Below are 112,224 nucleotides of genomic sequence, written 5' to 3'. Positions count from 1 at the left end.
ATCGAGACGGTGTGTGAGAACCTCGGACTCCGCAACGTGGAGGTGATGACCGAGGACGACGCCGACGTCGACGAGTACACCCACGACACCGACGTCAGCTGGGAGCGGGTCACGCTCCCCGACGAGGTGCTCTCGATCCGCGACGCTCTCAACGAGGTGATCACGGACCGGCTGGAGAAACTCAAGCGGTTGGGAGTGACGAACACGACGAATCCCGACCTCTCCCAGCGCGACCTCAACGAGATGCGCGGGAAGCTCAAGCAGATGATGGACAACGACCAGTCGGACGGCTACAAGGGAATGAGCACCCACGCAGAGGTGATGAAGCTCCGACGAGCCGTCGAACTCGTCGAGACGCAGTCGGTGGAGTCCGTCCGGCGCTACTTCGAGCGTCAGCGCGAGGCGGCCCGCTCGTCGGGCGCGTCGAAGGCGAGTCAGCGGATGGTCGCGGACCCCAAAGTGCGCGAGGCGATGCGGAAGGCGGAGTCGTTCGACGGACTCCATCCGAAGTTCTCGAAGGCCCGCATCCTGCTCGCGGAGACGCTCGGCATCAACGAGGGCGAGCGCGCGATATTGTTCACCGAGTCCAGAGACACCGCCGAGGCGCTCGTCGAGTTCCTCTCCGCCAGCTTCGACGTCCGGAAGTTCGTCGGCCAGGGAGACAAGGAGGGCTCCGACGGGATGAGCCAGAAACAGCAGCAGGAGACGCTCGACGCGTTCAAGGACGGCGCATTCGAGGTGCTCGTCTCCACGAGCGTCGCAGAGGAGGGGCTCGACGTCCCCGAGGTCGACCTCGTGTGCTTTTACGAGCCGGTCCCCACGGCCATCCGATCGATCCAGCGAAAGGGACGGACCGGCCGACAGGCGGAGGGGAAAGTCGTCGTCCTGATGGCCGATGATACCCGCGACGAGGCGTTCTTCTGGATCTCTCGACGGCGCGAGAAGAAGATGGCCAGTCAGCTTTCCGACCTGAAAGAGGCCACCGACGACATCGAGGAGTCCGTCGGCGACGACGGGCAGGCCGGGCTCGACGCGTTCGCCGGGGGGTCCGGGACCGAGAGCGACGGCTCGGACGCCGAAGTCGGCGACGGCTCGGGCGGAGGCGACGAGACGGCCGACGCGGACGGCGGAGACGGTGAGGACGCCGATGCCGGACTCACCGACTTCGCCGAGGAGGCCCGAGCCGGCGGAGACGAGACGGACGATGAGGGGACCGAGGGCGAAGCGAGTGACGGCGACCTCGTCGACGACGGCGTCGTCGCCACCGCGGGCGTCGACGAGGGCGTCGAGGTCGTCGTCGACCAGCGCGAGCTCGACTCCTCGATCGCGAAGGATCTCTCGACGCGCGACGGGCTCGTCACCCGGCTGGAGACGCTCGCGGTCGGCGACTACGTGCTCTCCGACCGCGTCGCGGTCGAGCGCAAGTCGGCGGCCGACTTCGTCGACTCGATGCTCGACTCCGACCGGTCGATGTTCGAGCAGGTCGGCGAACTCTCCCGAGCGTACGCCCGCCCCGTGATGGTCGTCGAAGGGACGAACCTCTACGGCCAACGCGACATCGACCCGAACGCGATTCGCGGCGCGCTCGCGTCGCTCGCGGTCGACTTCGACGTGAGCGTCCTCCGCACCGAGGGCGAGGAGGACACCACCGAGCTGCTCGCGACGATCGCCAAGCGGGAGCAGGAGACGCGCGACCGCGAGGTGAGCGTCCACGGCGAGAAGACGACGAAGACCCGCGCGGAACAGCAGGAGTACGTCGTCTCCTCGATCGCCGACATCGGGCCGGTCACGGCGCGCACCCTCCTCGAACACTTCGGCACCGTTGAGGCCGTGATGACCGCGCCCGAAGACGACCTGCTGGAGGTCGACGGCGTCGGCCCGGTGACCGCGGAGCGCATCCGCGAGGTTGTCGGGAGCGAGTACGAGTGAACCCGATCGGCGAAACGATTTCGTAATACAGGGGTAACGGGTTCACATGGCGAAGCGTATCCGTGTCGACGAGGACACGCACGCCGCGCTCGCGTCGCTGAAGGGCGACGACGAGACCTTCGACGACCTGCTGACGCGGTTGCTCCGGGAACGTCGGGAGAATATCGGGTCCGGGGCTAGCCTCTGGGCTGAAAGCGATGCGCCCGAGTGCGCACGGGAGACACGTCAGGAACTGAAATCCGGAATCGACACGTAGGGAGCGGAGTCCTAACTCCGGGTTCAATCGAATCCGCTCACCAGCGTCACGGCCCACTGCCCGAGGTCGTACTCCGACCGGACCTCCACCCGCGTCACCCACTTCACCCACTGGAACCCCCGCCTCTCGGGCGCGACCAGCCGCGCGGGCGCGCCGTGCCCGTGGCTCAGTCGCTCGCCGCCGACGTGCGTCGCGAGCAGGGCGTCTCGGGCCTCGTCGATCCGGAGGCTCCAGCGGTAGCCGGTGACGGAAGTGAACCGGATGTAGGCCGCGTTGTCACCGAGATTTCCGGCCGCGTCCAGCAGGTCGCCGACGCGGATCCCGCTCCACCCCTGTATCGTGTACCACCCGCTGGTGCAGTCGAGCAGCGCCTCAGTCTCGTGGCCGGCGGCGAGGTCGTCGACGGCGAGGTCGACGGGGTCGCTCACGAGCCCGTCCACCCGCAACCGGTAGTCGTCCCGGTCGATCGGGTCGGGGTCGTCGGCGACCCACGAGGTGATCGGGAAGGCCGCGTTGCCGTCGCCCTCTCGCGGCTGTGACCCGGTGAACCGCCGATCGGAGCCGGCGGTGTCGAGCGCGTCGTTGACGCCCTGCTGGAGCCGGTACGTCGCGGCCCCCGCGGCCAGCAGGACGGTGTACCGCACGGCGGTCCGCCGACGTTCGAAGTCGACGCGGCGGGGGAGCCGGAATCGGGTGGCGGCGTGCGCGGCCACGAGCGGGACCAAGGCGAGTCCGAAGCCGACATGGACGGAGAGGAGGGTCCAGTGGGAGAGCCGCACGTCGAGCCCGAACACCCACGCGACTCCGGTCGCGAGCGCGCCGAGAGCGGCGACGAGTGTCATGACCGACAGCGCGGTCGACCGCTGCCACAGCCCGGGATCCGTGAGCCGGCGGTGGACACGCGCGAGCTTCCACGCGAGCAGCGCGACGATCGCGACGCCGAGCGCACGGTGGAGCCAGAACAGCGGCCACCCCTCGGGGACGCCCACGGTGAACGAGACGAGCCCGGTCGTCGCCTCGGCGACGACGAACGCGAGCAGTGACCAGTCGACCGCGCGCGGCGGCGGCTCCAGCCGGTCGAGCGTCTCGCCGATCCGGGATCGCGTGCCCATCGTAACCGCGATACGTGCTACCGAGACAAAAGACCACAGTTCGGTCGACTCGGGCTACAGATCGTACACTTCCCCGTCGACCGCGAGCGGCTCCTCGAACGCCTCCTCTGGCGGGTAGTAGTGTGCGAGGTGGACGAGGCGGGTGCGGTCGGCGTCCAGTTCGTCGGCGAGCGCGAGCGCGCCCTCGCGAGTCATGTGCTTCGTGCCGAACGTGCGCGGAACGCCGTCCGGCCCCTCGTGGCGGCCGCCGATCGGATGGTGATGACAGAGCGACGCGGGGACGATCGCGTCGGCCAAGAGGAGGTCAGCTCCGGCGAGCGCCTCCCGCGAGCGCTCGGGGATGTCGTAGCTCGTGTCGCCCGTCAGCGAGAGCTTCGCCCCCGTCTCCGGATCCTCGATGACGGCGCCGAAACACAGAAGCGGCGGATGATCGACGGGGACGAGTCGGACCTCGAAGCCGCACGTCTCGAAGGGGTCGAACGGATCGCGAGCGTGGACGCCGATCCGATCTTCGAGATAGTCGTACTTGCGACGGATCGTCTCCGCGACGCTCTCGTCCGTCGCCGGATCGGTCTCCGCGGGCGCGTGGACCGGGAGCCCGTCGACGAGCCGATAGACGTTGCCGAGCCCGTCGAGATGGTCGAAGTGGATGTGCGTCACGAGCCCGGCGTCGGGGAGCGGAATGTCGCGTTCGAGAAACTGGCTTCGGAAGTCGGGGCTGAAATCGACGAGCAGGGCCTCGCCGGTGCGCTCGTTTTCGACGTGCACGGAGAACCGCGAGCGCGACACTCCCCGTTCGCGCGCCGCCTCGCAGGTGCCGCAGTCGCAACCGACCGTCGGTGTCCCGGTCGTGTCACCGGTGCCGAGGAGCGTGACGCGCATGGGCCACGGTCCTCGGGCCACGGACTTAGCGTCCGCGGTCGGGAGCGATCCGCGGTGGCCATCGGCTCGCCCGGACGACGGTGTCGGCGGCGTCGCTTCGTTGTCGTTTTCGAACTCGTCACGTCTGCGGCTCCGCCCCGCAGAGACCGCCCCCGCCTACGGCCGTCGAACGCGGATCTGACCGTCTGCGTCGACGGTAACGAAGAGACGGGAACGGACCTCGCGGCCGCGGACCGCGTCGCCGGCGCGGTCGCCGATCGATTTCATCAGCTCCGGCGCGGTCTGGTTGACCTTCACACCGGCCTCGTCACAAGCGTCGTACACCCGCTTCGGGGCGTCGTAGAGGTCCGTCCCCTCGTCGATCTCGACCCTGACCGGCGCGGAGAGCGCCTCGGCGAATGCGACCGTCTCGCGGGCTCGGTCCACGTTGTCACGGGCGCTGGCCTCGACGCTGGAGACGTTCGCGCGCGACGTGCCGAGCCGGTCCGCGATGTCCGATTGCCTGAGCCCGCGTTCCCGCAGCGCGAGTACCTCGGCCTGTCGGTCCGTGAGGACGCTCTCGTCGGCGTCGAACCCGGCCCGTTCGAGCAGGTCCGCGGCGTCGACGTCGTGAGGGTCGGGGGCCGGATCGGAACCCGCCGAGCCGTCGTCTGCGACCATATCCGTCCGGACGGGACCCGCGTTCAAAAAACGGCGGTTTCACGAGAGGACGACCCAGCGGTACACGGATCGGTCCGTCACGCAGAGCGTTCCGAGCGTCTCCGAACGGCCAGCAGGTCGCGGCGCTGGCCGTCTCTACTCCGTCTGCGAGTGTTCTTGACATCCACCCCGAGTTGAAGCGCGGGGCCTTCTCCTTGACTCTCTGTAAGCGACGGAAAAAAACGGATTCGCTATCGGCGGCGTCCGGACTGTCCGTGGGGTGGGACCACCCCGAGAGCCGATCACTTGCCCCAGAAGTTCTCGCGGCTACCGAGCCGTTCGCGGTCCGGGCGATCTCGGCGGCGGTCACCCTCGTCGTCGGCGTCCGCGTCCGCCTCCGGCGCGTCCGCCCCGTCCTCCTCTTCGTCGGGATCGTCGGGGAGGCGCTCGACGACCTCCTTTGCGGTCGCGTGGCTCGATTTTACGCGGTGGATCCGCACCTCAGCGCGTGCGGGTGGGAGGAGCCCGTCGACGAGCACGATGAAGCCGTCGTCGGTGCGGCCGACGCCCGACCCGCTCTCGTGGATGTCGTCGACCTCGACGACGACTTCTTCGCCGGGCTGGACCGGCTGCTGTTTCAGCTCGTATATCGGCATGTCGTAGTGGCTACACCACTCCGCGCCGCCTTTGTTGCCGTAGTGTTGACACCCCATTCCTTGGATCTGTTCGTCGAATCTGGGGCAGTCGTCGGCGAGTGGACAGTCCGCCATACCGTACAGGAGTTCGGCCGCCGTTGTAAACGTTTTCGACTCTCAGGTCGTAATCCGACGGAATCCCCCGAATTATCCGGTCGAGCGGCCGCTGATCAGGAGGATCGGTGTTGGTGACTCGCGGCGGTCACAGGAACTCGCGGACCTCCGAGTACCACATGTCGTGGTGGTCGACGGCGTCGATCGCGTCGGCCACGTCAACCGCGATCGCGTGCCAACACCGCTCGTCGGGGTCAGCCGGATCGAGGTTGTACGTCGCGTCCGCACAGGTGCACTCGCCGTCTTCGATCACGTACTCGTCCTCGTGGCCGACGACGACGGTGAAGTCTCGGTAGCGTTTCACCCGCCCCTCGCCGACCGCTTCGATAGCGCGCTTGCCGCGGTCGCCGTGGTCGTCGACGATCGCGGCGGCGATCGGGCCGGTCAGCTCGCCGGCCTCCGCGATCGCCGCACGCCAGTCGTCGACCGGCTCCATGCCGCCCCGTTCTCGCGCGGTCCGTTAAACACCGTCGGTCACGCGAACGCCGCCGACCGAAAGCGATTCGTCGCCGACGCTCGAAGCGCCGCCGATGAGCGAGACGGACGCGTCGGGGTCGGTCCCCGTCACGGTGTACACCCGCGAGGACTGTTCGCTCTGTGTGACCGCCCGCGAAACGATCGAGGACGTGACCGCCGACCTCGACGTGACGGTCGATCTGGAGACGGTCGACGTCGACGAGGATCCCGAACTGGCGGCCGAGTACGGCGAACGCGTCCCGTACGTGTTCGTCGACGGCCATCCGGCGTTCAAATACGAGATCGACGAGCGAGAACTGCGGTTAAAGCTGTTGGCGGCGTCCTAGGCGGACGCTATTCGACCGTCTCCGCGTCTGCACCCGGTGCGTTCTCTTTCACGCTCGTGACGCCGCCCACCGCGTTCGAGCGCGAGGCGTATCCCTCGCCGGAGTCCGCCACGATGTTGCCGTTGCGGTGGCGGAGCCGCCACCGCCACTCGCCGCCCGCGTCGTCGTAGATCTCGAAGGCGGCGTTTCCGACTTCGAGCACGTCGGCGTCGGGAGCGTGGTCTCGAATGCGCTCGATCGCGTCCTCCGTGCCCGCCTTCGAGGTGTAGCCCTCACCGGAGTCCGCGACAACGTTCCCGTTGCGGTGACGGAGCCGCCAGCGGTACTCGTCGCCCGCGTCCGCGTACAGCTCGAACGTCGCGCTCGCGCCGCCGCGACTGTCGTCGCCGTCTCCGTCGCCCGCCGCGTCGAGGTCCGCCACGCCGGCCCCCGCAGCGTTCGATCGCACGCTTTCGAGCCCCTGCCGGGCTTTCGACCGCGAGGAGTACCCCTCGCCGGAGTCGGCGAGAACGTTCCCGTTCTCGTGGATGAGCCGCCACCGCCACTCGCCCGCGGCGTCCGTGAACACCTCGAAGGCGGCGGGGTCGATCCGGAGGTAGTCCGCGGCGGCGACGTGCTCGCGGATCCGACCGAGCGCCCGCTTCGCGTTGGACTTCGAGGCGTACCCCTCACCGGAGTCCGCGATGATGTTTCCGTTGTCGTGACGGAGCCGCCAGCGCCACTCGTCGCCCGCATCCGCGTACAGCTCGAACGCGGCCGCGCTCGCGATCTCCTCGTCCTCGCTCGGCACGGCGACATCCGGCTCGGCGGCGTCGTCCGGCTCCGGCCCGTCGTCCGCGGCGACGGCCTCGGCCTCCGCGACGGTCGTCTGGATCTGCAGCACACCGGCACCGAGCGCGTTCCGCCTGACGCTGTGCAGCCCCTTCTGGGCCTTCCCGCGGCTGCTGTATCCCTGTCCGGACGTGGCGATGACGTTCCCGTTGCGGTGGCGGAGCCGCCAGCGCGGCCTGCCGCTCGCGTCCTCGAACAGCTCGAACCGAGCCTTGCTCTCGCGCAGCGCCGCCGTCTCGGCCCGCGCCGACTCGGCTTCCGCGTCGAGGTTCGCGGCCTGCCCCTCGGCGTCGGAAAGCTCGTCTCGGGTCGCGTCCAGTTCGGTCCGCGCCGCTTCGAGCTCCTCGCGAGTCGCCTCCAGCTCCGCGACCGTCTCGTCGCGCTCGGCCGCCGTGGCGGTCGTTTCGGTCTGCATACGCTCGTAGTCCTCGTACACCGGGTCGGAAAGCAGCGGCACGACCGTCCCGGCGAGCCCGATGAGGAGCAATCCGATCCCGTACAGAGCGATCACCGTCGGGTCGCCGGAAGCGGTGAACCAGCCGTCCGGGAAGATGTTCACGAACCACACGACGCCGGCGACGCTCACGGCCGTTCCGAGGTACCCGAGAGACGTCCCGACCCGTCGGAGCGGGAAGCGGATCACGGCCCCGAGCATGATGAACGGCGGTGCCAGCGCCGCGAGCGCGTATCCGATACCCCGCGTCGTCGTCTCCGAGTCGGTGAACAGGAAGACCACGACGCCGGCGAGTCCGAGCAACACGCCGAACCCGAACAGCCAGTAGCCGTTCACCTCGTCGGTGGTCCGCGGCGTTCCGATGCGTCGCTCGTACAATCCACCACCGGATTCCGCCTGACTGTCGTCTGCCATGGCAGAGAATCGACGGCCACCGGGTTATATGTATGGGTGCGTGACAGGTAACTTCGCCTACGAGATTTTCTGGCCGCGATCCGGATGATTACTCGCTAAACGGCCTCGTATTGGAAATTAATGTGACCCGAGAAGAATGGGTCACGCGGCCGGATCCGATCCGGGTCTGCCGGATCCGCGTCACGTCGCTTCCGGCCGTGCGGCCACCGCGTGAGCTTCGGCGCAAACGGTCGTTTTTAACCCGAGCCGCCCAAGAGTCGCTCGATGACGAACGCGCAATCCGGGTCGCCGACCCGGTACGCGGACCCCGAAGAGAATCCCTACGTCGAAGCGCCGCCGACCGACTTCGACCCGGTCGAGTCGCTCTCGGCGGACGCGGCAGCCGAGCAGGCGGCGCTGCTCCGGTCGGCGATCCGCGAGCACGACCACCGGTACTACGTCGAGGCCGACCCGCTCGTTTCCGACGAGACGTACGACCAGTTGTTCGCGCGGCTCCAGACGCTGGAAGAGGCGTTCGACCTCCCGACGGACCACTCCCCGACACGGCGGGTCGGCGGCGAGCCGCTCGACGAGCTGGACACAGTCGAGCACCTCGCGCCGATGCGGTCCATCGACAACGCGACCGAAGCCGACGCGGTCCGAGAGTTCGACGAGCGCGTTCGGCGCGGCGTCGCAGACGAGGGGCTCGACCCGGACGCGATCGAGTATGTCTGCGAGCCGAAGTTCGACGGGCTCTCCGTCGAGGTCGTCTACGAGGACGGCGCGTACGTCCGTGCTGCGACCCGCGGGGACGGGATCGAGGGTGACGACGTGACCGAACAGGTGCGGACGATCCGCTCGGTCCCCGAACGGCTGCGGGGGGACCCGCCGGCTCGGCTCGCGGTCCGTGGCGAGGTGTACATGCCCCGTGACGCGTTCGAGGCGTACAACGAGGATCTGATGGAGCGCGGCGACGAACCGTTCGCGAACCCCCGCAACGCAGCCGCCGGGACTCTCAGACAGCTCGACCCCGCAGTGGTCTCCGAGCGTCCCCTCGACGTCTTCTTCTTCGACGTGTTAGCGTGGGAGACGGCCGAGGAGGACGGATCGGGTGCCGATGGCGGGGAACGAGACCGCCCCGACGCCCACTGGGAGGAGTTCGACGCGTTCGACGCGTTCGGACTCCGCCGCACCGAACGGATCGAGCGGGTCGGAGACATCGAAGCGGCGCTCGACTACCGGGACCGCCTCATGGCGGACCGCGACGGACTGAACTACGAGGTCGACGGCGTCGTGATATCGGTGGACGATCGCGCCGCCCGCGACGCGCTCGGGTCGACCTCACGGGCACCTCGGTGGGCGTTCGCGTACAAGTTCCCGCCCCGGACCGCGACGACGACGGTGGAAGCCGTCACCGTGCAAGTCGGTCGCACGGGTCGTCTCACCCCCGTCGCGGAGCTGGATCCCGTCGACGTCGGCGGGGTCACGGTCTCCCGGGCGACGCTGCACAACCCCGCCGAGATCGAGGCGCTCGGCGTGAACGTCGGCGACCGCGTGCGAATCTACCGCGCCGGCGACGTGATCCCTTACGTCCCCGAGGTGGTCGAAAAGCGGTCCGAGGGGACGTACGCGTTCCCCGAGACGTGCCCAGTCTGTGACGCGCCAATCGAGCGCGACGGCCCGCTCGCGTTCTGTACCGGAGGGCTCGGCTGTCCCGCCCAGTTGGAGCGGGCGATCGAACACTGGGCCCGGCGCGACGCGCTCGACATCGAAGGGTTGGGCCCCGAACGCGTCGAACAGCTCCGCGAGGCGGATCTGGTCGAGTCGCTTCCGGACCTGTACGACCTGACCGCCGACGACCTCGCCGACCTGGAGGGGTGGGGCGAGACGAGCGCCGAGAACCTGATCGCGGAGCTGGACGAGACGCGGAACCCGCCGCTCGACGATTTTCTCGCCGGGCTCGGGATCCCCGACGTGGGCGCGACGACCGCCGGCGCGCTGGCGTCGCACTTCGGCGATCTCGACGCGCTGCTCGCCGCCGACGAGGATTCCCTCCGCGACGTCGACGACGTGGGACCCGAGGTGGCCGAGTCGATCCGGTCTTTCTTCGACACCGACGAGAACCGGGCGGCGATCGAGGGGCTCCGCGAGCGCGGGGTCGACCCCGAGCCGGTCGAGGTCGAGACGGGCGACGCGCTCGACGGGCTGACGTTCGTGTTCACGGGCTCGCTGTCGACGCCGCGGAGCGAGGCGCAGGCGCACGTCGAGGCGCACGGCGCGTCGGCGACCTCGTCGGTCTCGGGGAACACCGACTACCTCGTCGCCGGCGAGAGTCCGGGGCGGTCGAAGCGCGACGACGCGGACGACGAGGACGTCCCCGTGCTCGACGAGGACGCGTTCGCCGACCTGCTTGCCGAACGCGGCGTCGCGTGGCCGCCGGAGACGTAGCGAACCCACAACCCTTTATCCGGAGACGCGGGAACGAGAGTGTATATGACCGCGATCGAACTGCGGGGCGTGACCAAGGAGTTCGCCGACGTCACGGCCGTTCGGAACCTCGATCTGACCGTCGAGGAGGGGGAGGTGTACGGTTTCCTCGGACCGAACGGGGCCGGCAAGTCGACGACCATCGACATGGTGCTCGACCTGGTCCGGCCGACGGAGGGGACGGTGGCCGTGCTCGGACGCGACGCCACCGACGACGGGGTCGCGATCCGACGACGGACCGGCGTCCTCCCCGACGGATTCGCCGTGTACGATCGGCTCACGGGGCGGAGACACGTCGAGTTCGCGATTCGGTCGAAGGAGGTCGACGACGATCCGGACGCGCTCTTGGAGCGGGTCGGGCTCCTCGACGACGCCGGCCGCAAGGCCGGCGGCTACTCCAAGGGGATGCGCCAGCGGCTCGCCCTGGCGATGGCGCTCGTCGGCGACCCCGACCTGCTCATCCTCGACGAGCCCTCGTCGGGACTGGACCCGGCGGGGGCAAAGGAGATGCGCGAGATCGTCCGGACGGAGTCGGAGCGGGGCGCGACCGTCTTCTTCTCGTCGCACGTGCTCGAACAGGTCGACGCGGTCTGCGACCGAGTCGGTATCCTCCGAGACGGCGAACTCGTCGCCGAGGACTCCGTCGAAGGGCTCCGCGACGCCGTCGGAAGCGAGGAGACGCTTGAGATCGCCGTCGACGGGGACGAAACGAGCGACGCGCTCGCCGCCGCCGTCGAGGCGGTGTCGGCTCTCGACGGCGTCAGCCGCGTCGACCGCGCCGGCGACACCCTCGTGGTGGACTGCGACGACGGAGCGAAGACGCGGGTCATCGCGGCGGTCGAGGAGGCCGGCGTCGCGGTCAGCGACTTCCACACCCGAGAGGCGTCGCTCGAAGACCTCTTCTTAGCGTACACCGAGGGAGACGCGCCGACGACGTCGGCCGGTTCCGGGGCGGGCGGTGCGGTACACGGCGCGTCGGACGACACGTCCGCGAACGCGACGACAGACGACGCGGCCGACGCCGACGGGGTGGACGGATGAGCCTCGTCGCCGTCGCGGAGAAGGACTTCCACGACGCGGTCCGCTCACGGGGGATGGCGGTCCTCGTGGCGCTGTTCTCGCTGCTCGTCGCGGTGTTCGCGTTCGTGATCCGACCGACCGGGCAAAGCGAGCAGTTCGCGACCGAGCTTCTCTTACGCTTCTTCGTCGGTCCCTTCCTGGTGACGACGCTCGTCCCGCTCGTCGGCGTCGTGGTGGGGTACAACGCGGTCAGCGGCGAGCGCGAGTCCGGCTCGTTGAAGCTGCTCCTGTCGCTGCCGCACTCGCGGGCCGACGTGGTCTTCGGGAAGGTGGCCGGCCGCGGCGCGGCGCTGTCGCTCGCGGTGGGTGCCGGGTTCCTGCTCCCCGCGGTCGTCTTGGCGGGCCTCTCGTGGACCGGACAGATAGCGGCGTTCAACGCCGGCTCGTACCTCGGGTACACGGTGTTCGCCGCCGTCCTCGGCGTCGTCTTCGTCGCCATCGCGGTCGGCTGTTCGGCCGCCGCGTCGACGCAGCGTCGAGCGCTGATCGGCGGCGTGTCGATCTACGTCCTCTTCGTGCTGCTTTGGGGCGCGATCACCGGGCAAGTGCTCGGTGCCGCGAGCCCGCTCGTCGACCCGCTCCCGGTGTCGACGGAGCAGATCCGAACGTTCCTCCAGGTCGCGAACCCCACGGCGGGCGTCGAAGTCCTGACGAACGCGTTCCTCGGCGGACAGCTGTTCACCGGTGAGTCGGTCAACCAACAGATCTCCGCGGCGTCGATGCTCGTGTTCTGGACGCTCGCGCCGCCGCTCGTCGGTCTCTGGAAGTTCGACGCCGACGATCTCTAGAAATTCGACACCGACCTCTAGACCGCGCCGCCGGGGGCGGTCCTACTCCAGCACGACTAACACGTCGCCCATGTCGACGCTGTCGCCCTCGGCGACGTGCACGCTCGCGACGGTGCCGCCACGCTCGGCGACCACGTCGTTTTCCATCTTCATCGCCTCCAGCACGCAGACCACGTCGCCGGCGGCGACCTCGTCGCCCTCGGCCACGTCGACAGAGAGGATGGTCCCCTGCATCTCCGCTTCGATCGCCTCCCCGCCCTCGGCCACGTCGACGCCGCCGTCGCCGTCGTCGGTATCGGTCGCCTGCGGCGGTCGCTGTCGGGTCCCACTCGCCCCGCTACCACCACCCTCCGGCGTCGGAATCGGTGGCGCTCCGCGCTCTTCTAACTCCACCTCGAATCGCTTCCCGTTCACCTCGACGGTGAACTCGCGTTCGGTCACCTCCTCGTCCTCGTCGGCGGAAACGGCGGCCTCGGACCCCCACCGCCGTTGGGCGTCGGCGACCAGCTCCCGATCGAGCTCCTCGTCGAGGTACTTCGTGGTATGGGTGCCGTCAACGAACCGCTCGTCGTCGAGCATGAGTCGGTGGAACGGGACGATGGTGACCACGCCGTCGACGTCGTACTCCGCGAGCGCGCGTTTCGAGCGGGCGAGACACTCCTCGCGGTCGCCGCCCCACACGATCAGCTTCGCGATCATCGAGTCGTAGTCGGTGACTAACTCGTCGCCCTGTCTGAGCGCGTCGTCGACGCGGACGCCGATACCGCCCGGCGGATCGTACGTCTCCAGTGACCCCTCGTTCGCGGGCTGGAACTCCTCGGCGGCGTTCTCGGCGTTGATCCGAAACTCGATGGCGTGGCCGTCTAGCTCGACGTCCGCCTGCGAGACGGACAGACCCTCGCCGCTCGCGACGCGGAGTTGCTCTTTGACGATGTCGACGCCGGTCAGCTCCTCGGTGACGGTGTGTTCGACCTGGATCCGAGTGTTGACTTCGAGGAAGTAGAAGGGCGTGTCCGGTCCGAGCGGTTCGTCCGGGTCACGGTCCGGGTCCTCTTCGACGAGGAACTCGACCGTTCCGGCGTTGGTGTAGTCGGCGGCGGCGACGCCGCGACGGGCGGCCTCGCCGATCTGCTCGCGCAGGTCGTCAGAGAGCGCGGGTGAGGGTCCCTCCTCGATCACCTTCTGGTGGCGGCGCTGGAGCGAGCAGTCGCGCTCGCCGAGGTGGACCACGTCGGTCTCGTCGAGTGAGTCGTCTCCGCCGCCGCTCGCCGCCGGACCGTCCGCGACGATCTGGACTTCGACGTGCCGCGGCGTCTGGAGGTACCGTTCGAGGTACACCGAGTCGTTCGAGAAGTACGCCTCGCCCTCGCGTTTCGCCGATTCGAGCGCGTCGGCCGCCTCGTCGGCGCTCTCGACGACCTTCATCCCGCGTCCGCCACCGCCTCCCTCGGCTTTGATAGCGACCGGGTAGCCGTGCTCGTCGCCGAACTCGCGGACCGCCTCGGGGTCGGTGACGGGCTCCGTCGTCCCGGGGACGATGGGCACGTCGGCGTCGGCCATCACCCGGCGAGCGTGGGTCTTCTCTCCGAGCCGCTCCATCGCATCGCTCGACGGGCCGACCCACGTGATCCCGTCTGCGGCCTCGACCCGCGCCGCGAAGTCGGCGTTCTCCGCGAGGAAGCCGTAGCCGGGGTGGATCGCGTCGGCGTCGGCCGCGCGCGCGGCCTCGACGACCGCCTCGCCGTCGAGATACGAGTCGGCCGCGCGGGCCGGACCGACGTTGTACGCCTCGTCCGCGTACCGGACGTGGCCGCCGTGTTTGTCGGCGTCGCTGTACACGGCGACGGTGTCGACACCAAGCTCCGCACAGGCGCGCATCACCCGAACCGCGATCTCTCCGCGGTTCGCGACGAGAACCTTGTCGAACATTCCTGCAGGAGTCTTCCACGATAACCCACCTCATTCTATCGGTCCGTGACGACGCTCGGGGCGGCCGTGTGACGGCGGTCGCCCGGTTTCGACCGCCTCCTCGACGCGAAACGGGTGGGCCGGTTCGCTCCAGTTCACTCAGTCCGAACCGGACGACGGATATCAGAATCTGTCGGAGCGCCCGGCGGCGGTCCAAGGGTCCGTCGGCGCGCCGTCCGAGACGCGGACCCGCCGGCGCTGTAACCGATCGATTCGACCGACGAACGACCACCGGTCGCCCTCCCAGTCGTCCGCGTCGTCGCGCTCGGCGGCCGCGACCGCGGCGGCCGCTTCGCCGTCTCGGACGTGAGCGGCGACGGCCGCCGCGATCGCGGCTGCCTCCGCGTCGTCCGCGTCGTCGGGGATCGTCAGCCCGGCGAGGACGTCGCGAGGCGTCTGCGCCGTTCGGTCCGTCTCGGTGTCGTCCGCGGACTCCGGTGCGTCCGTCGCCATCAGATCGGGATGTTGCCGTGTTTCTTGTCGGGCGACTCCGATCGCTTCCCCTTCAGCATCTTGAGGTCGGAGATCAGACGAGCGCGGGTCTCGGTGGGCTCGATCACGTCGTCGATGAAGCCGCGGTCGGCGGCGGTGTAGGGGTTTGCGAACTCCTCGCGGTACTCGTCGATCAGTTCCTGTCGGCGCGCGTCCGGGTCGTCGGCCGCGGCCAGTTCCTCGCGGTAGAGGACGTTGACCGCGCCCTTCGGCCCCATCACCGCGATCTCCGCAGTCGGCCACGCGTAGTTGACGTCGCCGCCGATGTGCTTCGACGACATCACGCAGTAGGCGCCGCCGTACGCCTTTCGGGTGATCACCGTCAGCAGGGGGACGGTCGCCTCCGAGAAGGCGTACAGCAGCTTCGCGCCGTGACGGATGATCCCGTTGTGTTCCTGGTCGGTACCGGGCATGAACCCGGGCACGTCCTCGAAGGTGACGATGGGGATGTTAAAGGCGTCACAGAAGCGGACGAACCGCGCGCCCTTCTGGCTCGACTCGATGTCGAGCGTGCCGGCGTTCACGCGGGGGTTGTTGGCGACGACGCCGACCGAGTGCCCGTCGAGCCGGCCGAAGCCGACGACGATGTTCTTCGCGAAGTTCTCCTGGACCTCGAAGAAGGACCCCTCGTCGACGACGCTGGCGATCACCTCCTTCATGTCGTACGGCTTGCGCGGCGCGTCGGGGACGATCTCGGTCAATTCGTCGTCCGCGCGCTCGGGGTCGTCCCACGGCTCGACGCGGGGCGGGTCCTCGACGTTGTTCGCGGGGAGATACGAGAGTAGCCGCGCGATGTTGTCGAGCGCGTCCTCCTCGCTCTCCTCGGCGAAGTGCGCGACACCGGAGGTCGAAGAGTGCGTGACCGCGCCGCCGAGTTCCTCGAAGCTCACCTCCTCGCCGGTCACCGTCTCGATGACGTCTGGACCGGTGATGAACATGTGCGAGGTGTCCTTGACCATGAAGGTGAAGTCGGTGATCGCGGGGGAGTACACCGCGCCGCCGGCACAGGGCCCCATGATCGCCGAGATCTGTGGGATCACGCCCGAGGCCTCGGTGTTGCGTCGGAAGATCTCGGCGAAGCCGCCGAGCGAGGCGACGCCCTCCTGAATGCGAGCGCCAGCGGAGTCGTTGAGCCCGACGACGGGAGCGCCGACGTCCATCGCCTTGTCCATCACCTTGCACACCTTCTCGGCGAACACCTCGCCGAGCGAGCCGCCGAAGACGGTGAAATCGTGTGCGAAGACGAACGTCTTTCGACCGTTCACCTCGCCGTATCCCGTCACGACGCCGTCGCCCGGGATCTGCTGTTCTTCCATCCCGAACGTGTGGTTTCGGTGGGTGCGGAAGCGGTCGAACTCGTGGAACGTCCCGTCGTCGAGGAAGTAGTCGATCCGCTCGCGCGCGGTCATCTTACCCTTCTCGTGTTGGGACTCGATCCGGTCTTCGCCGCCGCCTTTCGCCGCCGCCTCGCGTCGCTCGCGGAGATCGTCGATGCGGTCGTCCATCGTCACGCCGGACCACCCTGAGTCATTACGTCGAGGGTCACGAAGCGGCGTCAAAAGGGTTCCCCTATCCGACGTTTTCGAGATCGACGATCGTCGAGCGTTTCCGACGACGGTCACCTGTGCCGATGCGGCTGAACATCCCTCGCGGCGCGCGTGCGGTCGAACCGTCCTCAAGTGGTCGTCACAGCCCCTGTCTGCGGTTCACACGCGGACGGGCGGTTCGACGCTTTTAAACCTCCGATGGACCACTTTCCGCTGAGACAGGCTTCGCCTGTTTCACTGACCCGTAGGAGCGACCTGCGTACTACGGAGGTGAAAATGGCAGACACAATACAAGAGGCCGTGACCCTCGCACTCGACGATGCCCCCGAGCGGAACTTCCGCGAGACGGTGGACATCGCCATCAACCTGCGAGACCTCGACCTCAACGATCCGTCGAACCGCATCGACGAGTCCGTCGTGCTGCCGGCTGGAACGGGGCAGGAGACACAGATCGTCGTCTTCGCGGAGGGCGAAACCGCCGTCCGCGCAGAGGAGGTCGCTGACGAAGTACTCGACAGCGACGACCTCGAAGAGTTAGGAGACGACGACGACCGCGCTAAGGATCTGGCCGACGAGACCGACTTCTTCGTCGCCGAAGCCAGCCTGATGCAGGACATCGGTCGGTACCTCGGTACCGTCCTCGGTCCGCGCGGGAAGATGCCTACCCCACTGCAGCCGGACGACGACATCGTCGACACCGTCAACCGGATGAAAAACACCGTGCAGCTCCGGTCCCGCGACCGGCGCACGTTCCACACCCGCGTCGGTGCCGAAGACATGGGTGCCGAGGCGATCTCGGACAACATCGACGTCATCGTCCGGCGACTCGAAGCGAACCTCGAGAAGGGGCCGCTCAACATCGACGGGATCTTCGTGAAGACCACGATGGGTCCCGCCAAGGAGGTGCCCGTATGAGTTCGGTCCGCAAGACCGAGACGATCCCGCAGTGGAAACGCGAGGAGGTCGACGAACTCGTCGAGTTCATCGACTCGTTCAACTCCGTCGGGATCGTCGGCGTCGCCGGCATTCCGAGCCGCCAGCTTCAGGCCATGCGCCGAGAGCTTCACGGCTCCGCGGACGTCCGGATGAGCCGCAACACGCTCACCGTCCGCGCGCTGGAGGAAGTCGACGCGGGCGTCGAGGACTTGACTCAGTACGTCTCGGGTCAGGTGGCGCTCATCGGGACGAACGACAACCCGTTCGGCCTCTTCAAGCAGCTGGAAGCGTCGAAGACCCCCGCCCCCATCAGCGCGGGCGAGGTCGCCCCCAACGACGTCGTCATCCCCGAGGGTGACACCGGCGTCGACCCGGGACCGTTCGTCGGCGAACTCCAGACCGTCGGCGCGGCCGCCCGAATCCAGGACGGCTCGATCATGGTCACCGAGGACTCGAAGGTTCTCGAAGAGGGCGAGGTCGTCGACGACGACCTCGCGAACGTCCTCACCGAACTCGGCATCGAGCCGAAGGAAGTCGGACTCGACCTGAAGGGCGTCTACTCCGAGGGCGTCCTGTTCGAGCCGGACGAGCTCGAAATCGACGTCGACGAGTACGAGGCGGACATCCGCTCGGCGGCCGCCGCCGCGCGCAACCTCTCGGTCAACGCTGCGTACCCGACGGCCGCCACCGCCGGCACCCTTCTCGCGAAGGCGTCCGGTCAGGCGAAGTCCGTCGGGCTGTTCGCGGAGATCGAGAGCCCGGACGTCGTGCCCGACCTCATCGGGAAGGCCGACGCCCAACTCCGCGCGCTCGCCGCCCAGATCGACGACGAGGAGGCGCTCCCCGAGGAGCTGCAGGGTGTCGACGCCGCCCCGGCCCCGGAGACGGAAGACGCCGACGAGGAGGAACAGGCGGAGGAAGAAGACGACACGGACGACGCTGAGGCAACCGACGACGACGCCGACGATGACGACGGCGACGACGGCGGCGAGGGTCTCGGCGCGATGTTCGGATAACACTACGAGGATACACCAATGGAATACGTTTACGCTGCGCTCATCCTGAACGAGACCGGCGAAGAGATCAACGAAGACAACATCACCGGCGTGCTGGAAGCCGCCGGCGTCGACGTCGAGGAGTCCCGCGTCAAGGCGCTCGTCGCCGCGCTGGAAGACGTCGACATCGAGGAGGCCATCGAGACGGCCGCCGCGGCCCCCGCCGCTGGCGCGGCCGCCGGCGGCTCCGCGGACGACGGCGGCTCCGCGGACGACGACGACAACGAGGAAGCCGACGAGGCCGACGCGGCCGACGAAGCGGACGAGGACGACGACGAAGAAGACGGCGACGGCGGCGAGGGTCTCGGCGAGCTGTTCGGCTGAGCCCGGACCGACCCACCGTCATCTCGGCGTCTGTAGAGATGCGTCCGGAATTTTCCACACTTTTTCGTTCGCTAGTGACGACGCCGTCACGGAGGCGAGCAGGCGGGTCGGCGCCGAGACCGGTCAGTCGTCGGCCGGATCGTAGTTCTCCCCGGGTGAGCGGTGGTACCGTTCGGCGGGTGACCGGGCTCTCGCGCGACGAGAGAGCGGCCGTGACGAACTCCGACTGTCGGATGACAGTATCCGGCGTGATAACGCCGCCCGGGGGTTTTTAATCTACTCCGGAAAACCGAGGGTGATGAACATCGTCGACGGCGACAAGGTCGAGTGCGATCGGTGCGAGTCGGTGTTCCCGATCGAGGACGTCTCGCTGCTCGAAAAAGAGACGAATCGCGACTATGAGCGTGTGCTCTGTGCTGACTGTCTCGGGGTCGTCGGCGTGCCCAAGGGGTACACGCTCCGCCGCGACATCAGTCACCTCGCGGGATGAACGTCCCGCTCGTCGCTGCCTGCCCATCGAAGTGCTTTTTTAGCGGCGAGGGAAACTCGCGGGCATGGAAATCGACGCGGAACTCCGTCGGCAGATCACCGTCTCGCTGCTGGCGGCCGCGGCATTCATTCTCGGGCTGATCGGCATCGGCGTCACATTCGGCGACTCAGCCGCGCTTCCCGAGACCGGCGCGATCGCCCTCGTCGCACTGCTGGCCGGATTTGTCCTATTGATGGCGCTCGTCGGCGCGTACCTCATCCGTGCGAAGGACGACGACGCCTGATCGAGGCGCTACGCGCTCGCGGCGTGTGACGGACTCACCTCTTTTTCCTGCCACCCGTCGTCGACTCTCACTCTCGCCGCGGCTCTCACTCTCGTCGCGGCCCTCACTCTCGTCGCCTGCACACTCGATCTCACCGATCTCGTTCGCCTACCGATCTCGTTTGCCTACCGATCTCGTTCGTTCGCCTCGGTATCGGCGCTGCCGTCGTCGGGGTCGGACTCGTCTTCACCAGTCGTCTCGCGTCGCTCGCGCCAGTCGGTGACGTCGTCGGTCGCCGCCACCTGCGCTTCGTAGTACGCGAGCGGGTCCACAGCAACCTGCATGTGGTCGTCTTCGTTGTGACAGATCCCGTAGTTGGCGAGGGTCTCGCAGGTCGGCGGCGGGTACTGCGTCCCGCGATCGTCTCGAAGGTACTCGGTCTGATATCGGATCCCCTCCGCATCGAGGCTCGTGTCGGCACAGAACGCGACGATCTCGTCGGGCGTCATTCCGATCCCGACGAGAAACGCCATCAGCGCGAACGACTCCGGCGGGGACAACTCCGCGTCCCGCTCCGCCTTCTCGATCAGGTTCGTCATGCACGGGGGAAACAGATCGGGCGCGACGACGTCGATCGGTCCGGTGTAGCTCCGCTCGGAGAGCAGACGCTTGAGGTCGGCGACCCCCGACTCCAGCTCCGCCGCGATATCGCTGCCGTCGGTCAGTTCGAAGGGAAGTCCGTCGCGGACCCGCTCCTCGACCGCGGATTCGAGCGCGCGAAGGAGGTCACTGCGCGAGAGGTGGACCGCGCCGTCGGCGAGCGCTCGGTTGACGAGCCGCCACGACTCCCCCCACGACGGCGACGTGAGGTCTAGGTACGACCCCACGGCCATCCGGTAGTGCTCGGCCGTGCGGTTCGCGCGGCCGGCACGGTTGCTGCCGACCGCGATGGCCGGCTCCGCCTGCACCGCGTCGGCGAGGTCGAACTCGGCGAGCACGCCGTCGAGCGTGACGGTCGGCGTCGACACCGACCGCAACGCGTCGTCGGTCTCCAGATCCTCGCGAATCCGGTCCATGGCGGTCGCCGCCTCCGCCGCGGCGTACTTCTCGATCGCGGGCTCCGAGTCGAGAAGCGACACGAGGATCCGCGCGATCGGGTACGAGAGCAGTTCCGCCTGCGTGTCGTAGTCCGACTCGTCGGGGAACCGCCCGCTCTCCGATTCGACCGTGCCGTCGAGCAGCGCGCGCTCGACGCGTTCGCGGCCGCGCTCGACCGCCGGCGCGTCCGCCGCGACGAGTTCCGGCAGCGACACCGTCGCATCGGCGACGGCGTCGCGGGCGCTCTCGAAGAACGGGTACTTGGCGTCGAGCACGTCCATGTCCGCTCCGAGGTAGCGACGGCCGGCGAATAAGCGGTGCGGTCCGTGGCGGGAGCGGAGAAGGTGTTACTCGGTGTCGCCGTCGCCCGGTCCTTCCACCGGTGCACCGGGCGCGTTCGATTTCACGCTGCGGAGCCCCTGTTTCGCCTTCTGTTTCGAGGCGTACCCCTGGCCGCCGTCGGCGACGATGTTGCCGTTGTCGTGGCGGAGCCGCCAGCGCCACTCGTCTCCGCTGTCCCTGAACAGCTCGAAGACCGCGTCGCTGCCGCCGTCGGCGGGCGGCTCCTCGTCGCGGTCGACGTCGACCACGTGAGCTCCGGGCGCGTTGCGCCGGACGCTCTCGATTCCCGATCGCGCGTCGCGTTTGTCGCTGTACCCCTCCCCGCCGTCGGCGATGATGTTGCCGTTGTCGTGGCGGAGCCGCCAGCGCCACTCGTCCGCACTGTCGGCGTACAGCTCGAACGTCGCCTTGCTGGCGACCGCGTCGTCGTCGATCTCGCCGTCGGCCTCGGGCCACTCCATTTCGACCTCGAAGTGGACCGTCTCGCCGTCGCGTTCGAGTTCGACCTCGACGTCCGGCTCCGCGGCCGGATCGACCGTCACCGTGCCCGCCTCGTCGACGGGGACGGGCTCGCCGCGGCGGAGCGCGCGAGCGATTCGTCGGAAGTACGTCGCCATCGCCTGTCGGCTCCGCGACCGTCGAGACTCGTGGACCGTTTCGTCTGTCATGTGTGTTCACGTCACACTCGGCACACAAAACGCTATGGCCCGCGCTGCGTCCGAACGTGTACGGACAAGAGCTAAGTGGCGTTCTCTCGGCTGTCGACGTATGGGTGAGGAGCCGAAGGGTGTGGAGGAATCGAAGGGCGTCGAGGAGTCGAAGAGCGTCGAGGAGTCGGAGGGCGTCGAGGAGTCGGAAAGCGTCGAGGAGTCGAAGGGGATCCGCGAGGGCGTCGAGGAATCGACGGGCGATCCGCGACTCATCGTGCTTTTGAACGCCGTGTTGTCGACGTGGCTCGCGTGGACCGCCGTGTGGGGGCTCGACCTGCTGGGCGTCGTCGAATACGGTCTCACCAACGTCGCAACCCTCGCGATTGTGATATTCGCCCTGACGTACGTCGTCGTGTTGCGGTGACCGGCGGCGGAGACGACCGGCACTGTCGTCGACGCGGTCGGTCGCGGTTCGCCATATTTTAAGCGAACGCGACCGGAGGTCCGGCGATGACCATCGAAGACCGCGACAACGCGTATCTCATCACGCACGCGCTGGCGACGGACACCCTCTCGCGGCTCCGCGACGTCGAGACCGAGCAGGTCGCGTTCCGCAAGGGGCTGGTGAAACTCGGTCGCATCTGCGGGTACGAGATCATCGACGGCGCGATGGAGACCGAGTACGTCCCCGTGCAGACGCCGCTCGAAGAGACGACCGGGGAGCGCGTGAAGGGGCTCGACGACGTGGTGATCATCAACGTCCTCCGGGCCGCGACGCCGTTCGTCGAGGGGCTGCTCAAGGCGTTCCCGCGCGCGAAACAGGGCGTCATCTCCGCCGGCCGCGACGAGGAAGCGGGTATGACCGCCGACGGCGAGTTCCCGATCACCATCGACTACGTGAAGCTGCCGGAGATCAGCCCCGACGACACCGTGATCGTCGCCGATCCGATGCTCGCGACCGGTTCCACGATGGTCGCCGTCCTCGACCACGTCCTCGCGGAGGCCGACGACTTCGAGGACCTGTTCGTCCTCTCCGCGGTCTCCGCGCCCGACGGTCTCGTCCGCGTGAGCGAAGCAGTCCCCGAGGCCGACCTGTTGACGGTAGCCATCGACGACCGGCTCGACGACGAGGGGTTCATCGTCCCCGGCCTCGGCGACGCCGGCGACCGCGCGTTCCGCACGGTCTGAGGCTCCCACTACCGCGGTCAGACGCTCCGACGTACTTTTAAGAGCCATCCCTACGACCGATTCGTATGAGCGACGCGCCGACGACCGAGCCCTGTGACGGCTGTGGCGATCCCACGACGGACGCGCTCGCGCGGACCCTCCGGCTGAGCGTCGACCGCGCGAACATCGACACCCAGCGGCTCTGTCCCGACTGCTTCGCCGACTGGATCCGGCGATATCAAGACCGGATGGCCGACCGCGACGGCGACGGGGGCGACTCGGAGATCATCATCGATTGAGCCGCCGGCGACGCGACCTCACTCACCCGGCAACGTCCGACCGGACCGCCCGTCTTAAGCCCCACGGGCACGGACGCCGAAGCAAATGGATCTCGCCATCGACGCCCCGGCCCCGTCGGCACCCGACTGCGCCGTCGGCGGCACGTGGCTCGCCTGCATCGAGTGCGACGAGACGTTCGCGCCCTTCGCGGACGTGCGGTACACCTGCGACGAGTGCGACGGCCTGCTGGAAGTCCGCTACGACGACCCACCGACGTTCGACGACTTCGGTGCGGGCGCGTCCACCGAAGGTCCCGACCGTGGCGTGTGGCGCTACCGCGAGGGGCTCCCCTTCGACCTCGGCGTGACGCTGCCGGAGGGCGACACGCCGCTGCACCGCGTTCCCCGCATCGAGGAGTCGGTCGGCGTCGACGCACTCCGGATCAAACACGAGGGGATGAACCCCACCGGCTCGTTCAAGGACCGCGGGATGACGGTCGGCGTCCGTGTCGCCAAAGAACTCGGCGTCGGCGCGCTCGCCTGCGCGTCCACCGGGAACACCTCCGCGGCGCTCGCGGCCTACGGCGGCCGCGGGGACATGGAGACGCTCGTGTTACTCCCGCAGGGGAAAGTCGCCGCGGGGAAGGTCGCGCAGGCTAGCCTCCACGGCGCGCGCATCCTCGAAGTCGACGGTAACTTCGACGCCTGCCTCGACATCGTCCAGGAACTCGCCGCCCGCGGAGAGGCGTACCTGCTCAACTCGCTGAACCCGTTCCGCCTAGAAGGCCAGAAGACGATCGGCTTCGAGATCTTAGAGGCGTTCCGCGAGGACTACGGCACGGTTCCGGACCGGATCGTCCTCCCCGTCGGCAACGCCGGGAACACCGCGGCCCTGTACAAGGGGTTCCGCGAACTCGTCCAGTCTGGCGCGCTCGACGTCGAGGACGTTCCCAAGCTCACCGGCGTGCAGGCGGCTGGCGCTGCGCCGATGGTCGAGGCGATCGAGGAGGGCAACGACGAGATCCGCCGCTGGGAGGAGGTCGAGACCCGCGCGACGGCGATCCGGATCGGCAACCCCGTCAACGCGCCGAAGGCGATCCCCGGGATCAAGAACACCGGCGGTACCGCCGTCTCCGTCGAGGATGACGAGATCACCGACGCCCAGCGTCAGCTCGCCGAGGAGGGCGTCGGCGTCGAGCCCGCCTCCGCTGCGAGCCTCGCCGGTCTGAAGAAGCTCCGCCGCGAGGGCGTCGTCGACGACGACGAGCAGGTCGTCTGTCTAACGACCGGCCACCTGCTGAAAGACCCCGACGCCGCCTACGAGGCGGGTGGCGACCCCGAGCCCGTCCCGAACGACGTGGACGCCGTGGTCGAACACCTGCACGAGTGACGGAAGGGTCGGCGACACCGTGAGAAACACCGATTCCGATTCCCGTTTTGCGCGACGCGAACGATGACGTCTTTTCTCTCGTGAGCCCCGGGGTGGTTCGCGTGGGGGGCCGATCGTCCGGAAGAACGGCGATCCGACGCCTACTCTGCCGTCCGTCCGTCCGCGCCGTCGAGGGTGATCTCCGTGACCTCGACGATCCGGTCGTCACCGAGGAGTTCCTCGAGCGCGACGTCCGGCACGTCCTGGTCGAGGTTGTAGACGGTGAGCGCCTCGCCGCCCTGCGTCTCGCGGGCGTTGAACATCCCGGCGATGTTGACGTCGTGGTCGCCGAGGACGGTGCCGATGAGGCCGATGACGCCGGGCTCGTCGGTGTTGCGCGCGACGAGCATGTGTCCGTACGGGACTGCGTCGACGCGGAAGCCGTCGATGCGGACGATCCGCGCGTCCTCGCCGGCGAACAGGGTCCCCTCGACGGCGATGGAGTCGTCGCCGTTGTGGACGGTGACGCGGATCAGACTCTGGAAGTCCTCCGTCTGGCGGGTCTTCGACTCGGTCACCTCGATGCCGCGCTCCTCGGCGAGCCGCGGCGCGTTGACGGCGTTGACCTGCCACTCCAGCGGCTCGAACACGCCCTTGAGCGCCGACGCCGTGACGAGTTCGACGTCCTCGGCGGCGATGTCGCCCTCGTAGGTCGCTTCGACCTCGGTGATGCGTCCGTCGAGCAGTTGCGCGGCGACCTTGCCCGCGGTCTCCGCCACGTCGATGTACGGCTCGATCCGCGGGAAGGCGGTCTCGTCGACGGAGGGTGCGTTGAGCGCGGTCAAGACAGGCTCGTCGTTGAACGCCGAGAGGACGGCCTCGGCGGTGTCGACGGCGACGTTCTCCTGGGCGGCCTCAGTGGAGGCCCCGAGGTGCGGCGTGACGACGACCTTCTCAACGTCGAGCAGCGGCGAGTCAGCCGGGAGCGGCTCTTCGGCGAAAGAGTCGAGCGCCGCGCCCGCGAGCACGCCGTCGTCGACCGCCTCCGCGAGCGCGGGCTCGTCGACGATGCCGCCGCGCGCGCAGTTGATCAGGTAGCCGCCCTCCAGCTGGGCCAGTTCGTCCTCGCTGATCATTCCCTCGGTCTCGGGCAGCAGGGGCGTGTGGATCGTCGCGAAGTCGCCGGCCGCGAGCGCGTCGTGGAGGTCGTCGATCAGTTCCGCCCCGAGGCGATCCGCGCGTTCCTCAGAGATGTACGGGTCGTAGACGACCAGGTCCATGCCGAGCGAGTCGAGCCGCTTCGCGACCTCCTGACCGACGCGGCCGAGTCCGACGATGGTGAGCGTCTTGTTGTTCACTTCCGTGCCGAGGAACTCGCCTTTGGCCCACTCGCCGTCGACGAGGCGACCGTGCGCCTGCGGGATGGAGCGCGCGACGGCGAACGTCATCGCGACGGTGTGTTCGGCGGCGGCCCGGACGTTCCCGTCGGGCGCGTTGGCGACGATGACGCCGTGGTCGGTCGCCGCCTCGATGTCGATGTTGTCGACGCCGATCCCCGCGCGGCCGACGATGACGAGATCGTCCGCGGCCTCGAAGACGGCCTCGTTCACGTCGGTGCCGGAGCGTACGATGAGGGCGTTGGCGTCGCTGACGGCCGCCAAGAGCGCGTCGCCCTCGGCTTCGTAGTCCGTTTCGACCTCGTGGCCGGCGTCTCGGAGTCGGTCCAACCCCGCGTCTGCGATGGGGTCGGTCACGAGTACCTTCATACGCGTGTCCACCGGCGGGGCGAGGTTAACCCTTTCCGAATCGCGCCGTTTTGCCGCCCGTATCGATCCGCTATCGTGCATATCGATCCCCCTAATTTCCGGTGGAAACTGGTCGTTCGTGCGTATGCGGTGTGGCGGTCGGTGATGCGCGAGGCGTCGCCGGCGGAGTTGTGTCTCGCGGAGCTTTAGATCGAGTTCGACACAATCCGTCTTCGGCGCGGCGGCGGTACTGCCTTTTATATTCGCCCGCATGGTGCGGTATGGACCTCACTGTCGCCTTCGCAGGCGTCGCCGCCATCGTCGTGTTGACGGCCATCAGCGCCTTCTTCTCCAGTTCGGAACTCGCCGTCTTCTCCGTGGCGACCCACCGCGTCGACTCGCTCGTCGCCGCGGACGTGCCCGGATCGCGGGCGCTCGCCGCGCTGCGCGAGGACTCTCACCGCTTCCTCGTCACCGCCCTCGTGAGCAACAACGTCGCCAACATCGCGGCCGCGTCCGTCGCGACCGCGGTGTTCGTCCGGTTCGGGTTCTCGGCGGGCACCGCGGCGACCGGGTCGACCGCGATCACCTCGGTGTTCATCATCGTGTTCGGCGAGATCGCACCGAAGTCGTACGCGGTCGCGCACGCGGAGCGACACGCCCTGCGCGTCTCGCGGCCCGTTCTCGCGATCCAGCGCGTCCTCCGCCCGATCCTCTACCTATTCGAGGCGCTCTCCGGAGTCGTCAACCGGTTCACGGGCGGGGAGTCGTCGATCGAGTCGTATCTCACCCGCGAGGAGATCGAGACGCTTGTGCTCTCCGGGGAGGCGGCGGGCGCGCTCGACGCCGACGAGAGCGCGATGATCCGCGGCGTCCTCGACTTGGAGTCGACGCGCGTGGCGTCGGTGATGGTCCCGCGCACGGACATGGTGTCGCTCCCCGCCACGTCGAGTCCGGCGGACGTGCTCTCGGCGGCCGCGACCGAGGGCGTCACCCGCCTCCCCGTCTACGGGAAGAACCGCGACGACGTGGTCGGCGTCGTCGACGTGCGCGACGCCATCCGCGCCACCGAGACGGGCGACGACCTAGCGAGTGCGCTGCGGGAGCCGACGTTCGTTCCGGAGACCCAGTCGATCGACGAGCTGTTCGAGCGAATGCGCACCGATGGATTCCGGCTCGCGGTCGTCGTCGACGAGTTCGGCGCGGTCGTCGGGCTCGTCACGCTCGAAGACGTGATCGAGGAGGTCGTCGGCGAACTCGTGGGGCGGTGGGAACACGACCACGTCGATGTCGTCGCCCCGGACGCGGCAGTCGTCCGGGGCTGGACCACCGTTGGGCACCTCAACGAGGCGCTCGGCCTCTCACTGCCGAGCGACGGGGTCGAGACGGTCGCCGGATTGATCACCCAACGGCTCGGCCGGCTTCCGGAGGAGGGAGACCGCGTCGCGGTCGACGACGTCACGCTCACCGTCACGGGCGCGACTGCGACGCGAGTCACCCGGGTCCGGGTCGAACATTCGGGCGGCCTCGAATCGGACGAGAGCGGCGAAGACGAACGCGGCACGAACGGACACGGCGGCGATGACGACCAGTTCGATGACGAGTAGCGCGCCCGCGAGCCGCGGATTTCTCGTAACACAACATACATATCCGTCGCTCCGGTCCTCACCGTATACGCGCTCTCACATGATGGCTCGATTGGTCGGTGGTCGCCGATGATGGCTCGCTGGGCGTGCGGTCACTGCGGGTTCATCGCATGGGCCGACGACCGGGAGGCGATGCGCGAGGTCACCGGCTCGCATCTGCTCGCGCACACGCCCGAGGCGGTCACGCAATCTGATTTCCGAACGAACTGGGACTGTCCGTACTGTGCCACGGCGAAGACGGCCTACGACGTCGACGGTGCGGTCGAGGAGTTCAAGGCGCACCTCCACGAGCACGTCGCCGATCGGATCGTCGCCGACGCGCACGTGGCCGACCGCTTCGATTGGGACGGAACGGTCCGGATCGACGCGCCCGTCGACAGCGACGACGCCGACGCGCTCCGCACGCACTTCCACGGCCACGCCGAGTTGGTTATCGCGGTCACCCCCGACCCCGAGCGATTCGTCCGACTGCTCGACGATCGACTCGACGCGTGGCCACGTCGAACGGTCGTCGTCAGCACCGAGGCGTACCGCTTCGACGAGGAGGCAGCGGTCGATGTCGAAGACGGATCGATAGAGGTGGTCGAACTGGATCCCCGGCTCGGCCCCGACGAACTCGGCGAGACCGTCTCGCGAATCATCGACGCGAACCACGATGCGGGCGACGTGCTCTCACTCGAAGTGAGCGTGTTTCACGAGATCGTATCCGCCTTCGACGTCCGGACGGCCTGTGGATTCGTCCAGATGCTCTCGGCGCGGCTCGACGACTCCGGCGGTTCCCTCCAGATCTACGCCGACGGCGACGCCGATCCGAACGTGTCGACCGCGATGAACTTCCTCGACGGCGAGATCGATTTGACGCTCACCCCCGAGGACGGCCGATTCATTCGTCGCGCGTGAGGCCGGTGGCGTCGCGCCCGCCGGACGCTTCTTCGCCAGTCGTCCGAGTGTCGGATTCAGTCGTCCGAGCCTCGTGCCGATCGGTGTAGTCCGCAGGCCACCGTACGTAGACGTACTCGATCGCACGATCGACCGCGGACGCGGCCGTCTGCCGCTTGATCCGACGCACCACCCGACGGGCCCGACGTTTCGTCTCCGGGCGCGTCGCTGGATCGTCCGCCAGTTCCCGAAGCGCGCGCTCGACGTTCGGCGTCGCGGCCGACGGCAGGTACGCGGCCGCGATGTCGGCAGTCTGGCCGTCGGCGTGGTCGAGCGCGTCGAGGAGCCACGAGACCGCGACCCCTCGCTCGGAACGGGATTCGGCTTCGATCTTCCCCGTGGCTCCCCGGTCGGCGTCGTCGGCCCCAGTCTCGCACGGGTCGGATCCCGCGGCCACCGCGAGTTCGCCGAGGAGCCACGCGGCGCACCGCTCCGTCGCTGCGGTGGCGCGGTCAGACCGATCGCCCGTCACGACCTCCGCGAGGAGCCGCCCCACATCCGGGTGTCGGTCGTCGGACGCCGTTCCGGGCGCGCCGTCCGTTTCAGCACGGTCGGCCGCCGTGGAAACGAGTCGCTCGCGAAGCTCTCGCCCGCGAACCGCCTCCCCCTCGGCGACGAGCCGGACGAGAGACACCGTCGCGGCGTATCGCACCGCGGGCGAGGGATCGCCGAGCGAGTCACACAGCGTCTCCGCCGCGTCGCGCCGGTCGATGCCGTGCAGCCGCTCGACTGTCAGACGCCGCAGGCCCTCGTCGCCGACGTCGACGGCCGTCGAGAGGAGATCCACGGCGTCGGCCGTCCCGATCGCGACCAGCGCGTCGACCGCTGCGCGCCGAACGAGGGCGTTCGTCGTCCCCAACAGTCCCCTGATCGGCTCGACGGCCTCGCCGCCGAGTTCCGCGTAGGCCCGCACCGACCGAGCCTGTACCCGAGGGTCGCCGTCGTCGAAGGCGTCGCGGACGACCGCGATCGACCGTTCGGTGCCGACCGACGCGAGGCCGGTGGCACCGACCATTCGATACTCCCCGAACTCGCTCGTGAGCCATCGTGCGAACAGTTCCTCGGGATCGCGCCCAGTTCCGGACTCTCGTTGGTGAAGCCTCGCGGCGACCTGCTGTACCAGTTCGTCGAGGTAGCGATCGCCGTGGAAGTACAGCGAGTCGATGGCCTCCGCGCGCACCCCGGCGTCGTCGTCGGTGAGAGCCACGCGAAGCAGTCGATCCGCGATTTCCCGTTCGCTCGTCGCCATCGAACTCGACGGGTTGCCGAGCGCTTCGACGGCCTCTTTCCGAGTCGCCGGGTCGGTGCGCTCGTCGAGTAGCGCGAACGCCTCCGGCCGCGTGTTCTCACTCCTCTCACCGCTCTGAGTGTCGCGGCCGCCGCTGTCGCGTTCAGCATCTCCCGAGTCCGAGCCGGCCATTTCACCCCTCTCGCGGTTCGACGGCGGTTCGATTCGCCGTTGGTTCGTCGTTCATCTGTCACGACTTCTTCTAGCACCGCGATTAAACGTACCCCTGAGAGTATCAGCGATGAGAACCGTGGTCGCCGATCAGCAGTTTCGCGGTGGGGTCTCCGGCCTCGAGGAGCGAACGAGGTGAGCGTGTCGGCCGGAGGGGAAAATTGGGGATGCGAGCGGAAGAACTCGTCAGTCGCGTCGGCACGGTCGAGATCGCTACTACCGGTCTTGTGGACTGTCAGCGGTCGTCGGGTGGATGCACGAAGAGCCCGTCCGCGATCGGGAGGCTCGCGGCGAGGGATCCGCCGGCGACCGAAACGACCCACGCGTCGAACAGCAGCGCGGCCGGAGCGTACACGCCGGCGAAGAGGAGAGGAACGAGCGCGAGCTGTAGGTCCGCGCGCTCGGGAGCGTTCGGCGCGCCGATGACGGTCGAGCCACTCATCAGTCCATGTACCCCAAATCGCGTAGTTTCCGTGCGATCTGACTGGCTTCCGTCTCCGAGATTGCGTCGTCCGCCTCCATCTCGCGGACGACCACGTGTTTCACGAACTCCTTGACGGAGCCGAACGGTTCGTCTTCGATGTACTCCTCCACGTCTGCGACGAACTCCTTGCGCAGCGAAATCGTTGTGTAGTCGCTCATTGCCGAGGCGGTGGCGCGCCGCCGTGAAAAGTTTAATTACATCTAATTACAGCTTCGTCCGGAGCGTCTCCGCGGTCGCGTCGCCGACGCCGTCGACGTCGGTGAGGTCCTCCCGGGAGGCCTCGCGGATGCTCTCGACCGATCCGAACCGTCGGAGCAGGCGGCGGCGGGTCTGCGGGCCGACGCCGGGTACGTCGTCGAGCACCGTCTTCACCTCGTCGCGGACGGTCTGGTGGTACTGGACCGCGAAGCGGTGCGCCTCGTCGCGCACCCGCTGGAGGAGGTGGAGTTCGGGCGCGTCGTCGGGCCACCGCTCGGTGCCCGTCGGCGTCACGACCAGCTCCTCGGACTTCGCGAGCGCGACGACCGGCACGCCCCAGCCCGTCTCCGCGAGGGCGTCGCGCGCGGCCCCGAGCTGTCCCTCGCCGCCGTCGACGAGAAGCAGGTCCGGGTCGGGGCGGTCGTCTGCGTCGTCGATCGCGCGCTCGGCGCGCCAGCGGACCAGCTCGCGCATGTTGGCGTAGTCGTCGTTGCGCTCGGTGAGCTTCTTGCGCCGGTAGTCGGCCGTCTCGGCGCTCCCGTCGACGAAGCAGACGTCGGAGCCGACCACGGCGGTCCCCCGCGCGTGGCTCACGTCGAACCCCTCGATCCGGACCGGGCGGTCGACCCCGAGCCGGTCGCCCAGCGCGCCCACGGGATCGTCGCGACCGCCGCGCCTGCGAGCGTTCTTGAGCGCGAGTTCGACGAGTTTCGCCTCTCGCCCCGCCCCCGGCACCCGCACCGAGACGCCCTCCGCCTCCAGCCAGTCGACCACGTCGGAGTCCGACGGGCGCTCGGCCAAGAGGACGGCGTCCGGGAACTCGCGCTCGGCGTAGTACTGCGTCAGAAACGCGGACAACACCGCTGCGGGGGTGGTCGCGGCTGGTTCGGTGGGGTCGTCAGAATTCGTCTCGTCGGCCCCGTCCCCCTCGACCGCCGCGTCGAGCCGGTGCTGGCTCCGGTCGACGAGCTGTCCGCGCTCGCTGTGGAGCCGGGCCACGCGGGCGGTGTCTCCCTCCACGGCGGCCGCGAGCACGTCGACGGCCCGGTCGTCCCCGGGGTCGCTCACGGCCTCGCCGCCCGCACCGTGGAACGCCTCGACGGCCTCCAGCCGGTCGCGGAGGTTGGCCGCGCGCTCGAACTCGGCGTTCTCTGCGGCGGCCTCCATCCGCCGCCGGAGGGGATCGGCGAGCGCACCCGTCTCGCCCTCGAAGAACCGCCGGGCCGCGGCGACGTCCTCGGCGTAGCTCTCGGGGTCGATCTCGCCGGTACAGGGGGCCGAGCAGATCCCCATCTCGTAGTCGAGACAGGGACGGTCGCGGTTCGCGTACTTGTGGTCCGAACAGCCGCGGAGGCCGTACACGTCTCGCACCGCCTTCAGGACCGTCTCGACTCGCCCCTTGTCGGTGAACGGTCCGTACGCGACCGCGCCAGCTTCCGGATCTCGTGTCACCTCGACCCGCGGGACGGAGTGATCGGAGAAGGAAACGAGCGGATACGACTTGTCGTCTTTCAGGCGGACGTTGTACCGCGGGCGGAGCCGCTTGACGAGGTTCGCCTCCAAGAGGAGCGCCTGCGTCTCCGTGTCGGTGACGGCGAACTCGATCCGGTCGGCGCGCTCGACCATCCCGCGGATGCGCTCCGAGCGCGGGTCCGCGTACGACCGGACCCGGTCGCGGAGGTCGACCGCCTTGCCGACGTACAGGGTCGCGTCGCCGCGGCGAAACTGATACACCCCGGGCTCGGTCGGGAGCGTTCCGGCCCGGTCACGGACTGCGTCGGCGTCCATCTCTCGAGAGGAGATAGCTGTCGAGCGGGTTTGAACGCTACGGGCGTGGAACGGGGGCCCGGGGCGGAACGGCGCGTGAACGCGCTCGCCGCCGTCTTCCAGTGCGATTATCAGAATAGAATATTTGACGCGGCCGTTTATATAGGTAGTCTGGTGAATCCCACATAGATATGACGGGACTTCGAGGGCTGCTCCGGCGGGCACTCGGACGAGGGCGGGACTCGCGGTCGGTCCCGGACGGCGGTATCGTCGTCGACGACGCCGAGCGACCGAACCCCGACATCGGCGACGGTGATATCGGCTCCCGCGCGGTACGCGACGAGGATGGCGTCAACCGCGCCGGAACGCTTGCTGGTGCCGGTTTCGAGCAGGTGTTCAACGCGACGAGTGTTCCGATGTTCATCCTCGACCGTCAGGGAAACGTCGCCGAGTGGAACGAGTCGATCGCCGCGCTCACCGAAACCGAGCGCGAGGACGCGATCGGACACAGTCACGTCTCGGAGCTGTTTTACCCCGACGGTCGCCGCGCCGACACGCTCGCCGACAAGGTGCTCGACGCCCCGGAGGACGCCGAGGAAGTGTACGACGTGGAGGCCTGTGACTCCGCCCGCAACCGCTACCGCGACACCAGCACGATGGTCGACCGCCACGGCGACGAAAAGCACATCGAGTTCACGGCCACCGTGCTCTACGACGACGACGAGGTCGTCGGCGTGACGGAGGTCGTCGTCGACCGGACCGACGACGTGGAAGACCGCGAGGCGACGAGCCAGTTGGTCACCGAGATCCGCGAGACTGCGGAGGCGATCGGCGACGGTAACCTCGACGCCCGCGCGGAGCGAAAAGACGAGTTCGACCGACTCAGCGACGACCTGCTCCGCGTCGTCGACGTCGTCAACGGAATGGCGACGAACCTCGAAGACCTCTCGAACGGCGTCCACGAGCAGGCTCGCGAGATAGACGCGACCGTCGAAGAGGCCAGCGCGGCGGCCGACGAGATCGCGGAGAACGTCGACGAGCAGAACGAGCTGCTAGAGGAGAGCGTCTCGGAGATGCAGTCCTTCTCGGCGGGGATGGAAGAGGTCGCCGCCACCGCGGATCAGGTCGACTCCGCGGCGGTCGCCGCCAGCGAGGCGGCCGACCAGGGGCTCGACGCCAGCGAGGACGCCCGCGCGGCAACCGAAGACGTCGTCGAGATCGGTGACGAACTCGTCGAGAGCGTCGGCGCGCTCTCGGAGCGAATGGACGACATCGAGGAGGTGATCGAGGTGATCTCGGACGTGGCCGAGCAGACGAACCTGCTCGCGTTGAACGCCAACATCGAGGCCGCCCGCGCCGGGGAGGACGGCAACGGCTTCGCAGTCGTCGCCGAGGAGGTGAAGAAGCTCGCCGACGAGACCCGAGGCTACACAGAGGACATCACGGAGAGCCTCGACCAGCTACAGGCGCAGTCAGAAGAGACCAGCACCGCGGTCGAGCGCTCCCACGAGCGGATCGACGACGCCGGCGCTGAGATCGAGACGGTCCTCGACGCGCTCGAAGAGATCGCCGACGCGGTCGACGAGGCGGCCGCTGGCGTCGCCGAGGTCGCCCGCACCACGGACGATCAGGCCGCCACCGTCGAGGAACTCACCTCGTCGATGGAGGCGGTCCGCGAGCGCTCCGACCGCACCGAGGAGGCGACCGATCGCATCGTGACCGCGACCGACGAACAGGAGGCCGCCGTCGACGAACTCATCACGCGGGTCGAACGGCTCGACGCGAACTGACCGGTCCCGCCGCGCGGTTGCGTCCCGACATCGTCCGATCTGGTTCGTTCACGTCATACGGAACGAATCGAGCACGTCCGGATCTATCTCGACGCCGATTCCCGGTGAATCCGGTATCGGAACCGAGTTCCCGTCGTTCGTTATCGGGTCGACCGCGAGATCTTCTCGAATCGGGTTCGGCGTGCGGTCGAACTCGAGCATCGGGTCTCCGGGGATCGTCGCGAGCACTTGCAGACTCGCGCCGAGCGCGATGGCGCTCCCGAAGACGTGCGGAACGCACTGAACGTTGTACGCGTCGGAAAGCGTGGCGACCCGACGGGTCGAGGTCAGTCCGCCCGCGCTCGTCACGTCCGGTTGGGTTATCCCGACAGCCGCGGCGTCTAACACGCGGGCGAATTCGTGTTCGAACGCCCAGCACTCGCCGCCCGCCAGCGGAGTGTCGAGTTCGCTGTTGAGAGACTCGTAGTTGTCGATCGCGTGGGGACGAACGGGCTCTTCGAACCAGTAGACGCCGAGGTCCTCCAGCCGTTTGCCAACTCGACGGGCCGTGGCGGAGTCGTACGCGTGGTTCGCATCGGTCATCAGGCGGATGTCGTCACCGACGGCCTCCCGGATGGCGCGGACGAGTTCGACGTCCTCCTTCCATCCCCACGGGAAGTCGGGGTGGCGCTGGAATCCGATCTTGTTCTTGAGTGCGTCGAACCCCGCGTCGACGTGTCCCTTCGCCTCGTCGACGATGCGGCCTTTCAACATCTCGAAGTCGTCGGCGTCGGTCCAGAAGTGTCCCGTCGCGTACGCGCGGACGCGGTCACGGCGTCGCCCGCCGAGCAGTTCGGAAACGGGAGCTCCCAGCGACTTCCCGTACGCGTCCCAGAGCGCGATGTCTACCCCGCTCACGACGCTCGCCGGAGTGTAGGAGTGATACGACCCGGTCAGTTTGAACACGAGGTCGTCGTGGATCTGCTCTATGTTTCGAACGTCTTTGCCCTCGATCCACGGGGTGACGTACTCCTCGATAATCTCGCGGTTGCCGGCGACCGGCCCCCAACACTCTCCCCAGCCGGTGATCCCCTCCACGGTTTCGACTTTGATGAGGCAGTACTGACGGCTGGAGATCCACTTCTGTGCGATCGCGATGCGTTCGTCCAGTTCGCGGCGAAGCGGGATCGCTTCGATGCTCTCGATTCGCATGACACGCATGTGCAAACACCGCCTATTTAAAAGACTCTATCGCGTCCGCCGCCGGTGAATCGCCATCACCGCACGGCGTCGGTCGCCCCGCGGATCAGCACGGAGATCTCACCCCGTCTGAGAGGCAAGGCGTTTCGACTCGGGGTTCCGTTATTTCGCCGCCGCCGAACGTTTAACCCCGGCGAGCCCCCAGAACTCGCATGTCCGCTACGCCGCCCGGGCCCATCGGCGATCCCCTCTTCGGCAACGGCCGGCAGTACGCCGACGACCCCTTCGAATTCATGCGCGCCTGCGCCGACAGCTACGGCGACGTGATACGGTTCGACCTCGGCCCCCGCGAGACGTACCTGCTCGCGAACCCCGCCGATATCGAGCGCGTCCTCGTCGCCGACGCGGAGCGGTACCGCAAGCCGAAATTCGGCGACGACGCGATGAACCGGCTGCTGGGGCAGGGGCTACTCATGAGCGAGGGCGACACATGGCGTCGACAGCGCGACCTCGCGAATCCCGCGTTCCACAACCGCCGGATCGCCGCGCTGTCGGAGACGATGGTCGAGCACACGCGGGATCACCTCGCCGACTGGACCCCCGGAGAGACCGTCGACGTACAACTGGAACTGGCTCGGCTCACGGTGCGGATCATCGTCTCGGCGATGTTCGGGGCCGACGTCACCGACGAGGAGGTGCGGACGGTCCAAGCGAAGTTGGAGCCGCTCGGTGCCCGCTTCGAGCCCGACCCGCGTCGCTTCCTCGTTCCGAGCTGGGTGCCGACCCGCGAGAACCGCGCGTTCGACGCCGCCGTCGACACGCTCGAATCGGTGATCGACGGCATCGTCGAGCGCCGCCTCGGGACCGAGCGCGATCCCGCCGCCGACCCCGCCGGTCCCGAGGGCGTCGCGGTCAGGGGCCCGGACGGCGACGCCGCCGACGACCTTCCGATGGACCTCCTCTCGGTCCTGCTCCGCGCCCGCGACCGCGGCGAGCAGACCGACGAGAACCTCCGCGACGAACTGGTCACGATGCTGCTCGCCGGCCACGACACGACCGCGCTCGCGCTGACCTACGCGTTCTACCTCCTGTCGAACCACCCCGCGGCCCGCGAGCGGGTCGAAAGAGAGGCGGAAATCGCGACTGATGGCGATCGCACAGCGGACGACGCGACCGCCACCGACGGCCCGCCGACCGCCGCCGACGCCCGTGCGATGACGTACACGGATCGCGTGCTCACCGAGTCGATGCGGCTGTATCCGCCCGTATACACCCTGTTCCGCGAGCCGAAGCTCGACGTGAAACTGGGAGGGTACCGGATCCCGGAGGGGGCCACGCTCATGCTCCCGCAGTGGGTGATCCACCGGTCGCCGCGGTGGTACGACGACCCCGAGACGTTCGATCCCGGGCGGTGGGATCCCGAGCGTCGGAGCCGGCGTCCGCGGTTCGCGTACTTCCCGTTCGGCGGCGGACCGCGCCACTGCATCGGCAAGGCGTTCTCGCTTCTGGAGGCCAAGCTGATCCTCGCCGAGGTCTGTTCCGCGTACGAACTCGACTACGAGGGGCCCGACCTCTCCGTGCGCGGGTCGCTGACGATGCACCCGGACCACCCCGTTCCGATGCGAGTCCGCGAGCGGTGAGCGGGATGGCGGGCGAACCTGACGGACGCGGCGAGGCCGACAGTGCGGATGCGGGCGGAATCGGTCTCTTCTGCCGACGCTGCGGCGAGTCGCTAGTTCGAGGCGCGATCGCCGCCGAGCAGCGCGCCTGCTGTCTCAACGCGACGCCGATCGCCGGCGTCTGTCCGACGCACGGACCGGTCGGTCCCCACCACGCCGTCGACGATCCCGGCGGCACCGACACAGAGTAGCCGCAGTCCGGCGTCTATCTCGTGGTCGATCCGCTCGGTCCGACCGCAACGCCGAAGACCGTCGCCGACGATTCCTCGTGTGTGACCACCGGAGCCATCGTCGCGGGCGGGCGCTCGACCCGCTTCGGCGACGCCGACAAGGCTGTCGCCGAACTCGCTGGCGTCCCGCTGATCCGTCGCGTGGCGGACCGGCTCGCCGGCGCGGGCGACCCGATTCCGCCGGGGGCGACTCGCGCCTCGGGCGGCGACCCCGTCGTCGACGACCTCGTCGTCAACTGTCGGGGCGACCAGCGGGAGGCGATCGAGACCGCGCTGGACGGGGTCCCGCTCCCCCTCCGCTGGGCGATAGACGAGGACCCCGGGCTCGGGCCGACCGCGGGGATCCGGAACGCCTGTCGGGCGGCCCCGGGAACCTACGCCGTCGTCGTCGCCTGCGACATGCCGTTCGTCGATCCCGCGTTCGCGGCGACGCTCATCGAGGACGCCGCGGGTCGCGACGCCGCGGTGCCGCGGCTCGACGACCGGTGGCTCCAGACCACGCAGGCGGTCTACCGGACGGCGGAGACGGCGGCCGCCTGCGACCGCGCGCTCGCTGGCGGCGACCGGAAGGTGCTGGCGGTGATCGACGAGCTGGATCGGGTGATCGTCGACGACGCGACGATCCGCGCGCGGACGACGCCGCGAACGTTCACCAACGTCAACACTCGCGAGGAGTTCACCGACGCCGCGGCGGTCGTCGAACGTGCGCTCGACGACTGCTAACGAACGGACGCGGCCAGACGCCGCGGCGTCGTCGCCTGCCGACTTGATCAGTCGTCCGCGGCCGCGGCGTCGTCGCCTGCCGACTCGATGGATACCTCTATCTCCGCGGCGGCGGCCTTGTACTCGGGTATCTTCGCGCGCTCGTCGAGCACGTCGTTGGTGAGACGGTTCGCGGAGGCGGCCGCGAAGTGCGGCGTCGTCCAGACGACCCCCTCTTTTATGTCCTCGGTGACGTCTGCCCGGACGCTGATCTCGCCGCGGCGCGATTCGAGCGTCACGTAGTCGCCGTCTTCGATCCCGTACCGCTCGGCGTCGTTCGGGTGGACGTCGACGAAGTTCTCCGGATGTTGCTTCGAGAGCGTCGGAGAGCGCCGGCTCATCGTCCCCGTGTTGTAGTGCTCTTCGAGCCGCGCGGTGGTCAACACGAGCGGGTACTCCTCGTCCGGCGTCTCCTTCGGCTCCTGATGGACGACGCCCTCGATGTGGCCGAGGCCGTCGTCCGTCTCGAAGGAGTCCTCGTAGAGGTACGAGTCGCCCTCGTCGCCCTCCTCGTAGCAGGGCCAGTGGAGTCCCGTCTCGCCGAGCGCGTCGTAGGTCATCCCGTGCATGATCGGACATACCTCTCGGAGTTCCTCGAATACCTCCTCGGGGCCGTTGAAGTCGAACCCCTCGCCAAACAGCCGCGTCCCGACCTCACAGAGGATGTCGAGGTCGTGTCGAGTGTTCTCGTGGACCTTGTGAACGCCGCGCATCCGCTGGACTCGGCGGTCGGTGTTAGTGACGGTCCCGTCGCGCTCGGCCCACGTCGTCGCCGGCAGGACGACGTCCGCGAGTTCGGCGGTCTCGGTCATGAAGATGTCTTGGACCACCATGAAGCCGAGTTCCTCGCTGAACCGACGCTCCGTCTCGTTGCCGTCGGGCTCGCTCATGATCGGGTTCTCGCCCATGACGTAGAGACCGTGGACGGTGTCGCCGATCGCGTGAGAGATCTCGACGTTCGTCAGCCCGGGCTCGTCGGGGACCTCGAAGCCCCACACCTCCTCGACGCTCTCTCTCGCGGCGTCGTCGTCCACGAGCTGATATCCCGGGAGGACGTTCGGCATCGCGCCCACGTCACAGGTCCCCTGCACGTTGTTCTGTCCGCGAAGCGGGTTGACGCCGGTGCCGGGGCGACCGAGGTTCCCCGTGATCAGCGCGAGGTTGATCTCGTTTTGGACGTTGTCGACGCCGCAGGTGTGCTGGCTCATCCCCATGCCGGTGAAGACGGCGGCGTTGTTGGCCATCGCGTACTTCTCGGCGGCGAGTTCGATGTCCTCGAGCGGGACGCCGGCCTCCTCGGCGGCCGCCGCCTTGTCGAAGTCCGCGAGCGTCTCCCTCAGGTGCTCGAACCCCTCGGTGCGCTCCTCGACGAACTCCTCGTCGATCCAGCCCGCGTCCGGCTCCGCCTCGTGACGCTCGAGGATCGTCTTGAGGACGACGTTCAAAAGCGGGATGTCGGTGCCGGGATTCAACTGGAGGTGCATGTGCCGGTCGGTCTCGTCGATCTCGAACGACCGGGTGGTCTTGTTCGCGTGCGGGTCGACCTGGATGACGGTTGCGCCCTCCAAGACGGCCTGCCGGAAGTACTGGCTGTTGGCGATCGGGTGCTGCTCGCCGGGGTTCGCGCCCTGTATCCAGAGCACGTCCGCCTCCTCCTCCAAGTCGGCCATGCTGTTCGTCATCGCGCCCATCCCGAGGCTGGTCCGCAGCGCCCAGACGGTCGAGGCGTGACACATCCGCGTGCAGTTGTCGACCTGGTTGGTGCCGTATCGCCGCGCCAACTTCTGAATGAGGTAGTTCTCCTCGTTGAACGTCTTCGAAGAACCGAAAAAGCCCATCCCGTCGGGACCGTGCTCCTCGCGGATCCGCTCCATCTCGTCGACGACCCGACCGAGCGCCTCGTCCCACGTCGCCTCTCGGAACTCGCCGTCTTCCTTGATCAACGGCTCCGTGAGGCGGTCCTCGTGATCGACGACCTGCGTCGCCGCGCCCCCTTTGATGCAGACGCTTCCCTCGTTCACCGGGGCGTCACCCCACGGCATGAACCGCATCTCGCCCGGTTCGTCGCCGTCGAGCACCTGAATCCCGCAGCCGACGCCGCAGTACGGACAGATCGTTTTCACCCCGTCGTCCGGCCCGCTAGCCATCTTCCTCACCGCCCCTGTGTGCGTTCATGTAACACGATCTATCGTCCGAATCAATGAGTGTGTCGATGGTACGCACGAGCGGGGTAGGTGGCGGTCCCGCGTCTCCCCGCGTCGACGTCGCGGCCGACACATGGACGTGCGGCACGCGAAACGCGGACTGTATTGTTATTACACCCTATTATTTTATCAAGCATATATGTAATGGAAAAACATTTACTACAATTTGATAACATTGTACATACGGAACCAGAATGAAAGCAGTAGTGTATCAGGGTCCGTACGACGTGGACGTAGAAGAGGTAGACGAACCGGAGATCGAACATCCGAACGACGTGGTCGTCGACATTACCACCTCCTGTATCTGTGGCTCCGACCTCCACATGTACGAGGGGCGAACCGCGGCCGAGGAGGGGATCGTCTTCGGTCACGAGAACATGGGGATCGTGAGTGAGGTCGGCGAGGCGGTCTCGACGCTGGAGGAGGGCGACCGCGTCGTGATGCCGTTTAACGTCTCGTGCGGGTTCTGTCAGAACTGTGAGGAGGGATACACCGGCTTCTGTACCAACGTCAATCCCGGCTTCGCCGGCGGCGCGTACGGCTACGTCGCCATGGGGCCGTATCCGGGCGGACAGGCCGAGAGACTTCGCGTTCCGTACGCCGATCACAACGCGCTGAAACTGCCGGAGGGGCGCGAACACGAGGACGCGTTCTCGCTGCTCGCCGATATCTTCCCGACGGGCTGGCACGGCACCGAGCTGGCGAACCTCGAATCCGGCGAGTCGGTCGCCATCTTCGGCGCCGGCCCCGTCGGCCTGATGGCCGCCTACAGCGCGAAGATCAAGGGCGCGGCCGAGATCTACGTGGTAGACCAAGTGCCGAGCCGGCTCGAACTGGCCGAGGAGCACTGCGACGCCCACCCGATCGACTTCTCGGAGGGCGACCCGGTCGACCAGATCATCGAGGAGCACGGCGGGATGGTCGACAAGGGCGTCGACGCGGTCGGCTACCAAGCGACCGACCCCGACGACGTCGACACCGAGACCGAGGACTACTCCTACCAGCCGGCCAAGGAGAACCCGGCGGTCGTGATCAACAACCTCATTCGGGTCGTCCGACCGACCGGCGAACTCGGCATCCCCGGGCTGTACGTCCCCGAAGACCCGGGTGCGCCCGACGACATGGCCGCGCAGGGACGTCTCGGCATCGACTTCGGGAAGTTCTTCGAGAAGGGACTCAAGTGCGGCACCGGCCAGTGTAACGTGAAAGCGTACAACCGGTACCTGCGAGACATGATCATCGAGGGACGCGCGGACCCGTCCTGGGTCGTCTCTCACCGGGTCGACTTAGAAGAGGCACCCGAGATGTACGAGGCGTTCGACGCCCGCGAGGAGGGCGTCACAAAGGTCCTGTTAGAGCCCTGATCGCCGGCCTGCGCCGCTTCGTTATCATCCGATTTTTTCGCCGATCGCTCACGCCCGGAGCCACGCCTTCGGATGTTCCGCGCGGAGGTGCGACTGGTACCGCGACACCAGTTCCGGATACCCGTCGGCGACACAGTGCCACTCGCAGAGGTCGCAGGTGCGCTCGACCGCTTCGTCGCCGCCGTGTACGTGTCCGCCGCGTCTGTATGTGACCATGGATTCCCGCCGCGGTCGACCCGCGTCGATAGCTATCGTACGACACGAGCGGGGTTCACTCTGTCGGCGGCCCCGAGACGCGCGCTGGCGGCTCCGAGCCGACCGCTCGCCCATCCCCCGCGCCGAAACCGGTATGTCGATCCCTCTCGTGGTGGCTCGTATGTGTAAGTACTGTAACTGGGCGTTCCACGACGAGTGGGGCCAGCTGCTGAAGTACGACGAGGTCTACCAGTCGGCGGTCGGCACCGAGACCGAGTCCACCCACGGCTTCCACGACGAGTGGGACGACCTACAGGCCGAACTCGGGATCTGACTCGCCGGCCTCACAGCGGGAACGCCTCGGCCGCCGTCTCCTCGACGGTCGCCGTCTCCCCGTTGCCCCTCGTCTCCTCGTTGACCCTCGTCTCCCCGTCTGCGTCGGCCGCCGCCAAGTCGTCGAGCTCGCCGCGAATCCGCACCTCGTCCATCTCGCTGCCGATGAACACGAGCCGCGTCCGGCGGTCGTCGTCCGGGCTCCACTCCCCGATGGGCCCCGCCTGTACCGAGGGACCGGCCTGACTCACGCCGATGACCTCGTCGGTGCCGGCGACGTTCGCGACGCCCTTCGCGCGCACGACCGAGCCGTCCCAGTCGTCGAGCCAATCAGCGAACGGTGCCGGATCGAGCGCGTCGGCCGAGCGGTAGACGAACGAGTCGACCCCGTGAGCCGCGGCGGCCCCCTCGGCGTGGTCGTGGTCGTGCGCGTGGTCCCCTGCTCCCTCCGCACCCTCGTCTCCCTCCTCGTCCTCGCTCTCGGCTATCGCCCGCTTCCAGCCGGGAGATCGCTTCGCCGTTTCGAAGTCGAACCGTCCGGTGTCGAGCACCTCGTCGGGGTCGACCGCGGAGTAACTCGTCCGGACCCGCTTCGCGCGCGGACCGAGCCGCTCTGCGACCGATTCGATCTCGTCGAGCACGTCGTCGGGCACCATGTCCGTCTTGTTCACGAGGAGGACGTCGCAGAACTCGATCCCCTCGACGAGCACGTCGGCGAGCGGGCGGTCCGTCTCCGGCTGCGCGCCGCCCGGCAGGGTCTCGCCGGCGTCGAACTCCTTCCAGAACCCGTAGGCGTCGAGGACGGTCACCATCGTGTCCAGCCGGAAGCGCTCGGTCGGGTCGACCTCCGAGTCCTCGGTCCCCTCGGTGAACGCCCGCGCGATGGGGATCGGCTCCGAGATGCCCGACGACTCCACGAGGAGGTAGTCGAACTCCCGGGAATCTGCGAGCGCCGCGGCCTCCGAGAGGAGATCGTCCTGCAGCCGACAGCAGATACAGCCGTTCGAGAGGTCGACGACCCCCTCCTCGTCGTTCTCGCGAGCGATCAGGTCGGCGTCGACGTTCACCTCGCCCATGTCGTTCAGGATGACGGCGATCCTCCGGTCGCCGGGATTCGAGAGAAGGTGGTTCACGAGCGTCGTCTTGCCCGCGCCGAGGTAGCCGCTGAGGACGGTGACCGGGATCCGGTCGTCAGTCATGTGTGTTAGCAGTGACCACATCGATATCAAACGATCGATCACGACGGTCGGGTCGAGGAGAGTCGAGACGAACGTTCATACGCGAAACCGCCGTACAGGCTGTCGATGGAGCTGAGCGAATCCGCCGTTCGCGACCGTGCCCGGGAGTACGCGGCGTCAGAGCCGCTGTACGACGTGGAGCGCCAGCACGTCGAGACGGTGGCGAAGACGTTCGCGGGCGACGAGTACGGTCGACGCGACGCGCAGTGGATCGTCCGGTGGTACTTCCGACGGTACCTCGGCGCGTACCCGGACGGAGCGCGGCGGGAGCGGGAGGAGGCGTTCCGCGACACCGACTTCGGCGACGTGGCCGACGCGCTCGACGTCGCGGTCGAGGCGGTGGGCGCGGCCGACGACGCTACGGGCGAGCGCGCGGAGACCGACGATCGCGATATCGACTCCGCCCTCGCGGCGCTCACCGAACTCGGTGGGGTCGACGTCGCGGTCGCGTCCGCGTTCCTCCAATTCCTCGCGCCCGAGCGCTTCGTCGCGGTCGACCCGCGAACGTGGCGGGTGCTGGTCGCGGCCGGCGATCTCGACGGCGACTATCCGGACCCGCCGTCGGTCGCGGACTACCGCCGGTTCGACGCCGCCTGCCGCGCCGTGATGGCCCGAACCGGCGCAGAAGCGTGGACGCTGTACCGGGCGCTCTGGCGGTCGTTCGCGAAGTCGGCCGACGACCGGGAGGTCCCGGACGGCAAGTGAGACGGACCGCCTCGGAGCGTCCTATTCGACGACCTCGACGACCGGGTCGTCCGCGGCGACGCCTCCCTCGACGAGTCGAGTGAGGAGGACCCGAGACACGTCGGATCGGGTGAGGACGCCCTCGGCGACCTCCCGGGCCGCGACCGCGTCCGCCTCGTCGTCGACCTTGTTCACCACCGGGACTGCGGCTGCGCCGTCGGGGACGCCGTTCAGCCCGCCCTCCGGACTCGCGAGCACGGCCGCGACGTCCGCGGGACGGAGCGGCTCGCCGAGCGCCCGACCGGTGATGTCGGCGACGCGCTCCGGACGGTGGACGAGTTCGTCGGAGAGCCGCTCTCCCACGACGTGCGCGCTCGCGATCGGAACGACCACGTCGGCGGTCGCCGGGATCTGCGGCTCTCCGTCGCCGGGCGCCTTGAACTCGCGGAGGCGCGCGCCGTCGGCCTTGACGAGGGTCGCGCCCGGCGCGGCGTCCGAGATTTCGGCGACGGTCTCCGCGTCGTACCCCAGATAGCGGTCCGCGCGGTCGCGTTCGGGCACCAGTCCGAGCGGCCAGCCGTCCGGCTCCGCCTCGTCGAGCGCGGCGAGCGGGTCGTCCGTCACCCGCACCGTCGCGACCCGGTCGTCGAAGATCGGGATGCGGACGCTCGCGGTCACCACCGGGCGGTCCAGTCGGTCGGCGAGCGCGAACAGCGTCGACTTCTTGCCGCCCGCGCCGACGACGCAGACGGTGGCGTCGCGGGCGTCGAGCGCGGTCGTCAACTCCATGCCGTCGGCTTCGGCGTCCGGCCGCCTCACTCTGACGGTCGGATCGCGTCGGGCTCCAGACGACCGCGTCGACGGCGAACAGATTGATACGTCTCCGCCGCACAGACCGCTTGGATGAGTCGCAGTCGCACGCACGTCCTCCGGGTCGACCTCTCGGCCGGCGAGACCGTCCGCGAGCGTGTCCAGCGAGAGTGGCGGCGCGACTACGTGGGCGGGAAGGGACTCGGCGCGCGGTACCTCTACGAGGAGCTGTCGCCCGGGACCGACCCGACCGGACCGGAGAACCTGCTCGCGTTCCTCGTGGGGCCGCTCTCCGGGTACCTGCCGGGCGAGACGCGATACGCCGCGGTGACGAAATCCCCGCTCACCGGCGGCTTCCTCGACTCGTACGGGGGCGGCGCGTTCGCCGCCCGACTCGCGGGCTCGCTCGGCGACTGCCTCGGCCTCCTCGTGACCGGCGCGGCCGACCGCCCGGTCCGGATCGAACTCGAGGGGGGCCGCGCCCGGATCGCGGACGCCAACGCGTGGGGCGCTGACACCGCGGAGACGGCGGCCGCCTTCCCGGACGCAGCCGTCGCCTGCGTGGGTCCGGCGGGCGAGCACGAGGCGGCGTACGCGACGATCGCCAGCGACGGCGGGGACCACCACGCCGGCCGCGGCGGCGCGGGTGCCGTGATGGGATCGAAGCGGCTGAAGGCGGTCGTCGCCCGCGACTCGGCTCCCGCCGTCCCGGACGACCTCGCCGCGCTCCGCGACCGAGACGCCGCGGCCTACGCCCGGGACGGGACCGGCGAGTGGCAGGCCGCCGGCGAGACGATAGAAACGGTCGACTACGCGAACGAGGTCGGCCTCCTCGCGGCGGAGGGGTGGACGGCGACCGGGTTCGCGGGCACCGACGACATCGGCGTGGAGGCGGCGACCGCGCGCGCGACGGGGCGAGAGCGAGAGAGAGACCGCGTACCCGGCGGCTTCCGGATCGACACGCCGGACGGCGAGGTCGTCCCCCGCGGCGCGGCACCGATCTCACTCGGTGCCGGCCTCGGCATCGACGACTTCGATCGGGTCGCCGAGCTCTGCGGAGTCTGTGACCGGCTCGGCCTCGACGTGATCGACGCGGGCAACGCGGCCGCGTGGACGATCCGAGCCGACGAGGCCGACGTCGTCGACTGTTCGGTCGAGTTCGGCGACGCGGCGGGCGTTCGGCAGCTGCTGGAGGCGGTCGCCGCCCGCACGGATCCCGCCGGCCTCGACGCGACGCCGGGACTCGCGGACGCGCTTGCCGACGGGGTGGACGCCGCGGCGGCGCGGTTCGGCGGCGAGGCGCTCGCGCCGACGGTAAAATCGATGGCGCTGCCCGGGTTCGACCCGCGCGCCGCGGTCGGCATCGCGCTCGCGTACGCGACGAGCGACCGCGGCGCGTGCCACCGGCGCTCGCGGCCCCAAGACCGCGAGCCGTTCGCCGGTGACGGACGCGAGTCGACCGACCGGGTCCGGACCGTGATCGGCGAGCAGAACGCCCGGTCGGTGCTGTGGAGTCTCGTCGTCGACGACTTCGTCGGCGAGGCCGTTGGGACGGACCTCGGCGCGGAGTGGCTCGCCGCGATCGACCACCCGGCGGTCACCGCCGCGGCGGGCAGCGATGCGGAAGACGGCGATCCCGCTCGGGTCGACGCCCTCGCGACGACGGGCGAGCGGATCTGGACGCTGACGCGACTGTTCAACGCTCGGGAGGGGTTCGACCGCACGGACGACGCGCTCCCCGCCCCGCTCCGGACGGGCGCGGAAGACGGTCCCTCCGGGATCGATCCCGAGGCGTTCGATCGGCTGCTCGACCGGTACTACGCCGCCCGCGGATGGGGGCCGAACGGCCGTCCGACCGCGGCGAGCGTCGAGCGACTGGGGCTCGCCGGCGTCGTCGACGACGCGACGCCGCTTTCCGACCGGCCGATCGATCTCCACTCACGGAACGGATGACGGCGAGGCGGGGGTCACAGATCCACGGTCGCGGCGACCTCGCGGGCCGCGGGGTCCCACACGTCGAGCGCGTGGACCCGCCACCGGATCGGGTTGAACTCGCGGGCGACGAGATCGGCGACGACGCCCGGCTCGGGGTCGCCGCCCCGAGCCAGCGTCACGTGCGGGACGTAGTCGTCGGCTTCGAGTCCGTCGATCGGGTCGAAACGGGCACACAGACGCCGGTGCAGTCGGACGAGTCCGTCGCTGTCGAGAGCGAGGTAGACCACCGGCCGCGACCCGGACGCGGGCGCGTCGAACACGTCCACGCCGGTCACCGCGATCTCGAACGGCGAGGTTCGGGCGAGCGGCCGACGCAGGCGATCGCGGAGCCGCCGGAGGGCGACCGGTCGCGACGGGGGATCGGCGTGCGGGTCCGCGTCGGTGTCCGCTCTCACGTCGTCGACGCCGAACCGCTTGCAGACGAGCGTGTGGCGGTCGCGGACGCGATCGAACCCCGAGAATTTCGGGTGGAGATCGCGTGCGATCCGTGATACTGCGGGCGGGAGCGGGACGTTGAGGCTGAACACTCCTCAGATCCGATCGGCGAGCCGTAACGCGATCAGGACGACGATCGCGACGGCGACGAGCATCGGCAGGGCGTCCAACAGCGCGAACGTCAGGTCAAGCACGGTGCCGAGGATCTCCACGAGAAGCCACACGATCACGAGCCCCAAGATCACCTTCAGGAGATCGTCGACGTCGATGTTTGCGCGGTCCATGTGGAACGGGGACGCGTCCGCCGCGGAAAATCCCATCGGCGCGTCGCGGATCACGCGGTTACAAAACCCTTCCGCGCTGACGGTCGACCATGAGTCTCATCGCGTTCGATTTCGACGGCACGCTCTCGGACTCGGAGATGACGGTCCTGCTCGCCGAGCGCGCGGGCGTCGCCGACGAGGTCGCAGAGATCACGGAGCGGGCGATGAACGACGAACTGAGCTACGCCGAGAGCCTCTACCAGCGCGCGGAGCTGCTCGGGGGCCTCGACGCCGAGGAGGTCGAGGCCGCCTTCGGCGACGTGACCCTCCGGCCCGGCGCGGGCGAACTGATCGAGCGGCTGCAGGCCGACGGTCACCACGTCGCGGTGCTCACGGGCGGGTTCGAGCGCGGCGTCGAGCGCGCGCTGGCGAAGGCGGGCGTAGAGGCCGACACGATCGTAGCGAACCGGCTGCCGATGTCGGGCGGGACGCTCACCGGCGACGCCGAGGGACCGCTGATCGAGGGAACGAAAGACGACGCGCTGGCAGCGCTCGCGGACGACCTCGGCTACCCAATGGACGCGACCGTCGCGGTCGGCGACGGTGCCAACGACCTCCCGATGCTGGAGGTCGCGGGGCTCGCCGTCGGCTTCGTCCCCAAGGAGGCGGTCCGCCCCGCGTGCGACACCGTCGTCGAGTCGATGGCCGGGCTCGGGACCGTGCTGGAAGAGCGCGGCGTGTTGACCGCGTCGGCCTGAGACGCCAGATCCGCCGGAGATAATTTGGACGGGGGGCTTAACCGCGTCCCGTCCGATTCTTCGCGCATGGTCGGTTCGAGCGAGGTGGTGCGGTGACCCCGACGCTGACGTACCTCCAGTTCCACCTCCTCTTCAACCTCCCGCTGCTCGCGGTGCTGTGGCGCGTCGCGCCCCGGTACACCGGCGTTCGTCGTCGCCGCGCGGCCGCCGGGATCGCGGTGCTCGTCGCCATCGCGTACGCGTACACGACGCCGTGGATACACCACATGATCGGTCGCGGTGCGTGGTCGTACGCCGACGGTGCAGTGCTCGTCCGGGCGCTGTCGATCCCGCTCGGCGAGTACCTCTTTTTCGCGATCCAGACGGTCGCCGTCGCCCTCGCGTGTCACCGACTCGGCTTCGATCCGGCGTTCCGCGCGGGCGACTTCGATCGGGTCCCCCGCGCCGTCGGCGTCGGAGCGGGACTCATGCTGGTCCCGATCGGGCTGTGGCTCGTCGCGAGCGGCGAGCGGTTCCTCTACCTCGGCGGCCTGCTCGCGTGGGTCGGACCGGTGTTCGCGCTCCAGTGGGGCGTCGGCGGCGGGTATCTCGCCCGCACGGCGCGCGTCTGGCTCCCGGCGACGCTGCTGCCCGCCGCGTACTTCTGGATCGCCGACCGGATCGCGATCGGCGTGGGAACGTGGCGGATCTCGTCGGAGTTCACGACCGGCGTCGCCGTCCTCGGGCTCCCGATCGAAGAGATGGCGTTCTTCGTCGCCGCGGGCCTGATGACGGTCAACGGGATCGTGTTGTTCGAGTGGGCGCTCGACTGGCGTGACCGCGGGACCGCCGTCGACGGGTCGTCCCCGATCGATCCGGCGGACCCGACGCCCGGTCCCGTCCCCGACCCGCTCGACGACGGATGACGGCTCGCGTCCGCGCCCGAGTCGACCGGTGGTTCGCCCGGACTCCGGCGATCGCACTCGCGGTACTGTTGCCGGTCGGGGCGGTGACCCCGCTGTTTCCGGTCGAACTCGGCGTCGCCGTGTTCGCGCTCGCCACGCTCGCGGTCGGGATGGCACACGGCGCGGTCGACCACCTCGTTCCGCTGCGCGCCGCCGGCGTCTCGGCCCGTCGGTCGTTCGCGGCCGTCGGCGGCGTCTACGCGGTCCTCGGCGGCGCGGTCGTCGTCGGGTTCGCGCTCGCGCCCGCGGTCGCGTTCGTCGGGTTCGTCGCGCTCACGTGGGTCCACTGGGGACAGGGCGACGTCGCGGCGCTCGCGATCGCCGGCGTCGATCACCTCCCCACGACGGCCGAGCGGGGCCTCGCCGCGGTGGTCCGCGGCGGGCTGCCGATGGCCGTCCCCCTGCTCGCGCACCCGGGCGAGTACCGGCTGGTCGCCGAGTGGACCGTCGGGCTGTTCCTCCCGGACGCGGCCACGTCGGCGGCTGTCGACCCGCTTTTCGCCCTCGCTGTGCGAGTCGCCGTCGCGGGAATCATGGTCGGGGCCACGCTCGCGTCGGTCGGGGCGGGGTACCTCCGGGTGCGCGGCGGGGCCAGCCGCCGCGGGTGGCTCCGCGACGCGGGGGAGGTCACCGTGTTGTGGGCGTGGTTCCTGCTCGCCGCGCCGGTGGTCGCGATCGGCGTGTACTTCGCGCTGTGGCACTCGCTCCGGCACGTCGGTCGCCTCGTGCTGTTGGACCCGGCGGCCGAACGCGCGATCGAGATCGGCAACCTGCGCGGCGCGCTCGCCCGGTTCGCGCGCGACGCCGCGCCGCTCACGCTCGGCGGATTCCTCGTGGTGGCCGCCGTCGGGCTGGCAGTCCCCCGCGGCCCGGCGGCCGGCGGCGTGATCGCTGCCGGCGACGCGCTCGCGGTGTCGCTCGTCGCCGTCGCGGCGCTGACGCTCCCGCACGTCGCGGTCGTCGCGTGGCTCGATCGGCGACAGGGCGTGTGGCGCTCGGGGGCGTTCGGGTGAGCCACGAGCGGCGCGCTCACTCCCACCCCGTCGTCTCCGGTGCCCCGGCGTCGTCTTCCAGTTCGCGGACCAACCGGTCGCGGTCTCGGACCGGGATCGTCACCGGTGCGCCCCGCTCTCCCGCGCGGGCGCGCCACTCGCGGACCGCTCGGCCGACCCACGAGTCCGCCTCGCGGACGCGCGCCGCTGCCGCCGCCGCGCGATCGCGGTCCGCCGACAGCGAGGCCGGTCGCGAGCCGACGGCGACGCCGACGAAGCGGGCGCGGTCGTCGGCGGTCGCTTCGCCAGCGCGGAGGCGGGCGACGACGCCGTCGAGTTCGTCGGGAGCGGGGTGAGCGAACACCGTCGTACCGAGCGCCTGCGGTCCGAACGGGGGGGGGCGGCGCGTCATCGGGAGGCGTGTCGTCGAGCAGGCGGTCGCCGCCCCCGGCGGCCTCGACGCGCTCGCACTCCGTCTCGGCGTCGAGTGCGAGGTTGTGCGCGGGATAGCTCGCACAGGTCCGCGGATACCGATCCGTCTCGTGGATCCGACACTGGAGCGTCGTCGGATCGAGGAACACGCAGGCGTCGAGCCAGCGCGGGTCGTCGGTGCCTATCGGCGCGACGGGCTTCGGCGGCTTGCAGAGCCCGACGACGAAGACGGGTCGGCCGTCGACGGCCGCGAGGTCGGTCCCATCGACGGCGACGCGCTCGTCGCGCTCTGCGGGCTCGAACAGCCGCGGTACGAGCGCGTCACCGAGGCCGTCGTCGACGAAGCGGGCGACCTCGTCGCGAGTGAGCGGCACCAGGTCGTACGTGTCGTCGAGCGGGTCGCGCGAGCCGGTGTGATCGGAGCCGGCGGCCGCGGGGTCGAGCGGTCGCCAGTCGACACAGCAGCCGGCACACCCCTCACAGCGGAGGTCCATGAACAGCTATGCGAACAGCTCGCACGGACATAAGCGCTCGGCGCTCGCGTCGCTCTCGGCCGGGTCGCCGTCTCACTCCGACTCGATGTCGATCACGTGTGCGTCCGCTGGGTCGAAACCGACGGCGACCGCGCCCGAGAGCGGATCGCGAGCGCGAACCACGAGGTCGCGTCCGTTCCAGTCGAGCGTCATCCGCGTCGTCTCGCCGAGGAACTCGGCGCTCTCGACGGTCGTCGTCATCCGATTCCGGTCGCCGCCGATCCGGAGGTGTTCGGGGCGGATGCAGACGGTGAGCCGGTCACCGGAGGTGAGCCGCAGTCCCTCGTCTCGGTCGCCGAGTCCGATCCGGAACGGCTCGCCGTCGACGTCGACCGTGACGATATCGCCGCCGTCGACCGTGACGGCATCGTCAGTGTCGCTCGCACTGGCGTGACCATCAACGACCGCGCTGGCGTCGGCACGGGTGCTCGCGCTGCCGTCGGCAGACTCGGCGGCCGGCGCGTCGACGACTCGGCCCGTGAACACGTTGTTGTCGCCGACGAACTCGGCAACGAACCGTGTGGCGGGCTCGCGGTACACCGTTCGCGGCGGCGCGACCTGCTCGGGGGTTCCGGCGTTCATCACGGCGACGCGGTCCGAGATCGCCAGCGCCTCCTCCTGATCGTGGGTGACGTAGACGGTGGTGATCCCCAGTTCCGACTGAATCGTCCGGACCTGCACGCGGAGCCGCTCGCGGAGCCGCGCGTCGAGCGCGCTCATCGGCTCGTCGAGAAGCAGCACGTCGGGGCCCGGCGCGAGCGCCCGCGCCATCGCCACTCGCTGTTTCTGGCCGCCAGAGAGGCTCTCGGGGTCGCGGTCGGCGGTATCCGGAAGGTCGACCAACGCGAGTAGTTCCGCGACGCGCTCCTCGCGGGTGACGTCGCCGGGCGGGTCGGCGAAGTTGAGCCCGTACGCGACGTTCTCGCCGACGGTCATGTGCGGGAACAGCGCGTAGTTCTGGAAGACGACGCCCACGTCGCGGTCCTCGGGGGGGACGCCGGCGACCGATTCGCCGCCGAACCGGACCGTTCCCTCGGTGGGATCCTCGAACCCCGCGATCAGCCGGAGCGTCGTCGTCTTCCCGCAGCCGGAAGGGCCGACCAGGGTGAAGAATTCCCCCTCGCGCACGCGGAGGCTCACGTCGTCGACTGCGGCCGTCTCGCCGTAGCGTTTGGTGACGGCGTCGAGCGCGACCGCGACGGGAGCGTGTGGCTCTTCAGAGACCACGGCTCTCACCTCCGAGCCGCTCGATGACGACGAAGCTGCAGCCGGTGACGACGAGCAGGACGACGCCCATTGCGGTCGCCGGTCCGAGCCGCCGACCGATGAAGCGTTCGATGGCGATCGGCATCGTGTACGCGTCGGCCCCCGTCGCGAGTACGACCGTGGCGGTGAACTCGCCGATCGAGATGGCGAACGCGAACGCCGCGCCGGCGACGACGCCCGGCCACACGAGCGGCAGCTCCACGTCGCGAAGCGCCCGCACGCGGGACGCTCCGAGGGCGCGGGCCGACTCGACGAGCGACCGGTCGAGCCCCTCAAGTCCGGGCGCGACCGTCCGGACGACGAACGGGTAGCCCGCCACCGCGTGCGCGACGACGATGGCGACCGCGCCGCTCGCGGCGATCCGCCACCCCGCGAACTCCACGCCGAAGACGAGCCCGCGGAGCAGGCCGAGCCCGACGACGATGCCGGAGACGGCGAGCGGGGCCATCGCCGCCGCGTCGACGAGCTTCCGGCCGCGGTATCGCCGGGTCGTCAACACGGCGACGACGACGCCCATCGGCAGCGCGATGAGCGTCGACGCGATCGCGAATCCGAGCGAGTTGCGGATCGCGGGCCACGGCCGCACCTGAAACGCCGCGGCGGTCCGCTGACGCGCGGCCAGAAAGCGGTAGTGTTCCAGGGTGAGCGCGCCGTCGCCGCCCGTCACGCTCGCGAGGATCATCGACCCGATCGGCGCGAGGAATATCAGGGCGGCGACCGCGGCGTAGGCAGCGAGCCCGACCCGCGGGAGGAGTTCGCGGACCGACGCGGTGGCGGGACGGAGCGACCGCCGCGGGAGGGGTTCGACACCCCGCGACTGGACCGCGGTGTCGGCCTCGTACCGCAGGTACGCTAACAGCACGGCGAGCGAGATGCCGAGTTCGAGGATCGCCAGCGCGGCGGCCTCGGCGTACTGGAGGTCGCGGGCGAGCCGGTAGACGAACACCTCGACCGTCGCGAGTTCGAACCCGCCGAGCGCGAGCACGATCGGGAAGGTCCCGAACGTGAACACGAACGTGAGCGCCGCGCCCGTCAACACGGCGGGGTACACCTGCGGCGCGACCACGTCGTAGAACGCGCGTACCGGCCCCGCACCGAGGCTTCGAGCGGTCTCGACCGCGCGGGCGTCGACGGACTCCCACGCCGCGGTCGTCACCCGAGCGACGAGCGGCGCGTTGTAGAAGGCGTGCGCGATCACGACCGCCTCCAGCGAGAACATGAGATCGATCGCCGGGAGGCCGACCGCGCGGAGCGCCGCGTTCAGCGTCCCGCGCTGTCCGAAGGTGGCGACGAAGCCGACCGCGACCATGATCGACGGCAGCACGAACGGGACGATAGTCAGCGAGCGCACGGTTCGCCGCCCGGGGAACTCGAAGCGCGCGAGCAGGTACGCCGCCGGGAGCCCCAACGCGACGCTCGCGATCGTCGACAGGGCGGCCTGGTAGGCGGTGAACCCGACGATGCCGATCCGGCGGTCCGGCGACAGCAGCGCGCGGGCGACCGCCGCGGGCGACTCGCCGGCGAACAGCCGCGCGATCTCGCCGAAGTAGAAGGGGTCGCGGAGGACCGCGGCGAACACGGAGCCGGTGACCGCGCCGTCGACGACGACGGCCTCGATCAGGACGGTGCCGACCGGGTAGTAGAACGTCGTGACGAGCACGGCGCTCGTCGCGAGTGCGAGCGCGGTCAGGAGGTGGCCGTCGACTCGGTCGGCGGCGGAGCGAAGCGCGCGCACCGCCGTCAGTTCCCGGCGAACTGGCGTTCCCACGCCTCGATCCACTCGCCGACCGAGCCCTGCAGCTCGTCGTACGAGAACGTCACCGGATCGGCGGGCTCCTGTGCCAGTTCGGCGTAATCCTCCGGGAGCGCCGCGGTGTCTGTCGCCGGGAAAGCGACGTTCCGCTGTGCGATCTCGCCTTGGACCTCGGGGTCGAGCACGAACGACATGAACTCGCGGGCCAGTTCGGGCTCGTCGGCGTCGGCGAAGACGGCCATCCCCTCGGGGGTGGCGTACGCCTGATCGTTCAGGAATCGGACCTGGTGTTCCTGCAGGTCTTCTCCCTCCATGTCTGCGAACACCTGATCCGTCGAGTACGAGACGACCATCGGGGCCTCGCCCTCGCTCCAGGCAGCGTACGCGTCCTCCCAGTTACCGAGCACGCGAACGTCGTTGGCCTGCAGGTCGGCCCAGTAGTCGAGGTAGTCGTAGTCGGGGTCGCCGTCGCCCCCCTCGACCGTCTCCGATCCGTCGCCCCCGTCCGCTCCCGCGACGCCGCCGTCGCCGAACCGGTGGACCGTGTGCAACAGGAACGAGCGTCCCGTCGACGACCCGCCGGGGTTCTGCGCGATGAGCGCGCCCGCGTACTGGTCGTCGAGAAGCCCCTCGAACGTTTCCGGGGCGGTCATCGTCGTCCCGTCGTACACGAGACTCACGTAGCCCGTGTCGAAGGGTACGGCGCGCTCGAACGGATCGAACCGAAGGCCGTCGCGAACGTCCGCCGCGCCCGGGATCTCGCCCGCCTCGGCGAACAGGTCGTCGTCGAGTCGGTCATCGACGCGGACCAGGTCCTCCGTGGTGAGCCCCACGTAGAGGTCGGCGTCGATCTCGACGCCCGAGGCGGCCCGCTCGACGTAGTAGTTCACCTCGTTGTCGGGAGTCGCCCACTCCAGCGTGGCGTCAATTCGGCTCTCGAACTCCGATTTGAGCCACTCGCCCGGACTCACCGACGGCGCGTCGATGAAGCTGGTGTACGTCGCGACGGTGAGCGTCGGCGACTCGTCGCCGTCGTCGCCGTCGGTTCCGTCGCTCTCGTCGCCCCCGTCGGATTCGCCGTCGTCGACGGGCGTCCGCTCGGCGCTACATCCCGCGAGCGCGACGGTACCCGCCGCCCCGCCGAGCGCGAGGACGCGTCGCCGGGTGTGCCGCCGGTCGGCGTCACGGCTCTCGGAATCGCAGATCTCGTCGGTCATTACCGAGTGATTGCACCGAGTAGTTATAAAAGCGGTTCGTGTCGTCGCGGTCCCGGCTCGGATCGCGTCGCGATCAGAAGAACCCCTTGGCGGCGTTTATCACGCCCCACGTCACTCGCTTCACGATCTTTCCGTCCTCACCGGTGATGACGATCCCCTCGACCGTGCCGTCGGTTCGCTCGCCGTTCCGGACGTTCTGCACGAATCCCGGCACGGGGTTCTCGCTGTCCGCGAGCGACTGCGCCGTCTCGCGAGTCATGAGCATCTTGAGGTCCGCGTCGTCGTTTCTCGACTGTTCGAGTTCGGTGATGGTCCCGCCGTCGGTCATCCGGAAGGAGAACACCGCGTCCGTCTCGACGATGTAGACGTTGATCGTGTTTCCCGTGATCCGGTTGTACACCTGCCGCTCGGCGGTGCTCATCTCGGCGTCGCCGATGAAACTGTTGTACTGCGACTGCATACTCTCCATGTCACTGAAGAGGTCGTCGGCCCACGCCGGCTGGTCGGTCGACTGACCGCTCGACTGCGCGGCGACGGACGCCGCGCCGCCGACGAGCGCGAACGCGACGAGGAGCGCGACGGTGACCCGAACGATAATGGATGCCATACCGTCCTATCGCGGCCGAAGTATTTGGAGATTTGGGTACGGCGTGGACGTGTGACGCGAACGGCGTGTGTCGTGGCGGTTTCGCGTCCGCACTCAGTGAGACCGTTTCTTAAAAATCCGAACCGCAGTCCGTCGTCGCGACTGCAGTATGCGTCGGCTACCCACCGCGACAGACAGCTATTTGCACCCCGGCGGCCTTCCGCCGGCATGGACGAGACGACGGTGAGATTCCTCGGCACCGGCGATCCGCTCGGCACCGGCGGGCGGCTCCAGACCAGCATCCACGTCGACACCGGCTCGACGCGCCTACTCGTCGACTGCGGGGCATCGGCGCTCTCCGAGATGAACCGGTACGGACTGGACCGCAACGAGATAGAGGCGATCCTCCTCACGCACCTCCACGGCGACCACTTCGCCGGCATCCCCTTCTTCGTCCTCGACGCCCAGTTCGCTTCCGAGCGGACCGAGCCGCTCACGATCGTCGGCCCGCCCGGAACCGAGTCGCGCGTCACGGACGCGATGGAGGTGATGTTCCCCGGGCTCTCGGAGGTCGATCAGGCCTTCGACGTCGAGTTCGTCGAGATCGAACCCGGCGAGTCGACGGGCGTCGGAGCGATCGACGTGCGGCCGTATCCGGCTGATCACCCGAGCGGCGATCCCTCCTACGCGCTCCGCGTCGAGGTCGACGGCGCGACGGTCACCTACTCCGGCGACACGGCGTGGGTCGACGACCTCGTTGACGCCACGGCGGGCGCGGACCTCTTCGTCTGCGAGGCGTACGCCTTCGACGACGACATCCCGTACCACATGACGTACACGACGTTGCGCGAACACGAGTCCGAGATCGACGCCGACCGAACCATCTTGACACACATGAGCACGACGATGTTCGACCGCCTCGACGAGGTCGACCACGAGTGCGCGACCGACGGGATGACCGTCGAGATCTGATCGGGACGAACCGCGGAACCGACCGGTTTAATCGCCGTCCCCCACTCTGCCCCCGTATGAGCCACTTCCCCGAGTTCGAGGTGATTCCAGCGGTCGACGTGCAGGACGGCGAGGTCGTCCAGTTGGTCGGCGGCGAGCGCGGCACGGGCACGTGCTACGGCGACCCAGTCGAGGCCGCCGAACGCTGGATCGGCGAGGGGGCCGAGACGCTCCACCTCGTCGACCTCGACGGCGCGTTCGAGGGCGACCGCGTCAACGCGGCGGCGATCGAGTCGGTCGTCGAGAGCGTCCCCGAAGAGGTCGGCCTCCAGCTCGGCGGCGGCATCCGCACCGCCGCCGACGCCCGCGACCTCCTCGATCTCGGGCTCGACCGCGTAATCCTCGGCACCGCGGCGGTCGAGTCGCCCGAGATCGTCGCCGCGATCGACGAGACGCATCCCGGCAGCGTCGTCGTCAGTCTCGACGCGAAGGGCGGCGAGGTCGTCGTCTCGGGGTGGACCCAGGGGACCGGCCTCGATCCGGCCGAGGCCGCGAGCCGATACGAGGACCTCGGCGCGGGCGCGATTTTGTTCACGAACGTCGACGTGGAGGGACGACTGGCGGGGATCGACCGCAGTGCGGTCGAGAGCGTCGTCGAGGCGGTCGACGTCCCCGTCGTCGCCTCTGGCGGTGTGGCGGAGATCGACGACGTGATCGCCCTGAGGGAGGCCGGCGCGGCCGCGGTCGTCGTCGGCACCGCGCTTTACGAGGGAGCGTTCACGTTGCGGGAGGCACAGGCGGCCGCGGACGGCGCCTGAATTTCGGCCGGTTCGCGCTTGCTCCTCGCGGAGCGCCCGCGTTGTGCGACGAGACCGGGACGAGGAACCGCCGTGCGCCTCGGCCCGATTTGCGACAGCGTCGACCGGTCGACTCCGGTCGGAGCACCGCGATCGATACTGTTCCACCCGCAATCCCCTTAAGAGCGCCCGCCGACGGTCGGGTATGAGCGACCACGACCGCGTCGCGGCGATCTCCCGCGAGACGGCCGAGACGACGATCGACCTCACCCTCGCGATCGACGGAGACGGCGACAGCGAGATCGACACCGGGATCGGCTTTTACGACCACATGCTCGAATCGTTCGCGAAGCACGGACTGTTCGACCTGACCGTCGACTGCGACGGGGACTTGGGGATCGACGACCACCACACCGTCGAGGACGTGGCGATCTGTCTGGGGGAGGCGTTCGACGAAGCGCTCGGCGACAAGCGCGGCATTCGGCGGTACGCCGACCGGCGGGTCCCGCTCGACGAGGCGGTCGCGAGCGTCGTCGTCGACGTGGCCGGGCGGCCGTACTACGAGTTTGCGGGCGAGTTCTCACAGGAACGGATCGGCGAGTTCACGAGCGTCATGGCCGACCACGTCGCGCTGTCTCTGGCGCACAACGCCGGCCTCACGCTCCACGCCGAGATCGAGCGCGGCGACAACGCCCACCACGAGGTCGAGGCGCTGTTCAAGGCGCTAGCGCGCGCGCTCGACGACGCCACCCGGATCGACGAGCGGCGGAGCGACACGCCGAGCACGAAGGGAGAGCTGTAGCCGACGCGACCGACGCCCCCGCTCAGCCCCAGTGCCAGAAGGCGTTCCCGTCCTCCTCGACGGGGTCGGTCCGATCGCGGAGGTCGCTCACGTCCTCGGCGGTCGGCTCGCGGTCCTCCGGCAACCGCTCCATGCAGTCGAAACAGAGGAAGAACTCGGAGCCGTCCGTGAGTTCCAGGGTGAGCCCCTGCGTCGATTCGAACGCGAAGTTCCACAGGTCGCCGATACCGCCGGCGATCCTGACGGACCGCTCGCAGACGTCACAGGACTCCGAGGCCATGCCCCGGCTAGCGGCTCCGGGCGGTAATGGGTATCGCTGCGGGTCGCACCCGTGACGCCGGAAACGAGGGGGCAGGTCGCGGTGATCGGGACTTGGCGGCCTCGTCGGCACCGGCGGCGTAGTTCACTACTAGACTACAGGAGCGGATCTTGACCGCCGCCGTTTCCGGGCTTGGCTGTATGTGCCACTAGAGGGCTCAGAAGTGAAGTTTTGCGAGGGAAGAGCGCTCCGAGAGCGTCTTCCGCATCACGGGGTGTGGACCCCGACGATGCGAGGGGAGGGATTTGAACCACGGTCGCGCCGGAGGCGCTCCCTGATTCAAACCCTCCTGCACTCGCGCGCTGTGGCGCGCTCATGCGAGGGGAGGGATTTGAACCCACGGACCTCTACAGGAGCGGATCTTGAGTCCGCCGCCGTTTCCGGGCTTGGCTACCCTCGCACGCGGCCGGTTCTACTTCTGCGGTGCCCTTTATCCCGTCGGTTCGACACCGACGAGCGTCGTCCGGAAGCCACCCGACTCCGACTCGCCGATGTCCAATTCCCAGCCGTGCGCGGCCGCGACGCACTCGACGATCGCCAGCCCGATGCCGGTGCCCCCGTGGTTCGAGACGCCGAACTCGGTCAGTTCCTCTACGCTGTCATCGACGGCGAGCCCCGGTCCGTCGTCGGCGACGTATATCCCGCGGTCGTCGACGCCGACGCGGACCGTCAGCGCGTCGCCGGCGTGGTCGAGCGCGTTCCCGATCAGGTTCCCTATCGCCCGCCTGAGCAGGTCTGCGTCGGCCCGGACCGGTCCGGCGTCCTCGACGACCAACTCGACGGCCTCTGGCGGCTCACCGAAGTCGCCGGACTCCCAGCAACCGACCGCGATGTCACCGATGTCGACCGACTCGGCGTCGATGCCGATCGCCTCCGGGTCGCGGGCCATCACGAGCGCGTCGTCGATCAGCGACTCGATCCGGTCGAGCGCCTCGTCTGCCGGATCGAGCCGGTCGAGATCGCCCGTCTCCCGCGCCAGTTCGAGGTAGCCCTGTGCGATTCCGAGCGGGTTCCGGAGGTCGTGTGAGAGGAACCCCGCGAGCCGTTCGAGACGGTCGTTGAGCCGTTCGAGTTCGCGCTCGCGCTCGACCCGATCGGTGATGTCACGGATCACACCCACGACGCCAACGACCGACCCGTCGCGTTCGATCGGGGTGAGCCGCGTCTCCGTCGTCACGGTCGACCCGCCGGCGAGCGTCGTCGTGAGCTGGACGCGCTCGTCGGTCGCGTCGCCGGCGAGCACGCGCTCGACCGCGGCCCGGTAGCGCTCGCCCGTCTCCGGGTCCCAGTACCCCTCGTCGACGACCCGTTCCGGGTGGGGCCCGTGGAGGACCGCTTCGGAGAACTCCGTCACCTCGCGGAGCCGGTCGTTGACGAACACGCGGTTTCGGTCCGCATCGAGCACGTACGCGCCGTCGCCGAGCGCGTGGACGATCGACTCGGCGGCATCGATAGAGTCGGCGTCTCCAATCGACTGCGGCTCGTCTACGGATTCCATGCTTCGGGTGTACGGCCCACATGGTAAAGTGTCCCGCGGATATCGGCAGGGAGTCGCCACACCGCGAGCCCGACTCCAGCGCGGTCGACGGATCAGGAGGCGGAGTCGGGAGGCGGGCCGAGGGACGGCCGCGAAACGATTAGGTCGCTGCGCGCGAGAGGTGGCCCATGGACGATCACACCCGCGATCCCGGCGTCGCGCCGCCGCTCGGGAACCCGACCGGGTGGCACGCGCCGGAGCGGGACGCGCTCCCGCCGGCCGACGCGGACCGCGACGGCGACGACGACGCGCGGGTCGCGAGCGGCTACTGGGAACACGCCACGCTCCGGCGGGCGACGGAACACGGCGTCCGGCTGTTCAACGCCGGCGAGTTCCACGAGGCGCACGACTGCTTCGAAGACGAGTGGTACAACTACGGGAGCGGCACCGCGGAGTCCGCCTTCCTCCACGGAATGGTCCAAGTCGCCGCGGGCGCGTACAAGCGCACCGACTTCGAGAACGACGCGGGCATGCGGTCGCTGTTCGAGACCGCGCTGCAGTATCTCGGCGGGCTTCCGAGCGACTTCTACGGCGTCGACGTGGACGAGGTTCGCGCGACGCTGCGTGCCGCGCTCGACGACCCCGACGCGATAGACGGGTGGCAGATCCCGCTCGACGGTGCCCGACCGGAGGCGTATCCGGCCGACTACGAGTACGCCGACCGGATCGACGAGACCCGCTGACTTCGCCCGAAGCAGCGATCGGATCCGGTCGCGATCCGAACGCCACTTACCCGCGGGCGACGTGTGTCGCCCATGGACGTCTACGAACTGGGCGAGGGCGAGCCGGAGGTCGCGGTCGTCGGCGCGATCCACGGCGACGAGCCCTGCGGTGTCCGCGCGATCCGACGACTCCTCGACGCCGACCCCGACGTCGAGCGGCCGGTGCGGCTGATCGTCGCCAACGAGCCGGCGCTCGACGCCGGCGTCCGCTACCGCGACGCCGACCTCAACCGGGTGTTCCCGGGGAACCCGGACGCCGAGGCCTACGAAGTGCGGCTCGCGGCCGAGTTGCTCGACGCGGTCGAGGGGTGTACCACGCTCGCGATCCACTCGACGCAGTCGTACCCCGAGCCGTTCGCCGTGATCGACTCGATGGACGAGGTCGCTCGGGCGACCGCGCCCCACCTCCCTGTCGACGCGGTCGTCCAGACCGACGCGTTCACCGAGGGACGACTCATCGAGCACCCGCACACGATCGAAGTCGAGGCCGGGCTCCAGGGCACGGAGAACGCCGCCGACAACGCCTACTGGCTGACGCGGGCGTTTCTCGCCGCGGCCGGCGCTCTCCCCGCGCCGGGGGCCGAAGACGTGGTCGACGCCGGCGGGCGCGAGGACGTGGCGGTGTTCCGCCTGCGCGACCGCATCCCGAAGCCCGCCGCGGAGGAGTACGAGGTGTTCGCGCGCAACTTCGAACGCGTCGCGGCCGGCGATCGGTTCGCGGCCGCCGACGGCGAGCCGCTCCGCGCCAAAGAGTCCTTCTACCCGGTGCTTCTGTCGCCGTACGGCTACCGCGACCAGTTCGGCTACGTCGCCGACCGGGTCGGGACGCTGGAGTAGTCACCCGACCAGTTCGATCGCGTCGTCGCCGTTCGGGACGACGCAGATGAACGCCCCGGGCTCGTCGCTCTCATTGCGGTACCAGTGTTCGACGCCGGCCGGGATGAGCAGGGCGTCGCCGGGACCCACCGCGTGCTCTCGGTCGCCGATTCCGACGACGTACTCGCCCGCGAGCACGTACTGCTCGTGTTCGAGCTCGTTCGTGTGTCGCGGGACCGCCGCGCCGGCCGCCAGCTCGAATCGCCGCATGGCGAAGTTGGGCGCGCCGTCGGACTCGTCGAGGAGGACGCGCTTCGTGAGCCCCTCCGCGGCGTCGACCGTCTCGGCGTCGACCGCGTCCGTGCGCTTCAGCACCGCTCCGTCGACTCCCGGCGTGTCGGGCTCGCTCATACCGTGTTCTCGGCGGCGCGACCGTATAAATCGTGTCGGGCAGGACGCTGCCGGAGGAGACACATCTCGAAGCGCCGCGTCCGGAGCGCCACGCCCGGGTATTTAAGCGCCCACCGACCCAATCCGAGGATATGCGCGGAATCAAGGTCGGGACGGTTCTCGGGATCCCGGTCAGGCTCAACTGGACGTTTCTCATCGTGCTGCCGCTTTTCGCCTACCTCATCGGCTCGCAGGTGGGGACGATAGCCGGCGTGATGAACGAGGCGCTCGGGGCGGGCATCGCGCCGGCAGCGATCGAGGGAGGGATAACGCCGTGGGCGCTCGGGCTCGCTGCCGCGCTCGGGCTGTTCGGCGGCGTCCTCCTCCACGAGTTCGGGCACTCCATCGTCGCGATGCGGTACGGCTACGAGATTGAGTCGATCACGCTGTGGCTGCTCGGCGGGCTCGCCAACTTCGCGGAGTTCCCCGAAGACTGGAAACACGAGTTCTGGATCGCGGTCGCCGGCCCTGTAGTGAGCGTCGCGGTCGGCGTCGCCTGTTACGGCGTCTTCGTGCTCGCGCCGGCCGGCGCGAACGCCGTCCTCTTCGTGTTCGGCTACCTCGCGCTGTTGAACGTCGTCCTCGCGGCGTTCAACATGCTCCCGGCGTTCCCGATGGACGGCGGACGGGTGCTCCGGGCGCTTCTCGCGCGGACCCAGCCGCACGCGCAGGCGACCCAGCGGGCGGCCGCGATCGGTAAGATGTTCGCCTTCTTCATGGGCCTCATCGGTCTGTTCACGTTCCAGTTGCTGCTCATCGTGTTGGCCTTCTTCGTCTACATGGCCGCCTCGGGCGAGGCCCAGCAGACGACGCTGAAGGCCGCCTTCGAGGACGTCACCGTCGCCGACGTGATGACCCGCCGCGATGACCTCCACACGGTGACGCCGGACGCCTCCGTCGCCGACCTGATGAGTCGGATGTTCGAGGAGCGTCACACCGGCTACCCCGTCCTCAGCGGCGACGACCTCGTCGGGATGGTGACGCTCGAAGACGCGCGATCGGTCCGCGAGGTCGAGCGCGACGCCTACCGCGTCGACGACGTGATGGCGACGGACGTGGTCGCGGTCGGCCCGGGAGCCGACGCGGTGACCGCACTTCAGACGATGCAGCAACACAACGTCGGTCGGCTGCCCGTGATCGACACGCAGGGCCAGCTCGTCGGGATCATCTCCCGGTCCGACCTGATGACCGCGTTCAACATCATCCAGACGGGCGGCACGCCGAGCGTCATCAGCGGGCGGCGGCGGCTCAGAGACGAGGGCGGCCCGGGCGTGTTCTGAGGTCGACTCGGTCGCTCGCTCCGCCGTGAGAGCGACGCTCACCGGTCGGTGACGCAACCCTTACGCGTCGTGACCGCCAAACACGGGTATATGACCGACGAACGCGACGACGGCCGCCACGAGTTCTCCGCCGGGCAGGGCGTCGACGCCGACTACGAGGAGTTCACCCTCGACCCCGAGGAGTTGGACGCCGATCCCACCACGGTCGACCCCGTGGACTCACGGGTCCTCACGGACATCCTCGACCGACGGAACGTCGGGAGCGACGAAGTCGACGTCGAACAGCTCGTCGACGTCGGGCTCTCGTACATGAGCATCAACCGCTTCGAGGAGGCGACGGAGACGTTCGAGCGCGCCGCGCAGTTCGCCGAGGAAGACTCGCTCGAAGCCCAAGAGGCGTGGGTGAACAAGGGCGCGGCACACGCCGAGTTGGAGGAGTTCGACCAGGCGGTCGGCGCGTACAAGGAGGCGTTACGGATCGACGACGGCTCCGAGCACGCCGCGACGGCCGAGACCAACCTCGCGTACGCGCTCTGGGAGTCCGGTCGCGGCGAGCAGGCCCTCGAACACGCCGAGCGCGCGGTCGAGACCGACCCGCGCTTCGCGGAAGCGTGGTACAATCGGGGGTTCCTCCTCGTCGAACGGGGGCTCGCGGAGGACGCCGTCAGCTGCTTCGACAACGCGATCCGGCTCGGCTACCGCAACGCCGACGTGTTAGAGGAGAAAGCCCGCGCGCTGGAGGAGGCCGGCGACTACGAGCAGGCGGAGGAGGTCGCGGACCGCGCCGACGAACTGCGTCAGGAGACCGAAGAGCAACTGATCGACGAACAGACCGGACAGGCACCCGGGCCGGGCGGACAGGGCGGTCGCGGTGGTCGAGGTCGAGAGTCCGGAGGTCGCGGCGACGAGCGGTCGGGGCGCGAGCTGCGGGGCGAGGGACCAGAGGGGTTCTGAATGCTCCTCCGCGAGCGCGAGACCCCGAAGGGGACGCTCGTCTCCGTCTGTGACCCAGACTGCCTCGGGGAGACGTACGAGGACGGACCGGTGACGCTTACCGTGAGCGAGGAGTTCTACGGGGGCGACGGCGCCGTCGAGGCTGACGCGGAGGCGGTCGTGGCCGGGCTCCACCGCGCGGAGGTCGCGAACATCGTCGGCAGCGAGGCCGTCGCCGTCGCGATCGAGGCCGGACTCGTCGACGAGGAGGCGGTGTTGGAGTTCGAAGAGACCCGACACGCCCAACTACTCTGGCTGTGAGGATCGGCGTATGCAACGACTCACGCGGTCCGAGCTCGCGTCGCGGCTGCGGCCGTTCGCCCCCGGTGACGCCTTCTGGGCGCGGGCGATGACGGTCGGCGAGGCCGCCATCGGCGTCGGACCAGAAGCGCTCGCTGACTGGGCGAACGACGACCACGGAGATACCGGAGCGGACGCCGACGAGGACGGGAACAGCCCCGAGGAAAACGGACCCGACGACGACGCGTTCTCCCGGTCTCGCGGGCGGTCGCACGCGACCATCGAGCGCGTGGAGGGGCGCGGGACCGTCGCCGTGCCCGGACCGCTCGATACCGGCGACATGATCGACGTGGGAGAACGGTCGTTCGTCGTCGTCGCGGTCGATCGGACCGCTGCGGGCGGCGTGACCTACCGGATCGACTTGGTCCCCGAACGCGACGCGGCGTAGTCATGCATCCGCGGTCCCGAAGGTCGCACGAATCCGCGAAGGCGTTCCGTCGCGAGCGGCGCAGTCGTTACTTCCCGTACGCGAATCGTCGGCCGAGCGCGTCGATACGGTCTTTGAGGTCGCTCAGGAGCCCCGCGGGCGACACCCGGCGGACGGCCGACTCGTCGACTTCGATTCGATCGCCACCGAACGGGTCGCGCTCCGCGCGCTCCTCGTCGCTCTGGTCGCCGCTCACCGCGCCGACGACCGTCGACATCGAACACCGACCGCAGGCCTCGGTCCGTATCTCTTGGTCGGACATGCGTGTCTCTACCGTACCGACGCGTTCTACGCTGTTAAAACCCGCCGTCGCCGGCGTTTTCTCGTCTCCGAGTCGGTTTTAAGTATCGCCGCGTCCGGGACGAGAGGGAGGTCGAAGCGACCCCGACGGGCTTTTCACGTGCTCCGTGGAACGGATTCCCATGGGATATCGCGTCGTCGACGCGGACGCAGTCGATCCGGAGGCCGACCGACCCTGCGAGTGCCGGAAGCTCTCGGAGCCGGGTGGCCTCGAACACACGGCGATCAATCGCTTCCGCGCTGAACCCGGCGAACAGCTGCCCCTCGCGTACCACTACCACGAGACCCAACAGGAGGCGTTCTACGTGTTGTCGGGAACGCTCGCCGTCGAAACGCCGAGGGAGACGTACGAGGTCGGGGCGGATGACCTGTTCGTTGTCGACCCAGAGAGCCCGCAGCGGGCGCACAACCCCGACGACGCCGACGGCCCCGTGACGGTACTCGCGATCGGCGCGCCGCCGGCCGCGGACGACGCGGTCGCGTACGACGCGGATGAGTGAGCACGCCGCCGACGGGGACGCCGCCGACGGGGACGACGCCGACCGCCGCGGTCCGGAACAGTCCGATGCCGACCAGCCCGGCCCCGAGGCGCTGCCGGCGGAGATCCGCGAGCGCGTCCCCGACTACGACGACGAGTACCTCGACCGGGTCTCCGACCGGCTCATGTACAGCTACGACTTGGAGGCCGACGTCGTCGAGCGCGGGGAGCGCTTCGACCTGTACGCGAAGATGCGGCTGCGCAATCAAAAGCAGTTCCTCCACCCCGCGTTGAGCTACGCGGACCACGACATGATGGAGCACGTGTTCGCGCGCCGGGTCGCTACGCCCACGGTCGGGGAGGTCGAACGGCTCGTCGAGTTCGCACACGGAGTCGCAGACGACCGCGTCGAGGGCGACGAGCAGCACTACGGCACCGACATCACCGTCGTGCTCGTCGCGGATCGGATCCCCGAGGCGGTCGCGGACTACGTCGAGGGATTCCGCGACCGGACGCTCCTCAAGCTCGGCTACTACGGTCACTACGAGGTGAACCTCGTCGTCGTCGCGCCTACCGAAGAACGGCTCGTCGCCAGCGAGGTCGCCGACATCGCCGGCGCGTTCCGGCTGTGGGAGCCGATCGAGGAGCCCGAAGAGGGGTTCTTCTCGCGGTTCGCAAAGCGGTTCTGGCGATAGCGATCGTGCGCTCGACGCGGCGCTGCTCCGGGACGGAGCCGCGTGGAGGTACGAAATGCAGGGGACCAGATCGGTCCGAACCGCGACCGAGTCAGTCGTCGCTCGGTTCGGCTGCCGGCGCGTCGCCGCCGCGGACCGACCGAATGTTACCGAGACCGATCGTCACGAGCGATAGCGCGAGCCCGATCAGCACGAGCGCGAGGACCATCTGCGTCGCAGATGATATCTGCGCGCCGAGCGTCTCCGCGCCGCCGCCGATCAGGTTCGTGTACAGGTTCTGGTACAGCGCCAGCCACGTGAGCCCGAGCACGGTGATGGTGACCATCACCGCCATCGGGACACCCGTGGATATCAGCTGCTTGGACTCGTCCCAGTTGGCGAGCCAGACCGTGGCGGTCAACAGCGCGAGCGCCGCGAGCAGCTGGTTGGCGCCACCGAACAGCGCCCACAGGGTCGCCCACTCGCCGGAGATAACGAGCAGGTAACCGATACCGATCTGGAAGAGCGGATTGGTGTACCGACCCCGGGCGATCGAGCCGAGGTTCGGCGAGAACCCGCTGACGGTCATGCCGTCGTCCATGCCGACGATCTCCTCCATCATGTACCGACCCAGCCGGACCGCGGTGTCGGTCGAGGTGAGCAGGAAGCTCACCAGGACGAGCGCCATGAACACGGCTCCGATCGTCTCCGGAATACCGAGGCTCGTGAGGATGATTCCGCCGCCGCTCGCGAAGTTCGGAAGCGCGCCGCCGATCCCGCCGCCGGCGGCGTCACCGGCGAAGCCGGCGACCGCGAGCGTCGAGAGCGCGAGCGCCGCGAGCAGCCCCTCACCGAGCATGCCGCCGTAGCCGATGAGTCGGGCGTCGCTCTCCTTGTTCAGCTGTTTCGAGGTCGTCCCCGAGGAGACGAGCGAGTGGAACCCGCTTATCGTCCCGCAGGCGATGGTGATGAAGAGCAGCGGGAACAGCGGATACAGGCCCGCCGCCTCGACGCCCCAGAACCCCTCGAACATGCCGATCGACGAGTCGACGACGAGCGGCTGCCCAGAGGTCCCGAGGATCGTTCCGACGATGATCGCGATGATTCCGCCGCCGACGCCCGCGTACAGCAGGAACGACGAGAGGTAGTCGCGCGGTTGTAACAGCACCCACACCGGGAGCGCGCTCGCGATCCCGCCGTATACCATGATCACTGGGATCCACGCCGCGCTGTTGCCGTTGAGCGCAGCTGTGTTCGCACCAGGAATCCAACTTCCGGTCCCGCTGAACAGCACGAAGGTGCCCGCCGGATGGCTGGCGTCACCGGCCAGTTCGAACAGCGCGACCGGGTACTGGATGCCGAGCCAGACGCCGGCGAACACGCCGGCGACGAAGAGGATCGTCCCCGGGATGAACGGGCCGTTGAGCTGGTAGAGGTACACCCCGAAGGCCAGTGCCAGGAGGATGTACACGAAGCTCGCGGTCGTCACCTGCGGGTACGCGTTGAACACGATCCCGACCACGAGCGCGAACACCGCCACCACGAGGATGATCGTGAGGAACGCGAACCACAGCAGCAGGTCCTTGCCGCGTTCGCCGACGTACTGGCCGACGATGTAGCCGATCGACCGCCCCTCGTGTCGGATCGAACTCGACAGCGAGATGAAGTCGTGGACCGCCCCCATCAGCGGATTTCCGATCGCGACCCACAACAGCGCGGGGACCCATCCCCAGATGGCCCCCGCAGTGATCGGACCGACGATCGGCGCGCCGCCCGCGATGCTCGAAAAGTGATGCCCCAGTAGCACCGGCTTTTTCGCCGGTACGTACTCCTGTCCGTCTTCGTACTTGTGTGCCGGCGTCTCTCGGCTGTCGTCGAGATCGACGAACCGCGAGAGGTACCGCGAGTACCCCATATACCCGACGGTGAACGTGCCGAGCACGGCAGCTACGATCCAGATTACACTTGTCATGGTTCCCTGCCTCGTGGTAATGGTTCACGATCGAATACTTAAGTATTGTCTTCACTCGTGATGATAGGCCGAAAAACGGCCGCCCTGACGGAGATCGGCTCCCGGAAAACACCTTGTTACTTACTCGCACAGTGAAATAAACTGCGCGCTCGCCCGTGCCAATCGTTCGCGCGGACTGATCGTGGCCCCGTCGGATTCGGCGGCGACGTCTCGACGTCGAGTTCGGCGGCGACACCCTAGGCCGGATTCGATGGCGACGTCTCGACGTCGAGTTCGGCGGCGACGTCCGAGAGCAGGTCGCCGCGCACCTCGCGGGTGCGCGACTCGATCTCGGCGACCAACGGCGGCGCGAACTCCTCGCGGACCTGTCCGAGTCGGTCGCGTTCGGTCTCGACCTTCTCGCGGAGGTAGCGAGCCCCGCGGCCGTTCTCGTCGTCGTCGGGTGCCGGCGTGAGCTTGTTCGCGACGAGCCCGCGGACGCGCAGGTCCCGCTCGGTGAATCCCTCGATCGCCCGCTCCGTCTCGTTGACGGAGAGCTGATCGGGATTCAACACGAGGAAGAATGCGGCGTCGTTTCGCATCGCGTCGCCGGCGTACTCGAAGAACTCCTTTCGCCGCTGGAGTCGCTCTAAGACGGGGTCGCCATCCATCAGTCGTCGAGGCTCCATGTCGCCGATCGCCGCCTTCTCGAAGAGGTCGATCGACTGTTTACGCTTGTACAGCAGCCGGTCGATCCAGTCGCCGAGGAACTCCGGGAGCCCGAGCAGCCGCAACGTCGACCCCGTCGGCGCGGTGTCGAAGACCACTCGGTCGTACGGGTCGCTCTCCTCGCGCATCACGGTCACGAACGCGTCGAAGAGGGCCGCCTCGTACGCGCCCGGCGTCCCGTGGGACATCTCCAGTTGCCGGTTGATCTCCGATACCATGGCCGCCGACACCTGTTCGGAGAGCCCCTCGCGGATCTCTTGGAGGTGCCGTTGCATCTCGTCTTCGGGATCGATCTCCATCGCGTCCAGGCCGTCGACGCCGGCGACGGGCTCCGGATCGTCGCCGAACCGCTGGTCGAACACGTCCGACACCGAGTGTGCCGGGTCCGTCGAGACGACGAGCGTGCGGACGTCGGCGTTCGCACAGCGAGTGGCGTACGCACACGAGACGGTCGTCTTGCCGACCCCGCCTTTTCCGCCGAAGAAGACGAACCGCTCCATCACCGCCCCTCCGTGACCGTGGCGTCCATCAGAAGTGGTACTGCTGTCCCTTTCGCTCGATGAGGCTCTCACGGTCCCACAGCCGGCGCTCCCACGCCTCGAACTCGTCTTCGAGGTACGGGAGCAGCTCGGCGGTGTAGTACGACACCGGCGACGGGATACCGAAGGCGTCGGGGAAACACGCGAGCATGAACTCGTCTTCGGCGTCTTCGGCCTCCTTCTCTATCTTCTCGTAGGCCGGATGCGTGATCATCCCGTGGTAGAGTCCGCGGAGCCACTCTTCGAGCTCCGCGCGAAAGGCGGCTATTCGGTCTTCGATAGTCATGATGCACCGTGACGCCCGCCTCGGTTAAAAGCTATCGCGGGTTCCCTTGTGAGCCGCAAAAACGGACGCGGGCGATTCCCGATCGGCGGTCGTCGCCGTTACGCCGAGTTCCCGTCGGCGGTCAGTTCGCCCTTTGCGTCTCCCGACTCCTCTCCCTCGTCGAGTTCTAGCCGGTCCGAATCGTCCGGTGTCGGGCTGTGGACGTCGTTTCCCATCGCACCCCAGACGAGGTACAGCATGGCCGCGACCATCAGGAGCGTCGCGACGACCGCAGCGACACCCACCACGGAGAGGTACTGGATCATGGTGCGCGGTCGGCGGGCCGGACGTATCAACGTATCGGCTTTGGGCGACTGTGAACCGTTTCGGGGTCGCCGGCACGTCGGTCGTGCGATATCGCGCTCGGGCGGCCGTGGCGTCTGCCGGCGCGGAGTTGAAGGGGGTGGCCGCCCGAATCGACGGCATGACTGACCGGATCCCGGTGACCGTGCTCTCGGGGAGCCTCGGGGCGGGCAAGACGACGCTTTTGAACCACCTCCTCTCTACCGCCGGCGACCGCGACATCGCAGTGCTGGTCAACGACATGGGCGACGTGAACGTCGACGCCGACCTGATCGCCGAGGCGTCGGAGGTCGACGTCGAGGGCGTCACAGAACTGTCGAACGGCTGTATCTGCTGTGAGCTGCAGGACGACCTAGAGACCGCGGTCGTGCGGCTCGCGAACGAGCGCTCCTTCGACGCCCTAGTCGTCGAGTCCTCGGGCATCTCCGAGCCCGCACCGGTCGCCCGGCTGTTCACCACGGAGTCGCGCGCGGCCGCCCGCTACCGCGTCGACGCGCTCGTCACCGTGATCGACACGCGACAGTTCGTCGACGCGTTCGCCGGCGACGGGACCCCGACGCGTCGCGTGAATCCCGCCTCGAGGGGAGACGATGCCGACGCTGTGGGCGACGGCGATACGGCCGATATCGACGCGGACCGCCCGCTCTCAGACCTCCTCGTCGAGCAGATCGAGGTGTCGAACGTGGTCGTGTGTAACAAAGCCGACCTCTGTACAGACGCGGAGATCGAGGAGGCGCTCGAACTGGTCGGCGCGCTCCAACCCAACGCCGAGACGGTCGTGACCGAGTTCTCCGCGGTCGATCCCGATCGGATCCTCGACGTCGGTATCTTCGACGAAGGCGAGGTCGGCGACCTTCCGGGGTGGAAGCGCGCGCTCGAAGAGGCGCGCGCTGACGAGGACGGCCACGCGAGCGAGACCCGCGACGACACACGCGACGGCCACGCCCACCGCCATCCGGACGAGGTGTACGGCGTCACCTCCGTTACGTACCGCCGCCGCCGACCGTTCCATCCCGGCCGGATCGCCGCGCTGCTCCGCGACCTCCCGGACGACGTTGTCCGCTCGAAGGGGACGCTCTGGGTCGCAGGCACGGACCAGCGACAGCAGGTCGGGCAGGCCGGACGATCGGTCCGCGTCGAGGCGCTCGGACCGTGGATCGCGAGCCTCCCGGAAGTCGAGCGGGACATGCTGCGCTCGAACCGCCCGGGGCTCGACTGGGACGACGACCACGGCGATCGGCTGACGGAGTACGTCGTCATCGGGACGGGGATCGACGAGGACGCGATCGTCGACCGCCTCGACGACGCGCTCGTCACCGACGAGGAGTGGGACGAGTGCAGAGGCGGCGGCGGGGTCGGGGGGGACGGCGAGTTACTTTTCCCGACCGAACAGGGCGACGAGGCCGCGCTCAGAGAGCCCTGAACGCAACGCCGCCGCTCAGTACCCGTCGTCGGGTCAGTACCCGTCGTCGGGATCGACTGCGTCCCACGCCGGCGTCTCCGCGAGTACCCGTAGTGCCGGCTCCGCCTCCGCGGCGATCGCCCCGTAGAACCGGGTTCGGCCCACTGGGGTGTGCACCCGGAGAACGACGGTGTTGTGGGTGACGTCGAAGGCGGAAAGCGCCCAGTTCTTGTCCGCGGCTCGCCACCGACCGACGCACGTTGCGTCACGGCCGCTGACCGTGCGTGAGCCGAGTTCCCAACTCAGCCGGGTGAGGTGATCGAGGTCGAACGGAATCGCCCCGGGAAGCGTCACCGTCCGTTCGCTTCCACCGTGGCTGTCACAAGCTGCCATACCAGACGTACCGGTATCGGTCACCAAAAACCGATCTGTTTCGTGCGAGGCTCGCAGTGGCACGCGTGTGGATTGCCGAGCCATGCCGTCGCGTACAACAGCCATCTCCGAGGGGTGGCTTCCGGTCGCTACGTGTCACGTGCCGGCAGAGAAAAGAGCGGTCGTCGCGACAGACGGAGTCGCCGTCGGAAAGCGAAGAGTGTGCCTCGCAGGCTTTAACGACCCAGCGCCGCTACTGTGAGTGAGCCGAATGGACGTAGACAACTCCCCCGTCACCACAGACGACTTCTATCAGACGCTCGTTGAAAACGCCGCCGAGGGGATGTTGACGATCGACGAAAACAGCGACATTGTGTACGCCAATCCGGCGATCGAAGACATCCTCGGATACACGCCGGAGGAACTGATCGGGAGTTCGAAGATGGATATCATCCCCGAGCGGTTAGAACCCGTACACACCGCGGCGCTCAAGTCGTACGTCGAGACGGGAGAACGGAACATCGACTGGAACGGGATCGAGCTCCCGGCCCTCCACAAGGACGGTCACGAGGTGCCGACGCTCATCAGTCTACGCGAACACGAACACGACGGCGATCAGTACTTCACGGGAGTCATTCGAGACATCTCCGAGCGCCGGCAGCGGGAGAACCAACTGCAGGATCAAAAAGAGCGGCTGGACGAGTTCGCAGACATCCTGACACACGACATTCGGAACCCGCTCTCCGTCGCCGAAGGCTACACCAAAATCGCCAGAGAGCAGCGCGACAGCCCGGAGTTAGAGAAAATCTCGGACGCGCTCACTCGTATCGATACCCTCGTCGACGACGTCCTCGAACTCTCGAAGGAGGGCCGATCGATCGGTGAGACCGACGTGATAGACGTCGGAGAGAGCGTTCGCGAGGCGTGGGAGAGCGTCGAAACCCGCCAAGCCACGATGCTCGTCGACGACGACCTCGGGGCCATAGAGGCCGACGAGAGTCGGTTCCAAGAGCTATTGGAGAACCTGTTCCGCAACGCGATCGATCACGCCGGGAGCGACGCGACCGTTCGTGTCGGTTTGCTTTCCGACGAACTCGGACTGTACGTCGAAGACGACGGATCTGGGATCCCGGCGACCATTCGATCGGACGTGTTCGGGCACGGGTACTCGACGCATCGAGACGGAACCGGCTACGGCCTCTCGATCGTCTCGCAGATCGTAGACGGACACGGGTGGGACATCTCGGTGACCGAGGGCACAGAGGGCGGCGCGCGCTTCGAGATCACGTGGTAGCGCCCGCCGACGATCGTCCGTCGAAGACCGCCCGCCGAAGGGGGTTCGGCGTCGTCTGGTTACTCCGTCTCGTCGCCGTCGGGCGTCGACGGTTCGGTCGTGACGCCCGTGTCGGCGGGTGTTTCGGATTCCTCGATTAGGTCGCCAGACCGCGCGCCTCGACCGAACAGCCGTCCGAGTACGCCGCGGTCGCTGCGCTTCTCGGCGAGCAGCACGGAACACTCCACGTCGTCGAGCACCTGTAAGACGAGCGAGCCGCGGACCAGCCGAGAGAGTAACCCCTCCTCAGTCGCGCCGACGATGAGCATCGTGGCGTCGCGAGCGGCCCGCTCGATGCTCGCCTCCACGTCGCCCGACTCGATCCGCAGCGTCGCGTCCGCGAGGTCGTGCTCTGTGGCCCACCGCGAGAGGAACCGCCGCCCCGCCGCCTCGTCGTCGGCGACGTGCAACAGAGTGACCTCGCCGTCGAACTCCACCTGGAGCATCCGGGCGACGGCCGCGGACAGGTCCGAAGCCGGACCGCCCGCGGTCGGCACGAGGATCCGCGAGGGGTCGAACCCGCGGTCGCGGAACACGAGGAAGTCGGAGGGGAGCGCGTACGCCAGTTCGTCGACGGCAGACTCGGCGCGGCCGGGCGCGCCGTGGGAGTCCTCGCCCCAGCCCATCACGGTGAGGTCGGCCCCGTAGGTGCGGGCGGCGTCGAACACCTCCTCGAACACGCGGTGAGAGAGGATGACGTGCGTCTCGACGTCGACGCCGAACGTCTCGGCGTCCTCCTTCGCGCGGTCGAGCAGGTCGTGCGCCGAGTCGTGTGCGCCGCGGTCGCGGGCGGCTTCGAGCGAGGTCTGGTCGGGGACGTTCGCGATGTTGACCGCGACGACGGTCCCGTCGCGCTGTTTAGCGATGGCCGACGCCAGCGTGATCAGGTGTTCCTCGGTCGCGGGATTCGCGAGCGGCACCATCACGCGGTAGTCGCCGCCGCTCGGCTGGACGGACGTGGCCGCGGAGACGGCCTGCTCCGGCAGGTCGTCGGAGCGGTCGAGGATCCACGTCCCCAGCACGCCGCGCGCCTCCACCTTCTCGCGGGCGTACACGAGATACCAGAGGACGGCGAAGACGACGAGCGCGAACGACAGGAGGATGATCGTCGGGTCGATGTACACGATGAGCGCGAACGACGACACCGCGCCGATTATCGGAACGGCCGGGTAGAAGGGGACCTCGAAGTCGGGGTCGTACCCCTCGACGTCCGACTCTCGCATCACGATGAGCGCGAGGTTGAGCAGGCCGTAGACGATGAGGTGTAGCACCGAACCCATCGTCGAGAGCGATTCGACGCCGCCGGCGACGAGGAAGAGGAGGATGAGCGCGCCGGTGAGCGCGATCGATTTATACGGAGTGCCGAACCGATCGTGGATCTCGTTGAGCTTCGGGGTGACGATCTTCTCGCGCCCCATCGCGAAGTTGATCCGCGACGACGAGAGGATCGAGGCGTTCGCCGAGGAGGCGGTCGCGAGCAGTCCGCCGATCAGAAGCATTCCGGCTCCGACGGCTCCGAGCGAGTACCCGAACACCTCGTAGTTGCCGAACAACAGGCGAGCGGCGTCGACGACGGCAGTCTCGTTGTTCGCGACCAGCTCGTTCGGGACCGCCGCGAGGAGAACGACGAGGAACAGCGCGTACACGACGGTGACGATCACGACCGATCCGAGCACCGCGAGCGGGAGGTTGCGACCGGGGTTCTTGATCTCCTCTGCGACCGAGGTGATCTGGACGAATCCCAGATACGACACGAAGATGATCCCCGTTACGGGCAGCACCTCTCCAGTCGTTCCCGGCGGCGCGATCGGTCGCAGCGACTCCATGTCGGCGTTCAGCAGGCCGACGACCGTGAAGACCGCGAGGATGCCGAGAAGCGACATGACGATGACGATCTGGAGTCCGCCGGTCTCTTTCGCGCCGAAGTAGTTGACCGCGATGAACAACAGCGCGCCGGCGAGACCGATCACCTGTGCGGCCTCGAGCGTCAGCGGTCCGAGTCCGACCGGTCCGAGACCGACGAGCGCGTTGACGTACTCGCCGAAGCCGTACATGTAGAACGCGGAGGCGAAGGCGAGTCCGAGCCAGTTGGCCCAGCCGGCGACGGATCCGAACATCGGTCCGAGCGCGCGGTTAACGTAGAAGTACGCACCGCCCGACTTGGGCATCGCCGTGCCGAGTTCGGACGCGGAGAGCGCGGTGAAAAGCGCAATAACCCCGCCGAGGACGAACGTGAGCGCCGCGAGCGGGCCGGCGCGAGCGACGGCGGTGCCGGGAAGCACGAAGATCCCCGCGCCGATCATCGTCCCGATCCCGATCGTGAGCGCCGCGAGCGGACCGAGGTCCTTCGCGAGTTCCTCGTCGCCGCTCACGGCGGACCACCCCGGTCGACAGCGGCTCCCCCTCGGGCGGTTGTGACTCTTCGTGCGTGTATCATACCCTGTTTCTCTCCTCTGTTCGTATAAACCCGGCTACTCCGGGCAACACCGCCGTTAGGTCGCGAGCGTCGGGCGGACCCGCCGGCGCACCGAACCGCTCGACGCGCGATCGTTCGGGAATATCATAAGGAACATACCCACACGCGTCCCCGTACCGATCATCAGGTGGATCCCGTGAGCAAGAAACGCGAATACCGCGACGACTACGACGACAAGACGCTTTTCATCCCCGGACCGACCGAGGTCCGCGAGGACGTGATCGAGGCGATGGCACAGCCGATGTTCGGCCACCGGATGGATCGGATGACCGATCTCTACACCACCATCGTCGAGGACACGAAGGAGTTCCTCGACACCGACCACGAGGTCGTGATACTCACCGCCTCCGGCACCGAGTTCTGGGAGGCGTCGACGCTCAACCTCGTCGACGAGAACATCCTCGTGCCGACCTGCGGGAGCTTCAGCGAGCGCCACGCAAACGTCGCCGAGCGGCTCGGCAAGGACGTCGACCGACTGGAGTACGAGTGGGGCGAGGCGGTCAAGCCCGAGGACATCCGCGAGACGCTCGAATCCTCGGAGAAGCACTACGACGTGGTCGCGACCGTGATGAACGAGTCCTCGACGGGGGTCCGTAACCCGATCGAGGAGATCGGCGACGTGGTCGCGGAGTACCCGGACACGTACTTCGTCGTCGACGCGGTCTCCGCGCTCGGCGGCGACTACGTCGACATCGACGAACACGACATCGACGTGATATTCGCGTCGACCCAGAAGGCGTTCGCGATGCCGCCGGGGCTCGCGGTCTGCGTCGTCAGCGACGACGCCTACGACCGCGAGGTCGAGAAGGACACCTCCTCGTGGTACGGCGGGTTCCGTCGCACTATCGACTACTACGACCGCAAGGGACAGACGCACTCGACGCCCGCGATCCCGGTCATGTTAGCGTACCGCAAGCAGATGAAACACATGCTGGATGAAGGCCACGCCGCCCGCGACGAGCGTCACCGCGACATGATGGCGTACGTCCACGAGTGGGCCGACGAGCACTTCGCGATGTTCCCCGAGGAGGGCTACGAGTCGCAGACGGTCGCCTGCATCGAGAACACGCGGGGGATCGACGTCGCCGCGACGATCGAAGAGGTGAGCGAGGAGTACGACATGGCCTTCTCGAACGGGTACGGCTCACAGCTCGGCGAGGAGACGTTCCGGATCGGCCACATGGGCGAACACACCGTCGAGAGCGTCGAGGAGCTGACCGACGCGATCGAAGACGTGGCCGGACTCTAGCGGAGACGCACGGAGACGGGGCGCGTCACTCCGCTCCGAGCAGCTCGACGAGAAGCGCGTTCTGCGCGTGCATCCGGTTTTCGGCCTGATCCCACACCAGCGCGCGGTCGGATTCGAGCACGTCGTCCGTGATCTCCTCGCCGCGGTGAGCTGGCAGACAGTGCATCACCTTCGCGTCGGTGCCCGCGAGCAGGTCGGCGTTCACCTGAAAGCCGTCGAACGCCGCCAGCTTCTGGTCGCGCTCGTCTTCTTGTCCCATCGAGATCCACACGTCGGTGTAGACGACGTCCGCGCCGTCGATCGCCGTCTCTGGGTCGGTCGTCCGCTCGACGTCCGCGCCGAACGCGGCCGCCCGATCGAAGACGGCGGGGTCCATGCCGTAGTCGGCGGGGGTCGCGACCGCGACGTCGATCCCGGCCATCGCCGCGCCGACGACGAACGACTGGCCGACGTTGTTGCCGTCGCCGACCCACGCGACCGTGGCGTCTGATCCGACGGTCTCGCGGATCGTCAGGAGGTCGGCGAGCGTCTGACAGGGATGCGCCTCGTCGGTGAGCCCGTTGATCACGGGGCAGTCCGCGTACTCCGCGAGCACCTCGACGTCTTCGTGGTCGAACAGCCGCGCCATCACGCCGTCCACGTAGCGACCCAGCACGCGGGCGGTGTCGCGAAGCGGCTCGCCGTGGCCGAGCTGGATGTCGTCCGGTCCGAGGAACATCGCGTGACCGCCCAGTCTGGTCATCCCCGTCTCGAAGGAGACGCGGGTCCGAGTCGAGGGCTTCTCGAAGATCATTCCGAGCGTCGCGTCCGTCAGTCGGGGGTCGGTCTCGCCCGCCTTCATCGCGGCGGCGCGGTCCAGCAGGGCGTCCAGTTCGGTTGGCGTCACGTCGTCGATATCGAGGAAGTCGTCGGTAGCGAGTGGCATCGTGTCGGTGGTGTGTTGGTGGAGTCGTTCGGACGGTGGTGCCGTTCGAGAGCGGGTGTCGTTGCAGTGTGGGCAGCGAGACGTTACAGTCGCTTGCGACAGACGTCCGTGAGGACGGTCACGGCGCGGTCCAACTCGGGGAGCGGGAGCCGCTCGTCCGGGGCATGGTCCAGATCGGAGTTCCCGGGCCCGTAGGTGACCATCGGGCAGTCCCACGCGGCCGCAAAGAGGTTCATGTCGCTCGTGCCGGTCTTCCGCAGCAGGCGGACGTCGCCGTCGGCCGACCGGATCGCGACGCGGAACGCCCGCGCCAGATCCGTCCGGGGGCTCTCCATGACGGGCGGCATCGGCTCGCCCCAGTGGACCGACCCGGTCGAAAGCTCCGCCTCCGAGAGTTCGTGGATCTCGTCGACCGGGCGAGAGGGCGGGATCCGGAGTTGCACCTCCATCGTCGTCTCCACGGCGAGCCCGTCGTCGCTCAGTCCGCCGTCGATCGAGATGGGTTTGGTCGTCACCTGATCGAAGACGGCGGTCTCCGGGTCGTCGGGGGTGAACGTCTCCTCGACGCCGTGCCACCAGTCGATCGCGTGCTGGATCGCGTTCGGTTCCGGCCGCGAGGAGTGGCCCGACTCGCTGGTGTTCACGTAGGTCCCCTCCAGTAGCCCGCGATATCCGAGGGTGATCCCCTGCCAGCCCGACGGCTCGCCGTTGACAACCGCTTCCGGCGCGTCGCGGTCGTCGATGAGGTGCCGCGCGCCGGCGGAGTCGACCTCCTCGCGGACGACGCCCACGAACGAGACGCCCGTCTTCACCGCGGCGACCGCCATCGTGACCAGCGGTCCCGTCGCGTCGACCGCCCCGCGTCCCCATAACACGGGGTCACCGGGCTCGCCGACGCGAACGTCGGACGGCTCCGGCAGCTCGCCCTCCGGGGGAGCCGGCCGGACCTCGACGGGGATGTCGCCCGGCACGGTGTCGATGTGAGAGGTGAGGAGCATGGCGTCGTTCGCCGGCGCGCGGACGTTGCCCGCGTCGTCGATCCACGCCTCCCGCCCGTTGGCCTCAAAGAAGTCGACGAGCCGCTTTGCGGCCCGCTCCTCCTCGCCCGACGGTGAGGGGATCGACACCATGTCGTACAGCAGCTTCCGGGCCGGCGTGTCGCAGGCCGCGGGGTAGCCGCCGCCGGCGACGACGTCGTCGCCGGCGCGCTCGCGCTCTTTGCCGGCCGCCATCAGTCGATCACCTCGGCGATGGCGTCGACGACCGCGTCGGCGTGCTCGCGTTCGATCGTGAGCGGCGGGAGCAGCCGCAACACGGTCCGGCCCGCGGGCAGCGCGAGTATCTGGTGGTCGATCGCCAAGTCGCGCAGCAGGCGGTTCGAGCCGCGCTTCACCTCGACGCCGATCATCAGCCCGTCGCCCCGCACGTCGCGGACGTCGTCGCCGAGGCGGTCTTCGATCTCGCCGCGCAGGTACGTCCCCACGTCGTCGGCGTGCGCCGGGAGCGCCTCGCGCTCGATCACGTCGAGCGTCGCCCCCGCGGCGGCCGAGACGACCGGGCCGCCGGAGAACGTCGAGCCGTGGTTGCCGGCGTCCTCGGCGATCCAGTCGCGACACAGCGTCGCGCCGATCGGGAGCCCGCTGCCGAGCCCCTTCGCGGTCGTGAGCACGTCGGGTACCACGCCGTGGCGCTCCGCGGCCCACAGCGAACCGGTGCGGCCGAGTCCGGTCTGGATCTCGTCGAGGACCATCGCGGCCCCGGCCTCCTCGGTCGCCTCGCGGACCGACTGCAGGTACGCCGTGGAAGCGGGGTTGATCCCGCCTTCGCCCTGTAGGGGTTCGAGGATGACCGCGGCGGTCTCGGAGTCGACGGCCTCGAACATTGCGTCGGCGTCGCCGTACTCGACGAACTCGACGCCGCCGGCGAGCGGCTCGAACCCCTGTTTGTACTTCTGCTTCCAGGTGGTCGCGAGCGCGCCCATCGTCCGACCGTGGAACCCCTGCTTGGTCGCGACGATCTTCTCGCGGCCAGTCGCGTGCCGGGCGAACTTCAGCGCGGCCTCGTTGGCCTCCGTCCCGGAGTTACAGAGCCACACGTTGTCGACGTCTCCGGGGCCGACATCGGAGAGCCGCTCGTACAGCGCCGTCCGCGCCGCGTGCGGGTACGACGCCTGCACGTACATCAGCTCCTCCAGCTGGCTCGTCGCCGCGTCGACGACTTCGGGGTGACTGTGCCCGACCGGCGTACACGCGTAGCTCGCGCCGAAGTCGAGGTACTCGGTCCCGTTGGTGTCGGTGAGGTACACGCCGTCGCCGGCGGCGATCTCGATCGGCTTCTCGGAGAAGACGAAGCCGCTCACGCGGTCTCACCTCCGGTCTCGGCCGCCGCGTCGTCGCCGTCCGCGTCGTCGCCGAGCGCCGAGCGCTCGATCGTCGTCCCCGCGCCGCCGAGCGCGGCGACGATCGGCTCGTCGACGTTGGCGTCGGCGACGACGACGCGGCCGGAACCGCCCGAGAGCGCTTCTTTGGCCGCCATCACTTTCTTACCCATGAACCCTTCCGCGGCGTCTTCGACCGCCGCGAACTCGTCGGGCGTCGCCGCCGACTCGATCAGCGTGCCGGGGTCGTCGGGATCGGCGTAGACGCCCGCCACGTCCGTCAACAGGACGAGGTCGGCGTCGAGCGCGCCCGCGACCGCGGCGGCCGCCCGGTCCGCGTCCGTATTGACCGGGGTGACGCCGCCGTCGCCCTCTCTCCCCTCCATCGGCGGCGAGACGACGGGGGTGTAGCCGTCGTCGAGCAGCCCGGCGAGCAGGTCGGCGTTCACCGACTCGATCCGGCCGGAGTGCTCGCCCCGTTTGATCTTCTTTTTGCCGTCCTCGACCACGCGAACCGCGGACTTGCGGGGCCCCGAGAGGAGCCCGCCGTCGACGCCGCTCAGCCCGACCGCGTCGACGCCGGCTCCGCGGAACAGCGCCGTCAGCTCGGTGTTGAGCTTGCCGGCCATCGCCATCGTGAACGCCTCCATCGTCTCGGCGTCGGTGAACCGGCCGGTGACGCCGGAGGCCGACTCGACGTACTCGGGCTCCATGCCGAGCCGCTCGATGACCTCGTCGACGACAGTCGAGCCGCCGTGGACGACGACGACCTCGCGGCCGTCCGCGGCGAGGCTCGCCACGTCGCCGACCGCGCCGGCCGGGTCGACCGCCTTCGCGCCGCCGATCTTGACGACGACCGGCGGGTCGTCTGCGGTCGAGCCGCCGTCTGCGACCGCGTCGGGCACGGGGCGACCGCTCCGCGCGTCGTCCCCGCTCATGGCGACCCCACGGGGTGAAGCCCCTCGAACTCCAAGCCGGCGTCTTCGGGCAGGTCCAGGGCGATGTTCGCCGCGTGGACCGCCTGTCCGGCAGAGCCTTTCATCATGTTGTCTATCGCCGAGAAGACGACGACGCGCCGGTTGCCGGGATCGAGTTCGAAGCCGACCTCGCCGTGGTTCGTACCGGCGACCGCCTTCGGTTCGGGGTAGCGGTAGACGCCGCCCCCGCCGGAGACGATCCGCATGAACCGCTCGTCGGCGTAGGCGTCGCGGTACGCGCCCCAGAGGTCGCCCTTCGAGACGGGCTCGCCGGGGAAGACGTGACAGGTCGCCGACGCGCCGCGGACCATCTCGACCGCGTGAACGGTGAAGGAGACGGAGAGCCCGAGGTACGCCTCGATCTCGGCCTCGTGACGGTGACTCGTGGGCGCGTACGGGCGCACGACGCCCGAACGCTCCGGATGCGAGGACGCCGCACCGCCGCCGGCACCGCCCTCCGAGGAGCCGACCTTCACGTCGACAACGACCCGATCGGTCTCCGGATCGAGCGCGCCGGAGTCGACGAGCGGCTTCAGCCCGAGGATCGTCGCGGTCGCGTTACACCCGCCGCCGGCGATCAGGTCCGCCCCGGCGAGGTTCTCGCGGTTGAGTTCGGGGAGCGCGTACTCCGCGCGCTCCAGGTACTCCGGCGACTCGTGGCCGTCGTACCACTCGTCGTACAGCTCGGCCTCGGGCAGCCGGAAGTCCGCGGACAGGTCGACGACCGTGCCCGCCGCCTCGAAGTACTCGTCGACCTGTCCCATCGAGACGCCGTGCGGCGTCGCCGAGAAGAGCACGTCGACGGACTCCAGTTCGTCTGGGTCCGAGAAGCGAAGGTCGAGCCCGCGCAGGTTCGGGTGCGAGCGCCCGACGGTCATGTTGTCCGCCGACCGCGACGTGGCCTGCACGACCTCGAAGTTCGGGTGGCCGGAGAGCAGACGCAGCAGCTCGCCGCCGGTGAAGCCCGTGCCGCCGATGACGCTCGCGGTGAGGGTCTCGCCCGTCGCGGCCGTCGCGTCGGAGTCGGTCGTCATGCGTTCGCCTCCCCGACCTCGCCGTCGGCCAGCGCGGCCGCCTTCGCCTCCAGCCAGTCGACGACCGTCGCGGGCACGTCGACGTCGCTCGCGGCGTCGAGCGCCTTGAACTCGACCGTGTGGTTCACCTCGTGGACGGTGTACTCGCCGGAGCCGGAGCCGCCCACCTCCATCAGGTCGACGCCGAGCAGGCCGCCGCCGACCGCGTCGGAAGCGCGCTCGACCAGTTCCAGCGCTCTGTCGTCCAGATCGAACGACTTCGTCTCGCCGCCCTTCGCGGCGTTCGTGAGCCAGTGGTCGGACGACCGCGTCATCGCCGCGACCGGTTCGCCGTCGACCGCCAGCACGCGGATGTCGCGGCCGGGTTTGTCGACGAACTCCTGCACGTAGAACACCTTGTGCTCGTAGTGGCCGAGCGTCTCCTTGTGCTCCAGTATCGCCTCCGCGGCGTTACGCGAGTCGATCTTCGCCATCAGCCGGCCCCACGAGCCGGTGACCGGCTTGAGCACGCATGGGTAGCCGAACGACTCGATCGCCTCTAAGGCGGCCTCCGTCGTGAACGCCACCTCCGTCGCGGGGGTCGGCACGTCGGCCTCCGCGAGCGCGAGCGAGTTCTTCGCCTTGTCGGCACAGACCTCGCCCGTCTCGGGGGCGTTGATCACGGGGACGCCGTAGCTGTCGAGAAAGCGCGTCGCGTACAGCGACCGGCTCGTCGACAGACAGCGGTCGACGACGATGTCGAGGTCGTCGACGGCCGCGGTCGTCGAGTCGAGCCCGAACCGCTCTTTTCGGACGTCTATCTTTTCGACCTCGTGGTCGCGGTCGCGTAGCTCTTCGAGCAGCAGCTTCTCGTCTTTCCGGATCCGCGAGTAGAGGATCCCGACCTTCACGCAGACCACCTCGGCGCGGTCGTCACCATCGACGTTACTCGCCCCAGTCCTCCTCGAGCTCGGGGGCCTCCTCCAACACGACGGGGTCGAGAGAGATGACCTCCAGCTCGGTTCCGGTGACCGGACTGTCGATTATCTCGCCGACTTCGACGTCGGCCGGCAGTTCGATCTCGTCGCCCGTGATCGGGTCCTCCGCCACCAGCGTATCGGTGTCGCTCGTCATCGTGGATCTGTGTCGGCGTCGAGAGCGCATAAAGGCTTCGAACTTGTCGGATAAATTATACTACGTAAAGCGGCCGCTACTCGAATGAAACCGGAACGAAACGCCTCCGCGTCCCGTTTCGTGTCAGAATTCGATACGAACCTCGCCCCCTCGCAGGGACGGGATCGCCGCCGGCGGTCGCGGACCGACCGCCGACCGCGGCGGTCGTCGCAGCCGGTCCGGCTGTCGTCGGTCAGACACCGGCGTTCACCTCAGACATACTCGCTCACCTCGGCGTCGAGCGCGCGAGCCGCGTCCGCGAGCGACTCCCGACGCGTCGCGAGTGCCGTCCGATCCGAATCGAGCGTCTCCCGGCGGGCATCGAGGTCGCTCGCGACCGCGTCGGGCGCGGGTCCACCGACGGAGTCGCGGCTCGCGACGCTGCGTTCGGGGTCCAAGACGGCCTCGACGTCCTCGCGGCTCACGTACGTCGAGAGGGGCTCGCCCGTCACCGTTCGAGCGGCCTCGTCAACTTTTGCGGCCGCCGTCGCCGGCGCGTCGTCGTCCGTGACGCGCTCGGCCGCGGCCGCGACGATCTCGTGAGCGGTGCGGAACGGGAGCCCGCCCATGGCGAGCAGATCGGCGACGCCCGTCGCCGTCGAGAAGCCGTCGCCCGCGGCGTCCGCGAGCGCGCCCTCGTTCCAGTCGGCCGTCGCGACCGCGCCCGCCGCCACCTCGGTCGCCTCCCGCACGTCGTCAGCGGTCTCGAACACGCTCGCGTGGGCGCGCTGGAGGTCGCGGTTGTACGCGCGAGGGAGACCTTTGAGCAGGCTCAGCGTACCCGTCGCCTCGCCGATCGCGTCGCCGGCGACCCCGCGGGTCAGCTCCAGCGTGTCGGGGTTCTTCTTCTGGGGCATGATCGAGGAGGTGGAGGCGTAGTCGTCGGACAGCTCGACGAACCCCTTGTTCGAAAAGAGGACGAGGTCCTCGGCGAGCCCGGACAGCGTCGTCGCGAGCGTCGCGCACGCGGTCGCTCCCTCGGCGAGGAAGTCGCGCGCGGAGGCGGCGTCCATCGAGTTGGCGACGAGTCCGTCGAAGCCGAGCAGGTCGGCCGTTCGCTCGCGGTCGACGTCGAACGGCGTGCCCGCGAACGCGGCCGCGCCGAGCGGTGAACGGTTGGTGCGCTCGTAGGCGTCGAGCAGCCGCGCCGTGTCGCGAGCGATCCCACCCTCGTACGACAGCAGGTAGTGCGCGACGGTCGTCGGCTGGGCGGGCTGGAGGTGGGTGTACCCCGGCATCACCGTCTCCGCGTGCTCGCTCGCGACGTCGACGAGCGCTTCGCGGAGCATGAGCGTCGCTTCCGCGGCCGCGAGCAGGTCCTCGCGGAGGCGGTACCGGATGCAGGTCGCCACCTCGTCGTTGCGCGAGCGCGCGGTGTGCATCCGGCCGCCGTCGGGGCCGATCCGGTCGATCACGGCGGTCTCGATCGCCTCGTGGACGTCCTCGCCGTCGGGCAGGTCGTCGTGGCCGGCGGCCGCCACGTCGTCGAGCGCCGCGAGTATCTCGCCCGCGACCGCGTCGTCGACGATCCCCTGCTCCGCGAGCATCACCGCGTGTGCGCGGTCGACCGCGAGGTCCGCCTCGAAGATGGCCGCGTCGGCGGCGAGACTGGAGAGGAACGAACGGGCCGGGCCGCCGCTGAAGCGGTCGCGGCGGACGGCGGTGTCGCCAGTCGCGTCGGCGTCGTTCGTCCCGTCGGCGTCCCTCGCGGTGGAATCGTCGTCGGTCATTCAGTTCTCGTCGAGGTTGGTCCCGCCGTCGTCAACTGCGGCCCCACCATCGTCGGTGCCGTCGTCAACTGCGGCCCCACCATCGCTGGCGAGTTCGGGCTTCGAGACGCTCGCTTTCACGTCGTTGGCGAGACGCTCCTGTAACCCGTGGTACTTCGCGACGCCCGTCGCGTCCTCCTGTGCGATGCCGGCGACGTCCTCGGTGTTGAAGGAGGCCATCTCCTCGGAGTAGACGGCGTACTCGGAGTCGCGAGCGACGACGCGGCAGTTGCCCCCGGAGACTTTGACCGTCGCCGTGCCGGTCACCACGTCCTGCGTCTCGTCGACGAAGGCGTTCAGCGCGTCGACGACGGGCGCGAAGACGAGGCCCTGATAGGCCTTCTCGGACCACTCGTGTTCGATACCCTTCTTGAACGAGCGCTCGTTCTTGGTGAGGACGAGATCCCCCAGGGCTTGGTGGGCCGTGAGTAGAACGGTCGCGGCCGGGTGCTCGTAGTTCTCGCGCACCTTCAGCCCCAGCATGCGGTCTTCCATCACGTCGGTGCGGCCGATGCCGTAGCTCCCGGCGTACTCGTTGAGGTGCTGGATGAGCGGGACCGGATCCATCTCCTCGCCGTCGACGGCGACCGGGACGCCCTCCTCGAAAGCGACCTCGATTGTCGTCTCGCCCTCGGGCTCCGCGGTCCACTCGTAGATGTCTTCCGGCGGCTCGTAGTTCGGATCCTCCAGTTCGCCGCCCTCGACCGCGCGCGACCAGATGTTCTCGTCGATGGACCAGACGCCGCCGTCGCCGGCCTCGACGGGCAGGTCCTTCTCGGCCGCGTAGTCGATCTCCCACTCGCGGGTGAGGCCCAGTTCGCGGACCGGCGCGATCACTTCGAGGTCGGAGCCGCGCCAGACGGCCTCGAACCGAAGCTGGTCGTTCCCCTTCCCCGTGCAGCCGTGTGCGATGGCGTCACAGCCCTCCGCTTCGGCGACGCCCAGAATGGCCTCGGCGATGACCGGACGCGCCAGCGCGGTCCCGAGCGGGTACCCCTGGTACGTCGCGTTTGCCTTCACCGCGTCGTAACACAAGTCCGCGAACTCCGCTTTCGCGTCGACGACGTGGATGTCGAGACCGAGCGCGTCGGCGGTCTCCTCGGCCTCGTCGAACTCCTCGGTGGGCTGGCCGACGTCGACGTTGACGCCGATGACCTCGTCGTAGCCGTACTCCTCTTTCAGAAGCGGTACGCACACTGTGGTGTCGAGTCCCCCGCTGAACGCGAGTGCAACGCTCGTCATTATCGGAGTAGATCCGGCCTATCCCCTTAAATTCAGCGGTTTGAATATTGGAACAAAACCTCGACGCAGTCGCTGACGACGGACGAAGCTGTCACTCTCGGAGACGGAACGGCGCGGACGCGACGAGGAGAACGTTACTGGCCTCGGGAGGCCGGTCGTCGCGCCGCGCCGGAAACCGGTCGCGGTCGGACGCCTCGTCGCGGTCGCGGGGCTCGTCGGCCTCGGAAGAGCGTGGCCGCCGGACGAGCCGCCGCGGTCATTAGGTACAGATAGCCGCGTTCCGACGTAAAAACGTTCCGCTATGTTCGTCCCGCTCACGTCGCTCTCAGGTCGGATGTCGCCCTCGGACGGAGATCGTCACCGGTCGATCGGGATCGTCACCGTCACGACCGTCCCGCGCGGGTCGCGCTCGGCGTAGTCGACGTCCGCGCCGATCGCGTCGGCCGCCCACGCGACGACCCACAGACCGAGCCCCGACCCGTGTTCGAGCGCCGTCTCCCGCCCTGACTCGACCGCCGCGATCTCGTGAGGCGGGATCCCCGGCCCGTCGTCCGCGATGGTGAGGACGAACCGCTCGCCCTCGTCGTCGCCAGCGTTGTCGTCCTCATCGTCACCAGCGTTGTCGCCCTCGTCGTCGCCAGCGTCGTCGATATCCGTATCGGCGCTGTCGACATCGCCGCTGTCGGCGTCGCCGCCACCGCCGGCCGCCGCCCCGAAGTCGCCCGCTGACCGCTCCCGCCGGAGCGACACCCGGACCCACGGCGACCCGTCGTCGCGCTCGACGCCGTCGCCGTCGTGGTGTTCCAGCGCGTTCTCGACGGTGTTCTCGACGACCGCGCGGAGGGCGTCCGACCTGAGCCGGACCGTCTGCTCGCCGTCGCTGTCGTCCACACCGTTGTCATCGCTGTTGCCCACATCGTTCTCATCGCTGTCGCCGTCGTCCGTCGAGAATTCGATCGCGGCGTCGGGCTCCCGATCGCGGGCGTCGGCGACGACCGACGCGACGACGTCGCCGACGCTCACCTCGGTCGCCTCCTCGTCGGCGAGCACGCGCTCGACGGTTCTCGCCTTCTCCCCGAGCGCCGCAAGCGCCCCGGCCCGTCGCTCTATCGCGTCCGCCATCCGAGCGAGATCCGGGTCGTCGAGTCGTTCTGCGAGCAGCTCGCCGTATCCGTGGACGACGCCAGCGTCGTTCCGGAGGTTGTGCCTGAGCACGCGGTTGAGCACCGCCAGCTGCTGGCGACGCCGCTCCCGCTCAGTCACGTCGGAGAAGACGACCGTGTGGCCGACGCGGGTGCCGTTGGGGTCGGCCAGCGGCGCGGTCGACACCGCGTACGTGCGGCGGCGTCCGGCGACGGTGATGTCGACCTCGTCGCCGTCCCCGTCGAGCGCGATCGACGCGTCGAGGAACGCGTCGAGCGGCCGGTCGCGAGCCGTGGGGGCGTCGACGCCGAGCAGGGACTCCGCCGCCGGGTTGAGTCGGACGATCCCCCCGTCGGGCGCGAGCGCGACGATCGGATCTGCGAGGTCGTCGACCGCGGTCCGCTCGGCGGCGCGGCTGGTCGTCGGGTTGCGGTCGAACATCTCCGCGCGGTTGAACGCGTACGCGTCGAGCAGGACGTGCGGGACGAACATGATCGGCGCGAGCTGGAGCTGCGGGATCGGACCGAGCTCCAGCGTCCACGCGACCAGCGCGAAGCCGGGCGGCAGCGAACTCAACGCGACGGCCGCGCTCTCGCGGCGGTACAGCGGCCCGTAGCTGAGCAGCGTGTCGACGAGCAGGAACACGGCGCTGGCGACGAGCACGGTCTCGACGACGACGACGAGGTACGCCCACGGGCCGAGCGCGTACGTGACGGTCTCGACGCCGAAGACCGGAGCCGACCGGAACTCGGTCCAGAACGCCCCGTGAATCGGGTTCGTGAGGAGCGCGAGCGTCGCGACGATGCCGAAGGCGACGACGACCGCGAACAGTCGACCGCGGACCACGTCGCCGCGGCCCGTGTACTCCAGCGCGAAGCCGAGGAAGCCGACGCCCGTCCAGACGATCCCGAGCCACATCGCCGCCTCCAGCGTGGCCCGGAGGAGGGGGTCTGTGACGAGCAGGCCGACTCCGTATGAGAGACACCAGAGCGCCTGCGCGACGAACACGCCGAGGAACCAGTCGACGCCGGGGCGACCGCGGTGATCGCGGATCGCCCACGCGAGCCCGAGCGCGCCCGCACCCCCGGCCGCCGAGCCGACGGCGGGCCAGACGGGGACGGCGTCGAAAGCCATGTGTGGCTACGACGGCGACGGCCGGCCTAAAGCTGTCGTGCGGATCGCTTCGGCGGCCGGCCGCGGCGCCGCCGCGCTCACGCCGCCGACCGTCGCCCGAACGCGACGGCGACGGGAACGAGGAGCACCGCGCCGATGAGGAACGGCGACGCGACCGCGACCGTGTACAACACCGCCATCAGCGGCGGGCCGACGGTCCGCCCGAGGCTCGACGCGCCCTGCGTGACGCCGAAGGCGGCCCCTTGGTCCGCGTCGGCCGCGGACGCCGAGACGAGGGTCGCGAGCGAGACGTTCACGAGCGCGTTCCCGAGCGACAGCGCCGCCAACGCGAGGAGCAACGCCAAGAGCTGGAGCGTGAGCCACGCCGGGCCACCGACCGCGATATCACTCGATAGCCGGTCGACGAGGCCGGTCGCGGGGATCGCGACGAGCGCGGCAGCGAGCACCACCGAACCGGCCGCGACGAGCGTTCGCGACGAGACGACCCGCGAGAGCCGCCCGACGAGCACGCCCTGATTCACCGCTCCGAGGACGCCGACGTAGGTGAGCAGGAACGCCGCGGCCGTCGCGTCGTAGCCGAACGCGTCCGCCACGTACGGGATGAACATCACCTGCACGCCCGCGAACGCGACGGCGACGACGAAGTACGCGAGCGTCAGCGGCCGGAGCGAAACGGACGCGAGCGCGTCGCGGAACTGGCCGATCGCGGTGGTGTGCCGGGGCCCCTCCGCACCCGCCGTTGGCCGGGTTCGGTTCGGCTCTTCGAGGAAGACGAACCCGACGGCGACCGCGAGGAGGCTCATCCCCGCCGCCGCGAAGCTCGGGAGAGAGTACGCCGTCGCCGGGACGAACGCCGGGAGGAGGGCGTCGGAGCGGGCCACCACCGGGTCGGCCGCGAGCAGTCCCCCGATCGCCGGACCGAAGACGAAGCCGAGCGCGAACGACGCGCCGACGAGCCCGAGCGCGCCGGCCCGTCGGTCCCGCGGGGTGATGTCGGCGACGTACGCCTGCGCGGCGGCGATGTTACCTCCCATCGCCCCCGCGAGCGTTCGGGAGGCGAAAAGCGTCGCCATCGCGGCCGTCGTCCCGAAGCGCGCGCCCGCCGCGCCGGCGTAGCCGAACGTCACCCACGCGACGCCGGCTGTCGCGAGCGACGCGAGCAGGACGGGTCGCCGCCCGATCCGGTCGGAGAGCCGGCCGAGCGTGGGCGCGGCGAGGAACTGCGCGAGCGAGTACGACGCCGCGAGTAGACCGATGAAGGCGTCGCTGACGCCGAACGACCGCACGTAGAAGGGTAAGATCGGGATCACGATCCCGAAGCCGACGAGATCGATGAACACGACGCCGATCACGACCGCGAGCGCACGCCGCGGGTTGGCGACGGCGGGGGGCCGTTCGGCGTCGCCGTCGCCCTCGGAACCGCCGTCGACGCCCGCGTCTCCGCCGCCGATCGACGCGACTCCGGCCTCCGGGTGTGTCACGGTGGCGAGAGGCCACGCGGAAACTTAAGAAGACGGCCGGATCGGCGTCACAGGTGGCGTTCGATGACGCGTTTCGCGGCCTGTCCCTTCTCTTTCCAGCCGTATCCCTCGTCGTAGACGTGACGCTTCGCGTCGACGAGTTCCTCTGGCGTGGACTCCTCGAAGCCGCCGCGGTCCCACGCGCCGGACTCGCGGAGCCACTCGATCACGTTCTCGCGGGTCTCGGACCACGAGAGACCGACCATCTCGTACCACGCGACCATCGCGAAGACGGCGTTGTCGTGACAGCCCGGGACGGAGCCGTGCTCGTAGACGGTCCGCATCGGATCGCGGGTCGGCTCCGAGACGCGCTCTTTGAACTCCGCGGCGGTGAGCAGCCGGAGCCGGTCGCCCTCCTCGACGACGCGCTGGTCGCGTTCGAGCGCCTCCAGCGCGGCCTTGTGGAGCCCGCTCCAGTCATCGTGAATCGCCTCGCGCAGGGTCGACTCGGCCATGCCGTCGCGCTCGGCGGTAAGGACGGTCAGGAGGTCCGTGTACGCCTTCTCGACGGTCGGCCAGTTCACCCCCTCGAAGTCGCAGTCGGCGTCGTGGAGGCTGTTGGTCGTTCGGCAGCCGGGACACGGGTAACGGAACGTCGGCACGACCGCCACTGGGACGCCGCCGAAGTTAGGGGTTTCGCGACGGCGGTCAGACCGGTCATACGCGCACGCGAACCTGCGCCTGCGTGCCGTCCGCGACAGCGCCCGCGCCGAGAGTCCTGCACCGGCGCGCGCCCGTGGTTCCGAAACGTTTACTCGACAGCCAGACGCGAATAGACACCGTATGACCAAAGTCAGCATTGTCGGTGCGGCGGGGACCGTCGGAGCCGCGGCCGGGTACAACCTCGCGCTGCGCGATGTGGTCGACGAGCTCGTCTTCGTCGACATTCCGGACCAGCGCGAGACGACGATCGGGCAGGCGGCGGACGCGAACCACGGGATCGCCTACGACTCGAACACGACCGTTCGACAGGGCGAGTACGCCGACACGGCGGGCTCGGACGTCGTCGTGGTCACGGCCGGCATCCCGCGCAAGGAGGGCCAGACTCGGATCGATCTGGCCGGCGACAACGCGCCGATCATGGAGGACATCGGCTCCTCGCTGGCCGAGCACAACGACGACTTCGTCACCGTCACCACCTCGAACCCGGTCGACCTTCTGAACCGCCACCTCTACGAAGCGGGCGACCGCGACCGCCACAAGGTGATCGGATTCGGCGGACGGCTCGACTCCGCGCGCTTCCGCTACGTCCTCTCCGAGCGGTTCGACGCGCCCGTCAAGAACGTCGAGGCGACGATCCTCGGCGAGCACGGCGACGCGCAGGCCCCGGTGTTCTCGAAGGTTCGCGTGAACGGCCGTGATCCCGCGTTCGACGGCGAGAGAGAGGCGATCCTCGAAGACCTCCAAGAGTCCGCGATGGACGTGATCAGCCGGAAGGGCGCGACCCAGTGGGGCCCCGCCACCGGCGTCGCGCACACGGTCGAGGCGGTCCTACGCGACACCGGCGAGGTGCTCCCCTGTTCCGTCGTGCTCGACGGCGAGTACGGCTACGACGACACCGCGATCGGCGTCCCCGCGAAGCTCGGCTCGAACGGCGTCGAGGAGATAGTCGAGTGGGACCTCGACGAGTACGAGTCCGACCTGCTCGACGAGGCCGCGGAGAAGCTCTCCGAGCAGTACGAGAAGATCGCGTGAGTCGGCGCGCGGTGCGTCCGATAGCTTGACGCGCGGCCGACGAGCCGCTCAGGCGGTCGCGCGCTCGATCGCCGCGTCGAGGTCGGCGACGATGTCGGCCGGGTCCTCGATGCCAACCGAGAGCCGCACCATGTCGCCGGTGACGCCGGCAGCCTCCTGTTCTTCCTCCGTCAACTGCTGGTGAGTCGTGGAGGCGGGGTGGATGACGAGCGTCTTCGCGTCGCCGACGTTTGCGAGCAGCGAGGCGAGGTCGGCGTTCTCGACGGTTCCCTTCGCGGCCTCGTAGCCGCCCTCCAGCCCGAAGGTGATCATGCCGCCGTAGCCGCCCTCCAGGTACTCGCTCGCCTCCTCGTGCGTCTCGTGGTCCTCCAAGCCGGGGTAGTTCACCCATGCCACGTCGTCGTGTTCGTCGAGGTACTCCGCGACGATTCCAGCGTTCTCGCAGTGTCTGTCCATCCGCAGCGGGAGCGACTCCGTCTGCTGGAGCGTGTTCCACGCGTCGAACGGCGACTGCTGGTCGCCAAGGTCGCGCAGCCCGCGGGTGACCGCCGCGAAAGTGAACGCCGCCTCACCGAACGCCTCAACGTAGTTGATCCCGTGGTACGCGGGGTTGTCCTGGGCTATCTCCGGGAACTTCTCGGGGTACTCCGCCCACGGGAACGACCCCCCGTCGACCAGTATCCCGCCGACCGTGGTGCCGTTTCCGGTGAGCCACTTCGTGGTCGATTCCCAGACGAGGTCCGCGCCGTGATCGAGCGGGCGGCAGAGGTACGGCGTCGCGAACGTGTTGTCGACGAACAGCGGGACGCCGTGGTCGTGCGCTATGTCCGCGATCCGCTCGATGTCGGGAGTGACGAGGGCCGGATTCCCGATCGTTTCGAGGTGGACGTAGGCGGTGTCCTCGTCGATCGCGTCGGCGTACCCCTCGTAGTCGAGCGGGTCGACGAACCGCGTCGAGATCCCGCGGCGCTCGACGGAGTGCGTGAGGTACGTGTAGGTGCCGCCGTACAGCGCCGACGAGGAGACGACGTTGTCGCCGGCGGACGCGAGCATGAACGTCGCGAGATCGAACGCGGCCATGCCCGACGAGGTCGCGACCGCGCCGACCCCGCCTTCGAGCGAGGCGATCCGCTCTTCTAAGGCGGCGTTCGTCGGGTTCATGATCCGCGAGTAGACGTTCCCCGCCTCCTCCAACGCGAACAGCCGGGCGGCGTGGTCGGCGTCCTCGAACTCGTAGGAGGTCGTCTGATAGATCGGCGTCGCGCGCGCACCGGTCGCCGGATCGGGAGACGAACCGGCGTGAACGCTTCGGGTGCGGAACTCTCGGGGTGCGTCGTCGTCGGATGGCATACCTCGCCCTGCACGCGCCGAAGGCTTAAAGCCGCCCGCAGTCGCCGGCGTTTCCGGTATCTCGGATATCGTCCCGGCGCGCGCGATCTCCGTCTCTCGTGCCAACGGTTAACAGCGTCCGGCCGTAACGTCTCGCATGGGAACCAACGGTCCGCGCGGCGACGCCGTCGAGATGTCGGACGCGGTCGGGGCGGTCCCCGACTCCGTCTGGCAGTACCTCGCGCTCGGGGCCGCGGTCGTCGTCGGCTTCGCCCTCCTCAGTCAGAGTCTCGTCTTCGGAGTCGCCGCGCTCGCGCTGCTGCTCGCGGCCGTCACCGTCGTCAGCGCCGTCGAGATCGTCGACGCCTACGACAAGGAGGCGCTCACGGTCTTCGGTGAGTTCCGGAAGCTGCTCGAACCGGGCGTCCACGTCATCCCGCCGTTCGTCTCCCGCACGTACGCGTTCGACATGCGGACGCAGACGATAGACGTGCCGAGCCAGTCGGCGATCACGCGTGACAACTCGCCGGTGACCGCTGACGCGGTCGTCTACATCAAGGTGATGGACGCGAAGAAGGCATTCTTAGAGGTTGACGACTACAAGAACGCCGTCTCGAACCTCGCACAGACCACCCTCCGAGCCGTCCTCGGCGACATGGAACTCGACGACACGCTCTCGCGGCGCGACCAGATCAACGACCGGATCAACGAGGAGTTAGACGAGCCGACCGACGAGTGGGGGATCCGCGTCGAGGCCGTCGAGGTCCGCGAGGTGAGCCCCTCACAGGAAGTTCAGCGCGCGATGGAACAACAGACCGGCGCGGAGCGCCGCCGGCGAGCGATGATCCTCGAAGCGCAGGGTGAACGGCGGTCGGCGGTCGAGCAGGCGGAGGGTGACAAGCAGTCGAACATCATCCGCGCGCAGGGGGAAAAACAGTCGCAGATCCTCGAAGCGCAGGGAGACGCCATCTCCACCGTGCTCCGCGCCCGTTCGGCCGAATCGATGGGCGAGCGCGCCATCATCGAGCGCGGCATGGAGACCTTAGAAGAGATCGGCAAAGGCGAATCCACCACGTTCGTCCTCCCACAGGAACTCACGAGTCTCGTGGGCCGCTACGGCAAGGCCCTGTCCGGCTCCGACGTCCAACAGATGGACGGGTTGGAGAGCAAGGAGTTCGACGAGGAGACGGAGAAGATGCTCGGGTTGGAGGACATCGAGAGCGCGCTTGAACAGCTCGACACGGTGGCCGACAGCGACCTGCGGACCGACGAGACCCGCGACGCGGACACGGCTCGCGACGCCGGCATCGCCGGCGAGGCGGACCTCGACCGCGAGGCCGACCGGGACGTGGATCTGGAGACCGAGACCGAGCGGCCGGGGTGACGCGGACCCCATTCTGACGCTCGCGGTTCCTCGGCGTCAGGGCCGCCACGTCGCCGGGTCGAGCAGCCAGAGCGACCCCACCGCGACCGCGCCGGCGACGCCGCCGGAGGCGAGCGCCAGCGGGACCTCCGACCCGCTCGCAACCGCGGCGAGCAACGCGGCGGCACCGACGAGCAGGACGACCGTGTCCTCGGTCGTCGCGGCGCGGACCACCGGTGCTATCGCCCCGCCGCCGAGGGCACCCGCCGCGACGACGGCCGGAAGCCCGCTACCCAGCGCCGCGAGCATCTCCGGAGCGGCGAACGCGGCGAGCGGCGCTCCGACATCGGTTCCGATCCCGGTGCCGAGCGCGAGCGCGCCGATGGCACCCAGCGCGGGCGCGAGGAGGGCGGCGCGCGCGGAGAGGTCGGCGTCGACGACCGCGGCCGCACCGGCGACGAGAAACACCGATCCGGCCGCGAGGAGCGCGGGCGTGGCGAGATGCGAGACCGGCGACAGCGAGGCGGATGCGGGGCTACCGGACGCGCCTCCGGGGACGATCACGGGCGCGACGGCGGCCGCGCTCGCGAACGCGACAGCGGCGAGCGCGAGGAGGACCGATCCGCGGAGCCGGCGGGACACAGAGAGCATATCGGCGAGAGGCCGCCGAGCCACTAAACGATCGCGGGACGCGGACGCGACCGAGACCCGCGATCAATCCGTGATCAGATCGTCACGCCGGCGCGCTCGCCGTCGACGGAGACGATGACGCGCGTCGGGGTCCCCTGCCGGTCGGTGAGCCGGAGCAGCAGGGTCTTGACGACGGGGTCGTCGAGCTTCTCGACGTCCACGTCGGGGCCGGACTGATCGAGCGCCACGCGGAGCGCGCCGTCGCCGATGCGGCTGACCGCGCCGAGCCGCAGTTCGACCTCGGGCGCGGTGAGATGCTGGGCGACGACGAGGATCGACCCGCCGTCGTCGTCGACGAACTCGATCGCGTCGACGAACGACCGCGTCTCGGTCGCGTCGGGTCGGCTCGCGGCGAGCGCGGCGTCGCGCGACCGATACGACGCGGCGTGGACATGGATCTCGGCCGGGAGCGAACGGATGCTCTGCCCGTCGACGATGGGGTTGCCGTCGACGTAGCGGCTCCGAACCTCGAGGTCTCGGGGCGTCGACGCGGCCACGTCGCGGAGCCGGTCGGTACAGCCGGCGGTGGCGACGGCGAGTGTCCCGACCACGACCGCACGTCGGTACATGGAACCGAATCCGACGGTGGCGGGTAAAAACCCCTGCCTCGGCGTTCCGCCGCCTGAGAATCGGCCCGTCGGATTCGACCGCGGGACCCCGCCGGCCGGTCACTCCTCGCCGATCGGCGCGGGAACGCCCTCGTCCCCGTCGGCACCGATCTCGAAGGCGCGGCGGAGTTCGGCGATCCGGTCGCGGATGTCCGCCGCCAGCTCGAACTCTAGGTTGCTCGCGGCCTCGTCCATCCGGTCTTCGAGCGCGTCTATCTGCGCTCTCGCCTCCTCTGTGCTCTCCACGTCGCCGACGCTGACCGACGAGGTGTCCGTCTTCGCTCCGGGGAGGTTGGTCTCGCCGACCGGCTTGTCGATGGTGGTCGCCTCGTATCCGTGCTCGTCGTTGTACTCCAGTTGGATCTCCCGGCGCCGCTGCGTCTCCTCGATGGCCGCCTCCATGGAGTCAGTCATGCGGTCGGCGTAGAGGACGACCTCGCCGTTGACGTTGCGGGCGGCCCGCCCCATCGTCTGGACGAGGGTCGTGGTGGAGCGTAAGAATCCCTCCTGGTCGGCGTCGAGGATGGCGACGAGGCTCACCTCCGGGATGTCGAGTCCCTCCCGCAGCAGGTTGATGCCGACGAGCACGTCGATGTTGCCTAAGCGGAGGTCGCGGATGATCTCGTGGCGTTCGAGGGTGTCCGTCTCGTCGTGCATGTACGACACGTCGATCCCGGCCTCCTCGAAGTACTCCGTGAGGTCCTCGGCCATCCGCTTCGTGAGGGTGGTGACGAGGACGCGCTCGTCGCGCTCGATCCGCTCGTCGACTCGCTCTAAGAGGTCCTCGACTTGCCCCGTCGCGCCCGTCACCTCCACCTTCGGATCGACGAGGTGCGTGGGGCGGACGATCTGCTCGACGATCCGATCGGAGGTCTCGCGCTCGTAGTCGCCCGGCGTCGCGGAGACGTAGAGGGTGCGGTCGGTCTTCTCTTCGAACTCCTCGAACGTCAGGGGGCGGTTGTCGTAGGCGGTCGGCAGGCGGAACCCGTTCTCGACGAGCGAGTCCTTGCGGGACTTATCGCCCTCGTACTGGCCCTTTATCTGGGGGATCGTCTGGTGAGACTCGTCGATCACCGTGAGGAAGTCGTCGGGGAAGTAATCGAGCAGCGTGTAGGGGGCGTCGCCGGTCTCGCGGTCGTCCATGTGGACCGAGTAGTTCTCGATCCCGGAGCAGTAGCCCGCCTCCCGGAGCATCTCGATGTCGAAGGTGGTGCGCTCTTCGATCCGCTGAGCGGCCACGAGGTCGCCCTGTCGCTCGAAGTAGCTGACGCGTTTCTCCATCAACTCTTCGATCTCCCCGATCGCCTGCTCCAGTTGGTCGTCCGGGATCGAGTAGTGCTCGGCGGGGTGGAGCATCACCGCGGGCTCCTCGCTCACGACCTCGCCTTTCATCGGGTCGACTTTCACCATCCGGTCGATCTCCTCGCCCCACAGCTCCACCCGGACGGCGTACCGGCCGTACATCGGGTAGATCTCGACGGTGTCGCCGCGCACGCGGAAGGTGCCCTGCGTGAAGTCCACGTCGTTGCGCTCGTAGTTCAGGTCGACGAGCCGGGCGAGAAGTTCCTCGCGACCCACCTCTTCGCCGACCTCCAGCCGGAGCGCCATGTCGCGGTAGTTCCCCGGATCACCGAGCCCGTAGATCGCGGAGACCGAGGCGACCACGATCACGTCGTCGCGGGTGAGAAGTGACCGCGTCGCGGAGTGGCGCAGGCGATCGATCTCTTCGTTTATCGACATCTCCTTGTCGATGAACGTGTCCGTCTGCTCGACGTACGCCTCCGGCTGGTAGTAGTCGTAATAGGAGACGAAATACTCGACGGCGTTGTCTTCGAACAGCTCGCGGAACTCCTCGTACAGTTGGGCCGCGAGCGTCTTGTTGTGAGCCAAGACGAGGGTGGGCTGATCCAGCTCCTCGGCGACCCACGAGACGGTGTTGGTCTTTCCCGAGCCCGTCACGCCGAGCAGGGTCTGTCTGTCCGCGCCCGACTCGAACCCCTCGACGAGCGTCTCGATCGCCTCGGGTTGGTCGCCCGCGGGATCGAACGGGGCGTCGACGCGGAGAGAGCGGTCGACGGTCGGACGGTCCTCCGAGAGGGGAGAGTCGGCGTCGCTCACGATACGCGTCGTTGGGGGGCGAGACACTTGAGCGGCGCGGCGACGCGTCGGCGGCGGCACGTCGTCCGACGGTCCGCCGACGCGGACACGTGATCGGTGGTGTCGGCGGTGGCGAGGCGAACACTCACACTCCGGCGGGAACGAGGCCGATACCGCCACACGGCGGCGTCCCGTGCCGTGAGTATGCGTGTAGTGCCCCGTCGAAGCCGTGGCGATCAATCCCCTGTACGACCGCGGTCCTGCGCCACCTCAGCGCTTTCGGCGTTGGCGGCGCACTCCGGGCAGGCGTTGAGGTCGCTGTCGTCGAGAGGATGCTGAGTTCGTCCGCGAACACGCGCGCGAAGCGATCCGAGACGTGCGACCCGCAGTGGTCACAGCGTGGCATGTGGTACCGGGATACACCGGCGAAACGCGGTTGGGACTCGACGGACAAATTCCCTTCACCACCCCGCTCGCTTCCGGTATCCGACGGGTAGCTGCCGAGACCGAACTCGCGGATGAGCCGCTCGTGGATGGCAGACGGCTCAGGCGTCACGCGCCGCGTCGACCGCTCTCGCGATGAGACCGGCCTGCGCACCGGCGACGAAGCCTGCGTCGACGTTCACCGTCGTGAGCACCGAACAGGACTGGAGCGCGCCCGACAGCGCCGCGACGCCCTCGCCGCCGACGCCGTAACCGGTCGAGACCGGCAGCGCGATCACCGGCGCGTCGACGAGTCCGGCGACGACGGTCGGTAAGGCTCCCTCGCGGCCCGCGGCGACCACGACGACGTCGGCCTCGCGAACGCGGTCGATCTGATCGACGATGCGGTTGAGATTCGCGACGCCGACGTCGTCCACGCGGTCGACCGTCGCGCCGATCTCGCGCGCGACGACGGCCGCCTCGCCGGCGACCGCCGCGTCAGCCGTTCCGGCGGCGACGACGGAGACCGTCGCGTCCAGCGACGGCGGGTCGAAGTCGGCCGCGTGGACGACGACGGTCCCGGTCCGCTCGTCGTGATCGATAGTCGGGGACGCGTCCCCACGCCGTTCGAGCGCGCCGCCCTCCACCTCGGTCCGAACGGCGGCGGCGTCGTCTGCGGTAGCTCGGGTCACGAGCGCTCGGCCGGTCGTCTCGACGGCGGTCGCGGTCAGCGCCGCGACCTCTGCTGGCGTCTTCCCCTCCGCGAGGATGGCCTCCGGAATCCCCCGGCGACGCTCGCGGGCGGCGTCGAACCGGCCGGCCCCCGTGGTCGCGTAGCCCGCCAGCTGCGATTCGGCCTCTGAAACGCCGATCTCGCCGGCCGCGAGCGCTTCTAGCGTGTCGCGCATACCGGTCGTCGGTGACGGACGGTGTCGAAGCTATCGATCGCAATCGGCTCTCGCCTCCGTCTCTCACAAGGTTTATCAGTGTTCGTTTGTGGAGATCGCCGCGAACCGCCCGCACGGCGTCCCTCGCGGGGGAATTCAGGAACTCTTATTAACTATCGACGGATAGCGTCGAGCGCATGGCAGACCTTATTGTCAAAGCGGCCGTCAAGGAAGCCCTGGACGACAAGAACGTCGCTTCGGACTTCTACGACGCGCTGGACGACGAAGTGGACGAGCTGCTCGAAGACGCCGCGCGCCGCGCCGAGGCCAACGACCGGAAGACGGTCCAGCCTCGCGACCTCTAAGACGGACGCGTTCTCGGTCCGTCGTTATTTCCGCCGCACAGACGCCAACTCGTGAGCGGTGCGACCGGTGTGTCCGACTCGCGTTTCTGGCAGGTCGCGAGATCTACTCACGCTACCGCTCACCACGTCACTACTCGCACGTCGGTCGCGGTGCCGACGTGGATCTCGTCGGCGAGATCGACGAAGAGGCCGTGATCGACGACGCCCGGCGTCTCCGAGAGGGTCGTCGACAGCGCCGCCGGGTCCGCGATCTCGCCGAACGCGCAGTCGAACACGAGGTTGCCGTTGTCAGTGACGACCGGCCCGTCCTTCCGCTCCGCGCGCCGGAGCGTCGGCTCGCCGTCGGCCGCCCGCACCGCCTGAGCGACGACGGACCGGCCGGCGGGTAGGACCTCGACCGGGACGGGACGGTCGAGCGCGGCCGTCTCCTTCGAGGGATCGGCAACGACGAGGAACCGATCGGCGGCCGAATCGACGAGCTTCTCACGGGCGTGCGCGGCACCGCCCCCTTTGATAGCCGCGTTCGCGGGCGCGGCGTGTTCGCCGCCGCTCGCAGACCCGGCGGTGACAACCTGGTCCGCGCCGTCGATCGCGAGGTCGATCCCGGGCGCGTCCGGACCGACCGCCCGGTCGAGATCCACGAGCGGGATCCCCCGATCGGCGGCGAGTTCGCGGCTCGCGAAGGAGGTCGGCACGCCGCGCACGTCGAGCCCGGCGTCGACGCGCTCGCCGATCCGACGGATGGCGTGTGCGGCCGTCGATCCGGTGCCGAGTCCGACCACGTCGCCGTCGTCGACCGCCGCCGCCGCCGACTCGCCGGCCCGGCGCTTCGCCGCGTCGCTCCCGCCGCTCGTCTTCATGCGTCCAGAGTCGGCGGGGGTGGTTGAAAAGGCGTCGGCGCGGGCCGGGGCGGTCCGGTCCGATCGGCCCGGGACGGCCTACTCTAGCCGGGTCACTCCAGTCGGTCCAACACCGCGTCGGCGTCGTACGCGAGCGAGATCTCGCGGGACCGCCCGCGGCCGTCGACGTCGGCGTACTCGGCGTCTATCACGCCGAGCTGGTCGAGCTTGTTGACGATCTCGGAGTAGCGGGTGTACCCGAGGTCGGTCTCCTCGTGAAACGCTTCGTACACCTCTCCGGCGCGTTTTCCGTCGTTAGCGGCGAGCACGCGCACGAGGTCGCGTTCGGACTCGGAGATGCCCCGGAGCGACCGCGAGAGGTGGACGTGCTTCGATTTGTCGTACGCGTCCTCGACGTCGTCGGTGGCGATCGTCTTCGAGGCGCGCATCTCGGCGTTGAGCCCGGCCCGGCGGAGCAGGTCGATGCCGACCCGGAGGTCGCCGCTGTCGGCGGTCAGATCGGCGACGCGCTCCAGTTCGGCGTCGCCGATGACGCCGTCGTGGAAGCCGCGCTTCGCGCGCTCGAAGAGGATGTCGTAGATCTCGGTCGCGTCGTACACGGGGAAGTACACCTCCTCGGGCCGGAACACCGACTGGACGCGGGTGTCGAGGTCGTCGATCACGTCAAGGCCCAAATCGGAGGAGACGACGATGACGCCGATCTTCGCGCCGGAGTGCGCCTCGTGGGCGCGCAGAAGCGAGTAGAGCGTGTCCGACGCCTCGTTTTCATAGAAGAGGTAGTTCACGTCGTCTAAGGCGACGACGAGCACGTCGTCCTCCTCGACGAGCCGGTCCGTGATCTGCCCGAAGAGCTTCTTGAACGAGATGCCCGAGGACGGCGGTTCGTAGTCGAATATCCCCTCGAACAGCCGCGAGAAGACGGCGTATCGCGTCGAGTCGACCTGACAGTTGACTCGAACGGTCCGGACGTCGGTGCGGGTGCCGAGCTCGCCGAACAGCTTCTGGACGGCGGTGGTCTTGCCCGTCCCCGGCGGACCGCGCACGATCGTGTTGAGCGGGCGGGAGCCGCGGACGGCGGGGCGGAGCGCGTACTTCAGGCTCTCCAGTTGGCTCTCGCGGTGCCGGAACGTCTCGGGGACGTGATCGATCTCGAAGACGGACTCGTCGCGGAACACCGACTCGTCCCACGAGAGCATGTCGCCGCCGGCGTCCCCGGTCATGGACACACCACGTCAGGCCGTCTACTTAATCGTTGCCCGCGAGGTGAGTGAAACTGAAACTCATCGTTTGCGGCCCTCGAAACCGTGATATCTCTACTTCGGTGTTCACTCTCGGGACGGTGGATCCGTCCGGAACGCGCCGGCAGCGTCGTCCGAGCGCGCCGCTCACTCGCGGTCGAGCGCGAGCACGTGTCGCGTCAGCGATCGGTGGACTCGACGCTCGAAGACGGCGTCGACGGTCCAACCGGCCGCGCGCGCCTCGGAGCGCCAGTCTCGGTCCGCGACCACGACCGCGCGGGGGGCGACCCGCGCGGCCTCCGCGAGCGCGCCCGAGACGAGGTCGGCCAGTTCGTGACGGGCGATCTTCGACTGCCGGCCGTAGGGCGCGTCGAAGGCGACGCCGTCAATCGCGTCGTCGTGGACCGGGAGAGACGTGGCGTCGCCGCGTGCGACGTGCCAAGCGGGGCGATCGCTCCGTCTGGTGTCGACAGCGCGATCCAGGTACGCTCGGAGGTTCTCGCGCGTTCCGCGGACCATCTTCGACTGCGCGTCGCAGGCGAGGACGTCGGCACCGACGATCCCGGCCTCCAGCGGGAGACCCCCGGTACCGCACATGGGATCGAGGAGCGTGCGTCCGGAGGCCGCGCCTGCGAGGTTGGCGTACGCGCGAGCGTCGGCCGGAGCCATGCTCCCCGGCTGAAAGAACGGCCGGTCGGTCGGCTTCGGGGCGAAGTCGCGGGCGGCCTCGGCCGCGACCCATCCGAGCGCGCAGACGGAGGCGTCGCCGCCGTCGGCACCCGCGACCGCCGCGTGGTCGGGACGGTCGCCCGCGGCGAACAGCGCGCGGAGGACGTGGTCCGGATCGTCGAGGTCGACCGCGAACCCGCGGTCGACGAGGACTCCGCCGAGCGCGCGCTCGGCGGCGCTCGTCGAGACGTCGGTCGTGTTCCTGACGTTTCTGGCCCTGACGGCCACCGTCCCGGTCCGATCGATCGGTGCGGCCTCCAGCGCGGCGACCGCCGCGTCGAGATCGGCGTCAGTCCGGGCGACCGCCTCGTGAGCCGCGCGCGTGTACGCGAGACGCCCGATCGAGGCGTCACGAGCGATCGAGGGGTCGCGGCGGTCGCCGCGTCCGAGACGGGCGCTCGCGGGAGCACCGATATCGAGGCTCCCGGCGCTCGCTATCCCGGGCGCGAGAAGGTCGACGCCGGCGGCCGCGGTCGACGCCTCGTACGCGGCGAACGCGTCCACCTCGCCGGCGAGTTCGAGCCAGTACACGCCACGGCGTCCGGCGGCTGGTCGCAAGAGCGTAGCGGTTCCGACCAGCCACCTTTATACGCATTTCGAGCGTGCGTCGAACCAGTGATGGCCGATCCGAAGGAGACGATCACGATCGAGAACGTCGTTGCCTCCACGGGGATCGACCGGGAACTCGATCTCCAGCGCGTCGCGATGGACTTGGAGGGTGCCGACTACGATCCCGAACAGTTCCCCGGCCTCGTCTACCGCACGACCGACCCGAAGTCGGCCGCGCTCATCTTCCGATCCGGGAAGATCGTCTGTACCGGCGCAAACTCCATCGACGCCGTCCACGAGAGCCTCGACATCGTCTTCGAGAAGCTCCGCGCGCTGGATATTCCCGTCGGCGACCCCGAGATCACGGTCCAGAACATCGTCACCTCCGCCGACCTCGGCGAGGAACTCAACCTGAACGCGATCGCGATCGGCCTCGGCCTCGAACACATCGAGTACGAACCGGAGCAGTTCCCCGGTCTCGTCTACCGTATCGACGATCCGGACGTCGTGGCGCTGCTCTTCGGCAGCGGGAAGCTCGTCGTCACGGGCGGGACGAGTCCCGACGACGCGGCCGCCGCCGTCGACGTGATAATCGAGGAACTCGATGAACTCGGCCTGATCGGCTGAACGCACCGCGCGAAAGGGCGGTGTCGATCCCGAATCCGCGTCGAGACCGAGGTCACTTTTACCGCCGGTACGTACGTCCGCCATGAGCCTTCAGGCGGTCCCGCTTCAGGCGGTCACGCCGATATCGGTGCTGGGTACGACGCTCCTGTTCGCCGCGTTCCTCTCGCTCACCGCCCACCTCGCCGCGCGGAACGTGCTCGGCGACGTCGACCCCCGTCGAGCGCTCTACGTCGGTCCGCTTCCCGCGGTGATCGGCGTCGGCGGCGGAGCGTTCGCCGTCACCGAGGCGCTTCTCGTCCCGCTCGCGCTCCTCGTCGACGGCGTCATGTTCGCGTGGAGCTACGACCAGCCGCGCCGCGCGGTCGCTGTGATGACGGCCATTCACGCGGTCGTTTCGATGCTGCTCGGAATCATCCTGATCGGTGTCGCGGTGCTTCTGGCGTCGATGCCGGGGTGACGGCTGAGACCCGCCGGTCGACCGATCTCACGGTTCCGGCGGCGGGCCGTCGTACGCGTCGTGGTCGCCGTAGAAGTTCAGCATCGCGAACTTCAGTTTCGTCGGATCGACGTCTATCAACTCGTCGCGCTCCTCCGGTGGGAACGACCCGCGAACCGAGTATTTTCCCATGTCGGCCGTCGTGTAGCGACGGTCGGCGAGGATCCTGACGCCGAAGTCGTCCGGGCCCCGCACGACGCGGCCGAGCGCCTGTCGAGTCTTGCGGATCGTCGGAACCTCGACAGCGTACGTCCACCCCGGGTCGCGGCTGCGGTCGCGGTCGGCGAACGCCCTGTCGTACGCCGCCTGGACCGCCTCCATCCGATCCGAGAGGTGAGGGTAGGGAACACCGACGACCGCGACCGTCCGGGCGTCGTCGCCGTCGAAGCTCACGCCCTCGGCGAGCGTCCCCCAGAGCGAGGTGAAAAGCGTCGCGTCGTCGCTCTCGACGAATCGTTGGCGGATCCGCTCTTCGTCTTCTCCGGGACCGTCGAGGTGGAGATCACCGAGATCAGCGGCGTCGGTCTGCGTCGTACCGCCGCTCCCGGTACCGAGGCGCTCGTAGTACCGCTCCGCCTCCGCGTACGAGGGGAAGAAAGCGAGCGTGTTCCCCGGTGTGAATCGGATCGCGTCCCGGAGGAGGTCGGCCACGGTCTCCTGCGTCCCCGGATCGTTTCGCTCCGAGGAGAACAGCGGCGGAACGTCCACCGCGAACGTGCGGCGGTTCGCTTCGGGATACGCCATCCCGTACGCGATCGACGCCGCGTCGGACAGCCCGAGCACCTCCTCGGTGACGTCGAAGGGACGAAGCGTCGCGCTCATCAGGACCGACGCGGCGACCTCGTCGAACAGTTCGGCGGTGATCCGACGTGGGATACAGGTGTACAGCTCCGCGCGGCCGTACACCTCTTCGGTCGCCGCGTCACGGCGAACGGAGACGACGGGGTACTGTCCGAGCTCCGTCCCCTCGTCCATCCACGTCGAGACGAACCGGGCGACCTGAAGCGTCTGTGACTCGCTCCGGGTCGTCGTCTCGCCGTCGCGGTAGCGACGCTCGTACTCCTCGTCTATCGCCTGCCCGAGTTGGACCGCGAGTTCGGTCTCGGCGTCGATCCCCGCCCCCTCGTAGTGACCGAGGAACGCGAGCGTGAGGTCGTCTCGCCGGTCGTCGTTCGCGATCGACACGTCCTCCCAGCCCTCGCCTATCGTCTCGCGGTCGCCGAATCCGAGCGCCTCGTCGTAGGTCTCTGCGAGCGCGTCGCGGAACGCGCCGACCACGTTCTCCGCCGCCTCGGCGCGCGAGTCGTCGCTCTCGTCGAGTTCGTCGAGGGCGGCGTCGAGGGTGTTCTCCGTCAGCGTCCGCGTGGCGTGGTCGCGGGCGGCGTCCTCGACGTTGTGCGCCTCGTCGAACACGGTCACAATCTCCGAGGGGTCGCGGTCGATCCACCGGAAGAACTGCTCTCTGATCTGAGGATCGAGCAGGTGGTGGTAGTTACAGACGACCAGGTCGACGCCCTCCATCCCCTCCTTGAGCAGCTCGTAGCCGCACAGGTCGCGCTCGTCCGCGTACGCGTACACGTCTTCAGGGGTGCGAACGTCGTCGAAGAGCCACGCGAAGAAGTCGTCCGTGTCACGCGTGAGGTTGTTGCGGTAGTGCGAACAGACGTTCGCGGTCTCGTATCCGTCGATCTCGTCTTCCAGATCGTCGAGCGCCGCCATGACCGACTCGCGCGCCTCCGCCGCGCTCGCGTCGCCCTCTCGGCTCTCGGCCAGCAGCTCGCGTTGACGAGCCTCCAGTTCGCGAACGTCGCTCTCGGTCTCGACCAGATCGCGGGTGGTGTCGCGGAGCGTCTGACACTCCTGGTAGTCGACGTCGATGTGACACATCGAGGCCTTCCCTTTGAACACGACCGCGCGGACGGGCTCTTCGCGCGTTATGGCGCGGGCGTCCTCGACGAACTGGCGCATCTGCTGGTGGACGTTGGTGGTGATGACCACCGTACGGTCGTGTTCGCGGGCGTGTTCGAGCGCGGGCACGAGCGCGGAGAGGGTCTTACCCGTTCCGGGCGCGCCCTCGAACAGCACGTCCTGACCCCGATCTAACGCGTTGGCGACCCTGTCCATCGCCTCGCGCTGGTTCGGGAACGGTTCCTCGTACGGGAAGAACCGCAGATGCGACGACTCTGACACGGGGCGAACTTCGGCGGCTCGGCCTAAAAGGAGTCGGGTGGCGAGGTGAAAGTGATCACGACGGGAACGACACGGTCGGTCGGCTGCCCTCGTCAGCTTCGTCCGTCGCGTCGTCACCGGTCGCGTCCGTTCATCCGACTTTTTAACACCGAGCGGGAACCAGCCGTAGTAACGAATGTTCGACGAGATCCTCGAAAAATTCGAGGGGTCACCCAGCCAGCAGGCCGTCATTCGGCTCTTCTTGGAGCGTGGCTTCTCGGTCAACGAGGCGGGCCGCGTGGTCTCCGGCGGGATCGAGATCCCCTACACCGGGATCGCGCGCGAACTCGACGTCGACCGGCGCGTGGTCGACTCGACGACGGACGCGATCTTAGACGATCCGGAACTGAAGCGCATCTTCACCAACATCTCGTCGGTGCCGAGCCTGATGGACCTGGCACCGGTCCTCGATCTCACGGTGCTCACGATCGAGGTCGCAGCCGCCGACGAGGCCGGCATCGTCGCCGAGGTGACCGGAATACTGGCCGACCACGGGGTCTCGATCCGTCAGGTGTTGAGCGAGGATCCGGAGTTCACCGACGATCCGAAGCTGTACGTCATAACCGACGCCGAGCTGCCCGGCGAGCTGCTCGTCGAGATCCGCGAACTCGGCTACGTCCGCCGGGTCGGGTTCTGAGGACACGCCACCGAACACGCGTGCTCGCCGACGGTCGATCTCGCCCGGGACCACTTCCGGTGCACGGTCGATCTCGCCGGGGTGTCTAGTTCTCATCAGAGATGCCGAGCCAGCGACCGACGGGACGTCAACCGCCCGTTTTACTTTCACCAAGGTGTAAACCAGCCTTTATACCCGATGCCGAGCAAGGGTGGAGTACATGCCTGAAGACGAACTCGAAGACCTCCCCGGAGTCGGTCCCGCGACCGCGGACAAACTGGTCGAGAACGGATTCGAGAGCTACCAGTCGATCGCCGTCGCGAGTCCCGGCGAAATGTCCAACACCGCCGATATCGGCGAGTCGTCTGCCTCCGACATCATCAACGCCGCCCGCGACGCGGCCGACGTCGGCGGCTTCGAGACGGGCGCGACCGTGCTGGAGCGTCGACAGGAGATCGGAAAGCTCTCGTGGCAGATCGACGAGGTCGACGACCTGCTCGGCGGCGGTATCGAGACGCAGTCTATCACCGAAGTGTACGGCGAGTTCGGGTCCGGGAAGTCACAGGTCACACACCAGATGGCCGTCAACGTACAGCTCCCGCCGGAGAACGGCGGACTCGACGGCGGTTGCATCTTCGTGGACTCGGAGGACACGTTCCGCCCGGAACGGATCGACGACATGGTTCGCGGGCTCGACGACGAGATCCTCGCCGAGGAGATGGAGCGACGCGAGATCGAGGGAACACCGGGAGACGACGAGGCGATGGAGGAACTCATCGCGGCGTTCTTGGACCAGATCCACGTCGCGAAGGCGTTCAACTCCAATCACCAGATTCTGCTCGCGGAGAAGGCCAAGGAACTCGCCGGCGAACACGAGGAGAGCGAATGGCCCATCCGGATCGTCTGCGTCGACTCGCTCACCGCGCACTTCCGCGCGGAGTACGTCGGCCGCGGTGAACTGGCCGAGCGTCAGCAGAAGCTCAACAAGCACCTCCACGACCTGATGCGGCTCGGCGATCTGTACAACACCGCCATCCTCGTCACCAACCAGGTCGCGTCGAACCCCGACTCGTACTTCGGCGATCCGACCCAGGCGATCGGCGGAAACATACTCGGACACGCCTCGACGTTCCGGATCTACCTCCGGAAGTCGAAGGGCAACAAGCGGATCGTTCGGCTCGTCGACGCGCCGAACCTCGCCGACGGCGAGGCCGTAATGCGCGTTCAGGGCGAGGGACTGAAGCCGGAGTGACTGACTGTCGCCGCGACGGAGCCGACCGAACGAAACCGTATCGGGGGACGTGATGGACACAACTCGTCTCGAACTCCGATCGGCTTGACGAACGTAAACTTCTACGTTCGACGCGCGAAACCACCGATATCGCTTATCTCAGCGCACGACACGCCGGGACCGGTGCACGTACCGTCGCCCGGAGGCGAAACGGTTCGGCAATACTCGCCGAGAGTAGCCGCGCGCCGCGTCTCAAGGGCCGAAATCGACGAATTCGCGGCCAATACTCAATCGTATGACAACACATTCGTCAGAATCTGGTGCAAGTATTGCCCAACAATCGGCTGGCTTACGTCCTTATATACACTAGATTATGCCTTATATTGAACAGACTGCGTATTACCAGGGGAATTTCTTGAATATGTCAACTCCAGCATTTATATAATTCCCATTCCCCGGGTTGAGATGTGATTCAGCACATGAACACGAATGAAATGCGCCACTCAACGGACGAACGTTCAGTAGAGGTGATCGCCTCGTGACGACCGGTGTCCTCGCGAGCGTCGATCCGACGACGTTCGCGAACGCACTGAACGGAACGTGGATCCTCGTCGTAACGTTCCTCATCTTCTTCATGCACGCCGGCTTCGCCATGCTGGAGGCCGGGCAGGTACGTTCGAAGAACGTCGCCAACCAGCTGACGAAGAACCTCCTGACGTGGAGTGTGGGCGTGACGGTGTTCTTCCTGATCGGCACGGCGTTCACCAGCGTGATGAGCGGCTCGGGCGGTCCCGTCTCCGTCGCCGGAACGCTGTTCTCCGGCGGTGAACTCGCCTCCGAGGCCGGCTCGGTCGGTCCGTACGTCAACTGGCTCTACGGGGCCGTCTTCGCGATGACGGCGGCGACCATCGTCTCCGGCGCGGTCGCCGGCCGCGCGAAGCTCCGCGCGTACGTCACCTACACCTTCCTCCTGGCAGCGGTTATCTACCCGATGGTCATCGCGTTCACCTGGTCGGCCTCCGGTGACGGGCTCGTCGCCCAACTGACCGGGACCGCGTTCCACGACTTCGCCGGCGGCATGATCGTCCACGGGATGGGCGGCATCGCCGGTCTCACGGCCGCCGCCGTGCTCGGCCCGCGGATGGACCGCTACGCCGATGACGGCTCGACGAACGTCATCCCGGGTCACTCGCTGACCTTCGCCGTCCTCGGGACGCTCATCCTCGCGTTCGGGTGGTACGGCTTCAACGTCGGCACGGCCTCGGTTGTCAGCGGCGGCGTGTTCAACACGATGACCGTCAACCTGGTCGCGATGGGGACGACGATCGCGATGGCGGCCGGCGGGATCGGAGCGGCGCTTGTCGTGTGGCTGAAGACGGGCAAGGTCGACACGCTTTACGTCGCCAACGGCCTGCTCGCGGGACTGGTCGGCATCACCGCAATTCCGGACACGACGGCGTGGTGGGGTGCGCTCGTTGTCGGCGGCCTCGCCGGCGCACAGCTCCCGATCGTCTTCGAGTTCGTCTCGGATACGCTCAAGATCGACGACGTCTGTGCGGTGTTCCCGGTCCACGGCAGCGCCGGCGTGTTGGGAACCCTGCTGTTCCCGTTCGTCGCCGCGCCCGGACAGCTCAGCAGCAGCATCGGTGCACACTTCATCGCGCAACTGGTCGGCGTCGTCATCATCGGCGGCTGGACGCTCACCGCGACCGCCGTCGTCTGGTACGCCCTCAAAGTGAGCGGCGCGGCGCGCGTCACCGCGGAACACGAACAGGAGGGGCTCGACATCTCCGAACACGGCGTCGAGACGTACCCCGAGTTCGGCGGCGACCGCGTGGCGACCGACGGCGGCCCCTCGGTCATCGACACCACGGACGACTCCCCGCGCGCCGACGGCGGCGAGGAGCCGGGCACGGAGATCAAGATGGTCACGGCGGTCGTCCGCCCCGACAAGCTCGGCGCGGTCAAGCAGGCTCTCGTCGAGATCAACGCGCCCTCGCTCACCGTGACGAACGTCTCCGGCCGCGGCAGCCAGCCCGCCAAGAAGGGACAGTGGCGCGGCGAGGAGTTCACGGTCGACCTCCACCAGAAGGTCAAAATAGAGATCGTCGTCGCCGACATTCCGGCCGACGAGGTCGCGGAGGCGATCAGCGAGGCCGCAAAGACCGGCGAGCCCGGCGACGGAAAGGTGTTCATTATGCCGGTCGAGGACGCGCTGCAGGTCCGCACCGGAACGAGAGGACCGGAGGCCGTGTGAGATCGGAGACGTGAACTCGTCCCGATCGATCGGTCCGGCGTATTGACGGCGGTTTCTTTTCATTGACCTCTCCCGGCGAGCGACGGCCGCGGGTCGGCAGTTACTTTCATCCGCCGACCGAACGCCGAGACATGAACCACGAGCGCTCACGAGAGCTGTACGACCGCGCGCTGTCGGTCTCGCCCGGCGGGGTCAACTCCTCCGTCCGCGCGACGATGCCGCATCCGTTCTTCATCGAGCGGGGAGACGGCGGTCACGTCATCGACGCCGACGGCAATCGGTACGTCGACTGGGTGATGGGATACGGGCCGCTGTTGTACGGTCACGACCTGCCGGACTCGGTCGAGTCGGCGGTCCAGTCGCACGCGGCCGCGGGGCCGATGTACGGCGCGCCCACGGAGGTGGAGGTGGAGCACGCGGAGTTCGTTGCTCGTCACGTCCCGAGCGTCGAGTCGATCCGATTCGTCAACTCGGGGACGGAGGCGACCGTCTCCGCGGTGCGGCTGGCGCGAGGGCACACCGACCGCGACAAGATCGTCGTGATGCGGGGCGGGTACCACGGCGCACAGGAGTCGACGCTCGTCGAGGGGAGTCCCGAGAATCCCCGCCCGTCGACGAAGGGGATCCCCGGGGAGTTCGCGAAACACACCCTCCCGATTCCGTTCAACGATCCGCGGGCCGCGAAGGAGGTGTTCGCCGAGCACGGCGACGACATCGCCGCGGTCCTCGTCGAGCCGATCCTCGCGAACACGGGCATCGTGATGCCCGTCGACGGCTACCACGAGACGCTCCGGGACCTGTGTGACGACCACGGCG

The 112,224-nt window shown here is 68.7% G+C and carries 108 protein-coding genes, 1 tRNA gene and 3 pseudogenes (2 of these 112 only partly in view); 51 read left to right on the top strand and 61 right to left on the bottom strand.

Annotated elements, in window-relative coordinates; all coding sequences use genetic code 11:
• Positions 1-1,929 carry the 3' portion of a DEAD/DEAH box helicase gene (locus tag ACZ45C_RS03315; RefSeq protein ID WP_460562750.1) on the top strand. Its footprint begins 546 nt before the window's first position, so 1,929 of the gene's 2,475 nt are visible here — the last part of the coding sequence; its start codon lies beyond the left edge, outside the window; the stop codon is at positions 1,927-1,929.
• A 46-nt stretch (positions 1,930-1,975) separates the two neighbouring features.
• Entirely contained in the window at positions 1,976-2,185 is a 210-nt protein-coding gene (locus ACZ45C_RS03310; protein ID WP_460562751.1) for a DUF7557 family protein, read from the top strand.
• 23 nt (positions 2,186-2,208) lie between these two features.
• On the opposite strand, the gene ACZ45C_RS03305 is transcribed toward ACZ45C_RS03310, so the two are convergent.
• From ACZ45C_RS03305 to ACZ45C_RS03285, 5 genes are all read right to left on the bottom strand, one after another.
• Positions 2,209-3,297: a molybdopterin-dependent oxidoreductase gene (locus ACZ45C_RS03305; protein WP_460562752.1), complete on the bottom strand. Its 1,089-nt coding sequence runs from the start codon at positions 3,295-3,297 to the stop codon at positions 2,209-2,211.
• 54 nt (positions 3,298-3,351) lie between these two features.
• The gene (locus tag ACZ45C_RS03300) at positions 3,352-4,179 is read right to left on the bottom strand and encodes an MBL fold metallo-hydrolase (protein WP_460562753.1); all 828 of its coding nucleotides are present in this window, start codon (positions 4,177-4,179) and stop codon (positions 3,352-3,354) included.
• 156 nt (positions 4,180-4,335) lie between these two features.
• Complete coding sequence (locus ACZ45C_RS03295) at positions 4,336-4,839, bottom strand: Tfx family DNA-binding protein (protein ID WP_460562754.1); 504 nt, start codon at positions 4,837-4,839, stop codon at positions 4,336-4,338.
• Between the two features lie 281 nt (positions 4,840-5,120).
• A complete protein-coding gene (locus ACZ45C_RS03290) occupies positions 5,121-5,588 on the bottom strand; it encodes a TRAM domain-containing protein (RefSeq protein ID WP_460562755.1) in 468 nt (155 codons plus the stop codon).
• A gap of 127 nt (positions 5,589-5,715) precedes the next feature.
• Complete coding sequence (locus tag ACZ45C_RS03285) at positions 5,716-6,063, bottom strand: hypothetical protein (protein ID WP_460562756.1); 348 nt, start codon at positions 6,061-6,063, stop codon at positions 5,716-5,718.
• 94 nt (positions 6,064-6,157) lie between these two features.
• On the opposite strand from ACZ45C_RS03285, the gene ACZ45C_RS03280 reads away from it, so the two are divergent.
• The gene (locus ACZ45C_RS03280; protein WP_460562757.1) at positions 6,158-6,430 is read left to right on the top strand and encodes a glutaredoxin family protein; all 273 of its coding nucleotides are present in this window, start codon (positions 6,158-6,160) and stop codon (positions 6,428-6,430) included.
• Positions 6,431-6,437: 7 nt separating this feature from the next.
• Here ACZ45C_RS03280 and ACZ45C_RS03275 read toward each other — a convergent pair whose 3' ends face one another.
• Positions 6,438-8,129 carry an HVO_2922 family protein gene (locus ACZ45C_RS03275; RefSeq protein ID WP_460562758.1) on the bottom strand — a complete coding sequence of 564 codons (1,692 nt, stop codon included), beginning with the start codon at positions 8,127-8,129 and terminating at the stop codon, positions 6,438-6,440.
• Positions 8,130-8,393: 264 nt separating this feature from the next.
• Between ACZ45C_RS03275 and ligA the strand changes: the two genes are divergently transcribed.
• From ligA to ACZ45C_RS03260, 3 genes are read left to right on the top strand one after another with little or no spacing between them, the layout of a single operon-like run.
• On the top strand, positions 8,394-10,556 hold the full coding sequence (ligA, locus tag ACZ45C_RS03270) for an NAD-dependent DNA ligase LigA (RefSeq protein WP_460562759.1): 2,163 nt from the start codon (positions 8,394-8,396) through the stop codon (positions 10,554-10,556).
• A 45-nt stretch (positions 10,557-10,601) separates the two neighbouring features.
• Positions 10,602-11,636: an ABC transporter ATP-binding protein gene (locus ACZ45C_RS03265; protein WP_460562760.1), complete on the top strand. Its 1,035-nt coding sequence runs from the start codon at positions 10,602-10,604 to the stop codon at positions 11,634-11,636.
• Entirely contained in the window at positions 11,633-12,463 is an 831-nt protein-coding gene (locus tag ACZ45C_RS03260; protein WP_460562761.1) for an ABC transporter permease subunit, read from the top strand. Before ACZ45C_RS03265 ends, ACZ45C_RS03260 begins: the two co-directional genes overlap by 4 nt.
• 42 nt (positions 12,464-12,505) lie before the next feature.
• On the opposite strand, the gene ACZ45C_RS03255 is transcribed toward ACZ45C_RS03260, so the two are convergent.
• The 3 genes from ACZ45C_RS03255 to ACZ45C_RS03245 form a co-directional block, all read right to left on the bottom strand.
• A complete protein-coding gene (locus tag ACZ45C_RS03255; protein ID WP_460562762.1) occupies positions 12,506-14,392 on the bottom strand; it encodes an acetyl-CoA carboxylase biotin carboxylase subunit in 1,887 nt (628 codons plus the stop codon).
• A gap of 162 nt (positions 14,393-14,554) precedes the next feature.
• Positions 14,555-14,884 carry a hypothetical protein gene (locus ACZ45C_RS03250; protein ID WP_460562763.1) on the bottom strand — a complete coding sequence of 110 codons (330 nt, stop codon included), beginning with the start codon at positions 14,882-14,884 and terminating at the stop codon, positions 14,555-14,557.
• Positions 14,884-16,428 (bottom strand): acyl-CoA carboxylase subunit beta, encoded by a 1,545-nt coding sequence (locus tag ACZ45C_RS03245; protein ID WP_460562764.1) that lies wholly within the window; start codon positions 16,426-16,428, stop codon positions 14,884-14,886. Before ACZ45C_RS03245 ends, ACZ45C_RS03250 begins: the two co-directional genes overlap by 1 nt.
• A gap of 318 nt (positions 16,429-16,746) precedes the next feature.
• Here ACZ45C_RS03245 and ACZ45C_RS03240 point away from each other — a divergent pair, with 318 nt between their 5' ends.
• The 5 genes from ACZ45C_RS03240 to ACZ45C_RS03220 all read left to right on the top strand — a co-directional run bounded on the left by ACZ45C_RS03240 (position 16,747) and on the right by ACZ45C_RS03220 (position 19,558).
• Positions 16,747-17,385 carry a 50S ribosomal protein L1 gene (locus ACZ45C_RS03240; RefSeq protein WP_460562765.1) on the top strand — a complete coding sequence of 213 codons (639 nt, stop codon included), beginning with the start codon at positions 16,747-16,749 and terminating at the stop codon, positions 17,383-17,385.
• Entirely contained in the window at positions 17,382-18,422 is a 1,041-nt protein-coding gene (locus tag ACZ45C_RS03235; protein ID WP_460562766.1) for a 50S ribosomal protein L10, read from the top strand. Before ACZ45C_RS03240 ends, ACZ45C_RS03235 begins: the two co-directional genes overlap by 4 nt.
• An 18-nt stretch (positions 18,423-18,440) precedes the next feature.
• Positions 18,441-18,785, top strand: coding sequence for a 50S ribosomal protein P1 (gene rpl12p / locus ACZ45C_RS03230; RefSeq protein WP_460562767.1), 345 nt, complete (start codon positions 18,441-18,443; stop codon positions 18,783-18,785).
• 298 nt (positions 18,786-19,083) lie between these two features.
• A complete protein-coding gene (locus ACZ45C_RS03225) occupies positions 19,084-19,275 on the top strand; it encodes a hypothetical protein (RefSeq protein WP_460562768.1) in 192 nt (63 codons plus the stop codon).
• Between the two features lie 64 nt (positions 19,276-19,339).
• Positions 19,340-19,558, top strand: a complete 219-nt coding sequence (locus tag ACZ45C_RS03220; protein ID WP_460562769.1) for a DUF7472 family protein — start codon at positions 19,340-19,342, stop codon at positions 19,556-19,558.
• A gap of 164 nt (positions 19,559-19,722) precedes the next feature.
• Here ACZ45C_RS03220 and ACZ45C_RS03215 read toward each other — a convergent pair whose 3' ends face one another.
• Positions 19,723-20,916, bottom strand: a complete 1,194-nt coding sequence (locus ACZ45C_RS03215) for a DNA primase (RefSeq protein WP_460562770.1) — start codon at positions 20,914-20,916, stop codon at positions 19,723-19,725.
• A 66-nt stretch (positions 20,917-20,982) separates the two neighbouring features.
• On the bottom strand, positions 20,983-21,645 hold the full coding sequence (locus ACZ45C_RS03210) for an HVO_2922 family protein (RefSeq protein ID WP_460562771.1): 663 nt from the start codon (positions 21,643-21,645) through the stop codon (positions 20,983-20,985).
• Positions 21,646-21,841: 196 nt separating this feature from the next.
• On the opposite strand from ACZ45C_RS03210, the pseudogene ACZ45C_RS03205 reads away from it, so the two are divergent.
• The 4 genes and pseudogenes from ACZ45C_RS03205 to thrC all read left to right on the top strand — a co-directional run.
• A pseudogene (locus ACZ45C_RS03205) lies at positions 21,842-22,051 on the top strand (hypothetical protein); the annotation flags it as partial.
• A gap of 86 nt (positions 22,052-22,137) precedes the next feature.
• A complete protein-coding gene (gene upp, locus ACZ45C_RS03200; RefSeq protein WP_460562772.1) occupies positions 22,138-22,815 on the top strand; it encodes a uracil phosphoribosyltransferase in 678 nt (225 codons plus the stop codon).
• Positions 22,816-22,880: 65 nt separating this feature from the next.
• Positions 22,881-23,093 (top strand): DUF7569 family protein, encoded by a 213-nt coding sequence (locus tag ACZ45C_RS03195; protein ID WP_460562773.1) that lies wholly within the window; start codon positions 22,881-22,883, stop codon positions 23,091-23,093.
• A gap of 85 nt (positions 23,094-23,178) precedes the next feature.
• A complete protein-coding gene (gene thrC, locus ACZ45C_RS03190) occupies positions 23,179-24,462 on the top strand; it encodes a threonine synthase (RefSeq protein WP_460562774.1) in 1,284 nt (427 codons plus the stop codon).
• Between the two features lie 140 nt (positions 24,463-24,602).
• Here the strand turns inward: thrC and serA are convergent, their stop codons facing one another.
• Positions 24,603-26,207 (bottom strand): phosphoglycerate dehydrogenase, encoded by a 1,605-nt coding sequence (gene serA, locus ACZ45C_RS03185; RefSeq protein ID WP_460562775.1) that lies wholly within the window; start codon positions 26,205-26,207, stop codon positions 24,603-24,605.
• A gap of 260 nt (positions 26,208-26,467) precedes the next feature.
• Here serA and ACZ45C_RS03180 point away from each other — a divergent pair, with 260 nt between their 5' ends.
• A complete protein-coding gene (locus ACZ45C_RS03180; protein ID WP_460562776.1) occupies positions 26,468-27,793 on the top strand; it encodes a hemolysin family protein in 1,326 nt (441 codons plus the stop codon).
• A 108-nt stretch (positions 27,794-27,901) separates the two neighbouring features.
• On the top strand, positions 27,902-28,732 hold the full coding sequence (locus ACZ45C_RS03175) for a hypothetical protein (protein ID WP_460562777.1): 831 nt from the start codon (positions 27,902-27,904) through the stop codon (positions 28,730-28,732).
• Here the strand turns inward: ACZ45C_RS03175 and ACZ45C_RS03170 are convergent.
• From ACZ45C_RS03170 to ACZ45C_RS03155, 4 genes are all read right to left on the bottom strand, one after another.
• Positions 28,716-30,191, bottom strand: a complete 1,476-nt coding sequence (locus ACZ45C_RS03170; RefSeq protein WP_460562778.1) for a HEAT repeat domain-containing protein — start codon at positions 30,189-30,191, stop codon at positions 28,716-28,718. The genes ACZ45C_RS03175 and ACZ45C_RS03170 overlap by 17 nt on opposite strands.
• 274 nt (positions 30,192-30,465) lie before the next feature.
• A complete protein-coding gene (locus ACZ45C_RS03165) occupies positions 30,466-30,672 on the bottom strand; it encodes a hypothetical protein (protein ID WP_460562779.1) in 207 nt (68 codons plus the stop codon).
• Positions 30,672-30,872: a hypothetical protein gene (locus ACZ45C_RS03160; protein WP_460562780.1), complete on the bottom strand. Its 201-nt coding sequence runs from the start codon at positions 30,870-30,872 to the stop codon at positions 30,672-30,674. The genes ACZ45C_RS03165 and ACZ45C_RS03160 overlap by 1 nt, the downstream gene beginning before the upstream one ends.
• A 46-nt stretch (positions 30,873-30,918) precedes the next feature.
• Positions 30,919-32,700, bottom strand: a complete 1,782-nt coding sequence (locus ACZ45C_RS03155; protein WP_460562781.1) for an excinuclease ABC subunit C — start codon at positions 32,698-32,700, stop codon at positions 30,919-30,921.
• Between the two features lie 170 nt (positions 32,701-32,870).
• Here ACZ45C_RS03155 and ACZ45C_RS03150 point away from each other — a divergent pair, with 170 nt between their 5' ends.
• Entirely contained in the window at positions 32,871-34,469 is a 1,599-nt protein-coding gene (locus ACZ45C_RS03150; protein ID WP_460562782.1) for a methyl-accepting chemotaxis protein, read from the top strand.
• Positions 34,470-34,517: 48 nt separating this feature from the next.
• Here the strand turns inward: ACZ45C_RS03150 and ACZ45C_RS03145 are convergent, their stop codons facing one another.
• On the bottom strand, positions 34,518-35,669 hold the full coding sequence (locus ACZ45C_RS03145) for a mandelate racemase/muconate lactonizing enzyme family protein (protein WP_464374329.1): 1,152 nt from the start codon (positions 35,667-35,669) through the stop codon (positions 34,518-34,520).
• Between the two features lie 191 nt (positions 35,670-35,860).
• On the opposite strand from ACZ45C_RS03145, the gene ACZ45C_RS03140 reads away from it, so the two are divergent.
• The 3 genes from ACZ45C_RS03140 to mobA all read left to right on the top strand — a co-directional run bounded on the left by ACZ45C_RS03140 (position 35,861) and on the right by mobA (position 38,280).
• Entirely contained in the window at positions 35,861-37,288 is a 1,428-nt protein-coding gene (locus ACZ45C_RS03140; protein ID WP_460562784.1) for a cytochrome P450, read from the top strand.
• Between the two features lie 5 nt (positions 37,289-37,293).
• On the top strand, positions 37,294-37,518 hold the full coding sequence (locus ACZ45C_RS03135; RefSeq protein ID WP_460562785.1) for a hypothetical protein: 225 nt from the start codon (positions 37,294-37,296) through the stop codon (positions 37,516-37,518).
• 81 nt (positions 37,519-37,599) lie between these two features.
• Positions 37,600-38,280 carry a molybdenum cofactor guanylyltransferase gene (gene mobA, locus ACZ45C_RS03130; RefSeq protein WP_460562786.1) on the top strand — a complete coding sequence of 227 codons (681 nt, stop codon included), beginning with the start codon at positions 37,600-37,602 and terminating at the stop codon, positions 38,278-38,280.
• Between the two features lie 47 nt (positions 38,281-38,327).
• Here mobA and fdhF read toward each other — a convergent pair whose 3' ends face one another.
• Complete coding sequence (gene fdhF / locus ACZ45C_RS03125) at positions 38,328-40,466, bottom strand: formate dehydrogenase subunit alpha (RefSeq protein WP_460562787.1); 2,139 nt, start codon at positions 40,464-40,466, stop codon at positions 38,328-38,330.
• Between the two features lie 251 nt (positions 40,467-40,717).
• Between fdhF and ACZ45C_RS03120 the strand changes: the two genes are divergently transcribed.
• The gene (locus ACZ45C_RS03120) at positions 40,718-41,887 is read left to right on the top strand and encodes a glutathione-independent formaldehyde dehydrogenase (protein ID WP_460562788.1); all 1,170 of its coding nucleotides are present in this window, start codon (positions 40,718-40,720) and stop codon (positions 41,885-41,887) included.
• A 48-nt stretch (positions 41,888-41,935) separates the two neighbouring features.
• Here the strand turns inward: ACZ45C_RS03120 and ACZ45C_RS03115 are convergent, their stop codons facing one another.
• Complete coding sequence (locus ACZ45C_RS03115) at positions 41,936-42,103, bottom strand: hypothetical protein (RefSeq protein WP_209544710.1); 168 nt, start codon at positions 42,101-42,103, stop codon at positions 41,936-41,938.
• 160 nt (positions 42,104-42,263) lie between these two features.
• Here ACZ45C_RS03115 and ACZ45C_RS03110 point away from each other — a divergent pair, with 160 nt between their 5' ends.
• On the top strand, positions 42,264-42,416 hold the full coding sequence (locus ACZ45C_RS03110) for a hypothetical protein (protein WP_460562789.1): 153 nt from the start codon (positions 42,264-42,266) through the stop codon (positions 42,414-42,416).
• Positions 42,417-42,426: 10 nt separating this feature from the next.
• Here ACZ45C_RS03110 and ACZ45C_RS03105 read toward each other — a convergent pair whose 3' ends face one another.
• Positions 42,427-43,614: a CobW family GTP-binding protein gene (locus ACZ45C_RS03105; RefSeq protein WP_460562790.1), complete on the bottom strand. Its 1,188-nt coding sequence runs from the start codon at positions 43,612-43,614 to the stop codon at positions 42,427-42,429.
• A gap of 105 nt (positions 43,615-43,719) precedes the next feature.
• Here ACZ45C_RS03105 and ACZ45C_RS03100 point away from each other — a divergent pair, with 105 nt between their 5' ends.
• Complete coding sequence (locus ACZ45C_RS03100; protein WP_460562791.1) at positions 43,720-44,358, top strand: hypothetical protein; 639 nt, start codon at positions 43,720-43,722, stop codon at positions 44,356-44,358.
• 21 nt (positions 44,359-44,379) lie between these two features.
• Here the strand turns inward: ACZ45C_RS03100 and yqeC are convergent, their stop codons facing one another.
• A complete protein-coding gene (yqeC, locus tag ACZ45C_RS03095; RefSeq protein ID WP_460562792.1) occupies positions 44,380-45,126 on the bottom strand; it encodes a selenium cofactor biosynthesis protein YqeC in 747 nt (248 codons plus the stop codon).
• A gap of 114 nt (positions 45,127-45,240) precedes the next feature.
• Here yqeC and ACZ45C_RS03090 point away from each other — a divergent pair, with 114 nt between their 5' ends.
• Positions 45,241-47,100 (top strand): aldehyde ferredoxin oxidoreductase family protein, encoded by a 1,860-nt coding sequence (locus ACZ45C_RS03090; protein WP_460562793.1) that lies wholly within the window; start codon positions 45,241-45,243, stop codon positions 47,098-47,100.
• A gap of 14 nt (positions 47,101-47,114) precedes the next feature.
• Here ACZ45C_RS03090 and ACZ45C_RS03085 read toward each other — a convergent pair whose 3' ends face one another.
• Together ACZ45C_RS03085 and ACZ45C_RS03080 are read right to left on the bottom strand one after the other, a co-directional pair.
• Positions 47,115-47,669: a 2'-5' RNA ligase family protein gene (locus ACZ45C_RS03085; protein WP_460562794.1), complete on the bottom strand. Its 555-nt coding sequence runs from the start codon at positions 47,667-47,669 to the stop codon at positions 47,115-47,117.
• Between the two features lie 3 nt (positions 47,670-47,672).
• Positions 47,673-47,861, bottom strand: a complete 189-nt coding sequence (locus tag ACZ45C_RS03080) for a DUF7554 family protein (RefSeq protein ID WP_460562916.1) — start codon at positions 47,859-47,861, stop codon at positions 47,673-47,675.
• Positions 47,862-47,950: 89 nt separating this feature from the next.
• Between ACZ45C_RS03080 and serB the strand changes: the two genes are divergently transcribed.
• The 3 genes from serB (at position 47,951) to ACZ45C_RS03065 (ending at position 50,555) form a co-directional block, all read left to right on the top strand.
• Positions 47,951-48,598: a phosphoserine phosphatase SerB gene (gene serB / locus ACZ45C_RS03075; RefSeq protein ID WP_460562795.1), complete on the top strand. Its 648-nt coding sequence runs from the start codon at positions 47,951-47,953 to the stop codon at positions 48,596-48,598.
• A 92-nt stretch (positions 48,599-48,690) separates the two neighbouring features.
• Positions 48,691-49,503, top strand: coding sequence for a lycopene cyclase domain-containing protein (locus ACZ45C_RS03070; RefSeq protein ID WP_460562796.1), 813 nt, complete (start codon positions 48,691-48,693; stop codon positions 49,501-49,503).
• Entirely contained in the window at positions 49,500-50,555 is a 1,056-nt protein-coding gene (locus tag ACZ45C_RS03065; RefSeq protein ID WP_460562797.1) for a Brp/Blh family beta-carotene 15,15'-dioxygenase, read from the top strand. Before ACZ45C_RS03070 ends, ACZ45C_RS03065 begins: the two co-directional genes overlap by 4 nt.
• A gap of 16 nt (positions 50,556-50,571) precedes the next feature.
• On the opposite strand, the pseudogene ACZ45C_RS03060 reads toward ACZ45C_RS03065, so the two are convergent.
• The 5 genes and pseudogenes from ACZ45C_RS03060 to ACZ45C_RS03040 all read right to left on the bottom strand — a co-directional run bounded on the left by ACZ45C_RS03060 (position 50,572) and on the right by ACZ45C_RS03040 (position 56,342).
• A pseudogene (locus ACZ45C_RS03060) lies at positions 50,572-51,460 on the bottom strand (YkgJ family cysteine cluster protein).
• Between the two features lie 72 nt (positions 51,461-51,532).
• Complete coding sequence (locus ACZ45C_RS03055; protein WP_460562798.1) at positions 51,533-52,726, bottom strand: ABC transporter ATP-binding protein; 1,194 nt, start codon at positions 52,724-52,726, stop codon at positions 51,533-51,535.
• On the bottom strand, positions 52,716-54,500 hold the full coding sequence (locus ACZ45C_RS03050) for an ABC transporter permease (RefSeq protein ID WP_460562917.1): 1,785 nt from the start codon (positions 54,498-54,500) through the stop codon (positions 52,716-52,718). The genes ACZ45C_RS03055 and ACZ45C_RS03050 overlap by 11 nt, the downstream gene beginning before the upstream one ends.
• A 5-nt stretch (positions 54,501-54,505) precedes the next feature.
• Positions 54,506-55,735, bottom strand: a complete 1,230-nt coding sequence (locus ACZ45C_RS03045) for a thiamine ABC transporter substrate-binding protein (RefSeq protein WP_460562799.1) — start codon at positions 55,733-55,735, stop codon at positions 54,506-54,508.
• A gap of 73 nt (positions 55,736-55,808) precedes the next feature.
• Positions 55,809-56,342 (bottom strand): hypothetical protein, encoded by a 534-nt coding sequence (locus ACZ45C_RS03040; protein ID WP_460562800.1) that lies wholly within the window; start codon positions 56,340-56,342, stop codon positions 55,809-55,811.
• Positions 56,343-56,549: 207 nt separating this feature from the next.
• Between ACZ45C_RS03040 and ACZ45C_RS03035 the strand changes: the two genes are divergently transcribed.
• The 3 genes from ACZ45C_RS03035 (at position 56,550) to hisB (ending at position 58,871) form a co-directional block, all read left to right on the top strand.
• Positions 56,550-57,293, top strand: a complete 744-nt coding sequence (locus ACZ45C_RS03035; RefSeq protein ID WP_460562801.1) for an MBL fold metallo-hydrolase — start codon at positions 56,550-56,552, stop codon at positions 57,291-57,293.
• A gap of 56 nt (positions 57,294-57,349) precedes the next feature.
• The gene (gene hisA / locus ACZ45C_RS03030) at positions 57,350-58,090 is read left to right on the top strand and encodes a 1-(5-phosphoribosyl)-5-[(5-phosphoribosylamino)methylideneamino]imidazole-4-carboxamide isomerase (protein ID WP_460562802.1); all 741 of its coding nucleotides are present in this window, start codon (positions 57,350-57,352) and stop codon (positions 58,088-58,090) included.
• Positions 58,091-58,274: 184 nt separating this feature from the next.
• Positions 58,275-58,871, top strand: coding sequence for an imidazoleglycerol-phosphate dehydratase HisB (gene hisB, locus ACZ45C_RS03025; RefSeq protein WP_460562803.1), 597 nt, complete (start codon positions 58,275-58,277; stop codon positions 58,869-58,871).
• 22 nt (positions 58,872-58,893) lie between these two features.
• Here hisB and ACZ45C_RS03020 read toward each other — a convergent pair whose 3' ends face one another.
• The 3 genes from ACZ45C_RS03020 to ACZ45C_RS03010 form a co-directional block, all read right to left on the bottom strand.
• Positions 58,894-59,151, bottom strand: a complete 258-nt coding sequence (locus ACZ45C_RS03020; RefSeq protein ID WP_460562804.1) for a DUF7561 family protein — start codon at positions 59,149-59,151, stop codon at positions 58,894-58,896.
• A 355-nt stretch (positions 59,152-59,506) separates the two neighbouring features.
• Positions 59,507-59,590 (bottom strand) — tRNA-Leu (locus ACZ45C_RS03015).
• A gap of 30 nt (positions 59,591-59,620) precedes the next feature.
• Positions 59,621-60,688: a PAS domain-containing sensor histidine kinase gene (locus ACZ45C_RS03010; RefSeq protein ID WP_460562805.1), complete on the bottom strand. Its 1,068-nt coding sequence runs from the start codon at positions 60,686-60,688 to the stop codon at positions 59,621-59,623.
• Positions 60,689-60,855: 167 nt separating this feature from the next.
• Here ACZ45C_RS03010 and ACZ45C_RS03005 point away from each other — a divergent pair, with 167 nt between their 5' ends.
• On the top strand, positions 60,856-61,410 hold the full coding sequence (locus ACZ45C_RS03005) for a DUF309 domain-containing protein (RefSeq protein WP_460562806.1): 555 nt from the start codon (positions 60,856-60,858) through the stop codon (positions 61,408-61,410).
• Positions 61,411-61,482: 72 nt separating this feature from the next.
• Entirely contained in the window at positions 61,483-62,286 is an 804-nt protein-coding gene (locus tag ACZ45C_RS03000; protein WP_460562807.1) for a M14 family metallopeptidase, read from the top strand.
• On the opposite strand, the gene ACZ45C_RS02995 is transcribed toward ACZ45C_RS03000, so the two are convergent.
• A complete protein-coding gene (locus tag ACZ45C_RS02995; protein WP_460562808.1) occupies positions 62,287-62,676 on the bottom strand; it encodes a cupin domain-containing protein in 390 nt (129 codons plus the stop codon). It abuts the gene before it with no gap.
• Between the two features lie 131 nt (positions 62,677-62,807).
• On the opposite strand from ACZ45C_RS02995, the gene ACZ45C_RS02990 reads away from it, so the two are divergent.
• From ACZ45C_RS02990 to ACZ45C_RS02975, 4 genes are all read left to right on the top strand, one after another.
• The gene (locus ACZ45C_RS02990; RefSeq protein WP_460562809.1) at positions 62,808-63,995 is read left to right on the top strand and encodes a CBS domain-containing protein; all 1,188 of its coding nucleotides are present in this window, start codon (positions 62,808-62,810) and stop codon (positions 63,993-63,995) included.
• A gap of 90 nt (positions 63,996-64,085) precedes the next feature.
• Positions 64,086-64,949 (top strand): tetratricopeptide repeat protein, encoded by an 864-nt coding sequence (locus ACZ45C_RS02985; RefSeq protein WP_460562810.1) that lies wholly within the window; start codon positions 64,086-64,088, stop codon positions 64,947-64,949.
• Complete coding sequence (locus tag ACZ45C_RS02980; protein WP_460562811.1) at positions 64,950-65,249, top strand: DUF424 domain-containing protein; 300 nt, start codon at positions 64,950-64,952, stop codon at positions 65,247-65,249.
• Positions 65,250-65,259: 10 nt separating this feature from the next.
• Positions 65,260-65,676 (top strand): hypothetical protein, encoded by a 417-nt coding sequence (locus ACZ45C_RS02975; RefSeq protein ID WP_460562812.1) that lies wholly within the window; start codon positions 65,260-65,262, stop codon positions 65,674-65,676.
• A 67-nt stretch (positions 65,677-65,743) separates the two neighbouring features.
• Here ACZ45C_RS02975 and ACZ45C_RS02970 read toward each other — a convergent pair whose 3' ends face one another.
• Complete coding sequence (locus tag ACZ45C_RS02970; RefSeq protein WP_460562813.1) at positions 65,744-65,977, bottom strand: hypothetical protein; 234 nt, start codon at positions 65,975-65,977, stop codon at positions 65,744-65,746.
• A 160-nt stretch (positions 65,978-66,137) separates the two neighbouring features.
• Here ACZ45C_RS02970 and ACZ45C_RS02965 point away from each other — a divergent pair, with 160 nt between their 5' ends.
• The gene (locus tag ACZ45C_RS02965) at positions 66,138-66,515 is read left to right on the top strand and encodes a cupin domain-containing protein (RefSeq protein ID WP_460562814.1); all 378 of its coding nucleotides are present in this window, start codon (positions 66,138-66,140) and stop codon (positions 66,513-66,515) included.
• On the top strand, positions 66,508-67,188 hold the full coding sequence (locus tag ACZ45C_RS02960) for a hypothetical protein (RefSeq protein WP_460562815.1): 681 nt from the start codon (positions 66,508-66,510) through the stop codon (positions 67,186-67,188). Before ACZ45C_RS02965 ends, ACZ45C_RS02960 begins: the two co-directional genes overlap by 8 nt.
• 91 nt (positions 67,189-67,279) lie before the next feature.
• On the opposite strand, the gene ACZ45C_RS02955 is transcribed toward ACZ45C_RS02960, so the two are convergent.
• The 4 genes from ACZ45C_RS02955 to ACZ45C_RS02940 all read right to left on the bottom strand — a co-directional run bounded on the left by ACZ45C_RS02955 (position 67,280) and on the right by ACZ45C_RS02940 (position 70,977).
• Complete coding sequence (locus tag ACZ45C_RS02955) at positions 67,280-69,139, bottom strand: carbon starvation CstA family protein (RefSeq protein WP_460562816.1); 1,860 nt, start codon at positions 69,137-69,139, stop codon at positions 67,280-67,282.
• A gap of 236 nt (positions 69,140-69,375) precedes the next feature.
• Positions 69,376-70,347 (bottom strand): ArsA family ATPase, encoded by a 972-nt coding sequence (locus ACZ45C_RS02950; RefSeq protein WP_460562817.1) that lies wholly within the window; start codon positions 70,345-70,347, stop codon positions 69,376-69,378.
• 28 nt (positions 70,348-70,375) lie between these two features.
• A complete protein-coding gene (locus tag ACZ45C_RS02945; protein ID WP_460562818.1) occupies positions 70,376-70,672 on the bottom strand; it encodes a hypothetical protein in 297 nt (98 codons plus the stop codon).
• A 98-nt stretch (positions 70,673-70,770) separates the two neighbouring features.
• Positions 70,771-70,977, bottom strand: coding sequence for a hypothetical protein (locus tag ACZ45C_RS02940; protein ID WP_460562819.1), 207 nt, complete (start codon positions 70,975-70,977; stop codon positions 70,771-70,773).
• Between the two features lie 158 nt (positions 70,978-71,135).
• Between ACZ45C_RS02940 and ACZ45C_RS02935 the strand changes: the two genes are divergently transcribed.
• A complete protein-coding gene (locus ACZ45C_RS02935) occupies positions 71,136-72,437 on the top strand; it encodes a CobW family GTP-binding protein (protein WP_460562918.1) in 1,302 nt (433 codons plus the stop codon).
• A gap of 33 nt (positions 72,438-72,470) precedes the next feature.
• On the opposite strand, the gene ACZ45C_RS02930 is transcribed toward ACZ45C_RS02935, so the two are convergent.
• Complete coding sequence (locus ACZ45C_RS02930; protein WP_460562820.1) at positions 72,471-72,809, bottom strand: hypothetical protein; 339 nt, start codon at positions 72,807-72,809, stop codon at positions 72,471-72,473.
• A gap of 250 nt (positions 72,810-73,059) precedes the next feature.
• Here ACZ45C_RS02930 and ACZ45C_RS02925 point away from each other — a divergent pair, with 250 nt between their 5' ends.
• Entirely contained in the window at positions 73,060-74,082 is a 1,023-nt protein-coding gene (locus ACZ45C_RS02925) for a two-component system sensor histidine kinase NtrB (protein ID WP_460562821.1), read from the top strand.
• Positions 74,083-74,141: 59 nt separating this feature from the next.
• On the opposite strand, the gene ACZ45C_RS02920 is transcribed toward ACZ45C_RS02925, so the two are convergent.
• Positions 74,142-76,493, bottom strand: coding sequence for an amino acid permease (locus tag ACZ45C_RS02920; RefSeq protein ID WP_460562822.1), 2,352 nt, complete (start codon positions 76,491-76,493; stop codon positions 74,142-74,144).
• Positions 76,494-76,733: 240 nt separating this feature from the next.
• Between ACZ45C_RS02920 and ACZ45C_RS02915 the strand changes: the two genes are divergently transcribed.
• The gene (locus ACZ45C_RS02915) at positions 76,734-77,846 is read left to right on the top strand and encodes a pyridoxal-phosphate-dependent aminotransferase family protein (RefSeq protein ID WP_460562823.1); all 1,113 of its coding nucleotides are present in this window, start codon (positions 76,734-76,736) and stop codon (positions 77,844-77,846) included.
• A 25-nt stretch (positions 77,847-77,871) separates the two neighbouring features.
• Here ACZ45C_RS02915 and argF read toward each other — a convergent pair whose 3' ends face one another.
• The 12 genes from argF to ACZ45C_RS02855 all read right to left on the bottom strand — a co-directional run bounded on the left by argF (position 77,872) and on the right by ACZ45C_RS02855 (position 91,721).
• Positions 77,872-78,771, bottom strand: coding sequence for an ornithine carbamoyltransferase (gene argF, locus ACZ45C_RS02910; RefSeq protein WP_460562824.1), 900 nt, complete (start codon positions 78,769-78,771; stop codon positions 77,872-77,874).
• A gap of 83 nt (positions 78,772-78,854) precedes the next feature.
• Positions 78,855-80,003: a [LysW]-lysine hydrolase gene (locus ACZ45C_RS02905; protein WP_460562825.1), complete on the bottom strand. Its 1,149-nt coding sequence runs from the start codon at positions 80,001-80,003 to the stop codon at positions 78,855-78,857.
• Positions 80,003-81,130 (bottom strand): aspartate aminotransferase family protein, encoded by a 1,128-nt coding sequence (locus ACZ45C_RS02900; protein WP_460562826.1) that lies wholly within the window; start codon positions 81,128-81,130, stop codon positions 80,003-80,005. Before ACZ45C_RS02900 ends, ACZ45C_RS02905 begins: the two co-directional genes overlap by 1 nt.
• Positions 81,127-82,086 carry an acetylglutamate/acetylaminoadipate kinase gene (locus ACZ45C_RS02895; protein WP_460562827.1) on the bottom strand — a complete coding sequence of 320 codons (960 nt, stop codon included), beginning with the start codon at positions 82,084-82,086 and terminating at the stop codon, positions 81,127-81,129. The genes ACZ45C_RS02900 and ACZ45C_RS02895 overlap by 4 nt, the downstream gene beginning before the upstream one ends.
• Entirely contained in the window at positions 82,083-83,159 is a 1,077-nt protein-coding gene (gene argC / locus ACZ45C_RS02890) for an N-acetyl-gamma-glutamyl-phosphate reductase (protein ID WP_460562828.1), read from the bottom strand. The genes ACZ45C_RS02895 and argC overlap by 4 nt, the downstream gene beginning before the upstream one ends.
• Positions 83,156-84,049 carry a lysine biosynthesis protein LysX gene (gene lysX, locus ACZ45C_RS02885; RefSeq protein ID WP_460562829.1) on the bottom strand — a complete coding sequence of 298 codons (894 nt, stop codon included), beginning with the start codon at positions 84,047-84,049 and terminating at the stop codon, positions 83,156-83,158. The genes argC and lysX overlap by 4 nt, the downstream gene beginning before the upstream one ends.
• A gap of 34 nt (positions 84,050-84,083) precedes the next feature.
• Positions 84,084-84,272 carry a lysine biosynthesis protein LysW gene (lysW, locus tag ACZ45C_RS02880; RefSeq protein WP_049983816.1) on the bottom strand — a complete coding sequence of 63 codons (189 nt, stop codon included), beginning with the start codon at positions 84,270-84,272 and terminating at the stop codon, positions 84,084-84,086.
• Between the two features lie 251 nt (positions 84,273-84,523).
• Entirely contained in the window at positions 84,524-86,041 is a 1,518-nt protein-coding gene (gene argH / locus ACZ45C_RS02875) for an argininosuccinate lyase (protein WP_460562830.1), read from the bottom strand.
• A complete protein-coding gene (locus ACZ45C_RS02870; protein ID WP_460562831.1) occupies positions 86,042-87,322 on the bottom strand; it encodes an argininosuccinate synthase in 1,281 nt (426 codons plus the stop codon).
• 357 nt (positions 87,323-87,679) lie between these two features.
• Entirely contained in the window at positions 87,680-89,599 is a 1,920-nt protein-coding gene (locus tag ACZ45C_RS02865) for a histidine kinase N-terminal 7TM domain-containing protein (RefSeq protein WP_460562832.1), read from the bottom strand.
• 77 nt (positions 89,600-89,676) lie between these two features.
• Positions 89,677-91,080, bottom strand: a complete 1,404-nt coding sequence (locus ACZ45C_RS02860; RefSeq protein ID WP_460562833.1) for an MFS transporter — start codon at positions 91,078-91,080, stop codon at positions 89,677-89,679.
• Between the two features lie 47 nt (positions 91,081-91,127).
• Complete coding sequence (locus ACZ45C_RS02855; RefSeq protein WP_460562834.1) at positions 91,128-91,721, bottom strand: DUF7474 family protein; 594 nt, start codon at positions 91,719-91,721, stop codon at positions 91,128-91,130.
• A gap of 181 nt (positions 91,722-91,902) precedes the next feature.
• On the opposite strand from ACZ45C_RS02855, the gene mdh reads away from it, so the two are divergent.
• Positions 91,903-92,814: a malate dehydrogenase gene (gene mdh, locus ACZ45C_RS02850; RefSeq protein ID WP_460562835.1), complete on the top strand. Its 912-nt coding sequence runs from the start codon at positions 91,903-91,905 to the stop codon at positions 92,812-92,814.
• A gap of 48 nt (positions 92,815-92,862) precedes the next feature.
• Here mdh and ACZ45C_RS02845 read toward each other — a convergent pair whose 3' ends face one another.
• Positions 92,863-94,164 (bottom strand): O-acetylhomoserine aminocarboxypropyltransferase/cysteine synthase family protein, encoded by a 1,302-nt coding sequence (locus ACZ45C_RS02845; RefSeq protein ID WP_460562836.1) that lies wholly within the window; start codon positions 94,162-94,164, stop codon positions 92,863-92,865.
• A 136-nt stretch (positions 94,165-94,300) separates the two neighbouring features.
• Here ACZ45C_RS02845 and ACZ45C_RS02840 point away from each other — a divergent pair, with 136 nt between their 5' ends.
• On the top strand, positions 94,301-95,527 hold the full coding sequence (locus ACZ45C_RS02840) for an SPFH domain-containing protein (RefSeq protein WP_460562837.1): 1,227 nt from the start codon (positions 94,301-94,303) through the stop codon (positions 95,525-95,527).
• A 36-nt stretch (positions 95,528-95,563) separates the two neighbouring features.
• Here the strand turns inward: ACZ45C_RS02840 and ACZ45C_RS02835 are convergent, their stop codons facing one another.
• From ACZ45C_RS02835 to larB, 5 genes and pseudogenes are all read right to left on the bottom strand, one after another.
• Complete coding sequence (locus ACZ45C_RS02835; RefSeq protein WP_460562838.1) at positions 95,564-96,157, bottom strand: hypothetical protein; 594 nt, start codon at positions 96,155-96,157, stop codon at positions 95,564-95,566.
• A gap of 74 nt (positions 96,158-96,231) precedes the next feature.
• A complete protein-coding gene (locus tag ACZ45C_RS02830; protein WP_460562839.1) occupies positions 96,232-96,765 on the bottom strand; it encodes a hypothetical protein in 534 nt (177 codons plus the stop codon).
• A gap of 99 nt (positions 96,766-96,864) precedes the next feature.
• Positions 96,865-98,922 carry an excinuclease ABC subunit UvrB gene (gene uvrB, locus ACZ45C_RS02825; RefSeq protein WP_460562840.1) on the bottom strand — a complete coding sequence of 686 codons (2,058 nt, stop codon included), beginning with the start codon at positions 98,920-98,922 and terminating at the stop codon, positions 96,865-96,867.
• 215 nt (positions 98,923-99,137) lie between these two features.
• Positions 99,138-99,307, bottom strand: a pseudogene (locus ACZ45C_RS02820) (DUF7563 family protein).
• 139 nt (positions 99,308-99,446) lie between these two features.
• Positions 99,447-100,232: a nickel pincer cofactor biosynthesis protein LarB gene (larB, locus tag ACZ45C_RS02815; protein ID WP_460562841.1), complete on the bottom strand. Its 786-nt coding sequence runs from the start codon at positions 100,230-100,232 to the stop codon at positions 99,447-99,449.
• 176 nt (positions 100,233-100,408) lie between these two features.
• Here larB and ACZ45C_RS02810 point away from each other — a divergent pair, with 176 nt between their 5' ends.
• On the top strand, positions 100,409-100,576 hold the full coding sequence (locus ACZ45C_RS02810) for a DUF1931 family protein (protein ID WP_004047560.1): 168 nt from the start codon (positions 100,409-100,411) through the stop codon (positions 100,574-100,576).
• 119 nt (positions 100,577-100,695) lie between these two features.
• On the opposite strand, the gene rpiA is transcribed toward ACZ45C_RS02810, so the two are convergent.
• From rpiA to ACZ45C_RS02795, 3 genes are all read right to left on the bottom strand, one after another.
• Positions 100,696-101,436 (bottom strand): ribose-5-phosphate isomerase RpiA, encoded by a 741-nt coding sequence (rpiA, locus tag ACZ45C_RS02805; RefSeq protein ID WP_460562842.1) that lies wholly within the window; start codon positions 101,434-101,436, stop codon positions 100,696-100,698.
• A 92-nt stretch (positions 101,437-101,528) separates the two neighbouring features.
• Entirely contained in the window at positions 101,529-102,656 is a 1,128-nt protein-coding gene (locus ACZ45C_RS02800) for an ORC1-type DNA replication protein (protein WP_460562843.1), read from the bottom strand.
• A 165-nt stretch (positions 102,657-102,821) separates the two neighbouring features.
• Positions 102,822-103,934, bottom strand: a complete 1,113-nt coding sequence (locus ACZ45C_RS02795; protein ID WP_460562844.1) for a TIGR01177 family methyltransferase — start codon at positions 103,932-103,934, stop codon at positions 102,822-102,824.
• A gap of 87 nt (positions 103,935-104,021) precedes the next feature.
• Between ACZ45C_RS02795 and ACZ45C_RS02790 the strand changes: the two genes are divergently transcribed.
• Positions 104,022-104,579, top strand: a complete 558-nt coding sequence (locus tag ACZ45C_RS02790; protein ID WP_460562845.1) for a TATA-box-binding protein — start codon at positions 104,022-104,024, stop codon at positions 104,577-104,579.
• An 82-nt stretch (positions 104,580-104,661) separates the two neighbouring features.
• Positions 104,662-105,036: a DUF7473 family protein gene (locus ACZ45C_RS02785; protein ID WP_460562846.1), complete on the top strand. Its 375-nt coding sequence runs from the start codon at positions 104,662-104,664 to the stop codon at positions 105,034-105,036.
• Positions 105,037-105,063: 27 nt separating this feature from the next.
• On the opposite strand, the gene ACZ45C_RS02780 is transcribed toward ACZ45C_RS02785, so the two are convergent.
• Positions 105,064-107,265 carry an ATP-dependent DNA helicase gene (locus ACZ45C_RS02780; RefSeq protein WP_460562847.1) on the bottom strand — a complete coding sequence of 734 codons (2,202 nt, stop codon included), beginning with the start codon at positions 107,263-107,265 and terminating at the stop codon, positions 105,064-105,066.
• A gap of 175 nt (positions 107,266-107,440) precedes the next feature.
• Between ACZ45C_RS02780 and ACZ45C_RS02775 the strand changes: the two genes are divergently transcribed.
• The 4 genes from ACZ45C_RS02775 to hemL form a co-directional block, all read left to right on the top strand.
• Complete coding sequence (locus tag ACZ45C_RS02775; RefSeq protein ID WP_460562848.1) at positions 107,441-107,941, top strand: ACT domain-containing protein; 501 nt, start codon at positions 107,441-107,443, stop codon at positions 107,939-107,941.
• Positions 107,942-108,140: 199 nt separating this feature from the next.
• Positions 108,141-109,172, top strand: coding sequence for a DNA repair and recombination protein RadA (radA, locus tag ACZ45C_RS02770; RefSeq protein WP_460562849.1), 1,032 nt, complete (start codon positions 108,141-108,143; stop codon positions 109,170-109,172).
• Between the two features lie 517 nt (positions 109,173-109,689).
• Positions 109,690-111,408, top strand: coding sequence for an ammonium transporter (locus ACZ45C_RS02765; RefSeq protein ID WP_460562850.1), 1,719 nt, complete (start codon positions 109,690-109,692; stop codon positions 111,406-111,408).
• A gap of 131 nt (positions 111,409-111,539) precedes the next feature.
• On the top strand, positions 111,540-112,224 hold the 5' portion of the coding sequence (gene hemL, locus ACZ45C_RS02760) for a glutamate-1-semialdehyde 2,1-aminomutase (RefSeq protein WP_460562851.1). The gene runs 653 nt beyond the window's last position; 685 of the gene's 1,338 nt are visible here — the first part of the coding sequence; the start codon lies at positions 111,540-111,542; its stop codon lies beyond the right edge, outside the window.

The sequence above is a fragment of the Halorubrum pallidum genome (assembly GCF_055380345.1).
The sequence above is the reverse complement of the archived record's forward strand: the minus strand, read 5'-3'. Positions and strand labels throughout refer to the sequence as shown.

Coding starts and splice junctions, on each gene's coding strand:
- ACZ45C_RS03020 (WP_460562804.1), bottom strand. CDS start 59,151: ATGGCCTCGGAGTCCTGTGACGTCTGCGAGCGGTCCGTCAGGATCGCC.
- ACZ45C_RS02940 (WP_460562819.1), bottom strand. CDS start 70,977: ATGATCCAGTACCTCTCCGTGGTGGGTGTCGCTGCGGTCGTCGCGACG.
- ACZ45C_RS03090 (WP_460562793.1), top strand. CDS start 45,241: ATGAGTCGCAGTCGCACGCACGTCCTCCGGGTCGACCTCTCGGCCGGC.
- ACZ45C_RS02985 (WP_460562810.1), top strand. CDS start 64,086: ATGACCGACGAACGCGACGACGGCCGCCACGAGTTCTCCGCCGGGCAG.
- ACZ45C_RS02975 (WP_460562812.1), top strand. CDS start 65,260: ATGCAACGACTCACGCGGTCCGAGCTCGCGTCGCGGCTGCGGCCGTTC.
- ACZ45C_RS03100 (WP_460562791.1), top strand. CDS start 43,720: ATGGAGCTGAGCGAATCCGCCGTTCGCGACCGTGCCCGGGAGTACGCG.
- ACZ45C_RS02870 (WP_460562831.1), bottom strand. CDS start 87,322: ATGACGAGCGTTGCACTCGCGTTCAGCGGGGGACTCGACACCACAGTG.
- ACZ45C_RS03255 (WP_460562762.1), bottom strand. CDS start 14,392: ATGTTCGACAAGGTTCTCGTCGCGAACCGCGGAGAGATCGCGGTTCGG.
- thrC (WP_460562774.1), top strand. CDS start 23,179: ATGGATCTCGCCATCGACGCCCCGGCCCCGTCGGCACCCGACTGCGCC.
- rpl12p (WP_460562767.1), top strand. CDS start 18,441: ATGGAATACGTTTACGCTGCGCTCATCCTGAACGAGACCGGCGAAGAG.
- ACZ45C_RS03110 (WP_460562789.1), top strand. CDS start 42,264: ATGTGTAAGTACTGTAACTGGGCGTTCCACGACGAGTGGGGCCAGCTG.
- ACZ45C_RS03305 (WP_460562752.1), bottom strand. CDS start 3,297: ATGGGCACGCGATCCCGGATCGGCGAGACGCTCGACCGGCTGGAGCCG.
- ACZ45C_RS03225 (WP_460562768.1), top strand. CDS start 19,084: ATGAACATCGTCGACGGCGACAAGGTCGAGTGCGATCGGTGCGAGTCG.
- ACZ45C_RS03150 (WP_460562782.1), top strand. CDS start 32,871: ATGACGGGACTTCGAGGGCTGCTCCGGCGGGCACTCGGACGAGGGCGG.
- ACZ45C_RS02835 (WP_460562838.1), bottom strand. CDS start 96,157: ATGCTCTCTGTGTCCCGCCGGCTCCGCGGATCGGTCCTCCTCGCGCTC.
- lysW (WP_049983816.1), bottom strand. CDS start 84,272: ATGACGAGCGACACCGATACGCTGGTGGCGGAGGACCCGATCACGGGC.
- serA (WP_460562775.1), bottom strand. CDS start 26,207: ATGAAGGTACTCGTGACCGACCCCATCGCAGACGCGGGGTTGGACCGA.
- ACZ45C_RS03140 (WP_460562784.1), top strand. CDS start 35,861: ATGTCCGCTACGCCGCCCGGGCCCATCGGCGATCCCCTCTTCGGCAAC.
- ACZ45C_RS02830 (WP_460562839.1), bottom strand. CDS start 96,765: ATGTACCGACGTGCGGTCGTGGTCGGGACACTCGCCGTCGCCACCGCC.
- ACZ45C_RS03040 (WP_460562800.1), bottom strand. CDS start 56,342: ATGGCATCCATTATCGTTCGGGTCACCGTCGCGCTCCTCGTCGCGTTC.
- ACZ45C_RS02790 (WP_460562845.1), top strand. CDS start 104,022: ATGGCCGATCCGAAGGAGACGATCACGATCGAGAACGTCGTTGCCTCC.
- ACZ45C_RS03170 (WP_460562778.1), bottom strand. CDS start 30,191: ATGGCCGGCTCGGACTCGGGAGATGCTGAACGCGACAGCGGCGGCCGC.
- argF (WP_460562824.1), bottom strand. CDS start 78,771: ATGCCACTCGCTACCGACGACTTCCTCGATATCGACGACGTGACGCCA.
- serB (WP_460562795.1), top strand. CDS start 47,951: ATGAGTCTCATCGCGTTCGATTTCGACGGCACGCTCTCGGACTCGGAG.
- ACZ45C_RS03295 (WP_460562754.1), bottom strand. CDS start 4,839: ATGGTCGCAGACGACGGCTCGGCGGGTTCCGATCCGGCCCCCGACCCT.
- ACZ45C_RS03310 (WP_460562751.1), top strand. CDS start 1,976: ATGGCGAAGCGTATCCGTGTCGACGAGGACACGCACGCCGCGCTCGCG.
- ACZ45C_RS03080 (WP_460562916.1), bottom strand. CDS start 47,861: ATGGACCGCGCAAACATCGACGTCGACGATCTCCTGAAGGTGATCTTG.
- ACZ45C_RS03000 (WP_460562807.1), top strand. CDS start 61,483: ATGGACGTCTACGAACTGGGCGAGGGCGAGCCGGAGGTCGCGGTCGTC.
- ACZ45C_RS03195 (WP_460562773.1), top strand. CDS start 22,881: ATGAGCGACGCGCCGACGACCGAGCCCTGTGACGGCTGTGGCGATCCC.
- ACZ45C_RS02865 (WP_460562832.1), bottom strand. CDS start 89,599: ATGGCTTTCGACGCCGTCCCCGTCTGGCCCGCCGTCGGCTCGGCGGCC.
- ACZ45C_RS03285 (WP_460562756.1), bottom strand. CDS start 6,063: ATGGAGCCGGTCGACGACTGGCGTGCGGCGATCGCGGAGGCCGGCGAG.
- ACZ45C_RS02995 (WP_460562808.1), bottom strand. CDS start 62,676: ATGAGCGAGCCCGACACGCCGGGAGTCGACGGAGCGGTGCTGAAGCGC.
- ACZ45C_RS03165 (WP_460562779.1), bottom strand. CDS start 30,672: ATGAGTGGCTCGACCGTCATCGGCGCGCCGAACGCTCCCGAGCGCGCG.
- radA (WP_460562849.1), top strand. CDS start 108,141: ATGCCTGAAGACGAACTCGAAGACCTCCCCGGAGTCGGTCCCGCGACC.
- ACZ45C_RS02965 (WP_460562814.1), top strand. CDS start 66,138: ATGGGATATCGCGTCGTCGACGCGGACGCAGTCGATCCGGAGGCCGAC.
- ACZ45C_RS03265 (WP_460562760.1), top strand. CDS start 10,602: ATGACCGCGATCGAACTGCGGGGCGTGACCAAGGAGTTCGCCGACGTC.
- yqeC (WP_460562792.1), bottom strand. CDS start 45,126: ATGGAGTTGACGACCGCGCTCGACGCCCGCGACGCCACCGTCTGCGTC.
- ACZ45C_RS02840 (WP_460562837.1), top strand. CDS start 94,301: ATGGGAACCAACGGTCCGCGCGGCGACGCCGTCGAGATGTCGGACGCG.
- ACZ45C_RS02785 (WP_460562846.1), top strand. CDS start 104,662: ATGAGCCTTCAGGCGGTCCCGCTTCAGGCGGTCACGCCGATATCGGTG.
- argH (WP_460562830.1), bottom strand. CDS start 86,041: ATGACCGACGACGATTCCACCGCGAGGGACGCCGACGGGACGAACGAC.
- ACZ45C_RS02960 (WP_460562815.1), top strand. CDS start 66,508: ATGAGTGAGCACGCCGCCGACGGGGACGCCGCCGACGGGGACGACGCC.
- fdhF (WP_460562787.1), bottom strand. CDS start 40,466: ATGGCTAGCGGGCCGGACGACGGGGTGAAAACGATCTGTCCGTACTGC.
- ACZ45C_RS02930 (WP_460562820.1), bottom strand. CDS start 72,809: ATGGCAGCTTGTGACAGCCACGGTGGAAGCGAACGGACGGTGACGCTT.
- ACZ45C_RS03010 (WP_460562805.1), bottom strand. CDS start 60,688: ATGGAATCCGTAGACGAGCCGCAGTCGATTGGAGACGCCGACTCTATC.
- ACZ45C_RS02990 (WP_460562809.1), top strand. CDS start 62,808: ATGCGCGGAATCAAGGTCGGGACGGTTCTCGGGATCCCGGTCAGGCTC.
- ACZ45C_RS03120 (WP_460562788.1), top strand. CDS start 40,718: ATGAAAGCAGTAGTGTATCAGGGTCCGTACGACGTGGACGTAGAAGAG.
- ACZ45C_RS03280 (WP_460562757.1), top strand. CDS start 6,158: ATGAGCGAGACGGACGCGTCGGGGTCGGTCCCCGTCACGGTGTACACC.
- ACZ45C_RS03180 (WP_460562776.1), top strand. CDS start 26,468: ATGGACCTCACTGTCGCCTTCGCAGGCGTCGCCGCCATCGTCGTGTTG.
- ligA (WP_460562759.1), top strand. CDS start 8,394: ATGACGAACGCGCAATCCGGGTCGCCGACCCGGTACGCGGACCCCGAA.
- ACZ45C_RS03290 (WP_460562755.1), bottom strand. CDS start 5,588: ATGGCGGACTGTCCACTCGCCGACGACTGCCCCAGATTCGACGAACAG.
- hisB (WP_460562803.1), top strand. CDS start 58,275: ATGAGCGACCACGACCGCGTCGCGGCGATCTCCCGCGAGACGGCCGAG.
- ACZ45C_RS03260 (WP_460562761.1), top strand. CDS start 11,633: ATGAGCCTCGTCGCCGTCGCGGAGAAGGACTTCCACGACGCGGTCCGC.
- ACZ45C_RS03155 (WP_460562781.1), bottom strand. CDS start 32,700: ATGGACGCCGACGCAGTCCGTGACCGGGCCGGAACGCTCCCGACCGAG.
- ACZ45C_RS02800 (WP_460562843.1), bottom strand. CDS start 102,656: ATGACCGGGGACGCCGGCGGCGACATGCTCTCGTGGGACGAGTCGGTG.
- ACZ45C_RS02895 (WP_460562827.1), bottom strand. CDS start 82,086: ATGAGCGGGGACGACGCGCGGAGCGGTCGCCCCGTGCCCGACGCGGTC.
- ACZ45C_RS02935 (WP_460562918.1), top strand. CDS start 71,136: ATGACTGACCGGATCCCGGTGACCGTGCTCTCGGGGAGCCTCGGGGCG.
- ACZ45C_RS03215 (WP_460562770.1), bottom strand. CDS start 20,916: ATGGACGTGCTCGACGCCAAGTACCCGTTCTTCGAGAGCGCCCGCGAC.
- ACZ45C_RS03105 (WP_460562790.1), bottom strand. CDS start 43,614: ATGACTGACGACCGGATCCCGGTCACCGTCCTCAGCGGCTACCTCGGC.
- ACZ45C_RS02950 (WP_460562817.1), bottom strand. CDS start 70,347: ATGGAGCGGTTCGTCTTCTTCGGCGGAAAAGGCGGGGTCGGCAAGACG.
- ACZ45C_RS03160 (WP_460562780.1), bottom strand. CDS start 30,872: ATGAGCGACTACACAACGATTTCGCTGCGCAAGGAGTTCGTCGCAGAC.
- ACZ45C_RS02845 (WP_460562836.1), bottom strand. CDS start 94,164: ATGCCATCCGACGACGACGCACCCCGAGAGTTCCGCACCCGAAGCGTT.
- ACZ45C_RS02905 (WP_460562825.1), bottom strand. CDS start 80,003: ATGGCGGCCGGCAAAGAGCGCGAGCGCGCCGGCGACGACGTCGTCGCC.
- ACZ45C_RS02775 (WP_460562848.1), top strand. CDS start 107,441: ATGTTCGACGAGATCCTCGAAAAATTCGAGGGGTCACCCAGCCAGCAG.
- ACZ45C_RS03250 (WP_460562763.1), bottom strand. CDS start 14,884: ATGGCGACGGACGCACCGGAGTCCGCGGACGACACCGAGACGGACCGA.
- larB (WP_460562841.1), bottom strand. CDS start 100,232: ATGCGCGACACGCTAGAAGCGCTCGCGGCCGGCGAGATCGGCGTTTCA.
- ACZ45C_RS03210 (WP_460562771.1), bottom strand. CDS start 21,645: ATGACAGACGAAACGGTCCACGAGTCTCGACGGTCGCGGAGCCGACAG.
- ACZ45C_RS02925 (WP_460562821.1), top strand. CDS start 73,060: ATGGACGTAGACAACTCCCCCGTCACCACAGACGACTTCTATCAGACG.
- ACZ45C_RS03240 (WP_460562765.1), top strand. CDS start 16,747: ATGGCAGACACAATACAAGAGGCCGTGACCCTCGCACTCGACGATGCC.
- mdh (WP_460562835.1), top strand. CDS start 91,903: ATGACCAAAGTCAGCATTGTCGGTGCGGCGGGGACCGTCGGAGCCGCG.
- ACZ45C_RS02955 (WP_460562816.1), bottom strand. CDS start 69,139: ATGACAAGTGTAATCTGGATCGTAGCTGCCGTGCTCGGCACGTTCACC.
- ACZ45C_RS03235 (WP_460562766.1), top strand. CDS start 17,382: ATGAGTTCGGTCCGCAAGACCGAGACGATCCCGCAGTGGAAACGCGAG.
- ACZ45C_RS03035 (WP_460562801.1), top strand. CDS start 56,550: ATGGACGAGACGACGGTGAGATTCCTCGGCACCGGCGATCCGCTCGGC.
- ACZ45C_RS02810 (WP_004047560.1), top strand. CDS start 100,409: ATGGCAGACCTTATTGTCAAAGCGGCCGTCAAGGAAGCCCTGGACGAC.
- ACZ45C_RS03245 (WP_460562764.1), bottom strand. CDS start 16,428: ATGGACGACCGCATCGACGATCTCCGCGAGCGACGCGAGGCGGCGGCG.
- ACZ45C_RS03135 (WP_460562785.1), top strand. CDS start 37,294: ATGGCGGGCGAACCTGACGGACGCGGCGAGGCCGACAGTGCGGATGCG.
- ACZ45C_RS03005 (WP_460562806.1), top strand. CDS start 60,856: ATGGACGATCACACCCGCGATCCCGGCGTCGCGCCGCCGCTCGGGAAC.
- ACZ45C_RS03065 (WP_460562797.1), top strand. CDS start 49,500: ATGACGGCTCGCGTCCGCGCCCGAGTCGACCGGTGGTTCGCCCGGACT.
- ACZ45C_RS03115 (WP_209544710.1), bottom strand. CDS start 42,103: ATGGTCACATACAGACGCGGCGGACACGTACACGGCGGCGACGAAGCG.
- ACZ45C_RS03220 (WP_460562769.1), top strand. CDS start 19,340: ATGGAAATCGACGCGGAACTCCGTCGGCAGATCACCGTCTCGCTGCTG.
- upp (WP_460562772.1), top strand. CDS start 22,138: ATGACCATCGAAGACCGCGACAACGCGTATCTCATCACGCACGCGCTG.
- ACZ45C_RS02945 (WP_460562818.1), bottom strand. CDS start 70,672: ATGACTATCGAAGACCGAATAGCCGCCTTTCGCGCGGAGCTCGAAGAG.
- ACZ45C_RS03175 (WP_460562777.1), top strand. CDS start 27,902: ATGATGGCTCGCTGGGCGTGCGGTCACTGCGGGTTCATCGCATGGGCC.
- ACZ45C_RS02980 (WP_460562811.1), top strand. CDS start 64,950: ATGCTCCTCCGCGAGCGCGAGACCCCGAAGGGGACGCTCGTCTCCGTC.
- ACZ45C_RS03145 (WP_464374329.1), bottom strand. CDS start 35,669: ATGCGTGTCATGCGAATCGAGAGCATCGAAGCGATCCCGCTTCGCCGC.
- ACZ45C_RS03300 (WP_460562753.1), bottom strand. CDS start 4,179: ATGCGCGTCACGCTCCTCGGCACCGGTGACACGACCGGGACACCGACG.
- argC (WP_460562828.1), bottom strand. CDS start 83,159: ATGACGACCGACTCCGACGCGACGGCCGCGACGGGCGAGACCCTCACC.
- rpiA (WP_460562842.1), bottom strand. CDS start 101,436: ATGAAGACGAGCGGCGGGAGCGACGCGGCGAAGCGCCGGGCCGGCGAG.
- ACZ45C_RS02970 (WP_460562813.1), bottom strand. CDS start 65,977: ATGTCCGACCAAGAGATACGGACCGAGGCCTGCGGTCGGTGTTCGATG.
- hisA (WP_460562802.1), top strand. CDS start 57,350: ATGAGCCACTTCCCCGAGTTCGAGGTGATTCCAGCGGTCGACGTGCAG.
- ACZ45C_RS03045 (WP_460562799.1), bottom strand. CDS start 55,735: ATGACCGACGAGATCTGCGATTCCGAGAGCCGTGACGCCGACCGGCGG.
- ACZ45C_RS03275 (WP_460562758.1), bottom strand. CDS start 8,129: ATGGCAGACGACAGTCAGGCGGAATCCGGTGGTGGATTGTACGAGCGA.